Here is a 112,252-nt window from a genome sequence, read left to right as displayed (position 1 = left end):
CCGCCACCCCGTTCGACCCAGCCCTGGCCGCCGGGCGTGCGGGCAAGATCAAGGTCGCCACCATCGGCCTGTGCGGCTGCTGGGGCTGCACCTTGTCGCTGCTGGACCTGGACGAGCGCCTGTTTCCGCTCCTGAGCAAGATCACGATCACGCGCTCTTCGATTTCGGACGTGAAACGCATCACCGAGCGCTGCGTGGTCGGTTTCGTCGAAGGCGGCGTAGCGAACGAGGAAAACATCGAGACCCTGGAGCACTTCCGCGAAAACTGCGACGTGCTCATTTCGGTCGGCGCCTGCGCCGTCTGGGGCGGTGTGCCGGCCATGCGCAACGTGGTGCCGCTGAGCGAATGCCTGCAGCAGGCCTACCTCGACGCGCCCACCAGCGTGCCCGGCGCGCGCCCGACCATCCCGCTGCACCCCGACATTCCGCGCATCACGACCAAGGTTTACCCCTGCCACGAAGTGGTCAAGATGGACTACTTCATCCCCGGCTGCCCGCCCGACGGCGATGCCATTTTCAAGGTGCTCGACGATCTGGTGCACGGTCGCCCGTTCGACCTGCCGATCTCGATCAACCGCTACGACTGATACTCAGGAGCCAAGCATGAGCAGAAAACTGGTCATCGACCCCGTGACCCGCATCGAGGGGCACGGCAAGGTCGTGGTGCATCTGGACGACGACAACCAGGTCACGGACGCCAAATTGCACGTCGTCGAATTCCGGGGCTTTGAGCGCTTCATCCAGGGCCACCCCTACTGGGAAGCGCCGATGCTGTTGCAGCGCATCTGCGGCATTTGCTTCGTCAGCCACCACCTGTGCGGCGCCAAGGCGCTCGACGACATGGTGGGCGTTGGCCTCAAGCAGGGCATCAACGTCACGCCGGTAGCGGAAAAAATGCGCCGCCTTGGTCACTATGGGCAAATGCTGCAGTCGCACCAAACCGCCTACTACTACCTGATTACGCCCGAAATGATGTTTGGCATCGAGGCTGCGCCCGAGCAGCGCAACATCGAGGGCCTGATCGAAGCCAATCCGGAACTGGTCAAGCGTGCCATTCAGTTGCGCAAGTGGGGGCAAGAGGTGATCAAGGCGGTGCTGGGCAAACGCATGCACGGCATCAGCTCGATTCCCGGCGGCGTGAACAAAAACCTGAGCATCGCCGAACGCGACCGCTTGCTCAAGGGCGAAGACGGCTTGATCAACATGGATCAGGTGATTGCCTACGCCGTCGAAGGGCTGGAACTGTTCTACGATTACCATGAGAAATACCGGCACCAGGTGGACAGCTTCGGCTACGCCCCGGCGCTGGACATGTGCCTGGTCAACGAAGCCGGCGACGCCGATTATTACCACGGCCAGTTGCGCGTGCAGGACGCCGACAAGAACGTGGTGGCGCAATTCGACTACCACGACTACCTCGATCATTTCTCGGAAGCCGTGGAGGAGTGGAGCTACATGAAGTTCCCCTACCTCAAGGCGCTGGGGCGCGAGGCCGGTTCGGTGCGTGTGGGGCCGCTGGCGCGCATGAACATCACGCGCTCGCTGCCGACGCCGCTGGCGCAGGAGGCGCTGGAGCGCTTCCAGCACTACACCAAGGGCAAGGCGAGCCAGATGACGCTGCACTACAACTGGGCGCGCGTGATCGAGATCCTGCTCGCGGCCGAGATGATCCGCGATCTGCTGCACGACCCCGATCTGCAAAAAGACCAGTTGCTGCTGACGCCGCCCCCCGGTGCCTGGACCGGTGAGGGTGTGGGCGTGGTCGAAGCGCCGCGCGGTACCTTGCTGCACCACTACCGCGCCAACGAAAGCGGCGAGATGACCTTTGCCAACCTGATCGTCTCAACCACGCAGAACAACCAGGTCATCAACCGCACCGTGCGCCAGGTGGCGCAAGACTGGCTCGGCGGCAAGGCCGAAATCACCGAGGGCATGATGAACGCGCTCGAAGTCGGCATTCGCGCCTACGACCCCTGCCTGAGCTGCGCCACCCACGCGCTGGGCAAAATGCCGCTGCACGTGAGCGTGGTCGATGCCCAGGGGAGCGTGGTCGATGAACGCACACGCTGACCTTGCGCTGCGCCTGGCCGACTTCGATCGGCCCGACGCGCTGATCCTGGGCATAGGCAACGACGGGCGCCAGGACGACGGCCTGGGCTGGGCCTTCATCGACTGGCTCGAAGACGCTGGCCTGTGCCCGCAAGCGACCCTGCAACGCAACTACCAGTTGCAAGTCGAAGACGCGGACCTGATCAACGGCTTTGCGCGCGTGCTGTTTGTGGATGCCACGCTGGACGCGGCGGTGGAACCGTTTCGCCTCAGCCGCGGCCAGCCGCGCTTCGACTACAGCTTTACCTCGCACGAAGTCTCGATCGCCTCGATTCTGGCCACCTGTCAGATGTGCTTTGGCCGCTTGCCCGAGGTTCATGTGCTGGCCCTGCGCGGCTACGAGTGGGAGCTGCAGATGGGCCTGAGCCCGCGCGCTTTATGCAACTTTCGGGCGGCACAGCAGCACCTGCTCGGGCAGCGCGCCCTGGAAACGATTTGAATTCGCCCCCTTCTGTATCCAACCTTTCAAGGAGTGAACACCATGCAAGAGCGTGAAGTCGAGCGCATCGCCAGCCTGATTTACGAGGCGCCTCTGGGCGAATACATCGGCCGCGACGGCGCTGCCGTCCTGGCCGCCCATGCCGGGCGCGAGCACCGGCTGCAAGACGGCGAATTCCTGTTCCATCAGGGCGACCTTACCAACAGCTTTTACATCGTAACCGAAGGCCGCCTGGCCTTGGTGCGCGAAAAAACCCAGACCCGGCGCGAAGTCACCGTACACGTGCTCGAAAAGGGCGACCTGGTCGGCGAGCTCAGCTTCATCGACCAAACGCCACACCATCTGTCGGTGCGTGCGCTGGGCGACGCGGCGGTGCTGTGCTTCAAAGCCGGCGACATCCAGCCGCTGATTACCGAGCAGCCGCAACTGGTCTACAACTTCATGCGCGCTGTGGTCAAGCGCGTGCACTCGGTCGTGGCCACCATGAGCGAGCACGAGATGGAGCTGCAGCAGTACATCGCCACCGGCGGCCGCGGCCGCGTTTGAAGGCTGCGCACGCGCGCATCGCTGCGCGGCGTGTGGGTCACACGGCGGGCGCTGCCCTTGGCGGCACGCCCGCCTGGGCCACTGCAGGCAAAGGGCCGACCCTGACGCAATTTCTGCTAAGGTATGGCCCCTATGCTGCTCTCGCTCGACTTCCTCGCCATCCCGCTGCTGATCGCTGCCGGGCTGGTTTTCGTCAGCCTGCTGGCGGGCCTGTTTTCGGTGCGGCTCGGGTTTTCGTTCTTGGTGGTGTTTCTCATCGCCGGCATGTTGCTCGGCCAAGACGGCCCGGGCGGGGTGGCCTTCAAGGATTTCGAGCTCGCGTTCTGGGTCGGCAACGTCGCGCTGGCGGTGATCTTGCTCGACGGTGGCCTGCGCACCCAGTACCGCACTTTTCGCACCGGGCTCAAACCCGCGCTGTGGCTGGCCACCCTGGGTGTGGTGGTCACGGCCGCGCTGACCGGGGTGGCGGCGCATTTCTTGCTCGGCCTGAGCTGGCCAATGGCGCTGCTGCTGGGGGCCATCGTCGGCTCGACCGACGCCGCTGCGGTGTTTGCGCTGCTCAAGTCGAGCGGCGTCAGGCTCAACGAACGGGTTGCGGCCACACTCGAAATCGAATCCGGCCTCAACGACCCGATGGCGGTCTATCTGACGCTGGTCCTGATCGGCTGGGTCTTGCTCGATGCCCAAAACGCCGGGGCCGACATGGCATGGTGGTGGCCACTGCGCGACCTGGCGCTGCAGTTTGGTTGGGGTGCGGCACTGGGCATCGGCGCCGGCTGGGGTTTTGCCCTGCTGCTGCGCCAGCTCACCGTGTGGGCACGCCCCAGCGGCGGCGTGCGTGCGCTCTTGCTCACTTCGGCGGGCCTGAGCGTGTTTGCCCTCACCACCTGGGTCGGGGGCTCGGGATTTTTGGCAATCTACATTTTTGGCGTGCTGGTGGCCAACCGGGCCACGCAGTGCGTGGCGCCCTCGCTGTCGGCCATGGACGGCTTTGCCTGGCTGGCACAGGCCTCGATGTTCTTGCTGCTGGGCTTGCTGGTCACGCCCTCGGACGCGCTCGATGCGCTGTTGCCGGCGCTGGGCGTGGTGGCCGTGCTGATGCTGCTGGCGCGCCCGCTGTCGGTCTGGATCGTGCTCAAGCCGCTGCGCTTTGACTGGCGCGAAACCGCGTTTATCTCGTGGGTGGGTTTGCGCGGCGCGGTGCCAATCGTGCTGGCGATCTTTCCGGTCATGGCCGGGGTGCAGGGGGCTGACATCTTTGTCAGCGTGGCGCTGATCGTGGTCATGGCCTCGCTGTTGTTGCAGGGCTCGACCATCCCCTGGGTGGCGCGGCGCTGCGCCGTGGCCCTGCCCGACGAGGACGACACCGTGCGCGCGCGCAAGGTCTTTGGCGACTTCGAGGTGCCCGGCAACGCCCGCATGGCCGATTTGTGCGGTTTTTACGGCTGGCCCGCCGTGGCCGACCCAGGCCTGAGCGCTGCCGATTGGCTGACCGAGGCGCTGGGGCGACCACCCGTCGAGGGCGACCACGCCCACCTCGGCGCCGCCGAACTGAGCGTGCGGCAGATCGAGGACGGCGAGATCATGCGCGTGGGCATCCGGCTGCTGCACCAAAACGCCGCCGAAGCGGCCAATGACGACCCGGCTTGAGGCGCCGTTGCCGCCCATCGGTGCTGCGGCCGGGGTTCAGGGGGGCGGCGGCCCGGCGTAGAGGCGCGGCACGTCGATCAGGCGCGGACCGAGCAGCCGCATGGCACCGTCACGGCCCCAGCGCAGCGGGCCGCTGGCGTGAAAGAGGGTGCCGTTGCGCTGTGAGCGCGCCTGCACCCAGGCGCAACGGCGCCAGCGCGCTTGCGCCCAGCGCTGGAGCAGGCGCGGCCAATCCAGATCGGCCGCCGCCCTGCCCTGCGCCGCCAACGACAGCCCCAACGCCCAGGCGTCTTCGAGCGCCATGGCGGCGCCTTGGGCCAAGTAGGGCTTCATGGGGTGCGCCGCGTCGCCCAACAACGCCACCGGGCCGCGTGCCATCTGGTGCGCGCCAGCCACCGGTGCGCGGCCAAACAGGGGCCACAGCCGCCACAGCGGCACGGCCTCGAGCACGCGGTGCAAATCGCGCTGCGGCAGCAGGCCCATGGCATGCCACAGCACCTGTGGTTGCGCCGGATGGTCCCAACCGGCGGGCTCGGCGGGCAAATCGCCCTGCACCACCACCACCACGTTGAGCCATTCGCCGCGCCGCACCGGGTAATGCACCGCGTGCATGCGCCGGCCCAGCCAAGCGGTGACCGCAGTCTGGCGCAATTCGGGCGGCAGGCGCGCCATCTTGACCAAACCGCGGTAGGCCAGGTGGCCGCTGAAGCGCGGGGCACCATCGCCCAGCAGCTGCTCGCGCACGCGGCTGCGCAAGCCATCGCAGCCCAGCAGCGCGGCGGCGCTCCAGCTGCGCCCACCTTGGGTACGCAGCTCCAGCGGAACCCCCGCTTCGGCTGGCAGTTGCACGGCGTCGATGCGCTGCAACAGGTGCATGCCCGTGCCCCCTTCGGCCTGCAGCGCCTGCAGCAGCAAGGCGTGCAAATCGGCGCGGTGGATGGTGGCGTAGGGCGCACCATAGAGCCGCTGGGCGCGCTCGGCCAAGGGCAGATGCCCCAGGCTGGCGCCGCTGGTGGCGTCACGCACCAGCAGATCGGTGGGGAAGGCCGCGACCTCGTTCAAGGCCGGCTCCAGCCCCCAGTCGCGCAGCACCCGCACCGCGTTGGGCCCAAGCTGGATGCCCGCACCCACTTCCGAGAACTGCTCGGCCTGCTCCAGCACCTCGAGCGGCAGGCCCGGAACCGCGCGCCGCAGCGCCAGCGCCGCACCCAGCCCGGCCAGCCCACCGCCGGCGATCAACACACGTGCTTCATCCATGTTTTTTGCTACCCGCTCAGGCTGCGGCACTCAGCGCAGCGTCCAGCCCCAGTCGCGCAAGGTCTGCACGGCAGCCTCGCCCGCCCCCGAACCGAAGCGGCGCGCCAGCTGCTGCGCCACGTTTTCGCGCCGGGTGTAGTCGATGATCAGTTCGGCCCCGATGACCTCGCGCGCCACCGAAGACACGCTGCCCAAACCATCAGCCAGCCCTTTTTCGACGGCGCGCTGGCCGTTCCAGATCAGGCCGCTGAAGGTCTCGGGGGTTTCGCGCAGGCGCTCGCCGCGGCCCTTGCGCACCACGCCGATGAACTGCTGGTGAATGTCGTCGAGCATTTGCTGGGTGTGCTGCACCTGGGCCTGGTTGGGTGGGCTGAACGGGTCCATGAAGCCCTTGTTGCTGCCAGCCGTGAGCAAGCGCCGCTCCACCCCGACCTTGTTCATCAGCTCGGTAAAGCCAAAACCGTCCATCATCACCCCGATGCTGCCCACCAGACTGGCCTTGTCCACGTGGATGGTGGTGGCGGCCGAAGCCACGTAATAAGCCGCAGACGCACCCACTTCCTCGATCACGGCGTGCACCGGTTTGTCGTGCAGGGCGCGCAGGCGGTGGATTTCGTCGGCGATGATGCCTGCTTGCACCGGCGAGCCGCCAGGGGAATTGATGCGCAGCAGCACGCCCTTGGCGGTGGGCTCTTCAAACGCTGCACGCAGCGACTCGACCACCGCCTGCGCGTTGTTGGGGGTGCCCGAGGCGATCACGCCGCGCACCTCGATCAGCGCCGTGTGCGGTTGCGTCAGCGTGGCGCGCGCGGCGTAGTCGCGCATCAGCATGGCGACGATGAACAGCGCCAAGCCCAGCCACAGCAGGCGGAAAAATATCTTCCAGCGCCGCGCCGCGCGCTGCTCGCGCAGTGCGCCAAAGGCGAGTTTTTCCAGTGTCGCGCGCTCCCACTCGGGGGTCGTCGTTTTGGCGCTTGGCGCCGGGGTGGCTTCGTCCATGGTGGGCAGGGGGTCTGTAGGGCTGGAGGTGGGTGGCACGGACCGTGGGCGCTTGGGCGCCGCATGGCAGGCCGTTCAGGCCCTATTGTCGCCTCTGGCGGGCCAGAAAATGGTGCGATTTTCAATGCCACGCAAAACGCTGTGGCTGCTGCTTTCTAGACGCTGAGTGCCGCCAGCCTCGAGGACCGGGACTTCAGGCCTTGGCGTCTGCCTGTGCTCTGGGCGCATCCTCGAGCAAGTACAAACCGGAGCGGCTTTGCTTGGCTTGGTGCTTGGCGCTGGCGGCCGCGTTGGCCACGCTCTCGGCGTCGCGGTAGCGCCCCGGTTCAATTTTGACCACCCCCAGGCTGACGGTAGTGCAGGGGTGAAAACGCAGTTGGCCGTTGCGGTCCTCGGCGTGTACGCCACCCGCGATCTGGTCGGCCGGGTCGTAGAGTTCGATCGCCTTGCGGTTGAAAGTCTGCACCGCGCACTCCAGCCGCTCCTTCCAGTCGGGGCTTTGCAACAGCAGCACGAAATCATCGCCCCCCACGTGGCCGATGAAATCGCGCCGCGGGTCGCAAACGGCTTGCAGGCACTCGGCTTGCAGGCGGATCACGGCGTCGCCGCGCCAGTAGCCGTAGTGGTCGTTGAAGGCCTTGAACTGGTTCAGGTCGGCATAGCAGGCGATGAAGTCTTGCTGGTTGTCGAGCAGGCGCTGGATGTGCAGCGTGATCGGGATGTTGCCGGGCAAGAAAGTGAGCGGGTTGGCGTGGCGCGCGGCCTCGATGCGCGCCTCGGTCACCATGCGCACCAGGTCGGCCCCGGTGCCCAGGCCGCGGTACAGGCCGCCCTCGGTGATGACAAAGCCCTCGGTAAGGTAGCGCTGATCGGCAGAGGTCAGGATTTCGGTCAGGTTTTCGATAGGCGTGTGGATATCGACCAGCAGGGGGTCGGGATTGGCGTGCATGCGACAGGGCCTGCTGCCGTAGATGTCGCGAAAAAAGATCTGGAGGAACAGGTCCTGCAAGGTTTTGCGGCTGATCAGCCCCACCGGGCGCTCGCCCTCGATCAAAGCCAGCGCATGCAAGCCCTTGTGCTGCTTGAACAGACCCGCCACCAACTCGTGGCTGGCTTCGGCGCAGACCGTGGGCGCCTCGATCAGCAAGGCGCGCGCCGTCAAGCCCCGGTTGCTGACCTGCTTTTGCAGCGGCAAGACGCTGATCTGGCGGCTGTGCAACACCCGCTCGGCATCGGGCAGGGAAGCAGAGGCTGGGTCGGCGTGGGGTCGGCCCAAATAAAAGCCTTGGGCATAAGGCAGGCCCAGATCGCGCAAAATTTCCAGCTCATCGGCCGTTTCGACCCCTTCGGCCACCAGCTTGCTGCCAAAGGTTTCGGCCAAGCGGCTCAGGGCCTGTATGGTTTGCAGCTTGTGGCTGTGCTGGTTGACCTGGCTGACAAAGTATTTGTCGATCTTGACGTATTCGGGCAGCAGCTCCGACCACAGGCGCAGGCTGGAGTGCCCATCGCCGAAATCGTCGAGCGCCAGCGCCCCGCCGTGGCGCCGCAGGCGCTCGACCACGCCGAGGATGGCGCCGATGTCGGTGACCCGTTCGTGCTCGGTGAGTTCGAGCACCAGCGACGACAGCGACAAACCGAGGGCTTGCGCGTGGTCGAACAGGCGCACGATCTGCTGGCGCTCGGTGGCCTGAACCAGCACCGAGGCGCTGACGTTGAGAAACAGGCGCCCGACGCGCGCGCTGCGGCTCCAGTGCCACAAGGCCCGGAACAGGCATTCGAGCTCGAACTCGAGCGTCAGGTGTTCGCTTTGGGCCGAAGCCAGCAGTTCGAGCGGGCCGCTCCAGGGGCTGCCATGCGGCGGCCGCGCCAAGGCCTCGTGGGCATGGACCGAAACCCCGGCCAAATCGACGATGGGCTGAAAATGAACCTCCAGCGCTGCGCTGTCGATCAGTTCACGAATGCTGCAGATTTGCCCATGCCCGGCCAGCAAATTGGAATCGGAGTGCGTGCGCATGGTCCAAACCGCTCCTGGTAAGGTAAAGATCAATCTAGGGATTGTGCGCGGCCTGGATGACAGGACGGTGAAAATCGGGTCCGTCAGCGCCGGCGCAGCAGGGCCAGGAACAGCACCAGCGCCAGCAGCGCCATGCCCGTGAAAACCAGAAACGACCAGTTGGCGATCGTCAGGCCCAGAAAGGTCCAGTCCACCTTGGCGCAATCGCCGCTGCCGCTGAACAGCATGGGGATCACGCGCTCGAGCGGGAAGCTGGCGATCATGCCGTAAAAATCGCGCCCGCAGGTCACGAACTCGGGCGGGTACCACTGCAACCAGCTCTGGCGCGCGGCGGTGAAGGCACCAAAACCCGCCATGAGCACGATCGCCACCGTGCCCGCCAGGTGCGCGCCGCGCTGCGGCAAGGCGGCGGCAAGCAGCGCCAGCAGCATGACGCCGAGCAAGGCGTAGCGCTGCACCACGCACATGGGGCACGGCTGCAGGCCCACCCCATGCTGCAGGTACAGGCCGTAGCCAAACATGCCCACGCACACCAGCGCCAGCAGCAACAGCCAGCGGCGCGGGTGGTGCGCCAACGCGTCAAGTAAAGAGGTCATGGGCGCCAAGGATAGCGCACCCGCGCTCAACTTTCAACGAAGGCGCGCTCGATCACGTAGTCGCCGGGCGTGCTGGTGTTGCCTTCCACGAACTGGCGCTCTTCCATCATGCGCTTGAGGTCGCGCAGCATCTCGGGGCTGCCGCAGATCATGACCCGGTCCTGCGCCGGGTTCAGCGCCGGCAGGCCCAGGTCGGCGGCCAGTTTGCCGTTGGCGATCAGGTCGGTGATGCGACCGCGGTTCTTGAACGGCTCGCGCGTCACGGTCGGGTAGTAGCGCAGTTGCTGGCTCACCATCTCGCCCAGAAACTCGTGCCGGGGCAAGTCCACCGTGAGGTAGTCGTAGTAGGCCAGTTCCTTGACCTCGCGCACGCCGTGCACCAGCACCACCTGCTCGAACTTCTCGTAGGTGGCCGGGTCGCGGATGATGCTCATCCACGGCGCCAGCCCGGTGCCGGTGCCGAGCAGGTACAGGCGCTTGCCCGGCAGCAGGTAGTCAATCAGCAGCGTGCCAGTGGGCTTGCGGCCGACGACGATGGTGTCGCCGGGCACGATGTGCTGCAAGCGGCTGGTCAACGGGCCGTCGGGCACCTTGATGCTGAGGAACTCCAGATGCTCCTCGTAATTGGCGCTGGCGATGCTGTAGGCGCGCAGCAAGGGCTTGCCGCCTTCCAGGCGCAGCCCGATCATGGTGAAGTGGCCGTTGGAGAAGCGCAGCGAAGCGTCGCGCGTGGTGGTGAAACTGAACAGCCGGTCGGTCCAGTGGTGAACGGTGAGAACCCGTTCTTCGTTGAATGCGCTCATGATCGGGAATTTGGGGCGGCTTGCACGCAGCTTGGGGCTTTTGCAGTACAAGGCCCGTGCCGCAATTGGCGGAGTGAGAGGGATTCGAACCCTCGATGCGGCTCTACACCGCATACTCCCTTAGCAGGGGAGCACCTTCGGCCTCTCGGTCATCACTCCAGAGCTTGCGATTATGCCCGAAAACCGCCCCCCCTGTGGCTGCATTCAGGGACAGCGTTCAATTTGTGCTCAGGCTGTCGGTGGGTTGGTCCAGGTCGAACTCGCGGTGCAGGGCGCGCACCGCCAGCTCCATGTATTTTTCGTCGATCACCACCGAGGTCTTGATCTCGGAGGTGCTGATCATCTGGATGTTGATGCCCTCCTCGCTCAGGCAGCGGAACATGCGGCTGGCCACGCCCACATGGCTGCGCATGCCGATGCCGACGATGCTGACCTTGCAGATGCGCGCGTCGCCCAGCACTTCGGCCGCCCCCAGCTTGGGCGCCACCTGGGTGCGCAGCAGCTCGAGCGTTTTGGCGTAGTCGTTGCGGTGCACCGTGAAGCTGAAGTCGGTCTTGCCTTCTTTGCTGATGTTCTGGATGATGACATCGACCTCGACATTGGCCGCGGCCACCGCGCCCAGAATCTGGTAGGCGATGCCGGGGCGATCCGGTACGCCGAGCACGGTGATCTTGGCTTCGTCGCGGTTGAAGGCGATGCCGGAGACGACGGCTTGTTCCATGGTTTGCTCATCCTCAAAAGTGATCAGGGTGCCCGACTGGGCTTCGGTGTTCAGGTCGATGTCCCAGGGCGTGAAGCTCGAGAGCACGCGAATCGGCATGCGGTACTTGCCGGCAAACTCGACCGAGCGGATTTGCAGCACCTTGGAGCCCAGGCTCGCCATTTCGAGCATTTCCTCGAAGCTCACGCGCTCCAGCCGCCGCGCCTCGGGCACCACGCGCGGGTCGGTGGTGTAAACGCCATCGACGTCGGTATAGATCAGGCATTCCTGCGCCCGAATGGCCGCCGCCACCGCCACCGCCGAGGTGTCGGAGCCACCGCGACCGAGCGTGGTGATGTGGCCGCCGGCGTCCACCCCCTGAAAGCCGGTGATGATGACCACGCGGCCGGCCGCCAGGTCGGCGCGGATGCGCGCGTCGTCGATGGCTTCGATGCGCGCCTTGGTGTAGGCGCTGTTGGTGCGGATGGGCACCTGCCAGCCGCAGTAGCTCACCGCTTCCAGCCCCTCGGCCTGCAAGGCTATGGCCAGCAGCGCAGACGAAGCCTGCTCGCCGGTGGCGGCGAGTTGATCGAGCTCGCGCTCGTAGGCGCTGTGGGTTTGGCTTGGCGCCAGTTCCTTGGCCAGGGCCAGCAGACGATTCGTTTCGCCGCTCATGGCGCTGGGCACCACCACCATCTGGTGCCCCGCGCGCTGCCATTTGGCGACGCGCAGGGCGACGTTGCGGATGCGCTCGGTCGAGCCCATGCTGGTGCCGCCGTACTTGTGAACGATGAGTGCCATGAGAGGGGTGCGGTGGAATGGGGCCCAGCGCGGCAGATAGCCGCCGCCACGGGCCCAGGATGCAAAGCCGGAAATTATAAATGCCCTTGCGCCGGCCACGGCTCCCGTCAGCCACGGCTCCCACAGCCTAGTCCAACGACGCAGCAGGCCGAACGCGGCACCTGTGTCCAGGAGGGGGCAAGAGCCGGACCGAGCGAATGCGCCCTCAACCTGGCGACGACGTCGGCTGGTCTGGAACGGGCTGCAGTCGCGACAGCCACTGCGAAAACTCGGTCGGGAACGGGAACACGATCGTCGTGCTGTTCTGCGTGCCGATCGCCGCCAACGTGTTGAGGTAGCGCAGTTGCATCGCTTCGGGCACCTCGCCGAGCACGCGGGCGGCTTCGAGCAGCTTGCGCGCGGCCTGCTCCTCGCCCTCGGCGTTGATGATCCTGGCGCGCCGCTCGCGCTCAGCCTCGGCCTGCCTGGCCATCACACGCACCATGGTCTCGCCGAGGTCGACATGCTTGATCTCGACGTTGGCGACCTTGATGCCCCAGGTGTCGGTCTGGGCATCGAGGATGTCCTGGATGTCGGCGTTCATCTTGTCGCGCTCGGACAGCAGCTCGTCGAGCTCGTGCTTGCCCAGCACCGAACGCAGCGTGGTCTGCGCCAGCTCGCTCGTCGCCTGGTGGAAGTTCTGGACCTGGATCACCGCCTTATCAGATTCGACCACGCGGTAATAGACGACGGCGTTGACCTTGACCGAAACGTTGTCGCGCGTGATCACGTCCTGGCTCGGCACGTCGAGCACGGTCACGCGCAGGTCCACGCGCACCATCTGCTGGACGTAGGGCACGATCAGGACCAGCCCGGGGCCCTTGACGCCGGTGAAGCGCCCAAGCGTGAAGACCACGCCGCGCTCGTACTCGCGCAGGATGCGGATCGCCATGCCGAGCACGACGAAGGCCAAGATGACGAGGGGCAGCAGGAAAGCCAGGTCGAAGATCATGGCGGGCTCCGGATGGGGTCGGTTCCTGATTCTAACCCGGTGGGTCCGGGCACGGTGGGCGGCGGTGCCGCCACCTGCAGCCGCAGGCCACGAATCTCGACCACGCGCACCTGCTGGCCGACCTGCAGGTCGGTTGCGCCGCCGGCCTGCCAGCGCTCGCCGGCGGCCAGCACATGGCCGGCGCCGCCGCTCCAGTCGAGCACCTGCGCCGTGTCCCCGATCAGGGCCTGGGTGCCGGTGACGACGCGGTGCCGATGCGAGCTCAGCGCCAGCCGCGCGATCAGCAGCGACAGCGCCAGGCTGGCCAGCGCGATGCCCAGGATCAGCGGCAGCGAGACGCCGTAGCCCGGCACGTCGGCGTCGATCAGCATCGTCGCGCCGAAGACGAAAGCCACCAGCCCGCCGATGCCCAGCACGCCCACCGAGGGCGTGAAGGCCTCGGCCAGCATCAGCACCATGCCCAGCAGCAGCAGCGCCGCACCGACCTGGCTGATGGGCAGCACGGCCAGCGCGTACAGGCCCAGCAGCAGGCTGATCGCGCCGACCGTGCCGGGCAGCAGCGCGCCGGGGTTCATGAACTCGAACAACAGGCCATAGACACCGACCATCAGCAGAATCAGCGCGACGTTGGGGTTGGTGATGACCGCCAGCAGGCGGGTGCGCCAGTCGGGCTCGAGCGCCTCGACGGCCAGGCCACGCGTCTCGAGCACGACCCGGGCCTCGCCCACGCGCACCTCGCGGCCGTGGGCCTGGGCCAGCAGGTCGGCGGTGTCGGCGGCGATGAAGTCGATCACGCCCAGCGCCAGCGCCTGCTCGGCAGAGACGCTGGCGGCGTCGCGCACCGCGCGCTCGGCCCAGTCGGCGTTGCGCCCGCGCAGCTCGGCCAGTGAGCGGATGTAGGCCACCGCGTCCTCGACCACCTTGGCCTCGCGCGCGTCGCGCCGGGCTGGCGCGGGGCGCACGGGTGCGGCGGGATGGTCGGGGCTGGCCACCGGCGGTGCCAACGTCAGAGGTGCGCCCACTGGCGAGGGCGGCGCCGTTGGCGCCGGCGGCGCGTCGGCAGGCCGCTGCGGCAGCGGCAGGCCGCCACCGCCGCCAACCTGCACCGGGGCCGCCGCGCCGATGCTGGTGCCCGGCGCCATCGCCGCAACGTGGCTGGCGTAGACAATGAAGGTGCCGGCGCTGGCGCCACGCGCGCCGCTGGGCGCGATGTGGGTCAGCACCGGCAGCGGCGAGGCGAGGAGCGCGCGCACGATCTCGCGCATCGAGGTGTCGAGCCCACCCGGGGTGTCGATGCGCAGCACGACTGCGGTGGCGCCGCGCTGCTGCGCCTGGGCCAGCCCGCGCACGAGGTAGTCGGCGCTGGCCGGGCCGATCGGGCCGTCGATCGTCAACTGCACCGCAGTGCGCGGCGTGGCCGCTGGCACCGGGTCGGCGGCGCCAGGCGTGGCGACCAACCCCAGCCAGCCCACAGCCAGCAGCAGCAGCCAAACCCACACCGCCAGCGGCCGGGGCGCGCGGCGATTGCGGAGCAGGGGCGAAGCGCTCATCGTGCAGCAAATTATAGGCATTGCGGTCGTCAGTGCCCAAGCCTGCACACAGATAATGCGGCCAAAGCTGAAGGTAATTCAGTTTTTATGCTGCCCATCCCGACATCATGGTGTGAAAGTAAAACATAAAATTGCCGACGTTTACATTTCTAAAACCTGCTGCCTCTTCCATCCACGCCCTTGCACGAGGGTTTGGGATTTGATCATGCAACCCCTAGACCGCTGCGGTGCACGCTCGGCCTTGGCCAGAGGAGAACATTGGTGGATATCCTGCTGCAATTTGGGCAAACCTTTCTGACCCAGTTCCAGACGCCGACGCTGGCGTTCCTGATCGGCGGCATGTTGGCCGCTGCCCTGGGCAGCAAGCTCGACATTCCGGATGCGATCTACCGCTTCTGCGTCTTTGTGCTGCTCATGCGCATCGGCATCCAGGGCGGGATGGAAATCCGCGAAGGCGACATCACCGCCATGCTGGTGCCGGCGCTGTTCAGCGCCCTCATCGGCATGAGCATCGTGCTGCTGGGCTGGCTGACGCTGGCGCGCATGCGCGGCGTGCGCACCGACGACGCACTGGCTACCGCCGGGCTGTTCGGTGCCGTGAGCGCTTCCACCATGGCGGCGGGCATGTTCATGCTCGAAGACGCCGGCATTTACTTTGAAGCCTGGGTGCCGGCGCTGTACCCGTTCATGGACATTCCGGCGCTGGTGCTGGCGATCGTGATCGCCAACATCGTCCTCAACAAGCAAAAGGGTGCGTCAGCCAAGCGGGTCGAGGTCTGGCCGATCGTCAAGGAAAGCCTGCAGGGCCCGGCCTTGTCGGCCATGTTGCTGGGGCTGGCCATCGGCTTGCTGGCGCGCCCGGAAGCCGTGTTCGAGGGCTTTTACGACTTGCTGTTCCGTGGCTTGCTCACGGTGCTGATGGTGACCATGGGCATCGAGGCCTACCAGCGCTTGGGCGAGTTGCGCAAGGTCGGGCATTGGTACGCGGCCTATGCTTTCGTGATGCCGATCGTGCACGGCTTGATTGGTTTTGGCCTGGGCTACATCGCCCACCTGTGGGTGGGCCTGAGCCCTGGCGGCGTCATCTTGCTGGCCATCGTGGCGGCGTCGAGCTCCGACATTTCAGGCCCGCCGACGCTGCGCGCCGGCATTCCGTCGGCCAATCCGTCGTCCTACATTGGGTCTTCGACCGCGATCGGCACGCCGGTGGCCATCGCCATCTGCATCCCGCTGTTCCTGATTCTGGGACAGATGGTTTTTGACCTATGATCATGGCTGAATCTTCAACCCCACACCAACGAGGTGTTTCTATGCTTCCAGCCAAGAAAGTGGTCGTCATCACCGAAAAAGTCCTGCACGATCGGCTGGTCGAGTTCAGCCGCTCGCTCGGCTCGGTCGGCTATACCTCGTCGCTGGTCAACGGCTCCGGCTACCACGGCACCCGCACCGGTGCCTTGAGCGGCCACGGCGACGTGTTCAGCAACGTGAAAATCGAGTTCATCGTCCCGCCCGAAGTCGCGGTGAAAATCGTCGACGGCGTGATGACCCACTACTTCAACGACTACGCCGGCATTGTGTACACCGAGGATGTCGAGGTGGTGCGGCCCAAGTTTTGAGTTCGCGCCCGGGGGGGGCGCTGCGGCATCGGCTGGCGCGCGCCATGCCCAGCGAACGCAAAAATCATTTCTCGCCGAAAAAATCTGCACGCAAATGTCTAATTTGATGCATGCGCTCGTGCAATATGGTCACAATGCCGATGTCGCCGTTGGACAAACGCCGCCAGTACACAAAGTGTCGCTCGTAACGGAAGAAAAAACCCTCCACGCCCAATTCGGCTGGCACGGGCCGGGATGCGACCCCATGCACATCTATGCTTTCAAAAGCCGCAAACAGGCCCGACAGGTAGCGCTCGGCCTGCAGCTCGCCCCAGCGCTCGCGGGTGTAGCGATAGATCTCGTCCAGACGCCAAGAGGCCGCCTCTTGGACGTGCACGGCGGGCATCGCTCAGGCAGTCTGCTGGTTGCGGGCAATCACCTCGGATGCCGTCAAGGGCTTGTAGCTTGACTCGGGTGCCGCAAAGGCCCGCCCCAGCTCGGCCTTGAGCCGCTCCAAGGCTTGCTGCTCCTGGCGTTCCATGTCGCGCCGGATCAGGTCGCGCACATAGTCGCTCACATTCTCAAATACGCCCTCGCGCTGCACACGCTCGCTCACAAAGTCGCTCAGGGCGGCGTTCAGGCGCACGGTCATGGTGGTGGTGGAAGGCATGTCGGCTCGCTGGAGGGGGCACGGGCTGGAACGCAATCGATCATCTTGCAGGACGTGCAGATTGTCCCAGATTGTCCATCATTATGCCCGGCCTGGCTGCAGCCGCGCCCATTCAGCCGCGCCCAGGCTCGTACACCAGCCACTCACCGCAGCGCTGCACGCGCCCGTGGCCGAGCTTGAGCTCGATGCGGTGCGCGCGCGTGCGGCAGGCGGCGATTTGGCGCTGCAGTTCGTGCAGTTGCGCTGCGCTGGCCTGGGTGGCGTGGCGGCTGCGCAGCCAGTGGCGCAGCAGGTTGGCTTGGCGCTCTGGGCTCAAGCTGCGCAGGGCTGCCAGTGCAGGCGGGTCGCCGCTGTGTTGCAAGTCTTGCGCGGCGAGCTCGCTGAGCAGGCCTTGCGCTTGTGCGGCCTGCGCAGCGCTGCGGGCAAAGGTGTGCAGGCTGGCCGGGAAGGCGTCGAGCAGCGCTGGCAGCACCTGCAGCCGGATGCGGTTGCGCACGTAGGCGGGGTCGGCGTTGCTCGGGTCTTCGATCCAGCTGGTGCCCTGCGCCTGCAGCCAGGCGCGCAACGCCCGGGCGTCGCTATCAAGCAAGGGGCGGCCAAAGGCGCAGCCGTGGCGCTCGAACGCGGGAGGCATGGCGGCCAGGCCCGGCAAACCGGCCCCGCGCGTGAGCGCCAGCAGCACGGTTTCGAGCTGGTCTTGCGCATGTTGCGCCAGCAGCACCCAGGCCGCCCCATGTTGCTGCGCCATTGCGGCCAGGGCGCGGTAGCGCGCCCGCCGTGCCGCGTCCTGCGGGCTCTGGCCCGGCGCGGGCTGCGCGTGTACGCACTGCCCGTGCAGCGGCAAGCCCAGGTGCGCGCACTGCTGCTGGGCGTGCGCCACAAAGGCCGCGGCCGCGTCTTGCAGGCCGTGGTGGATGTGCAACGCCTGCACCCGGCCTGGCCAGAGCTGGTGCGCGGCCAGCAGCAGCGCGCTTGAATCCGCGCCGCCGCTGTAGGCCACGGCCCAGGGGCGCTCCAGCGCCTGCGCTGCTGCGTTCAGGGGGTGTAAGCGCGCCCAGTCGGCCAGCGCCGCCAGCGGGTTGGTCGGCGGCTGGGCCAAGGGCGGTGCTGCAGGCGCGGTTCGCACACAAAGGGGGCCGTTGGCGCCGCAAAAGCCGCTGGAGCCCGTACTGCGCTCTAGACCGCGTCGGTGTCGAGCGGCTGGTGGCGCGCGTGCTGGCTGCGGGCGCTGGCCGGGGCGGCGCTGCGCGCGTCGGCCTTGGTGTCGATGAAGCGGCCATAGCTGTTCAGGCGCGCGTGGCGCTGCTCGATCAGCTCTTTGGGTTTGAGGTCGGCCACTTGGCGCAGGGCGTCGGTGAGCGCGCGCTTGAGGAAGGCCGCCATCTGCTTGGGGTCGCGGTGCGCGCCGCCCACCGGTTCGCTCACGATCTTGTCCACCAACCCCAGCGCCTTGAGACGGTGCGCGGTGATGCCCAGCGCCTCGGCGGCGTCGCTGGCGCGCTCGCTGGTTTTCCACAAAATGGAGGCGCAGCCTTCGGGGCTGATGACCGAATAAACCGCGTACTGCAGCATCAGCACCTGGTCGGCCACGGCGATGGCCAGCGCGCCACCCGAGCCGCCCTCGCCGATGATGGTGCTGATGATCGGCACCTCGAGCTGCGCCATCTCGTAGATGTTGCGCCCGATGGCCTCGGACTGGCTGCGTTCCTCGGCGTCGATGCCGGGGAAGGCGCCGGGGGTGTCCACAAAGGTGAACACCGGCAGCCGGAACTTCTCGGCCAGCTTCATCAGGCGCAGCGCTTTGCGGTAGCCCTCGGGGCGCGTCATGCCAAAGTTGCGCAACGTGCGCTCTTTGGTGTCGCGCCCTTTTTGCTGGCCCAGCACCACGCAGGGCTGGCCGTTGAAGCGCGCCAGCCCGCCGACGATGCTCTGGTCGTCGGCAAAATGGCGGTCGCCGTGCAACTCGACAAAGTGGCTGAAGATCTCGCGCACGTAATCGAGCGTATAGGGGCGCTCGCTGTGGCGGGCGATCTTGGTCACCTGCCACGGCGTGAGGTGGGTGTAGAGGTCTTTGGTGAGTTGCAGGCTTTTTTTGCTCAGCTGCTCGATCTCTTGCGAGATATCGACCGCCGATTCGCTCTGCACGTAGCGCAGCTCTTCGATTTTGCTTTCGAGCTCGGCGAGGGGCTGCTCGAAATCGAGAAAAACTTTTTTGGCCAAGATCGGGCTCCTGGTTCGGGGTCAATGAACAGTCAAAGAACAAACGGGGCTGGGCCGCGGCGGCGCCTCAGAGGCTGAGAGGCCATTCAATAAGCCACCGGCAGCGGGTCGAGCGAGCGCCAAATATACCAAGTCGCCACGCTGCAGTACGGCGCCCAAGGGGCGGCGACTTCGCGCGCGTCGCTGCGGCTCACCGGCTCGCCCGAAAAATAACTCTGGCTGATGCCGCGGATCAGCCCCACGTCGTCGAGCGGTAGCACGTTGGGGCGCAGCAGGTGAAAGATGAGGAACATCTCGGCCGTCCAGCGCCCGATGCCGCGGATCGCCACCAGTTGTTTGACGATGGCCTCGTCGTCCATGCCCGGCCATTCGTCGGGGCGCAGGTGGCCGCTGTCGAAGTGCAAGGCCAGATCGACGAGGTACTCGACCTTGCGCGCGCTCAGGCCGGCGGCGCGCATTTCATCCACGCGCAGGCGCAACAAGGCCGCGGGTTCGAACTGCGGCAGCAGCTTTTCGAAGCGCTGCCAAACGGCTTGCGCCGCCGCCACCGAAATCTGCTGACCGATGACGCTGCGCACCAGAGTAACGAAGGGGTCGCCGTGCGACTGCAGGCCGGCGTGCGTGGTTTGGGGGATGAGTTTGCACAGCACCCGGTCGCGCTCGATCAGGTGCGTGCAGGCCTCGGCCCAATAGGGCGGCAGACGGCAGACTGGCATCAGGCCCGCACCCATGTGGTGCCTTGGGCGCTGTCTTGCAGCAGCACGCCTTGGTCTTGCAGCTGCAGGCGGATGCGGTCGGCCAAGGCAAAGTCGCGCGCGGCCTTGGCGGCGCGACGCTCGGCGATCAGGGCCTCGATGGCGCTCGCTGGCAAGCCGTCGGCAACGGCTGCCGCCCCCACGCCGCCTTGCAAAAACGCTTGCGGCTCTTGCTGCAGCAGCCCCAAAATGGCACCCAGCGCCTTGAGCAACGCTGCCAAGGCGGCGCTGCGGCTGCGGTTGACTTCGGTGGCCAACTCGAACAGCAGCGCCAGCGCTTGCGGGGTACCAAAGTCGTCGTCCAGGGCGGCCTTGAAGCGCGCGGCGTGCGGTTCGGCCCAGTTGATGGCCGCGGGAGCGGCGCCCTCACCAGCCGGCGCGACGGGCACCGCCGCCAGCGCGGTGTAGAGGCGACGCAAGGCGCTGCGGGCGTCGTCGAGGTGCGCGTCGGAGTAGTTGAGCGCGCTGCGGTAGTGCGCGCGCAGCATGAAAAAGCGCAGCGTTTCGGGCTCGTAGCGCTGCAGCACCTCGCGGATGGTGAAAAAGTTGCCCAAGCTCTTGGACATTTTTTCTTCATCGACGCGCACAAAGCCGTTGTGCATCCAAAAGCGCGCCAAGGGCTGGCCGCTGGCGCCTTCGCTTTGGGCAATTTCGTTTTCGTGGTGCGGAAATTGCAGGTCGGCACCGCCGCCGTGGATGTCGAAAGACTCGCCCAGCAACGCGCAGCTCATGGCCGAGCACTCGATGTGCCAGCCCGGCCGCCCGGCGCCGTAAGGGCTGGGCCACTGCACGTCGGCGGGCTCGTCGGGCTTGGCCGCTTTCCAGAGCACGAAGTCGAGCGGGTCGCGCTTGTCGTCGGCCACGGCCACGCGCTCGCCGGCGCGCAGCTCGTCGAGGCTCTTGCCCGAGAGCTTGCCGTAGCCGGCAAAGGCGCGCACGGCGTAGTTCACATCGCCGTCGGCGGCGCGGTAGGCCAGCCCCTTTTGCTCCAGCTGCCCGATCAGGGCCAGCATCTGCGGCACGTAGTCGGTGGCGCGCGGTTCGTGGGTCGGGCGCTCGATGCCCAGCGCGTCGGCGTCTTGGTGCAGGGCCTCGACCATGCGCGTGGTCAGGCTGCGGATGGTTTCGCCGTTGTGCAGCGCGCGGGCAATGATCTTGTCGTCGATGTCGGTGATGTTGCGCACGTAGGTCACGCGGTAGCCGCTGGCCTTGAGCCAGCGCTGCACCACGTCGAAAGCCAGCATGGAACGCGCATGCCCGAGGTGGCACAGGTCATAGACCGTCATGCCGCAGACGTAGATGCGCACGTGGCCGGGCTGCAGCGGCTGGAAGGTTTCGAGACGGCGCGTGAGCGTGTTGTGGATGCGCAGGGTCATGGGCTGGGGGCAAATCGAGGGAATCTGGGCACCTGTGCCCAAACGGCTGGGCGTGGGGGCTGCACGGCAAGCCATCAGAACACAAAACGGTGTGCACAGCGCAGCAATCAGCAGGGCGTCCCGTGGGGCCTACAACCGGATCCACCATGGGACTAAAGGCTGGGCAAGCCCGAATCGGGGCCGCGCAGATACAATCCGGCAAGTATATCGGCGCCGTCGCTGCCGCCGCCGCTGCCGTTACCGGTTTCTGCTTTTGAGCACCAGCCCGCCCCCTTTGCACATGCCCTTTGCCCCCACTGCCCGCCGCTGGCGGCCCTTGCGCCCGCGCCACGCCCACCACCTGCTGGCCGCTGCCCTGCTGGCGCTGCTGCTCGGGTTGGGCTTAGGCGCCCCGGCGCTGGCGCAAGATGCCCCCTACGACGCGGTGCAGCGCCAAAGCCAGGCCGGCGATTGGCCCGCCGCGCTGGCGCAGGCCGACGCTTGGCTGGCGCAGCACCCGGCCGATGCGCAGATGCGTTTTATGCGCGCCGTGCTGCTGCAGCGCATGGGCCAGACGGATGCCGCCAAAGCCGCCTTCACCGCCCTGGTGCAAGAGCACCCGGAGCTGCCCGAACCGCACAACAACCTGGCCGTGCTGCACGCCGCCGCCGGGCGTTTGCTCGAAGCGCAACTGGCCCTCGAGCAGGCGCTGCGCCTGCACCCGCACTACGCCACCGCATGGCGCAACTTGGGCGACGTGCAGTTGCAACGCGCCGCCGAAGCCTATCGCCGCGCCCTTGAGCAGACACCGCACGCTCCCGGCCTAGCCCAGCGGCTGCAGGCGCTCGAGGCCTTGCTGGCTACCGCCGCACCGGCGCGCTGACGCACACGCCACGCCCCAGCTCCCTTGGTGCACTGTCCAATCGTCCATCCCCCCGCCCCCCTTCTAGCCCTACCCACCATGCAACGCCGCCACTTCGCCCCCCTCCTGCTCGGCTCGGTCGCGCTCGCCAGCGCCCTAAGCTTGGGCAGCGCCCATGCGCAAGCGCCCACAGCCGCCCCGGCCACCGCACCCGCTGCGGCCCCGCGCGTCACCCTTAACACCAATCTGGGTGCGATCGTGCTCGAACTCGACCCGGTGCGCGCGCCGCTGACGGTGCAAAACTTTCTGCAATACGTGCGCGACGGCCACTACCACGGCACCGTGTTTCACCGCGTCATCCCCGGCTTCATGATCCAGGGCGGGGGCTTTACGGTCGAGATGCAGCAAAAGCCCACCCGGCCCCCGATCGCGCTCGAAGCCCGCAACGGCCTGAGCAACCTGCGCGGCACGGTGGCCATGGCGCGCACCCAGGTGCCTGATTCGGCCACGGCGCAGTTCTTCATCAACGTCGTGGACAACCCCATGCTCGATCAGCCGCGCTCGCCCGACGGCCACGGTTACGCCGTCTTTGGCCGCGTGGTCTCGGGGCTCGACGTGGTCGATCGCATCCGCGCCGTGCCCACCGGCCGCCGGGGCGCGTTCAGCAACGTGCCCCTGCAACCCGTCACCATTCTCAACGCCACTTTGGAGCAATAAACACCATGGCCAACCCGCAAGTCGAACTGCACATCGCCGGTCGCGGCGTCATCACCCTCGAGCTCGACGCCGACAAGGCGCCCATTTCGGCCGCCAATTTCCTCGCCTACGTGCGCAGCGGCCACTACGACGGCACCGTGTTTCACCGCGTGATCGACGGCTTCATGCTCCAAGGCGGCGGCTTTGCCCCCGGCATGAAGCAAAAGCCCACGCTCGACCCGATCGAAAACGAAGCCAACAACGGCCTCAAAAACGACCGCTACACGGTGGCCATGGCGCGCACCTCGGCGCCGCATTCGGCTTCGGCGCAGTTCTTTATCAACGTCGCCGACAACGGCTTTTTGAACCACACCGCCCCCACCGCGCAGGGCTGGGGCTACGCCGTGTTTGGCAAAGTGATCGCCGGCACCGAGGTGGTGGACGCGCTCCGCAGCGTCAAGACCGGGCGCAAGGGCATGCACGACGACGTGCCGCTGGACGACGTGGTGCTGGAAAAAGCCGTCGAGCTGGCGGGCAGCGCAGCCTGATGCGGCCCCTGCCGGGATGCTTGCCGGGCTGCGAGCAGGCCCGGCGGCCGCCCCGGCTGCACCGGCCGCATACCACCATCCCAGCCATCCCCTTGCGCTTGGCCCCTTGCGCCCCATGAAGCGCGCACCGACGCACATCACCCTGCGACCATGAACGATGCCACCCTGACGGCGGCGCAGCGGGCGCTGCCCACACCCGACCGCGTCTGCGCCGCCCCCGCGTGGGAGCAAGTCGAGTTCATCTCCGACCTGCACCTGCGCCCCGAAGACCCCAGCACGGCATCGGCCTGGCTGCACTACCTCGAGCACGGCCGCTTCGACGCCCTGTTCATTCTCGGCGACCTGTTCGAACTCTGGTTCGGTGACGACATGCTGCAGCGCCCGAGCGCAACCCCCGACAGCGCGCTGCTGCAGCGCAGCGTGGCCGCGCTGGCTGCGGCCAGCGCGCGCGCGCCGATCTACCTGATGCACGGCAACCGCGACTTTCTCCTCGGCGGTGCCTTTGCCGAAACCAGCGGCGTGCGCCTGATCGCCGACCCCTGCGTGTTCGAATACGCCGGCCAGCGCTTGCTGCTCAGCCACGGCGACGCCTGGTGCCTGGAAGACCGCAGCTACCAAAGTTTTCGCCAGATGGTGCGCGCACCCGACTGGCAGCGGGGCTTTCTGGCGCGCCCCTTGGCCGAGCGCGAGGCGCTGGCGCGCATGGCACGCCACACCAGCGAGAGCCAGCGCAGCGTGGGCGCGGGTTCGGTCTCGGGCAGTGCCAGCGCCACCGGCACGGCCCATACGGCCCATACGGCCAATGCGTCCCAAGCGGCCAGCGCCGACTACGCCGACCTGGACGCGGCCACCGTCTGCGACTGGCTGCACGCCACGGCCTGCCAGACCCTGATCCACGGCCACACCCACCGCCCCGGGCTGCACGATCTGGGGTTGGGCTTGCAGCGCCTGGTGCTGAGCGACTGGTGCGGCCTGAGCCAACCGCCGCGGCGCGAGGTGCTGCGGCTCGACCGCTTGGGCCAGTTCAGCCGCCTGAGCCCGGAACAGGCCACCGCACAAACACCGGCCGCGCCGCCACCGGCCGCCCACATGGCCGCTGCCCAAGCAGCCGCCGCACCGCTGCCCCGGCCAGCGGCATGAGCCCGGCGCCGCGCTGGTTGCGCGTGCTGCGCCACAGCCGCTGGGCCCGCGCGCTGACGCGCTGGCTGGGCGGCGCACCGCCCATCCCGGCGGGCCTTTGGCGGCACGTGGTGCAGGCGCAGCCCTTCTTGCACCGGCTGGAGCCCGGCCAGCTCGAGCGTTTGCAGCTCTTGTGCCGCCATTTTTTGGCCCAAAAAACCTTCAGCGGCGCCAACGGCTTGCAGATCAACGACGAGATCGCCCTGACCATCGCCACCCAGGCCTGCCTGCCGTGGATCCACTGGGGCCTGTCGGGGCTGGACTGGTACCGGGGTTTTGTCGGCATCGTGGTGCACCCAGATGAAGTCTGGGCTCAGCGCGAAGAAACCGACGAGGCCGGCGTGGTGCACCGCTGGCGCGAGGCGCTGGCGGGCGAAGCCATGCAGGGCGGGCCGCTGATGCTGGCTTGGTCGCACGTGCGCACGGCCAGCGCCACGGCGCAGCAGGGCCACAACCTGGTGATCCACGAGTTTGCGCACCAGATCGACCTGCGCCACAAATCGCGCCACCAAGCGGCCGACGGCTGCCCCCGGTTGCCGAACGGCTTTCTGGGGCTGGCAGCGCCGGCCGCAGCGCAACACTGGCGCACGCTCTGGGGCCAGCAGCACCGCCGCTTCGTGCGCGAGGTGCAAATGGCCGAGCGCTTCGGCGCCCCCATGCCCTGGCTCGACGCCTACGGCGCCACCGATGCAGCCGAGTTTTTTGCCGTGGCCTGCGAGGCCTATACGGTGCAGCGGGCGCGCTTCGGGGCCGAATTCCCGCTCTTGCTGCCGCTGCTGGATGCTTTTTTCAGGCACCCGGCGGCGGCAACCGCAGCGCCTTAGCGGCGCAGCAGCACCTTGAGCACCGCCTGCAAGCGCTCGGCAGCGGCGGCGTCGTGGGGGCTGGCCAGCACCTGCGCCACGTCGTGGGCCCAGGTTTGCGCGGGGGCCGGGTCGTGGCGGCGCGTGAGCAGTTGCAGTTGCAGGGCCCGCCGGGCCTCGAGGTGCGCCACCGGGGTGGGCAGTTCGGCCGCCATTTCGAGCCGCAGCAGGTGCGTGCCACACGCGGCGGCGGCGGCATCGGAACCCGCCTGCGTCAGGGCGGCGGCCCACGCCGCACGCGCGGCGGCGGCGGCCTTGCCGCCCAGGGCCTGCGCGCTCGGCAACTGGGCCGGGTTGCGCTGCTGCCAGGCAGCGAGCAAACCCATCAGGGCCTCGCCGTGGGCCTGCGTCGCCAGCTTCTTGAGTGCCAGCTCGGCTTGCTCCAGCGCCTGGCGCTGGGCACGGAAGGCCGCGTCGCCCAAGCGGGGGCCGCGCTCCTCGCGCTCGTTGCTGCGCCAATCGGCGCGCTCGCCACCGCGCTGCGCGGCCCGTGCGTCGCCCGCAAAGCCCGCGCGTGGACCTTGGCGGGCATCGCGGCCCGCAGCACCGGCGGGACGGCCAGACTGGGGCTGCGCGCGCGCCATGCCGGGCCGGTCGTCGCCGCGCATGGCCACCAGCTTGCGCGGGGTGGCGGCCGGGGCGGCCGGGGCCTTGCCGTCGGCTTCGGGTTGGGCCTCGGGTTGGGCCTCGGGTTGGACCTCGGGCTGGGCCTCGGATTGGGCTTGGGCCGCATCGGCGCCGGCCCCTGCCGCAGCCGGTTCTGGCTGGCTGGGGGTGGGGGGTGCCACGGCGGCCACGGTTTGGCCGCGCAGCACGGCTTGCAGGGCCTCGCTGGCGCTGCGGATGCGCTGCACGTCACCCGCTGCGCAGGCGGCTTCGAGCGCCTGGGCGGCTTGCAGCACGGCCTGGTCGTGCGCGCTCAGGGCAGCGGCGACGTGCACGCGCTCGGCCGTCTTGCGCTCGAAGGCGGCGTCGATGGGCTGGCGAAAGGCCTCCCACAGCTTTTGTTCGAGGCGCCGATCCAGCGGCACGGCGTGCGCTTCTTGCTGCCAGCGCTGTTGCAGCGCCTTGACGGCGTCAATGCGCAAGGTGGGCATCTGGCCCAGCGCCTGGGCCTCGGCAATCAGGGCCTGGCGGCGCTGCACGCTCTGCTCTTGGGCGGCCTCTAGGCGCGCATGGGCCTGGGCCATGGCCGCCTTCCACAGCGGCTGCAGCTCGGCATAGAGCTTTTCGCTCAGGTGGCCGCACTCGCGCCAGCGCTCCGACAGGGCATGCAGCTCGCGCAGTTGCAGCTTCCAGTCGGTGCTGGTGGCGTGCGCCGCCGTCCAAGCGTGCACTTCGTCGATCAGCGCCAGGCGTTGGGCCCGATTGGCTTGGTTTTGTTGCTTGATCTGCTCCAGCCAGGCCTCGACCTGCTTGTGCGCCTCGTTGCAGGCCTCGTCGAACTTTTTCCACAGCGCCTGGTTCGACGCCCCGCCCTGATCGGTGGCTTTCCACTGCTCGCGCAGCTGTCGCAGCGCCTCTTGCACCTTGCGCCCGCCCATGCGCTGACCCTCGGGGGCCTGGGTGAGCGCGACCGCCTTGGCCAGCAGCTCTTCGCGCAACTGATCGGCGCGCCAGCGCTGCCAGCCTTCGAGCTCGCTGCTGCTGACCAAGGCGGCCTGGGCCTCGGCCTCGAGCGCGGGCGCGATGTGGCGGCCATGGTCTTTGAGCACCTGACGCAAGGCGGCCGCGGCCTTGGGAGCGGTTTTGCTGTGCCCTTGGGCCAGCTCCTGTTGCAAGGCCTGCAGGGCCGCAGCCACAGCCTGGTTGGCTTGTTGCTGGCGCGCCGCCTGCTCGGCGGCATCGGCGGCGGGCGGCGCCGCCACGCCGCGCAGGGCGCGCAGCTCGTCGGCCCACACCGGCACCGCCGGCAGGGCCACCTGCTCGTCGGTGGCCGCAGCCAAGGCCTGGGTGAGCGCGGCGTCAAAGGCTTCCCAGACCAAGTTGAGCTGGTTGCGCGAGGTTTCGAGTTGCTGCGCGTACCTGGGCTCGAGGCTGGCCCAGGCGGGGTCGGCGCACAAGCCGCTGGCGCGGGATTGCCAAGCGGCCACGTCGCTGTGCAGGGGTTCGCGCTGCGCCTGCGCCTCGGTCAGCGGCTTGGTCGAGAGCAGCTCGATGCGCTGCGCCAGCAGCACCGCCGCCTCGCGCTCTACCTGCACCTGGTGCTGCAGGTCTTCGAGCGCCTTCATGCGCGCGCTCAAGGCCAGCCGCAAACCGGCCAGCGGCTCGCGCGACAGCGGTGCCCCGGCCTTGGCGGCTTCGCGCTGCCAGCCCATGGCGTCGGCCAGGTTGAGGCGTGGCAGGGCCAACAGGGCCTGCGCCTTGGCCGCCCACTCTTCAGCGATCGCGTCCTGGGCCTTGATGCGCTTGAGCTCGTCGAGTTTGTCCTTGAGCGGCTTGGCCGCACCTTTGTCGCGGTGCGAGAGCTCGCGATAGACCTCGGTCATTTGCTCGATGCTGGGCTCGCTGGCGAGCCACTCGCGCAGCCGGGTGGCGCGCTCGCCCGAAGTCGGGGACTTGAACGCCCCTCCGGTCAGGGCGTCGAGTTGCGACAGGTCGGCGGTGGATGGGGCGGACTTGACAGAGGCGTTCACGGCTTCGGGGGTGGTAGGCAAGGCGATGCGCGCACCCACGTAGCGTGTGGTGCATGGGCACATCGGGTTAATCGGGATAAGTGCAGCTTCGGCCTTCTATTGTCGCCGCTTTCGCCGCCCAAATGGGCGCACGACCCCAAGCAAATCTGCACGGTGGTGCCAGCGCGCGCATTTTGCAGCCGTGGCGCCACAACGGCCTGGCCGGCCAAGGCACAACCATCGGCCGGCCTAGCCGGCCAAGGCACAACCATCGGCCCGGCCTAGCCGGCCCATAGGTCCAGCGGCGGGTCGTGCACCACGGCTTTGAGGATGTCGGAGCGGGTGACGAAACCCTCGAGGCGGCCGTCGGCATCGACCACCGGCAAGCCCTGCAAGCCGGTATCGAGCAGCACCAGCGCCAAGCGGCGCAAATCGGCCTGGGGGCTGACGGCGGGCACGGGGCTGATCATCACCTCCGTCACGGGCTGGGCCATCAGGGCCTGCCAGACCAGGGCGTGGCCGTCGGGGGCGGGCAGGCGCTCGGGTTGCATCAGTTCGGCGCGCGAAAGCAGCCCGATGACGCCGCCGTGGCGATCCAGCACCGGGGCCTGCCCGATGCCGCGCTGATACAAGGTCCACCAACCTTGGCGCACGGTCATGTCGTGCGTCAGCGCAACGGGTTTGCGGCTCATGACGTCGGCCACGGTGCGCAGCGCCCGCCGCGCCTGCGGCGCCCGTTGCAACTGGTTGTAGGAACTCAGGGCGTGGGCGCTGCCACGGTGCTCGGCATGGTGCGCGGCACCTGCGTCGGCATCGGGCGGGTTCAAGGGGCGATCGAACTCGGGCTCGAGGGCGCGCGTGCGCACGGTGCGCAAGGTGGGCACGACGCGGCGCAGACCCTCCGCCAAACCGCGGTACATGAGCCCAGACGTGCCGTAGATCGCAAACATGACAGCCCCTCGAGCACTGATGCAACATGGCCGCATTATCCAAAGTTGTCCATTCGGCGCAAGCAGTTAAATGACTTGCGCCTGTAGCCACCGGGGACCGGCACCGATCGTCGCCCGGCCAGCGCCACGGTCTAGTGTGGCGTTGCGCGCTATCTGGAACATAAAACCGCGCCTTTTCGTCCCTGCTGTCGTTGCAAATCCGCGCCATAGTGGCACTATGGCTGTGGTTTGCGCCTAAGCAGGGCCAAAAATCCATCGGTTTTATTTGCCCCATCAAGCGCGCACCACCACACTAGGGCAAAAACAAGGCTTGCAGGTCGTTGAGAAAATCAAAACCGCGCGCGCTCGGCCGGATGCGCCAGGCGTCGCGCTCGATCCAGCCTTGGGCTTCGGCCTTGGCCAGCGGGGCCTGGATCGCGCTCAGCGGCAAGCCGGTGCGGGCGGCAAAATCGGCCACGGCAAAGCCCTCGCGCAGGCGCAGCGCGTTGAGCATGAATTCGAACGGCAGTTCGCTTGCCGGCACCTCGTGCTCGCTGGCCACCGGCTGGCCCTGCAGGGCCTGTTCCATGTAGCGCTGCGGGTCGCGCCAGCGCACTTGGCGCAGCAGGCGCTGCGCAAAACTGATTTTGCCGTGGGCCCCGGCCCCGATGCCGAGGTAATCGCCAAAGCGCCAGTAGTTCAGGTTGTGCAGGCATTGGCGCTCGGCCCGGGCATAGGCCGACACCTCGTAGCGCTGCAGTCCCGCGCTGGCGCAGCGCGCGCCGATGGCGTCGAGCATGGTCCAGGCGCTGTCTTCGTCGGGCAAATGCGGCGGCGGATGCTTGGCAAACACGGTGTTGGGCTCGAGCGTGAGGTGGTAGAGCGACAGGTGTGGCGGCGCATAGCCCAGGGCGCGCTCGAGGTCGTGCTGCAAATCGCTCAGCGTCTGCCCCGGCAACGCGTACATCAGATCGAGGTTGAAAGACTCGAAGTGCTGCGCGGCTTCGGCCACCGCCGCGTGCGCCTGGGCGGCGTCGTGCACCCGGCCCAGCGCCTGCAAAAAGCGATCGTCAAAGGATTGCACGCCCACGCTCAGGCGCGTCACACCGGCGCTGCGGTAAGCGGCAAAGCGCTCGCGCTCGAAGCTGCCGGGGTTGGCTTCGAGCGTGATTTCGGCCTCGGGCAGCAGCGGCAGCAGGGCGCGCACGTCGGACAACAACCGCTCGAGCGCCTCGGGCGGCAGCAGGCTGGGCGTGCCGCCACCCAAAAAGACGCTGTGCACGGCGCGCCCCCAGACCAGCGGCAGGCTGGCTTCGAGGTCGGCGCGCAGGGCTTGCAGGTAGCGCGCCCAAGGAGGGGCGGCGGCGCCGTCGAGGGCGTGGGAATTGAAGTCGCAGTACGGGCACTTTTTGATGCACCACGGCAGGTGCACGTACAGGCTCAGCGGCGGCAGGCTCGAGAGCTGGATGCGCCCCGGGCGCTCCAGGCGCACGCTCTGGGCGCTCACTGAACTGGCGCTGCTCACTGGACTGGCGCCCTGGCCGCGCTGTCTGGCCCCAGCCAGCGCTGGCGCATCAGCTCCAACATGGCACGGGCCGCTTGGCCGCGGTGGCTGAGGCGGTTTTTGAGCTCGGGTGGCAACTGGGCGCAGGTTTGTCCGTGCTCGGGCAGGTAGAGCACGGGGTCGAAGCCAAAGCCGTGCGTCCCCACCGGTTCGGTGGTGATCAGGCCTTGCAGGCGGCCGCTGGCCACCAGGGGCTCGGAGTCGTCGGGGTTGCGCAGCGCCACCAGGGTGCTGACCAAGGCCGCGCGCCGGTCGCCAATGCCCTGCATCTGCTCGAGCAGGGCGCGCACGTTGTGGGCGTCGCCCTTGGGGTAGCCAAAACGGGTGGCGTAAAAAGCGGTGTCCACCCCCGGCTGCCCGCCAAAGGCCTCGACGCACAGGCCGGCGTCATCGGCCAGCGCCGGCAGGCCGCTGGCGGCGCTGGCGTGGCGCGCCTTGGCCAGCGCGTTTTCCACGAAGGTGCGGTGCGGCTCAGCGGCCGCGGCGATGCCCAGTTCGGCCTGGCTCTGCAAACGCACGCCCAAGGGCCCGAACAGGGCTTGCAGCTCGGCCAGCTTGCCCGCGTTGTGGGTGGCCAGCACCAGGGTCAGGGCCGGCTTCAGCATGGCCCCACGGCACCAGCAGGCAAGCCGATCGCCGCGCGCTGCAGCCCGATGAGCTCGGTGATGCCACTTTCGGCCAAGCGCAGCATCTGGCCCATTTGCTCGTGGCTGAAAGCTTGGCCTTCGGCGGTGCCCTGCACCTCCACGAAATGGCCGGCGCCGGTCATGACCACGTTCATGTCGGTGTCGCAAGCCGCGTCTTCGTCGTAGTCCAGATCGAGCAGCGCCACACCTTGCAGCAGCCCCACCGACACCGCCGCCACGGGCTGGAGCAAAGGCGACTGCGTCAGCCGGCCTTGCTCCAGCAGGAACTGCACCGCGTCGTGCGCCGCCACCCAGGCACCGGTGATGGCGGCGGTGCGGGTGCCGCCGTCGGCTTGCAGCACGTCGCAGTCGAGTGTCAGGGTGCGCTCGCCCAGCGCCTGCAGGTCGAACACCGCGCGCAGCGAGCGCCCGATCAGGCGCTGAATCTCTTGCGTGCGCCCGCTTTGCTTGCCCTTGGCGGCCTCGCGCGCGCTGCGGGTGTGGGTGGCGCGCGGCAGCATGCCGTACTCGGCCGTCACCCAGCCGGCGCCGCTGCCTTTTTGGTGCGGTGGCACCTTGTCTTCGACACTGGCGGTGCACAGCACCCGCGTGCGACCAAACTCGACCAACACCGAACCTTCGGCGTGGCAGGTGTAGGCGCGGGTGATGCGCACGGGGCGCAGGGCGTGGGCCGGGCGGGCGCCGAGGCGCTGGCTGGCCTGGATACCCGCTTGGGTGGTGCTCGCTTGAGCTGTCAGGGCGTTGGAAGTCATGGGGGTAACAGTGCAAAAAATCAGGGTCGGTTGCGGCGCACGGCGGTGCGGCGGATGGCGGCATGGATCTCGTCGATCGATCGTTCTATGCGCCCCAGGTCGAACACATCGCTGCCTTCGTCGCGGCTCGATGGGGCGTCGGCGTCTGGCTCGGGTGGTGCGTCGTGTGCGGTCGCAGGATCCGCTTCGGCAGCCCCGGCGGTGCCCCACTCCAGCGCCAGCAAAGACACGTTGTCGCTGTGGGGGCCGGCCTTGAGCAAGGCCAGGCGCACCAAGTCGGGCACGCCATCGCTCAGCGAGCGCCCTTGCAGGCCGGCAGCGATCGCGTCGTCGCCCAAGGGCGACCACAGGCCGTCGGAACACAGCAGCAGTTGGTCGCCGGCGCGCAGCGTCATGGGGCCGGTGTGGTCGAACAAGGGCGGCGTGGACGAACCCAGGCAGGTAAAGAGCAGGTTGCGGTTCGGCAGATGAGGCCGATGGGGCAAGTGCGCAAACAGCTCGGGCTTGTCGTGGTGGCTGTGGTCGCGGGTGCGAAACCACACCTGCCCAGCGCGCAACCCGTACAGGCGTGAATCGCCCGCGTGCACCGCCCACAGCTGGTTGTCTTGCAGCACCGCCGCCACCACGGTGGTGCGCGGCTGCTCGGGCAGGTCGTTGGAGCGGGCGTAATCGACGATGGCGCGATTGGCTTGCAGCAAGGTGTGCTGCAGAAAAACCTGGGGGTTGGCCAGCCGGGGCCTGGCCTGGGCCAGAAAAGACTGGGCATAAACCCGCACCGCAATTTCGGCCGCCCGCTCCCCCCCGCTGTAGCCCCCCATGCCATCGGCCAGGACGAGCAAGACCCCCTCGGGCGAGTGGGTGTAGCCCAAGCGGTCTTCGTTGTCGTCGCGCCCCCCTTGGCTGCTGGCCTGATACACCGAAAACTTCATGACTCGGGATAAAAGCTGGAGCGTCCCGAGGGCGTGACAGGTTGTTTGGATGCGCCCGGCCAGAGGCGCCCGACCTGCTGGCGCAGCCTGTCGACCAGTGTCGGCGGAGTGTAGATGGGCACGGGTTCGCGCTGCAATTCCTTTTGCAACTCGAACACCGACTGCGGCCGCGCCGTGGCCGGCAGCGCCATGCACCACTGCACGACCTCGATCAGGTTGTCGGAATACAAACCGCGCAGGCGCGACATGGCCAGCGGCAACCGGTCTTTTTCGAGGCGCTGCGGCGCGTCGTGGGGCGGATACCCCTGCATGCACGAGTACAGGCAGGCACCGACGGCGTACAGATCGGTCCAGGGGCCCAGCTGGGCACCGCGCTCGTACATTTCGGGGGCGGCAAAGCCCGGGGTGTACATGGGGCGCACGAAGTGGCCCTCGTTGCTCAGCACCTCGCGGGCGGCACCAAAATCGATCAACACGGCCTTGTTGGCGTCGGTGATGAACACGTTGGCGGGCTTGATGTCCAGGTGCAGCATCTTGTGCTGATGCACGATGCGCAAGCCGCGCAGCAACTCATCGAACAGCGAGCGGATGGTGGCCTCGCGCAAAATCTTTTTGCGCTTGAGGGTGCGCGCGGTGACGACGAACTCCTGCAGCGAGGCGCCCTCGAGCAAGTCCATGACCATGTAAACGGTCTCGTTTTCCCGGAAAAAATTCTGCACCCCGACCACCGAAGGATGCGAAATCTGCGCCAGCGCCCGTCCTTCTTCAAAAAAACTCTTGAGGCCCAGGCGGTACAGCGAGAGCTTTTCTGGCGGCACCACGGGCAACAGCTCGCCGGGCGCGCGCAAGGCCAAAGCCGCCGGCAGGTACTCCTTGAGCGCGACCCTGAGCCCGGCCGGGTCGAGCGCCAGATAGACCAAGCCAAAACCACCGCTGGCCAACAGGCGCACGATCCGGTAGCCGCCTATCTGGGTGTCGGGTGGCAGGGGAGCGGGTTTGGTCTTTGACATAATCGGCGCAGAGCAAGCACCCGCAGCCTTGCAATCAGATCAACAAGAGAGTGAATCCGTGCCAGTTTACAGCATGACCGGTTATTCCTGCGCCAGCCAGCGCCTGCGCCCGGCCGCAGCCCCCGAGCATGCGCCCGAACTTGTGCTCGGGCTGGAAATTCGCTCGGTCAACAGCCGCTTTCTGGACTTGGGCTTTCGCCTGAGCGACGAACTGCGCGCCAGCGAACCCGCGCTGCGCGAGCGCGTGCAAGCGCTGCTCAAGCGCGGCAAGGTCGAGGTGCGCGCGTGGGTCGAGGGCCGCACCGACGCCGGTTGGCGCGCCCCCAGCAGCGCAGAACTGCAAAATCTGCTCTCCATGCAAGACCAGATCCGCACCTGGATGCCGCAAGCGCGCGAGCTCTCGGTGGCCGAGTTGCTGCAGCTGGTGGCGCGCTCGACCCCGCTCCCCAGCGCCCTGACCGAGGCCGCATCCGGCCTGTGCGAGCAGGTGCTGCACGATCTGCGCCGCGCCCGCGAGCGCGAGGGCGCGCGCCTGGCCCAGATGCTGCACGAGCGGCTGGAGCAACTGCAGGCGCTGGCGCAGCAGGCCCAGCCGCTGGTGCCGGCCCAGGTCGAACAGCAGCGGCTGCGCTTTCTGGAGCGCTGGAACGAGGCCATGGGCCACACCGCCACCGCATCCGTTTCGACTCCGGCCCCGACCGCCTCCGCCGCCGCCCAAGAGCGCGCCCTGAGCGAAGCCACCGCCTACGCCCTGCGGCTCGACATCGCCGAAGAACTGACGCGGCTGCAGTCGCACCTCAAGGAAATCGGGCAACTGCTGCAGCGCGGCGGCGAAGTGGGCAAACGGCTCGACTTCCTGATCCAGGAACTGCAACGCGAGGCCAACACCTTGGGCAGCAAATCGTCCAGCCTGGCGCTGACGCGCATCGCCGTCGACATGAAGGTGCTGATCGAGCAAATGCGCGAACAGGTGCAAAACCTCGAATGAACATGGACTACCCCGGCAACCTCTACGTCGTCTGTGCCGCCAGCGGCACCGGCAAATCGAGCCTCGTCAAGGCTTGGCGCCAAGCCGACGCGCAACTGGCGCTGTCGGTCTCGCACACCACCCGGGCGCCACGCGGACAGGAGCGCGACGGGCGCGAGTACCACTTCGTGAGCGCCGAGGCCTTCGACCAATTGCTGGCCGAGGGCGCCTTTGTGGAGTGGGCGCATGTGCACGGCCAGCGCTACGGCACCTCGCGCCCGGCGCTGGCCGACGCGCTGCGCAGCGGCGCCGACCTGGTGCTGGAGATCGACTACCAAGGGGCGCTGCAGATCAAGCAGCAGTTTCCCCATGCGGCGCTGATCTTTATCCTGCCCCCGAGCTGGGCAGCGCTGCGCGAGCGCCTGCAGCGGCGCGCCGAAGACAGCGCCGAGGTGATCGAACTGCGGCTGCGCAACGCGGTGGCCGAGGTGGCGCAAGTCGATCGCTTCGATTTCGTTATAATCAACGATTGCTTTGAGCGCGCCTTGCTCGATCTGCAGACGATCGCCCAGGCCCAGCGCTTGCGCGTGGCCACCCAGCGCCGTCAGCGCGCCGCGCTCTTTGCGGCCCTGCAGATCTAAGCGCTCAAGCCCCGTCCATTCACTTCTATACGCACCCCATGGCCCGCATCACCGTCGAAGATTGTCTGGAACAAATCCCCAACCGCTTCCAGCTCGTGTTGGCCGCCACCTACCGGGCACGCATGCTCAACCAAGGCCACACCCCCAAGGTGGAGAGCAAAAACAAAGCGGTGGTGACCGCCCTGCGCGAAATTGCCGACGGCAAAATCGGGCTCGAAATGCTCAAAAAAGTGCCCTCCTGAACCCGGTACCGAACCGCGTACCCAGCACTGCACCCAAGCCAGCCTGGGGCCGCGCCAGCGCCAGGCCCATTGTGGCGTCCGTCATGCAAGCCCAGGCCAAAGCGGCTACAGTAACGGGATCATGAGCGAGCAAGCCATCGCCACCTCCGAAACCGGCCCCGCGGCCGCACCGCAGGCCTTGGTCGAGGCGCGCTTTGCCGCGCTCGAGGCGGCTTTGGATTACCTCAGCGCCGCCGAAATCGAACAGGTGCGGCAGGCCTTTCGCTTTGCCGACCAGGCCCACTCGGGCCAGTTGCGCAACAGCGGCGACCCTTACGTCACGCACCCGATCGCCGTCGCCCTGCAGTGCACCGAGTGGAAACTCGACGCGCAGGCCCTGTGCGCGGCCCTGATGCACGACGTGCTCGAAGACTGCGGCTGCACCAAAGCCGATCTGGTGCAAGCCTTTGGCCCCCAAGTGGCCGATCTGGTCGATGGCCTGACCAAGCTCGACAAGCTCGAGTTCGACAGCCGCGAGCAAAACCAGGCCGAATCCTTTCGCAAGATGCTGCTGGCCATGGCGCGCGACGTGCGCGTGATCCTGATCAAGCTCGCCGACCGCACCCACAACATGCGCACCCTGGGCGACATGCCGCGGCGCAAGTGGGGCCGCATCAGCGCCGAAACGCTCGAAATCTACGCCCCGATCGCGCACCGGCTGGGCCTGAACAACAACTACCGCGAGCTGCAGGACCTCGCCTTCAGGCACCTGCACCCTTGGCGCTATCGGGCGCTGTCCAAGGCGCTGGACAAATCGCGCACCCGCCGCAAAGACCTCGTGGCCAAGGTGCGTGGCGAGATCGAGGGCACGTTTCTGCGCCACGGCCTCGAAGCGCGCATCGTCGGGCGCGAAAAAACGCTCTACTCGATCTACAACAAAATGGACAGCAAACACCTGTCCTTTGCCCAGGTCACCGACCTGTACGGTTTTCGCGTCATCCTGCCCGAGTTGCTCGATTGCTACCGCGCGCTGGGCATCCTGCACCAGCTCTACAAACCGCTGCCGGGCAAGTTTCGCGACTACATCGCCATCGCCAAGATGAACGGCTACCAGTCGCTGCACACCACGCTGGTGGGGCCCTTGGGCGCCAACATCGAGTTCCAGCTGCGCACCCCGGCGATGGACGTGGTGGCCGAATCCGGCGTGGCGGCGCACTGGCTCTACAAATCCAGCGCGCCCGACGCGCAGACCGCGATCGAGCCCAATGCGCAGTGGCTGCAATCGCTGCTCGACATCCAGCACGTGACGCACGACGCGGCCGAATTTCTGGACCACATCAAGATCGACCTGTTCCCGGATTCGGTCTATGTGTTCACGCCCAAGAGCCGCATCCTGACGCTGGCGCACGGGGCCACGGTGGTGGATTTTGCCTACACCATCCACTCCGACATCGGCAACCGCGCCATCGGGGCCAAGGTCAACGGCGAGCAGGTGCCCCTGAGCACCCGGCTCAAGAATGGCGATGTGGTCGAAATCCTGACCTCGCCGCACGCGCAGCCCAACCCGGCGTGGCTCGGCTTCGTCAAAACCGGGCGCGCGCGCTCCAAGATCCGCCACCACCTCAAAACGCTGGCGCTGGAAGAATCGCACGCCTTGGGCGAGCGCCTGCTGCTGCAGGCGCTGCGCGCCGAGGGCTTCATCGGCCTGCCCGACGACACCGACGAAGCGCACCAGGCGGCGTGGGACAAACTGCTGCGCTTTACCGGCAACCGCAACCGGCGCGAGCTGCTCACCGACCTCGGGCTGGGCAAGCGCATCGCGGGCATGGTGGCCAAAAAACTGGCCGCGCTGCTGGGCGAGATCGGCCACAAGCCCGACGTGCTGCTCATCAGCCAAGAGCGCTACGGCATCGCCACCGCCGACCAGGCCAGCCAAGGTGTGGTCTCGCTCGACGGCAGCGAAGGCGCCTCGGTGCAATATGCCGGCTGCTGCCTGCCGATACCGGGCGACCGCATCGTCGGCTATCTGGGCAAGGGCGACGGCCTGGTGGTGCACACCGACGACTGCCCCACGGGCAAGCGCCTGCTGCACCGCGACAGCGAGCGCTTCCTCGAGGTGGAATGGGCCGAGGAGCCCACGCGGCCGTTCGAGACCAGTGTGCTTGTGACCGTGAACAACGGCACCGGCGTGCTGGCCAAGGTGGCTGCGGCGCTGGCAGCGGCGGATGCCGACATCACACACCTGCACATGGGCGACGAGCGCGGCCAAAACACCATCGACCTGCGCTTTGCGCTGGCGGTGCGCGACCGCGTGCACCTGGCCCAGGTGCTGCGCCAGCTCAAGCGCACGGCGCCGGTGGTGCGGGCGCAGCGCCTGCGGCCGCAGCGGCCGGGTAGCTGACCTCCAGCACCTCCAGCGTTTCCCACCCCGCAGGGGTGTGCACCCGCACCTCGTCGCCCACGCGCGCTTTCAGCAGCGCCTGCGCCACCGGCGCGACCCAGCTGATCTGCCCCAAGCTCGGTTCGGCCTCGTCGATGCCCAGGATCTGCACCGTGGCCTCGCTGCCGTCGGCGCGCGCGTAGCGCACCCGAGCGCCAAAAAACACCTGCTCGCTGCCGTGCTGCAGCGCCGGATCGACCACCACCGCGATGTCGAGTCGGCGCGTCAGAAAACGGATGCGGCGGTCGATCTCGCGCAAGCGCTTCTTGCCGTACAGGTAGTCGCCGTTTTCGCTGCGGTCGCCGTTGCTGGCGGCCCAATGCACCACCTCGACCACGCGCGGGCGCTCGACGTCGAGCAAGTGCAGCAGCTCGGCGCGCAGGCGCGCGTGGCCGGCGGCGGTGAGGTAGTTTTTGCCGCGCGCCTGCGGCGGTAGGGCGCCGGCGGGCGCGTCCGTCTCGTCGTCGGGCGCGGTGTCTGGGTCGGGTTCTTTGCGGAAGGCTTGGCTCATGTGGCTTAGGCTCGGCTTACGCGACAGCCTGGCAGGGCTGGCCAGGCGCGGCGTTAAAATGTTGGGCATTGTATGCAGGGCAGGCTAGGCAAAGCGGCTTCGGCACAGCCACCTTTTTCTGCGCTGCACGCGCAGTCCCGCTGCGTTTCCCTTGCCATGACCTCCATCCCTGCCACATCCACCCTGCACCCCGCTGCGCCCGCACGCGCGCGCATCGTATTCGCGCACGCGAACAGCTTTCCCGCCGGCACCTACCGGGTGTTGTTCGAGGCGTTGCGCGAACGGGGCTACGCCCTTTGGGCGCCAGAAAAGCTCGGGCACGACCCGGCCTACCCAGTCAGCGACAACTGGCCGCACCTGGTGCAGCAATTGGCCGATTTTGTGTTGCAGCAGGTGGCCGCGCCTGGAAGCGGCACGGCTGCAGCGCCGCCGCTGTACCTGGTGGGGCACTCGCTGGGCGGTTACCTGAGCCTGATGTGCGCCGCCCGGCACCCGCGTCTGGGCGGGCAGGGGCTCGCGGGCGTGGTGCTGCTCGACGCGCCCTTGCTCGGCGGCTGGCGCGCGCGGGCGCTGCAGGCGGCCAAGCGCACGCGCCTGATCGGCGCCGTGTCGCCCGGGCAGGTCAGCCGCAAGCGGCGCCAGAGCTGGCCCGACGCCGAGGCCGCGCTGGCCCACTTTGCGCACAAGCCCACCTTTGCGCGCTGGGACGCGCGCGTGCTGCGCGATTACGTCGCCCACGGCACGCACGAAGTCGCCTGCCCCGACGGCAGCAGCAAGCGCGTGCTCAGCTTCGAGCGCGAGATCGAAACCCGCATCTACGACACCCTGCCGCACCAGCTCGAAGCGCTGCTGCGCCGCCACCCGCTGGCCTGCCCGCTGGCCTATATAGGCGGCAGCGACTCGGTCGAGATGCGCCAGGTCGGCATGGACTTGACGCAGCGCCTGCTCGGCCCCCAGCCCGGCGCACGGCTGCAGATGCTCGACGGCGGACACCTGTTCCCGATGGAACAGCCCGCCGCCACGGCAGCGGCGCTGGAGCGGGCCTTGCTGGCTTTGTCTGCCCAGGGCGCATTCAACGCGTCCAATCCACCCACCCCAGCCAGGCGGTGAGCAGTACCAGCAGGCCAAAGGCGATGCGGTACCAGGCAAAGGGCACGAAGGTGTGTTGCGCCACGTAGCGCAGCAGCCAGCGCACGCAGGCCCAGGCCGAGAGCCAGGTTACGACCATGCCGACGGCGAAGAAGGGCAGGTCGGCGCGGGTGATCAGGGCGTGGTTCTGGTACAGGTCGTAGCTGGCGGCACCGAGCAGCATCGGGATCGAGAGGAAGAAGCTGAACTCGGTCGCGCTGCGGCGCGAAAAACCCAGCGCCATGGCACCGATGATGGTCGCGCCCGAGCGGCTCACGCCGGGCACCAACGCCAGGCATTGGATCAGGCCCACGGCGAGCGCGTCGCGCCAGCCCACGGCGTCGACCTCGGGCACGCGCTGGCTCGGGCGGCGGGCGTAACGCGCCTCGACCCAGAGGATGAGCAGGCCGCCGCTGATGAAGGTGCTCGCCACCACCAGCGGGTTGAACAGCACGCCGGTGATGAAGTCAAAGAACAGCACGCCCACGGCAATGGCGGGCAGGCAGCCGAGCACGACGTTGCGCGTGAAGCGCCAGGCTTGCGCGTCGCCGCGCGGCAGCCCGAGCGCCGTCTGGTACAGCCGCTCCAGATACACCGAGACGATGGCCAGCAGCGCCCCGACCTGGATCACGACCTCGAACAGGCGCACCTTCTCGCCGTGCAAGCCCAGCAGGGCCGAGGTCAAAATCAAGTGCCCGGTCGATGAGATCGGCAAAAACTCGGTGATGCCCTGCACCAGCCCCAACACGGCGGCCTTGAGCAGCAAAACGATGTCCATACGAAGCCAGAAAACACGAAGGCTGCAGTGTAACTGCCCCTCCCCGGCACCCCCTCCCCGGCCACCCGCGCAGCGCCCCAGCCCCTAAAATCGGCCCATGAGTTCCCCCCTTGCCCCACCCAGCCAGCCTGCCAGCGCGTCGGTCAGTGCCGCCCACGCGCCCGAAGCCAAACCCAGCAACTTCCTGCGCCAGATCATCGAGCACGACCTGCAAACCGGAACCTACGCCAACCGGCGCTGGGGCGGCAGCCCCGGTGATGCGGCGCATCACGCCGCCGGCGTGCCCGACCCGGCGCGCATCCGCACGCGCTTTCCGCCCGAGCCCAACGGCTACCTGCACATCGGGCACGCCAAGAGCATCTGTCTCAACTTTGGGCTGGCGCACGACTACGGCGGCGTCTGCCACCTGCGCTTCGACGACACCAACCCCGAAAAAGAGGAGCAGGAGTACGTCGATGCCATCGACGCGGCGGTGCGCTGGCTCGGCTTTGACTGGCAATCCGAGCAGGGCGGCCAACGCCAGGCGCATCGCTACTTTGCCAGCGACTACTTCGACTTCATGTACCGCGCCGCCGAATACCTGGTGCAGGCCGGGCACGCCTATGTGGATGAACAAAGCGCCGAGGCCATGCGCGCCCACCGCGGCGACTTCAACCGCCCCGGCACCGACAGCCCCTACCGCAGCCGCAGCCCGGCCGACAACCTCGAACGCCTGCGCCAGATGCGCGCCGGTCTGCACCCCGACGGCTCCATGGTCTTGCGCGCCAAGATCGACATGGCCAGCCCGAACCTGAACCTGCGCGACCCGGCGCTGTACCGCATCCGTCGCGCCACCCACCACCGCAGCGGCGACGCCTGGTGCATCTACCCGATGTACACCTACGCGCACCCGATCGAGGACGCGCTCGAGCAGATCACGCACAGCATCTGCACGCTCGAATTTGAAGACCAGCGCCCCTTTTACGACTGGCTGCTCGAGCGCCTGGCCGAAGGCGGCCTGCTGCAACACCCGCTGCCGCGTCAGTACGAATTCGCACGCCTCAACCTCACCTACGTGCTCACCAGCAAGCGCAAGCTGGCGCAACTGGTGAGCGAAGGCCGCGTGCGCGGCTGGGACGACCCGCGCCTGCCCACCCTGGCCGGGCTGCGCCGGCGCGGCTACACACCGAGCGCAATCCGCCTCTTTGCCGAGCGCATCGGCGCCAGCAAGAGCGACTCCTGGATCGACTACGCCAGCCTCGAGGGCTGCCTGCGCGAAGACCTGGAGCACAGCGCGCCGCGGGCCATGGCGGTGCTGGAGCCGCTCAAGCTGGTGCTGAGCAACTGGGCCGAGCTGCACGGCAACCCCGACCACACCGAAAGCTGCACCCTGCCCGCCTTGCCGCACACCCCCGAGGGCCAGAGCGCACCGGCGCCGCGCCAGTTTCTGCTCGGGCGCGAGCTGTGGATCGAGCGCGACGACTTTGCCACCGTGCCCCCCAAAGGCTACAAGCGCCTGCACCCGCCGCAACCCGACCCCAACAACCCCGCCCAGTGCAGCCCCGGCAGCCGGGTGCGCCTCAAGGGCGCCTACGTGATCGAGTGCACCGGCTTTGAGGCCGACGCCAGCGGCCACGTGACCGCCGTCCACGCCGTGCTGCTGCCCGGCACCAAAAGCGGCAGCCCGGGTGCCGACAGCGTCAAGGCCAAGGCCGCCATCACCTGGGTGGCCGCCGCCGACGCCGTGGCCGCCGAAGTGCGCCTGTACGAGCGCCTGTTCAACACCGCCCAGCCCGAAGCCGGTGGGGCCGATTTTCTGCAGTCCCTCAACCCCGACAGTCTGCAGGTGCGTCAAGCCTGGCTCGAGCCCACGCTGGCGCAGGCGCAGCCCGAGCAGCGCTTTCAGTTCGAACGCCATGGCTACTTCGTCGCCGACCGGCACGACCACCGCCCCGGCCTGCTGGTGTTCAACCGCATCGCCGCGCTCAAGGACTCGTGGGGCAAGTGAGGCCGGGCGTGCAGGCCGAGCCCGCGCGGCCTTGCCGCAAGGCCGGCGCAGCAGTGGCGCTGGGCATGAGCGACAATCGCTCCGATGCGCCTGCCCCTCGCCGCCGAATTCCTGCTCCTGGCTGCCCTCTGGGGCTCTTCGTTTTTGTTCATGATGCTGGGCGCGGCCGAGTTTGGGCCCTGGGCCACCGCCGGCCTGCGCGTCAGCGTGGCCACTGCGGCGCTGTTGCCGCTGCTGCTGCTGGCCGGGCACTGGCGTGTGCTGCGCGCCCACGCCGGGGCGATTTTTGTCTCGGGGCTGCTGAGCTCGGCCCTGCCCTTCGCTCTCTTTGCCTGGGCGCTGCTGTCGATCTCGACCGGCCTGTCGGCAATCCTGAACGCCACCACACCGCTCTTTGGTGCTCTGGTGGCTTGGCTGTGGCTGCGTGAGCGCCTACCGGCCGGGCGTGCGCTCGGGCTGGCGGTGGGCTTTGCCGGGGTGGTGCTGCTCTCGTGGCCCAAGGCCGATTTTGCAGGCGGCGGCACCGGCTGGGCGGTGCTGGCGTGCCTGGGGGCCACGCTGTGCTACGGGCTGGCAGCCAGCCACCACCGGCGGTATTTGAGCGACGTGCCGCCGCTGGTGATCGCCGGCGGCAGCCAAGCCGGGGCGGCGCTGGCGCTGGCGCTGCCCATGTTCTGGTTCTGGCCGGCGCAGGCCCCCAGCCCAGGGGCCTGGGGCGCGGTGGGGGCGGTCGGGCTGCTGTGTTCGGCGCTGGCTTACCTGCTGTTTTTTCGCCTGATCGCCCGCGCCGGGGCCAGCAAGGCGCTCACCGTGACCTTTCTGATTCCGGTGTTTGCGCTCATCTACGGCTCGCTGCTGCTTGGTGAGGCGATCACGCTGAGCATGGTCGCCGGTGGCGGCGTGATCCTGCTCGGCGTGCTGCTGGCCACTGGCGCCCTGCGCTGGCCCGATCCCCAAAGCGAACCCCAACGCTGCGAAAACAAAGCACAATCCGGGCCATGAAAAAAATCCTGCTCCTCAATGGCCCCAACCTGAACCTGCTGGGCACGCGCGAGCCCGAGCTCTACGGCCACACCACGCTGGCCGATGTGCAGACGGCGTTTGAGCGCACCGCCGCCCAGTTGGGCTACGCCGCCGAATGCCTGCAAAGCAACTGGGAAGGCGCGCTGATCGACAAGCTGCACGAGTACGGTCGCCTGCAACGCGAGGGTCTGGCGCTGGGCTGCGTGTTCAACCCCGGCGCCTACACCCACACCTCGGTGGCGCTGCACGACGCGGTCAAGGGCGTGCCCCAGTTGCCGGTGATCGAATGCCACATCTCGAACGTGCATGCGCGCGAGCCCTTCCGACAGCACTCGTACCTCTCGCCCGCCGCCGCCGGGATCGTGATCGGCTTTGGCGTCGAGGGCTACCAGATCGCGCTTGCGGCGCTGGTGCGCAAGTACGGGGCTGGCGGGGCCTGAAGCAGCGGCTCGGGCACCCGGTTCAGCCCGGCGCCGCCGCCGCAATCGGCGCCTGTTCCAGCCGCACGTCGCCGCACTGGGCGCGGTGGCGCAGCGCATGGTCCATCAGCACCAGCGCCAGCAAGGCCTCGGCAATCGGCACCGCGCGCAGGCCCACGCAGGGGTCGTGGCGGCCCTTGGTCAGCACTTCGGTCGGCTGGCCCTGCAGGTCGATCGAAGGCCGCGGCAGCAAAATCGAGCTGGTGGGCTTGATCGCCAGCGTCACCTCGATGTCCTGGCCGCTGCTGATGCCGCCCAGCACGCCGCCGGCCTTGTTGCCGACGAAGCCCTGCGGCGTGAGCGCGTCGCCGTGCGTGCTGCCCAGATCGGCCACGCAGCCAAAACCGGCCCCGATCTCCACCCCCTTGACGGCGTTGAGGCCCATCATGGCGTAGGCGATGTCGGCGTCGAGCTTGTCGTAGATCGGCTGGCCCAGCCCCGGCGGCACCCCTTGCGCGCTCACGCGCAGCCGCGCCCCGCAGGAGTCGCCGCGCTTGCGCAAGTCGTGCAAATAGTGCTCCAGCGCCGACACATCCGAGACCGGGGCAAAAAACGGGTTGTGCCGCACGTGCTCCCAGCCTTCGAAGGGGATTTCGAGCGCCCCCAGTGCCGTCAGGCAGCCCCGAAACGCAATGCCGTGCTGCTGCTGCAACCACTTCTTGGCCACGGCCCCGGCGGCCACCGTGGGCGCTGTCAGGCGCGCCGACGAGCGGCCGCCGCCGCGCGGGTCGCGCAGGCCGTATTTGCGCCAGTAGCTGTAGTCGGCGTGGCCGGGGCGAAAGGTCTGGACGATCTCGCCGTAGTCTTTGCTGCGCGCGTCGGCATTGGGAATCAAAAGCGCGATCGGGGTGCCGGTGGTCTGGCCCTGGTACACGCCGCTGAGGATCTGCACCTGGTCGGGCTCTTTGCGCTGCGTCACGAAGGCGCTGGTGCCGGGGCGGCGCCGATCCAGCTCGGGCTGAATGTCGGCTTCGCTCAAGGCCATGCCCGGCGGGCAGCCGTCGATCACGCAGCCGATGGCCGGGCCGTGGGACTCACCAAAGTTGGTGACGCAAAACAGGGTGCCGAAGGTGTTGCCGCTCATGCGGCCGGATTATCCCGGATTGCGCATGCACAGCAAGCGGCGCTCAGACCTTGTCGGCCGGCTGCGCTTCTTCCTCGGGCCAGTCGCGGATGTAGGCCTTGAGCATTTTGTTCTCGAAGTTTTGCGCTTCCACCACCGCCTTGGCCACGTCGTAGAAGCTGATCACGCCCATGAGCAGGCGCTCGTCCATGACTGGCATGTAGCGCGAGTGCTTTTGCAGCATCAGCGGCCGCACCTGCTCGAGGTCGGTCTGGCTGGTGCAGCTCATGTAGTGGTCGTCCATCACCGCGCGCACCGTGCCCGTGCCGCAGTTGCCGCCGTTGCGCGCCACCGTGTGCAGCACCTCGCGGAAGGTGAGCATGCCCACCAGCTCGCCGTGCTCCATCACGGCCAGCGAGCCGATGTCGAGCTCGGCCATGGTCTGCACCGCCTGACTCAAGGGCGCGTCGGGGGAAATGGTGTAGAGCGTACCGCCCTTGACGCGCAAAATGTCGCTGACCTTCATCGCTAGACTCCTGTATGGTCCGACCCCGGATCGGACTCAAATATAGCCCACAATGGAGCCCAATTCAGCCCCCGCACCCCAGACTCTAGGACAAACCCCCATGAGCGGCCCCGCCGACCCCGGTTTCGACACCCTGACCCTGCATGCCGGCGCCGCCCCCGACCCCGGCACCGGGGCGCGCGCACTGCCCATCCACTTGAGCACTTCGTTCGTGTTCGAGTCTTGCGATCAGGCGGCGGCGCTGTTCAATCTGGAGCGCGCCGGCCACGTCTACAGCCGCATCAGCAACCCGACCAACGCGGTGCTCGAGCAGCGCGTGGCCGCGCTCGAAGGCGGCATCGGGGCCATTGCCACCGCCAGCGGGCAAGCGGCGCTGCATCTGGCGGTGGCGACCCTGACCGGCGCCGGAGGGCATCTGGTGGCCTCGAGCGCGCTCTACGGCGGCAGCCACAACCTGCTGCAACACACGCTGCGCCGTTTCGGCATCGAAACCACCTTCGTGGCGCCGGCCGACCTCGATGGCTGGCGCGCCGCCGTGCGCCCCAATACCCGCTTGCTGTTCGGCGAGACGCTGGGCAACCCGGGGCTGGATGTGCTCGACGTGCCCGCCGTGGCGCAGATCGCGCACGACGCCGGCCTGCCGCTGCTGCTTGACAGCACGCTCACCACCCCGTGGCTGATGCAGCCGCTGGCGCTGGGCGCGGACCTGGTGCTGCACTCGGCCACCAAGTTTCTGAGCGGCCACGGCACCGTGATCGGCGGCCTGTTGGTCGATGGCGGCAGCTTCGACTGGGAGCGCGCCGGGCGGCACCCCGAACTGTGCGCCCCCTACGCCGGCTTTCACGACATGGTGTTCAGCGAGGAGTCCACGGTCGGGGCTTTTTTGCTGCGCGCCCGCCGCGAGGGGCTGCGCGACTTCGGCGCCTGCCTGAGCCCGCACAGCGCGTGGCTGATCTTGCAAGGCATCGAAACCCTGCCGCTGCGCATGGCGCGCCACATCAGCAACACCGCCGCGGTGGTGGAGTTTTTGGCACGCCACCCCTTTGTGGGCCGCGTCGGGCACCCGCTGCTCGAGTCGCACCCCAGCCACGCGCTGGCCCAGCGGCTGCTGCCGCGCGGCGCCGGCAGCGTGTTCAGCTTCGACCTCAAGGGCAGCCGCGCCCAGGGCCGCGCCTTCATCGAAGCGCTGCAGCTGTTCAGCCACCTGGCCAATGTGGGCGACTGCCGCAGCCTCGTCATCCACCCGGCCAGCACCACCCACTTTCGCCTCAACGACGCCGAACTGGCCGCAGCCGGCATCGGCGCCGGCACCATCCGGCTGTCGATCGGGCTCGAAGACCCGACCGACCTGATCGACGACCTCCAGCGCGCCCTCAAGGTGGCGCAAAAGGCAGGGGACTAAAACCATGTGGATCGACCTGCCCAGCGGCCCCCTGTACGCCTACACCGGCGGCCGCCCGTTGGCGCCGCAGCGCCCGACCGTGGTCTTCATCCACGGCGTGCTCAACGACCACAGCGTCTGGATCCTGCAAAGCCGCTACCTCGCGCACCACGGCTTCAACGTGCTGGCCATCGACCTGCCCGGCCACGGCCGCAGCGGCGGCGCAGCGCCGGCGAGCGTCGAGGAAGCCGCCGCCAGCGTGCTGGCGCTGCTCGACGCGCTGCACATCGGGCAGGCGGCGCTGGTCGGCCACAGCTGGGGCTCGTTGATCGCGCTGCACGCCAGCGCCACGGCGCCGGAGCGCATAAGCCACCTGGCGCTGGTGGGCAGCGCCTACCCCATGCGCGTCGCGCCCGCCCTGCTGCAGCAGGCGCAAGAGCAGCCGCTGCAAGCCATCGAGCGCATCAACCAGTACAGCCACAGCAGCCTGGCCAGCGGGCCGTCGGTGCTCGGCCCCGGCACCTGGCTGCGTGGCTGCTCGCGCGCCCTGATGCGCCGCGTGCTGGCCAGCAACCCCCAAACCAACCTGCTGCAACGGGGCTTTGCGGCCTGCGACCGCTACGACCAGGGCCTGCAAGCGCTGCAACGCCTGAGCCGCCCGGTGTTGTTCATTCTGGGCCAGCACGACCAGATGACGCCACCCAAAGCGGCGCAAAGCCTGATCGATGCCGCCCCTGCGGGCAGCCGCGTGCTGCGTCTGGCTGCAGGCCACGCCCTGATGAGCGAAGCCCCAGACGCGGTGTTGCAAGGCCTGCGCGACTACCTGCCACCCACCTGAAGCGGCGCCGCGATCAGGCGCCGCGATCAGGCGCCGCGATCAGGCGCCGTGGTGCGGCAGCAGATCGGCCAGCCGCGCCTCGCTCCAGCGGCTGCGCTGCCACAGCGCCAGCGTGCTGGGCTCGACCGGCAGCAGCAGGCTTTGCAGCAGCGGCGAGGCGGCGGTCTGCGCCGGGTCCACCAGCAGCACGAAGCGCTCACCGCCTTCGTCGAGCCGCCCGACCCAGTCCAGCGCCTGCAGCGCCTCCAGTGGGGCTTCGAGCTGCAGCGTATCGACGCGCAGTCGCGCCGCCAGCGCGTCCAGCGCCAGCCCGCGCCCCCCGGCCTGGCGCTCGAGCTGCAGCTGCGCCAGCGCCTCCAGCGCCAGTTGCATGTGCCAGCCCGGTGTGTCGCCGCGCCGCGCCACCCCGGCCAGCAGGCTGGGCAGATAAGCCGCCACCACCGCGCCCAGCAGCACGATCACCCACACCAGATAGACCCAGAACAGCAAAATGGGCAGCGTGGCCAGCGTGCCATAGAGCAGCGAGAGCGTGGGCATGGCCACCAGATACCAGGCCAGCAGGCCCTTGACCAGCTCCACCCCAAGGGCCGCAAACAGGCCACCGGCGAGCGCATGGCTCCAGCGCACGCTGGCGTTGGGCACGTAGCGAAACATGGCCCCGAGGGCCACCGCAATTACCGCAAACTCCAGGCCCTCGAACAGCGTGAACAGCAACCCGTGCACGCCCTGCACCCAGCCCTGCGAGACCGAGAGCGCATACGAGCTCAGGCTCAGGCTCAGGCCGATGAGCAGCGGGCCCAGCGTCAGCAGGCTCCAGTAGATCAGCAGCCGCTGCATGAACGAGCGCAAGCGGCGCACGCGCCAGATTTCATTGAGCTTGAGGTCGATCGACCAGACCATCACCAGCACCGTGAGCAACAGCCCCACCGCCCCGACCCCGCCCATCTGCGCGGCGTGGGCCGAAAACTGCGACAGGTACTGCGCCATGGGCTCGGCGATGTGCGGTGGAATCAGGCCGCTGAGCAGCCACTGGCGCACTTGCAGCTCGACGCGGGCAAAGGCCGGAAACAGGCTGAACACGGCCAGCGCCACGGTGATGAAAGGCACCAGGGCAAAGGCGGTGGTAAACGACAGGCTGGCAGCGGCGTTGCTCAGGTCGTCGGCGCGAAAGCGCGCGCGCAGCGTCTGCACCGTGGTGCGCCACGGGAAGTGCAGCAGCCCTTCCCACAGGGTCTGGGCCGGTCGGCGCAAGATTTGGGCCGCGCCCATGGCCCCTGATGACAGCTTGGATGCCCGCATGGCGCTATCATCCCAGATTTTCCACTGGGCGCACCTTGGGTGCCGATTGGGATCATGCCACCACCTTTGCACCGCTCCATGAACCCAAGCCCCTCCCCCGATTTCGACGGCACTGCCGCGCACCTGGCGCTCGTCTCCACCCCCCCATCGGCGGCGGCGCGGCGCACGCGCTTCATCGCTGTGGCCAGCGTGCTGGCGCTGATCGTGCTCGGCTTGGCCTGGGAGCTGTGGCTGGCACCGCTGCGTGAGGGTGGCTCGTGGTGGGCACTCAAGGTGCTGCCGCTGCTGCTGCCGCTGCCGGGCCTGCTGCGCCTGCGCATGTACACCTACCGCTGGGTGAGCCTGCTGGTATGGTTCTACTTCCTCGAGGGCGTGGTGCGCGCCACCACCGAAGCCGGCTGGTCGCAGGCGCTGGCCACGGTCCAGGTGCTGCTGTGCGTGGCGCTGTTCACCGCCTGCGCCATGCACATCAAACTGCGGCTGCAAGCGGCCAAGGCCATGCGGGAAGCGGCGGCGGCGCAGGAAACCGCTCAGGCGGCCGGGGCTGGCGTGGCCGGGGCTGGCGTGGCCGGGGCTGGGGTTGGCGCAGCCGATCCTGGCCACCGCCAAAGCGGCCCGGCTGGTCCATGATCCGGCCCTTGACCCAGCCCGCGATCGGCCCTTGCACCCCATGAGCGCAGCCGCCCCCGACCCCTTGCTCGAGGCCCTGCGCGCCTGCGTCGGCGCCGCCTACGTGCTGGCCCCCGATGCGCCCGCGGCCGAACTCGAGCCCTTCGAGCGCGACTGGCGCGGCCGCCAGCGCGGGCGCGCGCGCGCCGTGGTGCGCCCGGGCAGCACGGCGCAAGTGGCGGCCGTGGTGCGCGCCTGCGCCGCCGCCGGGGCCCCGATCGTGCCCCAAGGCGGCAACACCGGGCTGGTGCTGGGCGGCGTGCCCGACCCCAGCGGCACCGAGGTGCTGCTGTGCACCCGGCGCCTGAACCGCATCCGTGCCCTCGATGCGGCGAACCACAGCCTGACGCTCGAAGCCGGCTGCGTGCTGCAAACGGCGCAGCAGGCCGCAGCCGAGGCCGGTCTGTGGCTGCCGCTGAGCCTGGCCTCCGAAGGCAGTTGCACCATCGGCGGCAATCTGGCCACCAACGCCGGCGGCACCCAGGTGCTGCGCTATGGCAACGCACGCGATCTGTGTCTGGGGCTCGAAGTGGTGTGCCCCGACGGCGCCATCTGGCACGGACTGGGCGGCCTGCGCAAAGACAACACCGGCTACGACCTGCGCCACCTCTACATCGGCAGCGAGGGCACGCTGGGCATCATCACCGCCGCCACGCTCAAGCTGCAGCCGCAGCCGGCGGCCCAAGGCTGCGCCTGGGTGGGCGTGCCCTCGCTGCCCGCGGCACTGGAACTGCTGGCGCTGGCGCAGCGCACGCTGGGGCCGGGCCTGAGCGGCTTTGAGCTCATGGGCCAGTTGGCGCTGCACCTGGTGGCGCAGCACCTGCCCGCGCTGCGCCCGCCGCTGTGGCCCGATTGGCCCTACTGCGTGCTGATCGAGCTGAGCGTAAACGCGGCCCCAGACCAAGCGCAGTCCGACACGCAAGCCCAGATGCAGGCCGGCTTGCAGTCCTTGCTGCAAAGCGCGCTGGCGCAGGGTTGCGCTGGCGACGCCGTGCTGGCCGAATCGCTGGCGCAGGCGCAGCGGCTCTGGCACGTGCGCGAGAGCATCCCGCTGGCGCAAGCGCAGGAAGGGCTCAACGCCAAGCACGACATCAGCCTGCCGATCTCGCGCATCCCCGCCTTTTGCACCGAGGCCGAGGCCCTGCTGGCACAGACCCTGCCGGGTGCGCGCCTGGTCAACTTTGGCCATTTGGGCGACGGCAACCTGCACTTCAACGTGCAGTGCCCCGCTGGGGCCGACGGCGCCGCCTTTTTGCGCCTGCACGAGGCGCGCATCAACGCGCTGGTGTTCGACTGCGTGCAGCGCCACGGCGGCTCGATCAGCGCCGAGCACGGCATCGGCACCCTGCGCGCCGCCACCCTGCCGCGCTACAAAGACGCGCAGGCGCTGGCCCTGATGCGCCAGATCAAGCAGGCGCTGGACCCACAGGGCTTGCTCAACCCGGGGCGGGTGCTGTCGCGGCCCTTGCCGGATAATCCCGCCCCATGAGCCCGCGCCCCATCCGCACCCCCTACGAAGACCTGCTGCGCCACGTCATGCAACACGGCGTGGCCAAGGGCGACCGCACCGGCACCGGCACGCGCAGCGTGTTTGGGCACCAGCTGCGCTTTGACCTGAGCGAAGGCCTGCCCGTGGTCACCACCAAGAAGGTGTATCTCAAGGCCGTGATCGTCGAGCTGCTGTGGTTTTTGCAGGGCGGGCGCAACGTGCGCTGGCTGCAAGAGCGCGGCTGCACCATCTGGGACGAATGGGCCGGCCCCGACGGCGACCTCGGGCCGGTGTACGGCGTGCAGTGGCGCAGCTGGCCGACCCCCGAGGGCGGCCAGATCGACCAGATCGCCGACCTCGTGCAACAGCTCAAACGCAACCCCGACAGCCGCCGCCTGCTGGTCAGCGCCTGGAACGTGGCCGCGCTGCCCCAGATGGCGCTCATGCCCTGCCACGTGCTGTTTCAGTTTTACGTCGCCCCGGCCAGCGCGCAGGGGCGCCCGCGCCTGAGCTGCCAGCTCTACCAGCGCAGCGCCGATCTGTTCCTCGGTGTGCCCTTCAACCTTGCCAGCTACGCGCTGCTCACGCACATGCTGGCGCAGCAGTGCGATTTCGAGCCCGGTGATTTCATCTGGTGCGGCGGCGACTGCCACATTTACGACAACCACACCGAGCAGGTGCAGCTGCAACTCAGCCGCCCGGCCTACCCTTTTCCGCGCTTGCAGCTCAAGCGCCGCCCGCCTTCGATCTTCGACTACGAGCTGGCCGACTTCGAACTGCTCGACTACCAGCACCACCCGGCCATCAAGGCGCCGGTCGCGGTCTAGAGCAGGCCGCGCACCGTGCTCAACCGATCGCAACTGGTCGGCCTGGTCGCGCTCACGCTGATGTGGGGCGTCAACTGGCCGATGATGAAACTCTCGCTGCAAGAGCTCACGCCGCTGTACTTTCGCGCCTTCACCATGACCGGCGGCACGCTCTGGCTGGCGGTGTTTTTCTATCTGCGCGGCGTGCGCATGGTGCCCCGCGGGGCGTCGGAGTGGCGCAGCATCGTCACCCTGGGCCTGCCGAACATGCTCGGCTGGCACACCCTGTCGATTTTTGGCGTGCAGGCGCTGGCATCGGGGCGCGCCGCCATTCTGGGCTTTACCATGCCGGTCTGGACCGTGCTGCTGGGCGCGCTCTTTTTTGGCCTGGCCCTGACCCGGCGCAGCCTGGCCGCCACCGCCGCCGTGCTGCTGGCCGTGGCCTTGCTGCTGGCCGACGAATGGGGCCACCTCGCTGGCAGCCCATTTGGCGTCGTCGTCATGCTCGGGGCGGCGCTCTGCTGGGCCATCGGCACACTGATGATGCGCCGCGCCCAGCTCACGCTGCCGGTCGAGGCGCTCACCGTCTGGATGATGGCGCTCACCAGCGTCTGCATGTGGCTCATGGCGGCGGCCAGCGAACCGTGGCCGCAGTTCCAGTTCAGCGTGCCGATGTGGATCAGCCTGGCCTACGGCGTGCTGTTCAACTACGGCTTTGCCCAGATCATCTGGTTTTCGCTCGCGCGCCACCTGCCGCCGGCCACCAGCGCCATGAGCGTGATGCTCGTGCCCCTGATCGGCACCGCCAGCGCCACCCTGATCATGAACGAATGGCCGCGCTGGCAAGACGGCGTGGCGGTGCTCTGCGTCATGGTGGCGATCGCCGCCGTGCTGCTGCCACCGGGCAGCCTGCGCCGGGCTTGGCGGCGCTGAACCGGCATCAGGCGCGTCGCCGCCAGGCCAGCCAGCGCGGCGTGATCAGCACCAGCAGCACGATCAGCAGCAGCCCGAGCGAGAGCGGGCGCTCGATGAACACCGACCAGTTGCCTTGGCCTATCGAGAGCGCGTTGCGCAGTTGCGCCTCGGCCAGCGGGCCCAGTATCAGGCCGACGATCACGGGCGCAATCGGAAAATCGAAACGCCGCATCAACACCCCCAGCAGACCCACGGCGAACATCAGGAACAGGTCGAAAGCGCTCTGGCGCATGCCATAGACCCCGACCGTGGCAAAGACCATGATGCCTGCGTAGAGCATGGGCTTGGGCACCAGCAGCAGCTTGACCCAAAGCCGGATCAGCGGCAGGTTGAGCAGCAGCAGCATGACGTTGCCGATGTAGAGCGAGGCGATCAGCGCCCACACCAGCGCCTCCGAAGTCTGGAACAGCTGCGGCCCTGGGTTGAGCCCGTAGTTCTGCAGCGCCGTCAGCAGCACCGCCGTGGTCACCGAAGTGGGTATGCCCAGGGCCAGCAGGGGCACCAGGGTGCCGGTGGCGGCGGCGTTGTTGGCGGCCTCGGGGCCTGCCACCCCCTCGATCGCCCCGGTGCCGCCAAACTCGGCCCGGTGCTGGGGCGCCACCAGCTTGCGCTCCGTGGCGTAGCTGAGGAAGGTGGGGATTTCGGTGCCTCCGGCCGGTATGGTGCCAAAGGGAAACCCCATGCCCGCCCCGCGCAACCAGGCCGGCCACGAGCGCTGCCATTCGCTGCGGTCCATGCGCACCCGCGTCAGGCGGTTCATGGTGCTGACGCTGCGGCCCTCGTACATGGCGTTGTAGATCGCCTCGGCCACGGCAAACAAACCCACCGCCACCAGCACCACCTCGATGCCGTCCATGAACTCGAGCACGCCGCCGGTGTAGCGCACCTGCCCGGTGATCTGATCCATGCCCACCAGCCCCAGCGCCAGCCCAAGGAACAAGGCCGTCAGGCCGCGCAGCGCGCTTTTGCCCAGCACCGTGCTCACCGTGACGAATGCCAGCAGCATCAAGGCAAAGTATTCGGGCGGGCCAAGCTGCACCGCCCAATCCGCCACCGCAGGCGCAAACAGGGTCAGCAGCACGATGGCAATGGAGCCGGCCACGAACGAACCGATCGCCGAAGTGGCCAAGGCCGCGCCGGCGCGCCCGCTCTTGGCCATTCTGAAGCCTTCCAGAGCCGTCACCATGGTGCCGGTCTCGCCCGGGGTGTTGAGCAGGATCGAGGTCGTCGAGCCGCCGTACATGGCTCCGAGGTAGATACCGACGAAAAAAATCAGCGAGGCGGTGGGCTCCACCTGGGCCGTGATGGGCAGCAGCATCGCCACCGTCACGGCCGGCCCCAGACCCGGCAACACGCCGATGGCGGTGCCCAGGGCGGTGCCCAGAAACGCCCACATCAGGTTGACCGGGGTCGCGGCGGTGGCAAAGCCGCCCATCAGTTGTTCGAAAATTTCCATGATCCGGAACCGCCTTGGGCGGCCCTGAAGGGGGGCCTCAGATCCAGCCGGTTGCGGTCAGGCTGGGCAAGTTGACGGCCAGCAGTTGGGCAAAAAGCCAGTACACCGGGGCCGCCAGCAGCAAGCCGATGGCCGCATCGCGCACCAGCCCCATCCAGCCGCCACCCGGTTTGCCTTCAGCGATGCGCAAACCGCGCACGGCCAGCGTGAAGCACAGGGCGCAACTGAGCACAAACCCGATGTATTCGATCAGCGCCGCGTTGGCCAGCACCCCGGCCGAGACCCACGCCCAGGCGTGCCAATCGGCGCGCGGTGCCCCCGAGGCCTGGTCCAGGTTCTGGAAGCCGCCCGTGAGGGCCTGGCGCAACAACAAGCCGCCGCACACCAGCAGCGCCGCCGCCACCACCCAGGGCAGAAAATTGGGCCCGATGCCCGCATACCCGGCCTCGGCGGGGATCTGCGTCGCGCCATAAGCCAGCAGCGCCGCCACCCCCAGCACCCCGAGCGCGAGCAGCACCTGCAGGACCACCGAATGCGATGAATGCACGGGCTGGGTGGCGGGCGACGAGGGCGACGAGGGTTCCATGGCGTTCAGGCGGGCATTGGTGCGTGCGGGCGGTTCAGATCATGCCCGACATGGCCATGACCGCGCGCAGGCGCGCAAAATCGCGCTCCACGAACTCGTCGAAGGCGGGCCCGGTGAGCAGGGCCGATGTCCAGCCATTTTGCTGCAAGGCCGTGCGCCAGGTCTGGCTTTGGGTGGCCCGCACCACCCGCTCGGTCAGGGCGGCCCGTTGCGCCGGCGTGATGCCCGCCGCGCCATAGACGCCGCGCCAGTTGCCGATCACCACATCGATGCCCTGCTCGCGCAGGGTCGGGATGTCGTGCCCAGGCAGGCGCTGCTCGGAAGTGACGCCGATGGCGCGCATGCGCCCGGCCTGGATGTGCGGCAAAAACTCGCTCAGGCCGCTGCCGCCGATGGTCACGTTGCCCCCCAGAATGGCCGCTACCGCCTCACCGCCGCCACGAAACGGCACGTAGTTGATGCGCCCGGCATCAACCCCCGAAGCGCGGGCAATCAGGGCGGCCGCCACGTGCTCGGTCGACCCGCGCGACCCCCCGCCCCATTTCACGCTGCCCGGATCGCGCCGCAGCTGCTCGACCACATCGCGCATGGTGCGCAGTGGCGAATTGGCGGGCAGCACGAACACGTTGAACTCGGTCGTCAGGCGGGCGATCGGCGTGATCTGGGTGATGCTCACCGGCGGCCGACCGGTGATGATGCCACCGAGCATCACGGCCCCCATCACCAGCAGGGCATCGGGGTCGCCGCGGCGCGCGTTGTAAAACTGGGCCAGCCCGATCGTTCCTGCGGCGCCGCCGCGGTTCTCGAAAGTCACGGACTGCGCCTGCCCGGCGTCCTGCAGCGCCTGGCCCAGGGAACGGCCCGTCAGATCCCAGCCACCCCCTGGGTTGGCGGGAATCATCATGCGCAGCGCAGACTGCGCCCACGCCGTCAGCGGCAAGCCGGTGGCGCTGGCTGCAGCCAATGCCGTCAAGGATTTGAGAAAGGTGTCGCGGCGCATGGCAAGTCTCCGATGGTGTGGGAATGGCCTCGATGATCGGCCTGCACGCTGTCAAAGCGCTGTCAGGACCCTCGGTACTTTCCCTGATTTTTCTGCGCTTGCATGGACTTGGATGGCGTGGCAAAACCCTGCCGCCCCCCCGAGCGCCAGCGAGACGGCGATAATCTCCAGTGTGGTGGTGCGCGCTTGATGGGACAAATAAAACCGATGGATTTTTGGCCCTGCTTAGGCGCAAACCACAGCCATAGTGCCACTATGGCGCGGATTTGCAACGACAGCAGGGACGAAAAGGCGCGGTTTTATGTTCCAGATAGCGCGCAACGCCACACTAGCCACCATGAAGCTGCTGCTGATCGAAGACAACCCTGCCATGCAAGCCAGCTTGCAGCGCTCGTTGCAGCGGCGCGGCATTGCGGTGGCCTTGTGCAGCGACGGCCGCCAAGCCCTGGAGGCCTGGGCCGCCAGCGCCCCCGATGTGGTGCTGCTCGATCTGACCCTGCCCGGGCTCGACGGCTTGCAGGTGCTGCACAAGGCGCGTCAGAACGGCTTTGCGGCCCCGGTGATCATCCTCACCGCGCGCGGCACTGTGGGTGACCGGGTGCTCGGCCTCAAGACCGGGGCCGACGACTATCTGCCCAAGCCCTTTGACCTCGACGAACTCGAGGCCCGGATTCACGCCCTGCACCGGCGCAGCCAGAGCAGCGGTGCAAGCGCTGGCCGCGCGCCCGACGCCGGCGCACGGCCCGCATTTTGCGGTCTGCGCGCCGACCCCGACAGCAACGCGGTGTACTTCGAGGGCCGCGCGCTCGATCTGGCGCCGCGCGAACTGGCGCTGCTGCGCGCCCTGCTCGAGCGCCCAGGGCGCGCCATCGCCAAAGAGCAATTGCTGGAGCGGGTGTTTCCCCACGCCGATGAAGTCCTGCCCGATGCGGTCGAGGTGGTGGTGTACCGACTGCGCAAGAAAATCGCCCATCTCGGCGTCGAACTCGTGACCTTGCGCGGCCTGGGCTATCTGCTCAAGGCGCAAGAATGAACCTGCCCCCACGCTCGCTGCGCAGCCAGCTGATGCTGGGCATTTTGTTGCCGGTGGTGGCCTTTCTGGTGCTCAATGCCTACGTGCTGTACCAGCAGGCCCTGAACGCGGCCGACACCGCCTACGACCGCACCCTGCTGGCCAGCGCCAAAGCCATCGGCGAACAGCTCGAAGTGGTGCCCGATGCCTTGCACGGCCACCGGCTGCTGGGTTCGCTCACCTACGCGGCGCTGGAGGCCTTCGAGGCCGACAACCGCAGCCGCCTGTACTACCGCGTCACCGGATTTTCGGGCGAAATGGTGGCCGGTTTTGCCGACCTGCCGCCCTGGCGCGGCAGGCTGCCCACCAACACCCTGTACGCCGCGCTGGTGCACTTTTACGACGACCACTACCAAGGCGAGCCGGTGCGCGTGGCGGTGTTGCTGCAACCGGTGGCCGGGGTGCATGGGCTGGGCATGGCCACCATCCAGGTGGCCGAAACACTGGAACTGCGCCAAACCCTGGCGCGCCAGATTTTGCTCGACACCCTCTGGCGCCAAAGCCTGTTGATCGCCCTGATCGGCCTGGTGGTGTTCGTGGTGGTGCAGCGCGCCACGCTGCCGGTGCGCCGGCTCAGCGCCGCCTTGGCCGCACGGCCCGAAAACGACCTCAGCCCGCTCGACAGCGCCGCCGCCCCAACCGAACTGCAACCCCTGCTGCAAGCCACCAACCAGCACATGGCGCGCTTGAGCGATCTGTTGCAACACCAAAAGCGCTTCGTGCGCGACACCTCGCACCAGATCAAGACGCCGCTGGCGGTGTTGCGCACGCAGTTGCAATCGGCCCTGCGCGGTGACGTCGATACCCAGCTGGCGCTGCGCGAGATGATGCAGACCGTCGATGGCGCCACCGAGCTGGCCAACCAGATGCTGGCACTGGCCAAAATCGAGCAGCTGCGCATCCAGGCCGACGTGCCGGTGGTGGCCTGGGCCGAGGCGCTGCGCGCGGTGGCGCTCGACGTGGCCGCGCTGGTGGCCGACAAGCAGCTCGATTTCGAATTGCTGCTCGATCCCACTGCCGCCACCCTGCGCGTGCGCGCGCACGAGTGGTCGCTCAAAGAACTGGCGCGCAACCTGCTGCACAACGCCATCCGCCACTCACTGCCGGGGGGCGCGCTGCGCATCGAATTGCGGGCCGGACCGGAGCGCGGCTGGGCCCAACTGACGATCGACGACAGCGGCGCTGGCCTGCCGCAGGATCTGCTCGACAACCCCTTCAGGCCCTTCCACACGGCGGTGCAGGCCCCGCATGGCTCGGGCCTCGGGTTGGCCATCTGTCATGGCATCGTGCAAACGCTGGGCGGGCAGATCGAGCTGCAAAACCGGCTCGACGGGCACGGCCGCTGCATCGGGCTGCGCGCCTGCGTGCGGCTGCCCCTGGTGGAGCCGCCCTACTCCACGATCACATAAACCTTGAGCACCGCCTCCAGCACCTGGAACGAGCCGGTGAAGCCGGGCGGGATGTGCATGGTTTGCCCTGGGCCGGCCTCGACGTGGCTGCCGTCGTCGCGCCGGATGCGACAACGCCCCTCCAGCACCGTGAACACCTCGCGCTCGGTCGGGCCGAAAGCGATCGCCCATTCACCCACCTCGCTGCGCCACAGGCCGGTACTGATCACGCGCGCACCCTGCAGCGGTGCATCGAACAAATCCCAAGTCTGGCGCAGCGGCAGGCCCACAATGCGCCGGTCGCGGCGCGGGCGCGAAAGCTCGGGCTCGCCGCTGGGCTGCGGGCCGAAACTGAACAGATCGTGCTCGGACATGGCGCTTGGATGGACGGGTGCAGGCTGGACTGGAATGGGCTGCTGAAACAAGCGGCTGAAACAGGCTGCTGAAACCGGCTGAAGATGCCGCTGGGCCGTGCCGATGCCTTGGGCCGCAAACCCGCTCAGGCGCGCGGCAGCGTCACCCCGTGCTGGCCTTGGTACTTGCCGCCGCGGTCCTTGTACGACACCTCGCACACCTCGTCGCTCTCGAAAAACAGCACCTGCGCGCAGCCCTCGCCGGCGTAGATCTTGGCCGGCAGCGGCGTGGTGTTGGAAAACTCCAGCGTCACGAAGCCCTCCCACTCGGGCTCGAAAGGCGTGACGTTGACGATGATGCCGCAGCGCGCGTAGGTGCTCTTGCCCAGGCAGATGGTGAGCACGTTGCGCGGAATGCGAAAATACTCCAGCGTGCGCGCCAGTGCAAAACTGTTGGGCGGGATGATGCACGAATCGCCCTCGAAATCGACAAAGCTCTTGGCGTCGAAATTTTTCGGGTCCACCACCGTGCTGTGGATGTTGGTAAAGACCTTGAACTCGCGCGCGCAGCGGATGTCGTAGCCGTAGCTGCTGGTGCCGTAGCTGATGATTTTTTGGCCATCGGCCTGGCGCACCTGCCCCGGCTCGAAGGGCTCGATCATGCCCTGTTGTTCGGCCATGCGGCGGATCCACTTGTCGCTCTTGATGCTCATTGCTGCACTCCGTTTGCAGCGATTGTAGGGCCGCCGCAGCGCCCAGACCGGTCGCCCAGACCAGCGCTGTGCACGCTTGGCCAGAACCCGCTACAATACCCCCATCCGTTTCTTAAAGGAGTATTCCATGCTGCGTTTCGACGTCCCCCAGGTCTGGTCCAACGTGATCCGCCTCGAAGCCTTCATCACCTTTGCCGTCGCCGCGCTGGCGTTGGCGCTCAATTTCGCCTGGCTGATGGCGCTGCTGGTCGCCTTGGGCTTGGTGCGCGGCTTCTTCGGCCACCACCGCTGCCCCTCGCACCACCTCTGGAAAGCGCTGATGCTGCGCGCCAACTGCGCCGGCAAGCTCGAAGACGCCGGGGCCAAGATGTTTGCCAACAAGATCCTGTTCATCGCCAGCAGCGTGTCGCTGGCGCTGTTCCTTTCGGGCAGCGACCTGTGGATGGTGCCGGCAGGCATACTGGTGGTGTTCGCCACGCTGGAGTGGGCGTTTTCGTTCTGCGCCGCCTGCTGGGTCTATGGGGCTTGGTATCGGCGTTTTCCGCCGGCGAGCGCATAAGCCCTTGCGCCCCGCGCGCTGGGGCAAGCGGCCGGGCTAGCGCGCGGCCGGCTCTGGCAGCGGCTGGAGCGGCGCGCGCACGATGCGCGCAAAGCCCGGCAGGCCCGCCAGCAGTTGGCGCCCGTAGCCGCTCTGGTGCAGGCGCCGGTCGTAGCACACCACGTGCGCTTGGTCGTCCTCGGTGCGGATGGCTCGCCCCACCCACTGCGCCAGCCGCATCGCCGCGGCAGGCAGCACCAGCTCCTGGAACGGATCGCGCCCAGCGGCGCGCAGCCACTCGGCCCGCGCCTGGCCCACCGGGTCGTCCGGTGGAGCAAAAGGCAGTTTGGTGATGAACAGGTCCTCGCACAGCTGGCCCGGCAGATCCAGGCCCTCGCCAAAAGACTGCATGCCAAAAATGATCGACGGCTGCCCAGCCGCCACGCGCTCGGCGTGCAAGCGCAGCAGGCGCTGGCGCGGCAGCTCGTTTTGCACCAGCACCCGTGCGCGCAGGGCCGCCGGCAGGGCCTCGCAAGCCAGCCGCATCTGCAGGCGCGAGGTAAACAGCACCAGCGCCCCGTGGCGCACCGCAGTCAGGTCGTGCAACAGGCTGCACACCAGCTCGGCGTTGAAGGCGCTGGCCTCCTTGGGGTCGGCACGGGTACCGCCCAGCACCAGCCGCCCCTGGCGGCTGAAGTCGAAGGGGCTGGGCACTTCGAGCGTGCAAGCGTCCGGGTCGTGCTCGAGACCGGATTCGCGCAAGAAATAATCAAAGCGCCCGCCGCTGCTCAAGGTCGCCGACGTCAGCACGGCCGCGCGCACCGAGCCCCACAGGTGCTGGCGCAAGGTGCTGCCCGGCAGGGTCGGACTGGCATGCGCCATCAGCGCCGCATCGGCCCCCGCAGACTGCACACTGAACCATTTGGCAACCGGTTCGTCCCCCAGGCTGGGTTGCTGCAAAAACAGGCGCGCCGTCTCGTGCGCGGCCTCCAGGCGCGGCGTCAGGCTGCCCAACTGGGCGTACAGGGTGGCGAGCTGACGCGACTGCTGCGGCTGCTCGCGCATTTCGGCACGCAGGGCTTTGGCCAGCAGCCGCAACGAGTCGATGAAGGCACCCGCGCTGCGCTGCAGCGCCTCCAGGGGCTGCAGCAGCGCAGCGGGCGTTTGGCCCTGGCTGAGCCGGGCCACGCGCTCGGGCGCCCAGCCTGCCGGTTCCTCGCTCAGCTCGGGGCCATGCTGCTGCACCACCCAGCGCGCCAGCTCTTGCATGGCCTGGCGCAACGCCGCCGCCTGCTCGTGTACGCCGGCCAGTTCTGCCAGCCCCAAGGTGGCGCCAGCGCGCATGGCGCGCTGTGCCAGGCGTTCGATCCATCCCAGGCGGCTCAAGTCCATGCGGCTGGCAAACTGCTCCAGCGCCACCGCCGGCAGGTGGTGCGCCTCGTCGATCACCAGCAGGCAGTTGTCGAGGTCGGGCAAGGTGCGCGAGCCCAGGGTGCTGAGCAACAAGTCGTGGTTGACCACGATCACCTGCGCCCCCACCAGCTCCTTGCGCTGCTCGAAGTAACTGCACTGGCCATAGACCGGACAATGGCGCGCCGCACACGAACTGGCCTGCACCGCCACCGACTGCCACAGCGGGCCTGCAGGGGGCTGGCTCAAGTCATCGAAGTCGCCGCTCCAGCGACCGCTGGCCAAATCGGCTTGCAGAGCCAGCAAGGTGTCCACGTCGCTGGCGCCCCCGGGCTGAGGCGGCTGCGGCTCGAGAAACCAGTCGTCCTCGTGCAGGTCCTCGTCGGCGGCGGCGTCGTTGCCGCGCGCAGCCCCCAAGCCAGCCAAGCGACGCTCCAGCTTGAGCTTGCAGACGTAGCGGCCACGGCCCTTGGCCAGGGCGTAGCGCAGGGGTTGTTCGAACTGCGCCACCAGGGCCGGCAAGTCTTTGTGCACCAGCTGCTCCTGCAAGGCCACGGTGGCGGTGCTGATGAGCACACGCGTGTTGCGCTCGAGCGCCAGCGCCAGCGCCGGCGCGCAGTAGGCCAGCGATTTGCCCACCCCGGTGCCGGCCTGGATGACGGCCAAGGCGCGCTGCGGCTCCGCCCCGGGCAGCGCCTGCGAGGCCTCCAGCGGCCCCAGATCGGCTTGGCTGAAGGTTTGCGCCACTTGTGCGGCCATCAGCCGTTGCCCCGGCCGCGGCCGCAGCCCCAGGTCGCGCTGCAGCAGGCGGTCGTAGCAGGCCAGCGCCTGCTGCGCCAGTTCGGGTTTGTCCATAAGCCACAGAGTGTGGCACAAGCGCAGAATGCGCAGATCACAGCGAAATTGGCCGCATAATGCAGCCCAACGCCAAAGGGGAGCAATCAGCACATCGGGTCTGACCCAGTTTATGCCCCCACTTTCACCCTCGTCTGCAGCTTGGCCGTCCCGCCTCAACCATGGCTTGGACCGTGTGCTGCTGGCGCTTTCAGTGTTTTGGCTGCCCGTTCTGTTCGGCCTGCTGACGCTGTGGGCTCTCTGGAGCTGGAGCAGCCATTACGCCCATGGCCAAGGCACCGCGCTGCAGTTTCAGGTGCTGCACGACGCCCAGGGAACCTGGCAGGCCGCCGAGGCCCTGCAGCGGCTGACGCAAGCGGCACCGGCCCCCGTGCTGCAACAGGACAACGATTTGCTGGAGACGCCCTTCTGGCTGCTGCTGCAACCCCAGCCTGCGGCCCCCTCAGCCATACGCATCGAATTTCCCTCGCGCCATGCGCATGGCTTGGCTTGCTGGGACGCCAGCACCCTGACCTTGTTGGCCAGCGGCTCGCGTTCCGAACCGCTGCAGGGCAGCATGCAGTTGGCCCGCGCCGGCTTTGCTTTCGACCCCGCTGGTGCCAGTTCCTTGCTGTGTCGCACCACACTGGTCGGCCCGGGCCGCATCGCGGCCTTGCAGTGGCAGGCCACCGATCTGTCCCAGCGCGAACTGCAGTTTCACCGTGGCTCGGGCCTGCTCGACGGCGGCATTCTGGTGCTGGCGCTCTTTACCCTGATCGCCGGCCTGATCAACCGCAACCGCACCTACGTCCTGTTTGCCGCCTGGCTGGTGGTGAACCTGCGCATGGCCGCGCTCTCGATGGGCTGGGACCAGCAGTGGCTGGGGCACACCATTCCCTACGAATGGCTGCAAACCATGCGGCCGTTGACGCTGGCGTTGTATTACGTGGTCACTTTTACCCTGTTCGTCTCCCTGCTGCGCGACGAGCTGGCCCAGGTCGGGCACGCCTACCTGAGTACCGCCATCAAATGGTGTTGCCTGCCGCTGCTGCTGTTGGCCGTCGTCCTGCCATACGCTCAGTTTTTGCCCATCATCTGGATTTGTGCTGGCCTCAGTCTGCTGGCTTTGCTGTTTTTGCTGGCCAAAATCTTTATGCGCACCCGCTCCAGAGTGGCGGTCTGGTACGCTGCTGCCATTTCGGTTGCGCTGCTGGCCAGCTTGCTGGAAGTTGCAGCGGCAGCATTAGGCCTCAAGGGGCTGCTTTGGGCCTTCAATAGCGTCACCGCCGCGCTGGCCTCCAGTCTGCTGGCCTCGCTGGCGATCGCCGAGCAAATCCGGCTGGCGCAGCAACAGCGGCTGGCGGCTCAGGCCGAGCTGCAACACACCTACGAAGTGCTGCCGATCGGCCTGTTCTCGCTCGACCTGCAGGGCCACCTGAGCAGCGCCAACCCGGCCCTGCAACACCTGCTGGGCGAGACTGAAGCGGGTTTGCGCGCACAGACTTGGCCCGAACGCTTTGGCCCCGTCCACTGGAATGCCCTGCTGGAGCAGACACGCAGGCACGGCACCGCCGAACTCGAGCTGCTGCACCAGACCGGGCCCGAACCGGGGCGGCGCTTTCAGGTGCGCGCTGCCCTGGCCGGCGACAAGCTCGAATGCACCCTGCAAGACATCACCGAAAAGGCCCAGGCCACCGAACACCTGCGGTTTTTGGCGCACCACGACACCCTGACCAAGGTGCTGAACCGGCGCGGCATCGAGCAGGTGCTGGGCAACGGCCTGGCCGACCTGGCGCGCGGCCATCCGCTGGCGGTGGCCTACCTCGATCTGGACCGCTTCAAACTCATCAACGACCTCTATGGCCATGCCGCCGGCGACACCGTGCTGCACACCGTGTGCCAACGGGCCCAAATCCCCTTGATCCAGAGGATGCAGCTGGGCCGCGTCGGCGGCGACGAGTTTTTGATCGTCATGCCGCACACGCCGCTGGCGCAGGCCGAGGCCGTGTGCAGGGAAATCCTGCACCAGATCGGCGGCAGCGCTTGTCAGGTCGGGGAGCGCGCCTTCCAGGTGCGCGGCTCCATCGGCTTGATCGAAGTCGCCACCGGCAGCCTGGCCAAAGACGTGATCGCCACCGCCGACCACGCCTGCCGCATGGCCAAAAAGGGCCAGGGCAACACGCTGGTGGTGTTTGAGCGCAGCTCGGGCATCTTCAGCGATCACGAAGCGCAGCTGCATCTGGTCGAACAACTGGCCAGCCAGCAGTCGGTCGCGGGCCTGTATCTGGAGATGCAGCCGATCATGTCGTTGCGCACGCCGCATGGGTCGCACAACTTCGAAGTCTTGCTGCGCATGCACGACGAACACGGCCAACTGGTGCCCACCGCGCGCCTGATACAGGCCGCCGAAATCGCCGGCCGCATGGGCGTGATCGACCGCTGGGTGCTGGCCCAGACCTTGGCCTGGCTGGAGCAGCACCAGCAGGCCTTGGCGCAAAACCGCTTCGTCTGCGTCAATCTGAGCGGGGCTTCGCTCAACGACGAGCGCTTCATCGACGATGTGTTCGTCATGTTCGAGCGCCACCGCACGGTGGCACCTCGGATCTGCCTGGAGATCACCGAAAGCGTGGCCTTGCACGACATGGACAACACGCACCGCTTCATCGACCGGGTGCGCGCCGCCGGCGCCAAGGTGGCGCTGGACGACTTCGGGGCCGGCTACACCTCGTTTTCCTACCTGAAGGAACTGCCGGCCGATCTGCTCAAGATCGACGGCAGCTTCATCGTCAACATGAACCGGCACCCGGCCAACGTGGCGATCGTCGAAGCCATCGTCAGCCTGGCGCAAAACCTGGGCATGAAAACCATCGCCGAATGGGCCGAAGACTTTGAAACCGTGGAAACGCTGGCCGAAATCGGAGTCGATTACGTGCAAGGCTACGTGGTGGCCCGGCCGCAGACGCCGCAAGCCATGCTGGCGGCCCGCTCGGGGGCCGATTTCATCGCCGACGACCGGCTCAAGGCCTACCTCAGCACCTTGGCTCCGAGCGAACTCGATCACGTCGATCTGGTGCTCGGCGCCGATCTGCCCGCAGCGGCGTTGCCACGCACCGGATGACCCTCGACGTCCTCACAGCTTGTATGGCAACTGCAGGTCGGGGTGCTCGGTGTAGAACATGAAATCACACCAAGGATGCCCGGCCTCCTCCCAGCGCTGACGCACATTTTGCACATCTAGGTACAAAACCCGGTGCGGCAGATTGAATACGTGGGACAGCGGCATGTAACCCAGGTGTGGGTACACGTCCTGAAACAGCATGCGCTCGTACTGACGGTCCAGCGGTGCGCGGGCCGTGATCACCATGTAGCGGATTCCGGCCTGCAGGCAGAGCAGGTAGTAGGCCTTGAACAGGGCGACTTTGACCAGCCTTGCCGTGCCGTCCAGACTCACACCCAGGCGCGTGGCCTCGGCCAGCGGCAGGCCCTGCATCCACTGCGGCAGTTGCACCGATTGCTCCAGCGCCAGCGGCCGCCCCTGGTTGGTCTGGATGCGCATGGTGCCCATGGGCGCGCCGTCGAGCTTGGATTCGGCCAGCAGCAGCACCACCCCATCGGCCCCGTCCAGCGCTTCGGGTTCGCGCAACGAGGCTGTCATGGTCGGTGGCAAATGACGGGCATAGGCACCGTGCCGAATCTCCAGCACCTTGGCCAGATCCTGCGCACCGCTGGCCAGGCGCAGCGTGAAGGGCCAATACTCGGTTCGGTTTGCCGACCTCTCACCGCTTGCCGCAACTGACCTTGGCCGGATGGAAACATGGGTTCTGACGCCTGTGGCGTCGCTGATCGTCATCATGTCGTGGGCTCCAGCGTTTGCAGGTGCACCATGCAGCCCGCATGGATTTCACTGTATGCCCGCAGCGCGCCGCCATGAGTCGGAAAACGGCTGGACTTGAAGTCCGAAAATCCCCTACAAGCCGACATCCCGTCACCCCCCCCGCCACCGGCCCTGTCGGCTACAGCCAGCCCGCCAGCTTACAATCAAAAACTTGGCGTTGAACCGCAGGAAGCGTGGCAGAGTGGTCGATTGCACCGGTCTTGAAAACCGGCAACGGGCAACCGTTCGTGAGTTCGAATCTCACCGCTTCCGCCAAACACAGAGGACACCGGCGCAGCTCCCGCCCACCTCATCGGCAACCCTCTGCTGCGCCACGCCCATGAGGACGAAACCAGCGCAGAATGGCATAAGACCAGACTTGGCATCTCGCCCCCGCCTACGACCTGACCTTCTGCGAGGGCCCCACCACCGACGCTCAACGGGCTTTTGGGTGCTCTGCAATGTACTGGCGCAAGGCGCTGTCGATGCGTGTCTGCCAGCCAACGCCTGCCGATTTGAAGTGTTCGACCACCTCATGCGACAGCCGAATGTTGATGCGTTCCTTCGGAAACTCGACACGCGGGCGGCCACGGGGCTTGAGCATTTCCCTGGCTACTTTCTCACCGAAAAGCTGAGGCAGCACCTCGCTGGCAGGACGTGCCTTGGCGAAATTTTCTGCCGTCCACTCTGGATTTTCGTCGTCCAGCAGTTCAGGGTTGGGCTTTTTGCTCATGCTGCTTCACCTCTCGTTTGTTCGCCTTGCGCAGGCTGATGACGTGCACCTTGCCAGCGCGGGGCGTGAACAACACGGCGTGTAGCCGGTCACCGATGTATCCAATAGCCACCACCCTCTCCTCATCCGCGCCGAGCCCCCCACAGCCCCCAGCAAAAAAAACGGGCCAACCCCTAACAAGGGTTAACCCGTTGATTTAAAACCTAAGTTTTGGCGCGGCTGGCAGGATTCGAACCCACGACCCCTTGGTTCGTAGCCAAGTACTCTATCCAACTGAGCTACAGCCGCTTGCTGAAGACCGAATTCTATGCCAACTTCGGGCCGGTTTGGCGCGCGCGCAGAAAAAATCTCCTCCCTGGGCTCTCTTGGGACGCAGCCCAGGCGGGATGAGCGAACGGCACCGGGCTTGTACTAAAATGCAGCAGAGCCTGCAAAATCATTGTTAGCATTTAAATCTTAATTCGTACTTCTGCCGCACACCGTGTTCAAACAACTCACTCTCTGCCTTCTCGACCCGCAAACGCTGCCCACGCTCGAGGCCATGGAGCAGGCGCTGTCCGCGGCGCCTTTTGTGCCCTGCATGGCCAGCCAAGAGCACTCGATCGGCTGGGTGCCGCCGCGCGGCAAAGAGCACGGCGCGCTGGTGGAGCTGGTCAACGGCCAGCGCCTGCTGCGGCTGCAAAGCGAGCATAAGCGCGTGCCGGGCGCGGTGGTGCAGCGCCACCTCGACGAGCGGCTGGAGCAGATCGCGGCCCGCGAGGGGCGTCAGCCGGGGCGGCGCGAGCAGCGCCAACTGCGCGACGAGATCGTGCAGCAGCTGTTGCCCATGGCTTTTGCGCAGAGCCGCAGCGTGATGCTGTGGATCGACCCAATCCACGGCCGGCTGGCCCTGGACAGCAACAGCAGCGCGCGCTGCGACGAGGCCATCAGCACCCTGCTCAAATCGTTCACGGGTTTGCAGCCCCGGCCTTGGCACACCCAGCTTTCGCCCCAAGTGGCGATGACCAACTGGCTCAGTGGCGGCGCCGACGACTGGCCGCCCCAGTTTGCGCCCGGGCAGGAGGTGGAGCTGAAGGCGGCCGACGAGCAAAAGGCCGCGGTCAAGTTCACCCGCCACCCGCTCGACGACGAGCAGATGCGCCTGCACATCGGCCAAGGCAAGCTGCCCACCAAGCTGGCGCTGGATTGGGAGGGACGGGTGCGCTTCGTGCTGGCCGAGAGCGGCAGCCTGAGCAAGATCGAGTTTCTGGACGGGGTCTTTGCCGAGCACGGCCAAGCCGAGGAGGAAGGCGGCTTCGACGCCGACGCCACCATCGCCACCGCCGAGCTCAGCGCCCTGATCGGCGACCTCACCCAGGCCCTGGGGGGCTTGCAGGCTCAAGCCGGCACGGCTGCCCCGACAACGGCGGCTTGAGCACCACCGGGTTGGCTCAAAAAGCCAACTGCTCGGCCTCCAAGAAAGCCAGGCTGATGTAGCGTCCGATGTTGGACTCGAAGCCGAGCATGGTGGTGGCGTGGCGCGCCACCCGGGGGTCTCTGAGCACATTGGCGCGCGCCACCTCGACACCGTGGCCGTCTTTGACGGCCTGCAGGCTGTGCTCCCAGATGCCACGGAAAAACTCGCCATAGTCGCGCAGCAGGGTGCGGCTGGCGCGGCCGTGGGCAGGCACCCAGAGCTGCTCGCCAGCCGCTGCGCTGAGCTTGTCGAAGTACTCGAGCGTGCCGGGAAAGGAGCCGTCGTCCATGTTGGCGATGCGGTTATCCATCGCCACATCGCCCACGTAAGTGACCCGGTCCGGCCGCACCTCGATCGACAGGTCGTAGGGGGTGTGGGCAATGCCGTAGTGGTGCATGCGCAGCTCGACCTGGCCAAAGCGCAGCGTCTGTCCGTGCCGCACGGTGCGGTTGGGGGACACCACTTGCGTGCCGGCAGTGGCCTGATTGGTCCAGCGCTCCATCAGGTTGCGCCACAGATTGCCTGTTGCGCCCTTGATGCCATCCTTGGCGCCCTGCAAGGCATAGATCGGCAGCTCGCGTCCAAAGGCGTTGACGAAAGCGTGGTTGCCGAGCCAATGGTCGCCATGGTAGTGGCTGTTGAACACCGCCACCACCGGCCGGGGCGTGACGGTGCGGATCATGCGGATCGCCATCTCGCCGATCTGCAGCGAACCGCCCGGATCGAGCACCACCACCCCGGCATTGGTGACGACGAACGGCACGTTGGCAAAAAAACCGAGGTTTTCGGGGGTTGGGAAACCATCGCGGGCTCGGATCATCCAGACGTGCGGCGACAACTGCTCTGGCGCCACATCAGGCACCGGCGGGCCCTGGATGAACTCCTGCACCTGCTGCGCCAGCGTGCGCACCGGGGCGGTGAGCGCGAGCGCCGTGAATCCGGCTCCGGCGCCGGCGGCCCCCAAGAGCAGGCGGCGCCGGGTGCGGTCGTGCGCTCGGCTGGGGCGGTTTGGGGCCTCTGAGGGCTGTGTCATGGCGTTGTCTCCTGTGGGCACTGCATCGTCACCGTGCGCGGTGCAAGGGCTGCGCGGTGCGCGTCTATTTATCGTTGCATGATCATTATGCAATATACGGCCGGTGCCTGGGGCCGGACCAGGCTGGCATCGCCTGCCCCGAGCAGGGGTATCAAGGCCGGATCGTGTCCGCCTCGTGCCCGCCTCAACACCCAGCCCGACCCAGCCGCCGTGCGATTTCGGCCACCAGGGTGCGCGCCAACTGCAGCTTCGGGCCAGCGGGCAAGGCCTGGCTGCCTTGTTCGTCGAGCAGCAGCAGGGCGTTGTCGTCGCGGCCAAAGGTGGCGGGACCGATGTTGCCCACCAGCAGCGGCACGCCCTTGCGCCGCCGCTTGGCCTCGGCGTGGGCGTGCAGGTCGTGGCTTTCGGCGGCAAAGCCGACGCAGTACAGTTGCCCGGCGCGGGCACGCGGGCTGGCTGCTGCTTCGGCCAGGATGTCGGGGTTTTCCACAAACGCCAGGCTGGGCGGCTGGCCGCTGCCGTCTTTCTTGATTTTTTGTTCGGCGCTGTGCGCGGGCCGCCAATCGGCCACGGCGGCGGCGGCCACGAACACGCTGGCCCAATCCAGATCGGCCTGCACCGCAGCCTGCATTTGCAGCGCCGACTGCACGTCGCAGCGGTGTACGCCCAGCGGCGTGGGCAAGTGCACCGGCCCGGCCACCAGCCGCACCTCGGCCCCGGCTTCGCGGGCGGCGCGGGCAATGGCAAAACCCATCTTGCCCGACGAATGGTTGGTGATGCCGCGCACCGGGTCGATGGCCTCGAAGGTCGGGCCGGCGGTGACCAGCACCCGCTGCCCGGCCAGGCACTGGGGTTGAAACTGCGCCTGCAGCAGCGCCAGCAGTTGCTCGGGCTCGAGCATGCGGCCGTCGCCGCTTTCGCCGCAGGCTTGCTCGCCCTGCCCCACCGGCCACACGTGGGCCCCGTCGGCGCGCAGTTGCGCCACGTTGCGCTGCGTGGCCGGGTGCGCCCACATCTCGCGGTTCATGGCCGGGGCCAGCAGCAAGGGCACGCGCTCGGCCGGCCGCGCCAGGCACAGCAGCGTCAGCAGATCGTCGGCGCGGCCCTGTGCCAGCTTGGCCAGCAAATCGGCGCTGGCAGGGGCGATCAAGATGGCGTCGGCCGCGCGCCCGAGGTTGATGTGGGCCATCTGGTTGGGCTCGCGCGCATCCCACTGGCTGCTGTAAACGGGGCGGTTGCTGAGCGCCTGCAGCGTGGTCGGGGTGATGAACTGGCAGGCGGCGTCGGTCATCACCACCTGCACCGTGGCGCCGTCCTTGACCAGCAACCGGCACAGCTCGGCCGCCTTGTAGCAAGCGATGCCGCCCGAGAGCCCCAGGACGATGTGTTTGCCGGCAAGGTCGTTCATGGGCGCGACTGTACACCAGCGCGCTGCGGCAGCGATGGGTTCAACCGAGATTCAGAGCGCCGCCAGCAACGGCGGTCGCCGCTGGCGCCACGGCAGTTCGCGCTCCAGCTGGCCGGCCAACCGCAGCAGGCAGGCTTCGTCGAGGTAGCGGGCGGTGAACATCAGGCCGATGGGCAGCCCGGTGCTGCTGTGCTGCAAGGGCAGCGAGAGGCTGGGGTTGCCGGTGAGGTTGGCCAGCGGCGGGGCGGCGACCCAGTCGAAGTTTTTTTGCACCAAGGTGGGCAGCAGGGTGTCGAGCAGCCGCGTCAGCGGCCCCAGGCCGGTGTAGGTGGCCAGGGTGGCGGCGATCTGGTCGAGTCCGCGCAGCTGGAATTCGCCGTGCGGCACCGGGGGCTTGGCCAGCGTGGGCGTGAGGAACAGGTCGCAGCCCTGCATGAAGTGCTCGAACAGGTAGCGCTGCCGATGCAGATCGCGCGCCACCAGCTCGATTCGGGCGCTGGACAGGGACTCGCCAAAGCGCGCCAGCAACCAGGTGGCGGGCTCGAAATCGTCTGGCCGCAAGCGCCGGCCGAGCAGGCGGCGCGCTTCGCGCAGGTCGGTGGCGGCGGCGCACATCACGCGCATCAGGTAGGCTGGGCCGACCACGTGGCGGTCGATCGGCGGCTGCGCCTGCACCAACTCGTGCCCGAGCGCCTGCAACTGCGCCACCGTCTGCTGCAGGGCGTGGCGGCAGTCGGCGCTGAGCTCACCCGAGCGCATCAGGGGTTGCTCGCACCAGGCAATGCGCAGCCTGCCCGGCGGCTGCGTCACCTCGTGCACAAAGGGCCGCGCCGGCGCCGGCGCGGTGTAGGGGCAGCCCAAGTCAGGGCCGCTGGTGGCGTCGAGCGCAGCGGCGGTGTCGCGCACGCTCAGGCTGATGACGCCCTCTTGCACCTGCCCAAACCAAGGCTCGCCCACCAGCGGCCCGTAGGGGTTGCGCCCGCGCGAGGGCTTGAGCCCGACCACGCCACAGGCCGCAGCCGGAATGCGCAGCGAGCCGCCGCCGTCGCCGCCGCTGGCCATGGGGACGATGCGCGCCGCCACCGCCGCCCCGGAGCCCCCGCTGGAGCCGCCCGCCGAGCGCTGCAAATCCCAAGGGTTGCGCGTGATGCCGTGCAGCCTGGATTCGGTGCTGCCCAGGTAGCCGTTTTCGGGGCAACTGGTTTTGCCAAAAATCACCAGCCCGGCGGCCTTGAAGCGCCGCACCATTTCGCTGTCGCGATCCGGCACGTAGTGCCGCAAGGCGCGGCTGCCGTGCGTCAGCGGCACGCCGGCGTAGGCTGCGAGCAGGTCTTTGAGCAAGAACGGCACGCCGGTGAACGGCCCCTGCGGCAGCCCGGCCTCGATGGCGCGGTAGGCCAGTTCGTCCATGTCGTGCACCACCGCGTTGAGCTGCGGGTTGAGCGCGTCGCGGCGGCGGATGGCTTCGTCGAGCAGATCGCGTGCGCTCACCGCGCCCTGGCGCACCAAGTCGGCCAAGCCGAGGGCGTCGTGCTGGTCGTAGTCGGTGAAGCTGGGCATGGTCGATGCTCCCTTGGATCTGGTGCTAGCGGCGCTGCGGCGGCAAATCGGTGCAACTGCCGTGCGCGGCTTCGGCCGCCAGACCGATGCTTTCGCCCAGTGTGGGGTGCGGGTGGATGGTTTTGCCGATGTCCACGGCGTCGGCGCCCATCTCGATCGCCAGCGCGACTTCGCCGATCAAATCGCCAGCGTGGCGCCCGACGATGCCGCCGCCCACGATGCGGCCGTGGCCAGCGGCTTCGGGGCGGTCGTCGAACAGCAGCTTGGTGAAGCCCTGCTCGCAGCCGTTGGCCAAGGCGCGCCCGGAAGCGCTCCACGGGAACAAGCCCTTGCGCACCGCGATGCCCTGCGCCCTGGCCTGCTCTTCGGTCAGGCCGACCCAAGCCAGTTCGGGGTCGGTGTAGGCCACGCTGGGGATCACGCGCGCATCGAAAGCCGCGCGCGCCAGCTCGGCGCTGCCCAGCAATTCGCCCGCCGCCACCTCGGCCGCCACGTGCGCCTCGTGCACCGCCTTGTGCGCCAGCATGGGCTGGCCAACCACGTCGCCGATGGCGAAGATGTGCGCCACGTTGCTGCGCATCTGCGCATCGACTTCGATGAAGCCGCGCCCGTTCACGGCCACGCCGGCGCGCTCGGCGGCGATCTTGTGGCCGTTGGGCGCCCGGCCCACGGCTTGCAGCACCAAGTCATACAGGCCTTCGCTCACGCTGCCGTCTGCGCCCTCGAACTGCACCCGTATGCCTTCGGGCGTGGCTTGGGCGCCCACGGTTTTGGTTTTGAGCAGGATGCGGTCGAAGCGCCCTTGGTTCATCTTCTCCCAGACCTTGACCAGATCGCGGTCGGCGCCCGGCATCAGGCCGTCGAGCATTTCAACCACGTCCAGCCGCGCGCCCAGCGCCGAATAGACCGTGCCCATCTCGAGGCCGATGATGCCGCCGCCGATGATCAGCATCTTCTTGGGCACGCCGGGCAGCGCCAGCGCGCCGGTGCTGTCGACGACGCGCGCATCGTCGGGCAGGAAGGGCAGGCGCACGGCCTGCGAGCCCACGGCGATGATGCAGCGCCTGAACGACAGCACTTTCTTGCTGCCGGTCTGCTCCTGGCCGCTGCCTTGGGTTTCTTCCACCTCGACCTGGTGCGGGCCGACAAAGGCGCCGTAGCCGCGCACGACCTCGACCTTGCGCATCCTGGCCATGGCACCGAGGCCGCCGGTGAGCTTGCCGATGACCTTGTCCTTGTGCGCGCGCAGCTTGTCCACGCTCACCGTGGGGGCGGCAAATTCGACCCCCAGCGCGCCCAGGTGGCTGGCTTCTTCGAGCACCGCCGCCACGTGCAGCAAGGCCTTGGAGGGGATGCAGCCCACGTTCAGGCAGACCCCGCCCAACTGCGCGTAGCGCTCGACCAGCACGACCTTGAGGCCCAGATCGGCGGCCCGAAAAGCGGCCGAATAGCCACCTGGGCCCGAGCCCAGCACCAGCAGGTCGCAGTCGAACTCGGTTGGGTTTTGAAGTGTTTGGTTGTTCATGGCAAGTTAGAGCAGCACGCGGCGGAAGTCGGCCAGAATCTGGCCCAGATAGGCGTTGAAACGCGCCGCCGCGGCGCCGTCGATGACGCGGTGGTCCCACGTGAGCGACAACGGCAGCAGCAGACGCGGCACAAAAGCCTCGCCGTTCCAGACCGGGCTGAGCTGGCTTTTGCACACACCCAGAATGGCGACTTCGGGGGCGTTGATGATGGGCGTGAAGTAGCGCCCGCCGATGCCGCCCAGGCTGGAGATGGTGAAGGTGGCGCCGCTCATTTCGGCCGGGCTGAGCTTGCCGTCGCGCGCTTTCTTGGCCAGTTCAGCCATCTCCAGGCTGATTTGCAGCACCCCCTTCTGGTCGGCGTGCTTGAGCACCGGCACCATCAAGCCATTGGGCGTGTCGGCGGCAAAGCCGATGTGCCAGTAGTTTTTGACGATCAGCGCGTCGCCGTCGAGGCTGCTGTTGAAGTCGGGGAATTTTTTCAGCGCCGCCACACAGGCCTTGATGAGGAAGGCCAGCATGGTGACCTTGACGCCCGATTTTTCGTGCTCGCGGTTGGTGGCGACGCGAAAGGCCTCGAGTTCGGTGATGTCGGCGTCGTCGTGGTTGGTCACGGCCGGGATCATGACGGCGTTGCGCAGCAGGTTGGCGGCGCTGATTTTCTTGATCCGCCCCAGCTCTTTGCGTTCGATCGGGCCAAACTTGGCAAAGTCCACCTTGGGCCAAGGGATGAGGCCCAGCTCACTGCCAGAGGCACCCCCCCCACCGGCGCCGCTGGCAGCCAAGGCCGCCCGGGCCGCTTGGGTGTGCTGCTGCCCGGCCATGACGGCGCGGCTGAAGGCTTGCACGTCGGCCAGCGTGATGCGGCCCTTGAGGCCGCTGCCGCTGACCTCGGCCAGCGGCACGCCGAGCTCGCGCGCAAACTTGCGCACCGACGGCGAGGCATGGGGCAGCGCGGCGCCGGCTTGCGCGGGTGCAGCGGCCGGGGACAGGGCCGGCACGGGCGTACCGGGCTGCGCGGCTGGCGCCGCTGCCGGTGCGGCGGCCACGGGCACGGCAACCTGCGCCGCGACAGCGGGCGCAGCAGCAGGGGCAGCAGCCGGCTCGGCCACATCCTCGGTTTCGAGCTCCAGCAGCACCGAGCCGATGTTCACCTTGTCGCCCAGCGCCACCTTGAGCGCGCGCACCACGCCGGCGTGCGAGCACGGGATTTCCATCGACGCCTTGTCGCTCTCGACCGTGACCAGCGACTGCTCTTGGGCTACGCGGTCGCCCGCCTTGACCAGCAGCTCGATCACCGCCACGTCTGTGAAGTCGCCGATGTCGGGGACTTTGACTTCGATCATTGCCATGATGGGTGCCTTTCGCTCGCTTCAGGCGTGCAGGGGGTTGATCTTGTTGGCGTCGATGCCGTATTTGGCGATCGCTTCGGCCACTTTGGTGGCGGGCAAAGCGCCCTCCTCGGCCAGCCCCTTGAGCGCGGCGACCACGATGTAGTGGCGGTTGACCTCGAAGTGCTGGCGCAGCTTGCTGCGAAAATCGCTGCGGCCAAAGCCGTCGGTGCCTAGCACCTTGAAGCTGCGCCCTTTGGGGATGAAGGCCCGAATCTGCTCGGCGTAGGCTTTGATGTAGTCGGTCGCGGCCACCACCGGGCCGGTGTGCGCAGCCAGCTGCTGCGTCACGAACGCCTGCCGCGGCGCCTCGGTCGGGTGCAACAGGTTCCAGCGCTCGCAGTCCTGGCCCTCGCGCGCCAGCTCGTTGAAGCTCGGGCAGCTCCAGACATTGGCCGCCACGCCCCAGTCCTGCTCCAGCAGGCGCTGCGCATACAGGCTCTCGCGCAGTATGGAGCCGCTGCCGAGCAGCTGCACCCGCGGCGTGAGCTTGGGGCCTTCCTGGCACAGGTACATGCCCTTGAGGATCTGCTCCTCAGTGCCCGGCTGCAGGCCCGGCATGGGGTAGTTTTCGTTCAGCAGCGTGAGGTAGTAAAACACGTTCTCCTGGCGCTCGACCATGCGCCTGAGGCCGTGGTGCAGGATCACCGCCACCTCGTGCGCAAAGCTCGGGTCGTAGCTGACGCAGTTGGGGATGGTGCCGGCCAGAATCTGGCTGTGCCCGTCTTCGTGCTGCAGGCCCTCGCCGTTGAGCGTGGTGCGCCCGCTGGTGCCACCGAGCAAGAAGCCGCGCGCCTGCATGTCGCCCGCCGCCCAGGCCAGGTCGCCGATGCGCTGAAAGCCAAACATCGAGTAATAGATGTAGAACGGCACCATGATGCGGTTGTTGGTGCTGTACGAGGTCGCGGCCGCGATCCAGCTCGCCATGCCGCCGGCTTCGTTGATGCCCTCTTGCAGGATCTGCCCGGCCTTGTCTTCGCGGTAGTACATCACCTGGTCTTTGTCCACCGGGGTGTAGAGCTGGCCCTTGGGGTTGTAGATGCCGATCTGGCGAAACAGCCCCTCCATGCCGAAGGTGCGCGCCTCATCGACCAGAATCGGCACCACGCGCGGCCCCAGCGCCTGGTCGCGCAGCAGCTGCGTGAGGAAGCGCACGTAGGCCTGGGTGGTGGAAATCTCGCGCCCCTCGGCGGTGGGTTCGAGCACCGCCTTGAAGGTTTCGAGCGCCGGCACGGTGAACTGCTCGCTGCTGCGCGCGCGCCGCTTGGGCAGGTAGCCGCCCAGCGCCTGGCGGCGCTCGTGCAGGTAGCGCATCTCGGGCGTGTCGTCGGCCGGCTTGTAGAACGGGATTTTGGGCAGTTCGCTGTCTGGGATCGGGATGTTGAAGCGGTCGCGGAAGGCGCGGATGTCCTCGTCGCTGAGCTTTTTGGTCTGGTGCGCGGTGTTCTTGCCCTCGCCCGCCTTGCCCATGCCGTAGCCCTTGACGGTCTTGACCAGCAGCACCGTGGGCTGGCCCTGGTGGTGCTGGGCGCGGTGGAAGGCGGCATAGACCTTGGAGGCGTCGTGGCCGCCACGGCGCAGCGCCGCCACGTCGGCGTCGCTCATCTTGGCCACCAGCTCGAGCGTGCTGGGGGAGCGGCCAAAGAAGTTCTTGCGCACGAAGGCGCCGTCGTTGGCCTTGAAGGCCTGGTAGTCGCCGTCCAGCGTGTCCATCATGATCTTGCGCAGGGCGCCGTCCTTGTCGCGCGCCAGCAGCTCGTCCCACTGGCGGCCCCAAAGCAGCTTGATCACGTTCCAGCCCGAGCCGCGAAACTCACCCTCCAGCTCCTGCACGATCTTGCCGTTGCCACGCACCGGGCCGTCGAGGCGCTGCAGGTTGCAGTTGACGACGAAGATCAGGTTGTCCAGCCCCTCGCGCGCCGCCAGGCCGATGGCGCCGAGCGATTCGGGTTCGTCCATCTCGCCGTCGCCACAAAAGGCCCAGACCTTGCGCCGCGCCGTGTCGGCAATGCCGCGCGCGTGCAGATACTTGAGGAAGCGCGCCTGGTAGATCGCCATCAGCGGCCCCAGCCCCATGCTCACGGTCGGGAACTGCCAGAAGTCGGGCATCAGCTTGGGGTGCGGGTAGCTCGACAGACCCCGGCCATCGACCTCTTGGCGGAAGTTGAGCAACTGCTCCTCGCTGATGCGCCCTTCCATGAAGGCGCGGGCGTAGATGCCGGGCGCGCTGTGGCCCTGCATGTAGAGCAGGTCGCCGCCGTGGCTGCCGCCGCTGTCGGTGTCGTCGGCGTGCCAGAAGTGGTTGAAGCCCGCCGCCAGCATGTGCGCCAGCGACTGGAACGAGCTGATGTGACCGCCCAGGTCGCCGCCGTCGGCCGGGTCGAGCCGGTTGGCCTTGACCACCATCGCCATCGCGTTCCAGCGCATGTAGGCGCGCAGCCGCCCCTCGAGCGCCAGCTTGCCCGGGCTGGGCGCTTCTTCGCCCGGCTCGATGGTGTTGACGTAGCCGGTGGTGGCCGAAAACGGCAGGTCCACGCTGTGCTCGCGCGCTTCTTCGAGCAGTTGCTCGAGCAAGAAGTGGGCGCGCTGCGGGCCTTCGCGCTCGATCACCGCCGTCAGGGCGTCGAGCCATTCGCGGGTTTCCTGGGCGTCGAGGTCGGGCGCGCTGAGCACGCTCTGGGAGGGAGGCAGGGGTTCGGACATGCGGCGTCTCCTGTTTGTGGGCCACTGCGGTGCGCGCGATCGCGGCGGACACCGACGGGTTTATGGTGACACAGGCGCGCGCCACCTCTGCGCAAGTGTGGCAGAGTTTGTGCGTTTTTTCAAGATGCAGATTAATTTTTTGTATTATGAAATTGCGTCCGCACACCAGCCCATGAGCAAGCCCGATCCGAGGCGGGTTTTTCCCATAGACTTGGAGCCGATGACTACACCCCGTTCATGGTTCGGCTGGCTGCGCGCGCACTGGCGCCCTTGGCGGCGCTGGCAGCGCTGGTGGCTGGGCCTGAGCCCGGCGCAGCAAGACCGGATGGTCAGCATCGTGCCCCTGATCTCGGTGCTGCTTTTTTTGGCCGCCATCGCCTCGGCGTTCACCTACTTCACCCGGCTCGAGGCCCAGCGCGAGCAGCAAGAGGTGACGCGCGATGTCGAGTACGCGCAGCAGCGCCTGCGGCTGCGCTTGCTGGAGCCGCACGAGCCCCTGCAGCGCATGGCCGCAGAGATCGTCGGCGGCGAACTCAGCCCCCAGCTGTTTGCCCTCGAGGCCGAGCTGCTGGCTGGGCGCTTTCCCGAACTGCTGGCGCTGACCTGGCTCGATGCGCGCGACCAGGTGGTGTCGGCCCACGCCGCCGTGCAGGCGCCGGCGCAGCTCGACCGCAGCGTCGGCCAACCGGTGCTGGATGCCGACACCGGGGGCGCGCTAGGTGTGGCGCGCACCACCCTGCAGCCGCATTTCAGCCGCCCACTGGGCGGCCCAGGAGGGCCCGACTCGCGTCTGCTGTTGCTGCTGCCCCTGACGCACATGGGGCGCCACCAGGGCACCTTGATGATCGAGTATTCGCTCGAAATGCTGCTGCGCCTGGGGGTGCCCGGCGATGTGCGCACCCGCTACGCGCTGGCGCTGGTCGATCTGAACGGCAACGTAGTGGCCGGCAGCACGCACGAACTCGACCCCGAGGGCCTGCCCTGGCTGCCTTGGGCTGGGCACCCGCGCAGCGCCCAGCTGGCGGTCACGCCTGTGGGCCCGCATCTGCAGCTGCGCGCCACCAGCTACCGCATCAGCCGCGATGCCGCCGGTGAAGGGTTTTTCTGGGTCGTCGGCTCGCTCAGCCTGCTCACCATCTGGATGCTGCTGACCAACCTGCGCCACACCCGGCGTCGGCTGCAGGCGCAGCGCGCCTTGCAGTCCGAGACGCTGTTTCGTCGCGCCATGGAAAACTCGATGCTCACCGGCATGCGCGCGCTCGACCTCAATGGCCGCATCACCTACGTGAACCCGGCCTTTTGCTCCATGACCGGCTGGAGCGAGACCGATCTGGTGGGTGCGCAGGCCCCCTTCCCCTACTGGCCCGCAGCCCATGTGGAAAACCTGCACGCCCGGCTCGATGACGAGCTCAGTGGCCGCACCAACGCCGGGGGCTTCGAGATGCCCGTGCAGCGCAAGGACGGCAGCACCTTTTATGCCCGCATGTACGTCTCGCCGCTGATCGACTCGCAAGGCCAGCAGACCGGCTGGATGACTTCGGTGACCGACATCAGCGAACCCAAGCGCGTGCGCGAAGAGCTCGGGGCCTCGTACCGGCGCTTCACCACCGTGCTCGACACGCTCGACCAAGCGGTGTCGGTGGCGCCCCTGAACAGCACCGAACTGCTGTTTGCCAACCGCATGTACCAGACCTGGTTCGGCTCGACCGCCGAAGGGCACCGGCAGTTGATCCAGCTCAGCCAGCGCAGCAGCGCCACGCGCCCCGATGGCGACGACCACCAGTCAGACGGCCTGGCCGGCCTGCCCACCGACACCCTGTTCGAGGCCACCACCGAGCACGCCGAGCTGTTCCTCGACGACCTCAACAAGTGGCTGGAAGTGCGCTCGCGCTACCTGACCTGGGTCGATGGCCGGCTGGTGCAGATGGTGATCGCCTCCGACATCACGGCGCGCCGGCGCGCCGAGCAGCAAGCCGCCCTGCAGCAAGAGCGCGCCGAGGCCGCCAGCCGCCTGATCACCATGGGCGAGATGGCCTCGAGCGTGGCGCACGAGCTCAACCAGCCCCTGACCGCCATCAACAACTACAGCAGCGGCATGATCGCGCGCTTGCAGCAACAGCAGATCAGCGAAGCCGAACTGCTCGAGGTGCTGCAAAAAACCGCCAAACAGGCCCAGCGCGCCGGCCAGATCATCCAGCGCATCCGCGCCTTCGTCAAACGCAGCGAACCCACCCCGATCCCGTCGGACGCGGCGCAGATGGTGGCCAACGCCGTGGAACTGGCCGAAATCGATCTGCGTCGCCATCTGGTGCGCCTCAACACCTACGTGGCGGCCCGCTTGCCGCAGTTGCTGGTCGATCCGATCCTGATCGAACAGGTGCTCATCAACTTGCTCAAAAACGCCGGCGAAGCCATCATGCAGGCGCAGCGCCCTGTCGGGCAGCGCCAGGTCGAGCTGTGCGTGACGCCGCGCCACGTCGAGGGCCTGCCGGTGGTGGAGTTCAGCGTGCGCGACAACGGCCGCGGCATCCCGCCCGAACGACTCGAGCGCATCTACGAGGCCTTTTACAGCACCAAGGCCGAGGGCATGGGGATCGGGCTCAAGCTGTGCCGCTCGATCGTCGAATCGCACCACGGCCGGCTCGAGGCGCGCAACCTCTACAATGGGCACGAAATCATGGGTTGCGAATTCAGCTTCTGGCTCCCCTCGCTGATTGCGCTCAAATCCTGATGCACCCCAAGGCCAGTGCCCGCCGCCGGGCCTGGGCCGACCCAATGAAGGCGACAAATGAGTGTGATGGCTAAGCGCGGTTTGGTTTATGTGGTCGATGACGATGAGGCGGTGCGCGACTCGCTGCAGTGGCTGCTCGAAGGCAAAGACTATCGGGTGCGTTGCTTCGAATCCGCCGAGGCCTTTTTAAGCCGCTACGACCCGCGCGAAGTGGCCTGCCTGGTGGCCGACATCCGCATGGGCGGCATGACCGGCATGGAGCTGCAAGACCGGCTGCTCGAACGCCACTCCCCCTTGCCGATCGTCTTCATCACCGGCCATGGCGACGTGCCCATGGCGGTGCAGACGATGAAAAAAGGCGCGCTCGACTTCATTCAGAAACCCTTCGACGAGCAGCAGCTCATGGCCTTGGTCGATCGCATGCTGGAGACCGCACGCTGCGCCTTTGCCGACCACCAGCAAGCCGCCAGCCGCGAAGCCCTGATGGCCCGGCTCACCGGGCGCGAATCGCAGGTGCTCGAGCGCATCGTGGCCGGGCGGCTCAACAAACAGATCGCCGACGACCTCAACATCAGCATCAAAACGGTGGAGGCGCACCGCGCCAACATCATGGAAAAGCTCGGCGCCAACACGGTCGCCGATCTGATCAAAATCGCCTTGGCTCCGGGCGCGAAAGCCTGACCCCCTGCCCTTTACCACCCCTTCTGTTTCTGCAATGACTGCTCACTTGATCGACGGCGTGGCGCTGTCGCGGCAACTGCGCGCCGATCTGGCGCAGCGCGTGACCAAGCTGGCGGCGCAGGGCCACCGGCCCGGCCTGGCGGTGCTGCTGGTGGGCGACGACCCGGCCAGCCAGGTGTACGTGCGCAACAAGGTCAAGGCCTGCGCCGAGGCCGGCATCCACTCGCTGCTCGAACGCCACCCTGCCAGCCTGAGCCAGTCCGCGTTGCTGGCGCGCATCGCCGCGCTCAATGCCGACCCGAGCATCCACGGCATTCTGGTGCAGCTGCCGCTGCCGCCGCAGATCGACGCGCAGCACGTGATCGAAGCCATCAGCCCGACCAAGGACGTGGACGGGTTTCACATCGCCAGCGCCGGTGCGCTGTTGGTCGGGCAGCCCGGTTTCTGGCCCTGCACCCCCTACGGCTGCCTGAAAATGCTGGAGCACATCGGCTTTGACTTGCGCGGCAAGCACGCCGTGGTCATCGGGCGCAGCAACATCGTCGGCAAACCGATGGCGCTGCTGCTGCTGCAACGCGACGCCACCGTGACCCTGTGCCACTCGCGCACCCCAGACCTCAAGACCCACACCCGCCAGGCCGACCTGATCGTGGCCGCGGTGGGCAAGGCAGGGCTGCTCACGGCCGACATGGTCAAGCCCGGCGCCGTGGTGCTCGACGTGGGCATGAACCGCGATGCCGTTGGCAAACTGTGTGGTGACGTGGACTTTGCCGGCGTCAAAGAGGTTGCCGGCTACCTCACGCCCGTGCCCGGCGGCGTCGGGCCCATGACCATCACCATGCTGCTGAGCAACACCGTGCAGGCGGCCGAGCGCGCTGCGGCGGCTTAGCGCCCAGGCTGCGGCCTACTGGTAGCGCACCGCCACGATCTCGTAGCGCTTGACGCCGCCCGGGGCCTGCACCTCGGCCACGTCGCCCTCCACCTTGCCGATCAGGGCGCGTGCGATCGGGCTCGAGATGTTGATCAGCCCCTGCCTGAGGTCGGCCTCGTCTTCGCCCACGATCTGGTACGTGACGGCCGTGCCGCCGCGCTCGTCTTCGATCTCGACGATGGCCCCAAACACCACCCGGCCACCGGCGTCGAGCGTGGCCGGGTCGATGACCTGCGCTTGCGCCAGCTTGCTCTCGATTTCGGCGATGCGGCCTTCGATGAAGCCCTGGCGCTCTTTGGCGGCGTCGTAGTCGGCGTTCTCGCTCAGGTCGCCTTGGGCGCGCGCCTCGGCAATGGCGTTGATGACCGCCGGGCGGTCGCTGGATTTGAGGCGCTGCAACTCGGATTTGAGCTGTTCGGCGCCGCGCTTGGTCACGGGATAGGTGGGCATTGTTGCGTCTCCAAATGCAAACCGCCGAGCTGTGCAGACCCGGCGGTTGATGAACGGCTATTATGCCCGAACGCGGCTGCGCTCCACGGCCTGTCCGCGGCGCTCGCGCGGCCTCTCACGGCGCTGGCGGCACGACTATGCCCCATGGAGGGGGCAGCGCCCGTCAAGCCGGTTGCGCGCTGGCTGCGGCGCCTGTGCTCTGCGCCAGCGGCCAGCGCGGCCGCACCGCAAAGCTGTACCCCTCGCCGCAGGCGTCGGCCGGCATCAAGCCGGCTTGCCAGCGCATGGCGGCGGCCAGTGCGATCATGGCCCCGTTGTCGGTGCACAGGTGCAGCTCGGGGTAGTGCACGCGCAGCCCCAGGCGCTGGGCAGCGGCATCGAGCTGCTGGCGCAAGCGCTGGTTGGCGCCCACGCCGCCGGCCACCACCAGCCGCCGCAGACCGGTTTGCTGCAAGGCGGCGAGCGATTTCTTGAGCAGCACCTCGACGATGGCGGCCTCGGTGGCGGCGGCCAGATCGGCCCGGCGCGCTTCGAGTTCGGCGCCCAGCTTGCGCGCCTGCGTGAGCACCGCGGTTTTGAGGCCAGCAAAAGAAAAATCCAGATCGCCGCTGTGCAGCAGCGGGCGCGGCAGGGCGAAAGCCGAAGCCTCGCCCTGTGCCGCCAGCCGCGCCAGCGCCGGGCCGCCGGGGTAACCGAGCCCGAGCAGTTTGGCCGATTTGTCGAAGGCTTCGCCGGCGGCGTCGTCGATGGTTTCGCCCAGCAAGTGGTAGCGCCCGACCCCATCGACGCGCATCAGTTGCGTGTGCCCGCCCGAAACCAGCAGCGCCACGAACGGGAACTCGGGCGCATCGGCGCTCAAGAAGGGCGACAGCAGATGCCCCTCGAGGTGGTGCACCCCCAGCGTGGGCTTGCCCAGCGCCGCCGCCATGCCGCACGCCACCCCGGCCCCCACCAGCAAGGCCCCAGCCAAGCCCGGGCCGCGCGTGAACGCCAAGCAATCGATCTGCTGCAGCGTGCAACCGGCCTGCTGCAACACGCTGTGGGTGAGCGGCAGCACGCGCCGGATGTGGTCGCGGCTGGCCAGCTCGGGCACCACACCGCCATACGACTCGTGCATCTGCACCTGGCTATGCAGGGCCTGCGCCAGCAACTGCGGTGGGGCCGCACCAGTTTGGGCGCGCACCAAGGCCACCCCGGTTTCGTCGCACGAGCTTTCGATTCCCAAAATCAGCATGGGATGAGTGTAAGGCAGGCACTGCATCCCGCGACACCCTCCCGCGCCACAAGGGCATGAAAATTGCTTGGAGCAGACGGCACAACCCCGACGCCGCCTGACTGCCCACCCACTCGATGACCTCTAGCCTCAGCTTCCTACTGGCCGCCAAACACACCGAGCTGAGCGAGTTGCAGCGGCTGGCACAGAGCATTGCGCTGGCCCGCAGCACCGCCGCGCTGGTGCACGAGCTGCAGCGCGAGCGCGGGCTCTCCAACCTTTGGGTGGGGTGGGCCGGCTCAGCGCAGGCCGACCCGCAGGCCGAACTGCAGCAGCAAATCCGGCACACCGACCCCCAGGTGGCGCAGTGGCTGCACGAGTCCGTTGCCCTGCTCAGCGCGCCCACACCGCACGCTGCACGGCTGCTGGGCCGGGTGGCTTACGCGCTTCAAGGCCTGGATGCGCTCGCCCTGCTGCGCACGCGTGTGGCCACCAAGGCGCTCGACACCCAAGGGCTGTCGGCCGCTTACGCCCGCCTGATCGCCGGCTTGCTGGCCGTGGTGTTCGAAGCCGCCGACCAAGCCAGCACCCCCGAGCTGCTGCGCCCGCTGGTGGCGCTGTTCAACCTCATGCAAGGCAAGGAGTGGGCCGGACAGGAGCGGGCTGCAGGTGCCGCCCTGTTTGCCCGTGGCCAGGCGCAAGCGCCCGAGCTGCTGCACCTGAGCGAACTGATCGAGGCGCAGCAGCGCTGCCTGCAGGTGTTCGAGTCCTTTGCCAGTGCGCCGCTGCTGCAGCTTTGGCATCAGCGCCAGCGCGCCCAACCCCTTGGCGAGCGCAGCCGCTTGCGCCGCTTGCTGCTGCAAACAGCGGCTGCGGGGGCGCTGGAGCCGCAACAGAGCGCGCTCTGGTTTGCTGTTTGCAGCCAGTGCATGGACCAGATGCGCCCGGTCGAAGACCAGTTGACGCAGGATCTGGTCGCGCAAGCCCAGGCCTGCATGGCTCGGGTGCAAACCGAGATCGGGCAACTCGAACAGCGCCAACGCCAGCCCCCCGACGCGCAGACCCACGGCGTGCGCGGCAGCGCTTTTTTTGAAACCACGCCCCCCACCCTCCAGCCCACGCCCCAAGGTCTGGCGCTGGGGCTGGAAAAGTCGGTGCTCGACCTGGTGCAAGACCAGGACCAGCGGCTGCAAGCTGCCGCCGCCGAGCTCGAGACGCTGCGCGCCAGCCTGAACGAGCGCAAACTGATCGAGCGCGCCAAGGGCCTGCTCATGGCGCACCAGCAGCTCGACGAACCGGCCGCGCACAAGGCCCTGCGCGAGCTGGCCATGAACCAGAACAAGCGCATGGTGGATGTGGCCGAGGCGGTGCTGTCGATGGGCCGCCTGCTTGCACCAAGAAGGTAAGCGCCCGGGCGCGAATTTGGTGCGCCGGGGCGGCCAATGGGTGCCAAGGCAGCGCCAGTGCCCCACCCCTCCCGCAAACTCAGCCCCAAACCACCTTGGCACGGAATCTGCTTGATTGACGGCATGGTTCGCGCCAATGGCGGCTCGAACCCGGCTCGCAGAGCCACAGGGGCAACGGCGTCCCTCCAACCCGCTTTCATGGCGGGCCCTGGAGGACGCCGTTTTTTCATTTTCTGCAGCGCCTTTCGATTGTTCAATGTTCCAGGAGTTGTCATGCCCGCGTTCAGCCCCATCCCCTCCAAACCCTGCCCGGCCTTGGCACCAGACTCTGCCAACCCCGAGGCAAACCGCCACGCAGCAAGCCCACCCGCTGGCCCGGCACCGGCCGCCGCCGCCCCAGACAGCGGGCGCCGCAGCGCCCTGCGCCACGGCGCGGCGCTCGCCGGCGCCGCCCTGCTGGCCACTGCCGGCACCGGCCTGATGCCCGGCCTGCGCCCGAGCGCCCATGCGCAAGGCGCGGCGCGGCCCGAACTCGAGGAGGTGCGCATCGGCTTCATCCCGCTCACCGACAGCGCCTCGGTGATCATGGCCTCGGTGCTGGAGCTGGATCGCAAGTACGGCGTGCGCATCGTCCTGTCCAAGGAAGCCAGCTGGGCCGGTCTGCGCGACAAGCTGCTCAATGGCGAACTGCACATGGCGCACGCGCTCTACGGCCTGATCTACGGGCTGCAACTGGGCCTGGGCGGGCCGCGCACCGACATGGCCGTGCTGATGACGCTCAACCGCAACGGCCAAGGCATCACCCTGAGCCGCCAACTGGCCGAGCGCGGCGCGGTCGACCTGGCCACGCTGACGCAACTGATGGCACGCGAGCGCCGCGACTACACCTTCGCCCAGACCTTCCCCACCGGCACCCACGCCATGTGGCTGTACTACTGGCTGGCCAGCGCCGGCGTCAACGCGCTGCGCGACACCAAGGTCATCACGGTGCCGCCGCCGCAGATGGTGGCCAATATGCGCGTCGGCAACATGGACGGGTTCTGCGTCGGCGAACCCTGGAACCACCGCGCCATCGCAGACCGCATCGGCATCACCGCCGCCAACTCCCAGGATGTGTGGCCCGACCACCCCGAGAAGGTGCTGGGCGCGCGCGCCGACTTCGTGCGCCGCCACCCCCACACCGCACGCGCCGTGATGATGGCCGTGCTCGAAGCCAGCCGCTGGATCGACGCCAACCTGCAAAACAGGCTGCGCATGGCCGAGACCATCGCCGCCCGCCCCTTTGTCAACACCAGCGTCGATGTGATCCGCGATCGCATTCTGGGGCGCTACCAGAACGGCCTTGGGCGCACTTGGGACGACCCCAGGCACATGAAGTTCTTTGACGGCGGCGCGGTCAACTTCCCGTTCCTGTCCGACGGCATGTGGTTCCTGACCCAGTTCAAGCGCTGGGGTCTGCTGCGCGAGCACCCCAACTACCTGCAAGTGGCGCAGCAGATCAACCAGATCGAGCTCTACCGCCAGGCCGCCACGCAACTCCACATCAGCGTGCCACGCGAGCCGCTGCGCAGCAGCACCCTGATGGATGGCGTGGTCTGGAACGGCCGCGACCCGGCGCGCTACGCCGACAGCTTCAGCGTCAAAGCCTAAGGAGCCGCCACCATGGTCAGCGCCGTCTTTCATCCCCCCAAACCGCTGGAGGGCAAACACCCTGCCAGCGCCCCGGCTGCACATGCCCACACGACCACCGCCCCGGCCGCCAATCTGGCGCCCAGCCCCCTGGGGCGGCGCTGGGATGTCAGCGCATGGCCGTCCCAGGTTTTGCCGCCGCTGTTGGGTTTGCTGCTGCTCATCGGCCTGTGGCATTTGGCCGCCAGCAGCGGCGAAGGCCAGTTCCCGACCCCAGGCGCCACCTGGAGTGCGGCGCTGGAGCTGTTTTCCGACCCCTTCTTCGTCAACGGCCCCAGCGACGTCGGCATCGGCTGGCAGGTGCTCAGCTCGCTCGAGCGCGTCGGGCTGGGCTTTGGTCTGGCGGCCCTGGTGGGCATTCCGCTGGGTTTTCTGATCGGGCGCTCGGTCTTTGCCGGGCGCATGGGCGCGCCGTTGATCAGCCTGTTCAAGCCGGTGTCGCCGCTGGCCTGGTTGCCGATCGGGCTGCTGGTGTTCCAGGGCACCGAAGCGGCGGCGATCTGGACCATCTTCATCTGCTCGATCTGGCCCATGATCATCAACACCGCCGTCGGCGTGCAGCGCGTGCCGCAAGACTACCTGAACGTGGCGCGCGTGCTCAACCTGAGCGAGTGGACCATCCTGACCCAGATCCTGCTGCCCGCCGTGCTGCCCTACGTGCTCACCGGCGTGCGCCTGGCCGTGGGCACCGCCTGGCTGGTGATCGTTGCGGCCGAAATGCTGACCGGCGGCGTCGGCATCGGCTTTTGGATCTGGGACGAGTGGAACAACCTCAACATCACGCACATCATCGTGGCGATTTTCGTCATCGGCCTGGTCGGCCTGTTGCTGGAGTGGGCCCTGGTGAGCCTCGCCCGCGCCTTTACTTTCGAGGAAGTCAAATCGTGAACGACTGCTCCTACATCCTGATCGAAGGCGTGGCGCAGCGCTTCAAGACCCAGCGCGGCGAGTTCGAGGCCCTGCGCCAGATCGACCTGCGCATCGCCAAGGGCGAGTTCGTGACCCTGATCGGGCACTCGGGTTGTGGCAAATCGACCTTGCTCAACCTGATCGCCGGCCTGAGTTCGCCGAGCTCGGGGATGCTGCTGTGCGCCGGGCGCGAGATCGCCGGCCCGGGGCCCGAGCGCGCCGTGGTGTTTCAGAACCACTCCCTGCTGCCTTGGCTCACCTGTTTTGAAAACGTGCACCTGGGCGTCAAGCGCGTCTTTGGCGCCGGATCGCGCAGCGCCGGGGCCAAGTCGGAGAGCAAAGCCGAACTGGCGGCGCGCACCCACGCGGCGCTGGAACTGGTGGGCCTGAGCCACGCGGCGCAACGGCGCCCGGGGGAAATCAGCGGCGGCATGAAACAGCGCGTCGGCATCGCGCGCGCGCTGGCCATGGAGCCCAAGGTGCTGCTGCTCGATGAGCCCTTCGGCGCGCTCGACGCCCTCACCCGCGCCAAGCTGCAAGACGAACTGCTCGAAATCGTGGCCCGCACCCACAGCACGGTGGTGATGGTGACGCACGACGTGGATGAGGCGGTGCTGCTCTCGGACCGCATCGTGATGCTCACCAACGGCCCCTCGGCCACCATCGGTGCGGTGCTGCCGGTGCCCTTGGCGCGCCCGCGCCAGCGCGTGGCACTGGCGGACCACCCCACCTACCTGCAATGCCGCAAACAAGTGCTCGATTTTCTGTACACCCGCCAGACGCACATGCATAAAGAGGCCGCATGATGGAAACCACCGCCCCCCACGGCGCCGCGCCAACCACTCCCACCCCCACGCCAGCTCCGCGCCCCAAACTGGTGCTGGTGGGCAACGGCATGGCCGGCGTGCGCACGCTCGAAGAGCTGCTCAAGCTCGCCCCCGATCTGTACGACATCACCGTCTTTGGCGCCGAGCCGCACCCCAACTACAACCGCATCCTGCTCTCGCCGGTGCTGGCCGGCGAGCAGGAACCCGAGCAGATCGTGCTCAACGACTGGGATTGGTACCGCCAGCACGGCATCACCCTGCACGCGGGCTGGACCGTCAGCGCGGTGAACCGCACCCGGCGCCTGGTGCACGCCAGCGGGCCCGGCGGGGCCACGCAAACTGTCGCCTACGACCGCTTGATCCTGGCCACTGGCTCCAACGCCTTCATCCTGCCCATCCCCGGCGCGCAACTGCCCGGCGTGCAAGGCTACCGCGACATCGCCGACACCGAGGCCATGATCGCTGCCGCAGCGCAGCACCGGCAGGCGGTGGTGATCGGCGGTGGCCTGCTGGGCCTCGAAGCCGCCAACGGCCTGATGAAGCGCGGCATGGAGGTGACCGTGGTGCATGCGGCCCCCTGGTTGATGGAGCGCCAGCTCGACCAACGCGCCGCCGAATTGCTGCAGCGCTCGCTGCAGGCGCGCGGTCTGAAGTTTCTGCTCGGCGCCCAGACCGAGGCGCTGCTGCCCGGTGCCGATGGGCGCGTGGCCGCCGTGCGCTTCAAGGCCGGCAGCGCCCCCGAGCCAGAAATCCCGGCCCAGCTGGTGGTCATGGCGGTGGGCATCCGCCCCAACACCGCCTTGGCTGAACGCATGCGGCTGCACGTGCAGCGCGGCATCGTGGTCTCGGACACGCTGCAGACCGTGACCGACCCGCGCATCTACGCCGTGGGCGAGTGCGCCGCGCACCGTGGCGTCGCCTACGGTCTGGTGGCCCCACTGTTTGAGCAGGGCAAGGTGCTGGCCAACCACCTGGCAGAGTACGGCATCGCCCGCTACAGCGGCAGCGCGACCTCGACCAAGCTCAAGGTCACGGGGATCGATCTGTTCAGCGCCGGCAATTTCATGGGCGGCCCCGGCACCGAAGAAATCTTGCTCAGCGACCCGACCGCCCCCAACGGCGGCGTGTACAAGAAGCTGGTGTTGCAAGACGACAGACTGGTCGGCGCCTGCCTCTACGGCGACACGGCCGATGGCAGCTGGTATTTCAAGCTGCTGCGCGAAGGCCGCTCGATTGCCGACATCCGCGACCGACTGGTGTTTGGCGAGAGCAACCTGGGCGATGCCGGCCACCAGGGGCACCAGAAGGCCGCCCAAATGGCCGACAGCGACGAGGTCTGCGGCTGCAACGGCGTCACCAAAGGGGCAATCTGCAAAGCCATCAAGCGCCAGGGCCTGTTCACCCTGGAGGAGGTGCGCAAACACACCAAGGCCAGCGCCAGTTGCGGCAGCTGCACCGGCCTGGTGGAGCAGATCCTGATGTTCAGCGCCGGCGGCGACTACTCGGCCGCACCGCAGAAAAAAGCCCTGTGCGGCTGCACCGAGCACAGCCACCAGGAGGTGCGCGATGCCATCCGCGAGCGCAAGCTGCTGAACATCGCCGCCGTGTACCAGGCCCTCGATTGGCGCACCCCGAGCGGTTGCGCCACTTGCCGGCCGGCCCTCAACTACTACCTCATCAGCACCTGGCCCAAAGAAGCCCGCGACGACCCGCAGAGCCGTTTCATCAACGAGCGCAGCCACGCCAACATCCAGAAAGACGGCACCTACAGCGTGGTGCCGCGCATGTGGGGTGGTGAGACCAGCGCCGCCGAACTGCGCCGCATCGCCGACGTGGTGGACAAGTACCAGATTCCCACCGTCAAGGTCACGGGCGGCCAGCGCATCGACCTGTTGGGCGTCAAAAAAGAAGACTTGGTGCAGGTCTGGAAAGAGATCGGCATGCCCAGCGGACACGCCTACGCCAAGGCGCTGCGCACGGTCAAGACCTGCGTCGGTTCCGAGTGGTGCCGCATGGGCACGCAGGACAGCACCCAGATGGGCAAGGATCTGGAACGCGCCTTTTTTGGCATGTACGCACCGCACAAGGTCAAATTTGCGGTCAGCGGTTGCCCGCGCAACTGCGCCGAGGCCGGCATCAAGGACGTGGGCATCATTGGCGTGGAGAGCGGCTGGGAGATGTTCATCGCCGGCAACGGCGGCATCAAGACCGAGGTGGGGCATTTTTTTTGCAAGCTCAAAAGCGCCGCCGAAGTGATGGAATACACCGGCGCCTTCATGCAGCTCTACCGGCTGGAAGGCTGGTATCTGGAGCGCACGGTGCATTTTGTGAACCGGGTGGGGCTGGACTACGTGAAGCAGCGCATCCTCGACGACCCCGCTGGGCGCCTGGCGCTGTGGCAACAGCTGCAGGCGGCGCTCGCGGGCGAGCCCGATCCGTGGTTCGATCTCGAGCGGGCGCAGGTCGATGTGCGCCAGTTTCAGCCCCTGGAAACCGCCGCGCTGCCGGGCTGATGCGCCACCACCACAGGGCTGCGGCCTGCATTGCCACACACCTTCTCAGGAGACACCATGACCCGCTGGATTCCCGTCTGCAGCGTTGATGACATCCCGGCCCTGGGTTCGCGCCGCGTGGCGCGCGCCCGCGGCCTCGACGTGGCCGTGTTCAAGGCCGCCGACCAGCAAATTTTTGCCCTGCTCGACCGCTGCCCACACAAGGGCGGGCCCCTGAGCCAGGGCATCGTGTTTGGGCACAGCGTCGCCTGCCCGCTGCACAATTGGAGCATCGCCCTCGACAGCGGCGAGGCCGCCGCGCCCGACCAGGGTCAAACGCCGCGCTTCGCCCTCAAAGTCGAGCACGGGCAGGTGTTCCTGGACGCCCACGAGCTCGACACCCTGGCGACCGAGGCCACGCGGCCACTGGCTGGCCCGGCCCGGCGCACCTGCCCTGGCGTGACCAGCGGCAGCTGCCCGGCGCCCGCCGTGGGCGCCCGATAAGGCGCACCCCCATGGCCACCACCCGTTCCACCTGCCCATACTGCGGCGTGGGCTGTGGCGTGCTGATCGAGCACCAGGGCGGCCACATCACCGGCGTGCGCGGCGACCCCGAGCATCCGGCCAATTTCGGCCGTCTGTGCAGCAAAGGCTCGACCCTGCACCTGAGCGCCCGCCCCGAGCTGGCGCAAGTCACACGGCTGCTGCATCCGCAGTGGCGCAGCGCACGCGGCCAGCCGCCCCAGGCCATGGCCTGGAAACCGGCGCTCGATCTGGCGGCCAACCGCATCGCCAGCACCGTGCGCCAGCACGGCCCCGACGCCGTGGGCGTCTATGTGAGCGGCCAACTGCTGACCGAGGACTACTACGTCTTCAACAAGCTCGTCAAAGGCGTGCTGGGCAGCAACCAGATCGACTCCAACTCCCGCCTGTGCATGAGCAGCGCCGTGGTCGGCTACAAGCGCACCCTGGGGGCCGACGCGCCGCCGCCCTGCTACGAAGATTTGGGGCTGGCACAAACGCTGTTCATCGTCGGCAGCAACACCGCCTGGGCGCACCCAGTGCTGTTTCGCCGCATTGAAGACGCACGCGCAGCGCGGCCGGATATGCGCTTGATCGTCGCCGACCCGCGCCGCACCGACACCGCCGCCTGCGCCGACCTGCATCTGGCGCTGCAACCCGGCACCGATGTGGCGCTGCTGCACGGCCTGCTGCACATCATGCTGCAGGAAGGCTGGGTCGATCGGGCCTACATCGCCGCCCACACCAACGGTTTTGCGGCCCTGGAGGCGATCGTGCGCGCACACACCCCCGCCCACACGGCGCGCCTGTGTGGCCTGCAACAGGCCGACCTGGTCACCGCCGCGCGCTGGCTTGCCGGCCTCGACGCTCCGGCCCCGGCGGGCACCCCGGCGGCCAGTGCCCCAGCCTTCAGCGGCCGCGATGGCCGCCGCCGCCGTCCCACCCTGAGCCTGTACTGCCAGGGCCTGAACCAGAGCAGCAACGGCAGCGCCAACAACGCCGCCCTGATCCACCTGCATCTGGCCACCGGGCAGATCGGCCAGGCCGGTGCCGGTCCCTTTAGCCTGACCGGCCAGCCCAACGCCATGGGCGGGCGCGAAGTGGGCGCCATGGCCAACTTGCTCAGCGCCCACCGCGATCTGTCCAACCCCGCGCACCGGGCCGAAGTGGCGCAGCTCTGGGGCCTGAGCAGCGTGCCCGAGCAAGCCGGGCGCAGCGCCGTCGAGATGTTCCAGGCCGCCGCCGAGGGCGCGGTCAAGGTGCTGTGGATCGTCTGCACCAATCCGGCCCAAAGCCTGCCCGACCAGCGCATGGTGCGCCGCGCGCTGGAGCGGGCCGAGTTCGTGATCGTGCAGGAGGCCTTTGCCCACACCGCCACCACCGCCTACGCCGACCTGCTGCTGCCCGCCGCCACCTGGGGCGAAAAAGAGGGCACCGTAAGCAACAGCGAGCGCTGCATCAGCCGTGTGCGCCGCGCCGTGCCCGCGCCGCACCACCCCGACCATGCGCAAGACGGCCCGCGGCCCGATTGGGTGATCGCGCGCGACCTCGCACAGCGCCTGGAAGCCCTGCTGCACCCGCAGCCCGAGGCGCAGCGGCGCATCCACTTCGACTACCCCACGCCCGAAGCGGTGTGGAACGAACACCGCCAGAGCACCTGCGGCCGCGACCTGGACATCAGCGGCCTGAGCTACGCCCTGCTCGAGCGCGCCGGCCCACAGCAGTGGCCGCTGCCCAAGGGGCTAAACCGTGGACGCAAGCGCCTGTATGCCGACGGCCGCTTCCCGACCGCCGACGGCAAGGCGTGCTTTGCGGCCCTCGCCTACCGCCCGCCCCACGAAACCTGCGACGCCAGCTACCCGCTGGCCCTGAACACGGGCCGGCTGCGCGACCAGTGGCACGGGATGAGCCGCACCGGCTTGCTCGGACGCCTGTTTGGCCATGCCCCGGAACCGGTGCTGCAGATGCACCCTCAAGACATGGCACGCAGCCACTTGGCCGACGGTGCGCTGGTGAGCGTGCAGAGCGCACGCGGACGCATCGTGCTGCCGCTGCAGGCCTGCGCCGATCTGGGGCCGGGGCAGGTCTTTTTGCCCATGCACTGGGGCTCGGATTGCCTGGGCGGGCGCACGCCGACCGGCCAGCCGCTGCTGGGCGTCAATGCCCTGAGCACCCCAGCCTATTGTCCGGCCTCCAAACAACCGGAACTCAAGCACGCCGCGGTGCGCGTAGAACCGATCGACCTGCCTTGGACTCTGCTGGCCCTGGCCTGGCTGCCAGAATACGAGGCCGCCCAAACCCGGGCCTGGCTGTCCAAGCAACTGCACCAGTTCGACTTCGCCACCTGCGTGCCCTTTGGTCGCCACGAGGAGCAGGGGCGCACGGGCGTGCTGCTGCGCGCCGCCAGCCGGCAAGCCCCAGCCGCCGCGCTGCTCGAAGCCGTGGCCGCGCGCCTGGGGCTGAACACCCCTGACACCCTGTGCTACCGCGACCCCCAGCGCGCCCAGGTGCGGGCGCTGCGCCTGCTGCGCCCCAGCCCCTCTGACCCCCAGCGGCTCGACGCCCTGCTGCTCGGTGGCGACGTGCGCTCGGCCGCCTGGCTCAAGACGCTGCTGCTGGACGAAAGCCCCGTGCCGGTAGGCGGACAGCTGCTGCTGCGGCCCAGCGCAGCCGCGCCCTCGGCCTCGGCTTCAATGCAGGCCAGCCCCAGCCCCCAGGTCTGCGCCTGCCTCGATGTCAGCGAGCAGGCCATCACCCTGCACCTGGCCAGCAGCCCGGGCAACGCCAGCCAGCGGCTGGCACACCTGCAACGCACGCTCCACTGCGGCACCCAGTGCGGCGCTTGCATACCGCAGCTCAAACGCTTGCTGCAGGCCGTGGCCGCGCCCGCCATGGGGCCCGAAACGCCCATCGCTCCATAGCGCTCAGCGATTGCCATGCTGGCACAATCGCAGCGATGAGCATCAAAGACCATCTGAAAAAAATCGGGCGCGGCAGAGACGGTGCGCGCGCGCTCGACCGCGGGCAGGCCGCCGACCTGTTTGGGCAGGTGCTGGACGGCACCGTGAGCGATCTCGAGATCGGCGCCTTCTGCCTGGCGATGCGCTTCAAGGGCGAGACCGCCGAAGAATTGGCGGGCTTCCTCGACGCGCTGCATGAGCGGCTGCAGCGCTGGCCCGCCCCCGCCCACAGCCCGTTTCCGACCGTGGTGCTGCCCAGCTACAACGGCGCGCGCAAGCTGCCGGCGCTGACCCCGTTGCTGGCTGGTTTGCTGGCGCGCGCCGGGCTGGCGGTGCTGTGGCACGGCTGCGCCACCGAAGACGCCCGCGCCCACCCCGAGGCGCTGCTGCCGGCGCTCGAGGCGGCGGGCTTGCTCAGCCCCGATCTGCAACCCGGCCGGGTCTGCTGGGTGCCCACGCAGCGCCTGCACCCGGGCCTGCAGCGCCTGCTCGACGTGCGCCGCACCGTGGGCTTGCGCAACAGCGCCCACAGCCTGGTCAAGCTCATGAACCCGGTCGCCGGGCCGGCCTTGCTGCTGAGCAGCTACACCCACAGCGAATACCTGCACAGCATGAGCGCCACGCTGGCGCTGACCGGCACCCACGCCCTGCTGTTGCGCGGCACCGAGGGCGAGCCCGTGGCCGACGCACGGCGTTGCCCGGCAATGGACGCCTTCGTCGCCGGGCAACGCTGGCGCATCCACGAAGCCCAGGGCGGCCCCCTGATGCCCGTGCCCGGCCTGCCCACGCCCGACGCCGAAGCCACCCGGCGCTGGATAGAGGCCGCGCTGGCTGGCGCGCACGCCATCCCCGACCCGATCGGGCAGCAGGTGCGCCACACCCTGGAGCTGGCGCACCTGATCGCCGCCGGCCCGCCCTACACCCCACCCCAGCCGCACAGCCCATGAGCGGCTTGCCATGCCCCCGCGCCGGCTAGTGTGGTGTTGCGCGCTTGAGGGGGCTCGGGCTCAATCCCCCTTGAGCCCCTTGGGCAGCGGAAACTTGAGGGTTTCGGGTGCGCCGTCGAGGCTGCGCACCGACACCGCGCCCAGCGCCTTGAGGCGCTGCAGCACGCCTTGCACCAGCAGTTCCGGCGCCGAGGCCCCGGCGGTCACGCCCACACGCGCCGTGTGGGCAAACCAGTGGTCGCGCAGTTCGGAGGCGTCTTCGACCATGTAGGCGGGCACCCCCAGGCGCTGCGCCAGCTCGCGCAGCCGGTTGGTGTTGGAGCTGCTTGGACTGCCCACCACCACCACCGCATCGACCAAGGGACTCAGCAGCTTGACCGCGTCCTGGCGGTTTTGCGTGGCGTAGCAGATGTCTTGCTGCTTGGGCTCGCGCAGCGCTGGAAAGCGGGCGCGCACGGCGGCGGCGATCTCGGCTGCGTCATCGACGCTGAGCGTGGTCTGCGTCACCAGCGCCAGCCGTTCGCTCTGGCGCGGCTGCACCCGCGCCACGTCGGCCAGGTCTTCGACCAGGTGGATGCCGGCGTCGAGCTGGCCCATGGTGCCCTCGACCTCTGGGTGCCCTTTGTGGCCGATCATGATGAACTCGTAGCCCTCCTGGTGCAGCTTGGCCACTTCCACATGCACCTTGCTCACCAGCGGGCAGGTGGCGTCGAAGACGCGAAAACCGCGCTGTTCGGCCTCGCGCTGCACCGCCCGGCTGACACCGTGGGCACTGAACACCAGCGTGGCCCCAGCGGGCACCTCGGCCAGGTCTTCAATGAAAATGGCGCCGCGCGCCCTGAGGTCGTTGACCACATGGGTGTTGTGCACGATCTCGTGGCGCACGTAGATCGGACGGCCAAATTTGGCCAATGCGCGTTCGACGATTTCGATCGCCCGGTCCACCCCGGCGCAAAAGCCGCGCGGTTCGGCCAGCAGCACCTCGTGCACAGGCGTGGGCGGCGGCATCACAGCACCCCGATCAGCTGCACTTCAAAGCGCACCGGCTGGCCAGCCAGCGGGTGGTTGAAGTCGATCTGCAGCGCGCCGTCCTCCCCCCCCCCGCCCGCGGCGGGGGGCCCCCCCCCGGGGGGGGGGGAAAGACCCCCCCCCCCCCCCCCCCCCCCCCCCCCCCCCCCCCCCCCCCCCCCCCCCCCCCCCCCCCCCCCCCCCCCCCCCCGGGCCCCCCCCACCCGCCCGGGGCGGCCCGCCCCCCCCCCCCCCCCCCCCCCCCCCCCCCCCCCCCCCCCCCCGCCCCGCCCCCCCCCCCCCCCCCCGGGGGGGGGGGGGGGGGCCGGGGGGGTCGTCGCCCCCCCCCCCCCCCCCCCCGCGGGGGGGGGGGGGGGGAAAGGAGGGGGGGCCCGCGGGGGTTCGGGGGGGGGCCGCGCGGCGCCAAAGGGGGGCGAAAAAAAAGGAAAACACCCTTTAAAAAAAAGCCCCCCCCCCCCCCCCCCCCCCCCCCCCCCCCCGCCCCCCCCCCCCCCCGCCCCCCCCCGCAAAACCCCCCCCCGCGCCCCCCCCCCCCCCCGCGCCCCCGCCCTCGCGCCCTCCTCCCCCCCCCCCCACCGCGCAAAAACGGGGCACTCGCGCGGGAACTGGGGCCCCCCTCGGTGGCGGGGCCGGGCTGCTCCCCCCCGCCCCGCCGGCGCTCCCCCCCATCAGGGCCGGGGCCGCCCAAACCCCCCGAGCTGCTGGCGGTGGTCGAGCTGGCGCGGCGCGCGCTGGCCCAGGGTTTGAGCGCGCGGCCCTTGTTCGATACCCCCCAAGCGGTGGCGCAGTACCTCCAACTCCCCCTGGGCCACAAGCGGCACGAGGTGTTTGCGCTGCTGTACCTGGACAGCCAGCACCGGTTGCTGGCCTTCGAGGAGCTGTTTCGCGGCACCCTGACGCAGACCAGCGTCTATCCGCGCGAAGTGGTGCTGCGCGCCCTGCACCACCACGCTGCGGCCGTGGTGCTGGCCCACAACCACCCCAGCGGGGTGAGCGAGCCCTCACGCGCCGACCAGAGCCTGACCGCCACGCTCAAAGCGGCGCTGGCGTTGGTGGACGTGCGGGTGCTGGATCACTTCATCGTCACCGCCGACAGCTGCCGCTCGATGGCCGAAATGGGGCTGGTCTAGCCCCTCGGCCATCAGCCCGACTCAATCCTGCGGCACGGCCTCGGTGAGCGCCGCATGCGCCTGCGGGGTGCGGATCAGGTAATCGAAGGCGCTCAGGGCCGCTTTGGCGCCCTCGCCGGCGGCGATCACGATCTGCTTGTAGGGCACCGTGGTGCAGTCGCCGGCTGCAAACACCCCCGGCAGGCTGGTGTGGCCCTTGGCGTCGATGGCGATCTCGCCAAAGCGGTTGAGCTCCAGCGTCCCCTTGAGCCATTCGGTGTTGGGCACCAGGCCGATCTGCACGAAAATCCCATCCAGCGCCAGCTCGTGCGGCGTGCCGCTGCGGCGGTCGGTGTAGCGCAGGCCCACCACGCGCGCGCCATCGCCCAGCACCTCGGTGGTCTGGGCTTGCGTGATCACGCTCACGTTGGGCAGGCTGCGCAGCTTGGCTTGCAGCACGGCGTCGGCACGCAGCTCGTCGGCAAACTCGAGCAGCGTCACATGCTGCACGATGCCGGCGAGGTCGATCGCCGCTTCCACGCCCGAGTTGCCGCCGCCGATCACCGCCGTGCGCTTGCCCCTGAACAGCGGGCCGTCGCAGTGCGGGCAGTAGGCCACGCCGCGGTTTTTGTACTCGGCCTCGCCGGGCACGTTCATGTTGCGCCAGCGCGCCCCGGTGGAGAGCACCACGCTGCGCGCCTTGAGCACCGCGCCGCTGGCCAGCTCCACGCCGATCAAGCCGCCGGGCTGCGCCGCCGGCAGCAGGCGCACGGCGCGTTGCAGGTTCATCAGCTGCACCTCGTAGTGGCGCGCATGCGCTTCCAGCTCGGCGGCCAGCTTCGGGCCTTCGGTGTGCAGGTGCCCGGGGTAGTTCTCGATGCCCAGCGTGTCGTTGAGCTGGCCGCCCATGCGCTCTGCCAGCAAGCCGGTGCGGATGCCTTTGCGTGCCGCATACACCGCCGCCGCCGTGCCCGCCGGGCCACCGCCGATGTTGAGCAGGTCGAACGGCTCGAGGGCGTCGAGTTGCTGCGCTTGCCTGACCAAGGCGCCGGCGTCGAGCTTGGCCAGCACCTCTTCGGCGCTCATGCGGCCCGAGCCAAACACCGCACCGTTCAAATAGACCGAAGGCACCGCCAGCACGTCGCGCTCATCGACCTCTTGCTGGAACAGCGCGCCGTCGATCACCACCGTCTGCACGCGTGGGTTGAGCAGCGCCATCAGGCTGAGCGCCTGCACCACGTCGGGGCAGTTGTGGCAGCTCAGCGACATATAGACTTCAAAACGGTAGTCGCCCGGCAAGGCCTTGATCTGCTCGATCAGGCTCGCCTCGACTTTGGGCGGATGACCCCCCGCCCACAGCAGCGCCAGCACCAGCGAGGTGAACTCGTGGCCCAGCGGCACGGCGGCAAAACGCAACCCGCCCGGCCCGCCCTGCCCTTGCACGCTGAAGGACGGCACACGCGCGTCCTGCCCGTCGGTGCGCAGCCGGATTTTGTCCGACAGCGCCGCCAGGGTTTCGAGCAACTCGCGCATCTCTTGCGCGGCGCGGGAGTCGTCGAGCGCAGCCACCAGATCAACCGGCTGCCGCAGGCGCTCCAGATGGGCCTGGAGCTGGGCTTTGAGGGCGGCGTCGAGCATGTGCAATCCTACGTTTAAAAAAACAGGGGGAGGACCGGGCCTGGCACGGGGCCAGGCCGTGGGCTTGAGGGACTGGCTTAGATCTTGCCGACCAGTTCGAGCGACGGGGCCAGGGTCTTGGCGCCTTCGTTCCACTTGGCTGGACAGACTTGGCCTGGGTTCTTGGCCACGTACTGGGCCGCCTTGAGCTTGCGCAGCGTCTCCTTGACGTCGCGGGCGATGGCGTTGTCGTGGATTTCAGCGGTCTTGATCTGGCCTTCGGGGTTGATGATGAAGGTGCCGCGCAGCGCCAGCCCTTCGGCCTCGATGTGCACGCCAAAGGCGCGCGTCAGGGTGTGGGTCGGGTCGGCCACCAGCGGAAACTTGGCCTTGCCCACGGCGGGCGAGGTTTCGTGCCAGACCTTGTGCGAGAAGTGGGTGTCGGTGGTCACGATATAGACCTCGGCCCCCAGCTTCTGGAACTCGGCGTAGTGGTCGGCCGCGTCTTCGACTTCGGTCGGGCAGTTGAAGGTGAAGGCGGCGGGCATGAAAATCAGCACCGACCACTCGCCCTTGAGGGTTTCGTCCGAGACTTGCACGAACTTGCCGTTGTGGAAAGCCTGGGCCTTGAAGGGTTGGATTTGGGTATTGATGATCGACATGGATGCTCCTGAAAGGGGATGACTGAGGGTTGACGAGATGAGTGGAAACCCTGGCTATGATAGCCCAGCCGATAGCCGCTGTTTATTGATCGTGGCTATCGCGGGCATTGATGCGCTGCAGCAGAGGCGCTGCACTTGCAGCCGCCAAAACCGTGAAAGGCCCTGGGCACCGGAACCGGCACATCGATGCCGACCATGCCCGCCTGCACCCGGTGCGCAAACCGACGCGCCGCGTCGCCATGGCCTATGCGTGGTGGCCACAAAAGCGCTAAACTGCATGGGCGCAGAGCCTATGCGCAGGCCGCGCTTGCTCGCCACCCTACAGAACAAAGGACCCTTCACCATGCAAGGCAACCACCAGGTCATCGCTCACCTGCAGGCCCAGCTCAAGAACGAACTGACCGCCATCAACCAGTACTTTGTCCACTACCGCCTGCTCAAGCACTGGGGCCTCGACAAGCTGGCGCAAAAGGAGTACCAGGAATCGATCGGCGAGATGAAGCACGCCGACCGCCTGATGGACCGCATTTTCATGCTCGACGGCCTGCCCAACCTGCAAGACCTGGGCAAGCTCAACATCGGCGAGAACGTACCCGAAATTCTCAACAGCGACTTGGCCTTGGAGCGCGCGGCGCAGGCCACCATCAAGGACGGCATCGCCCACTGTGAAACGGTGCGCGACTACGTCTCGCGCGACCTGCTGCTCCAAATCCTGGACGACACCGAGGAACACATCGACTTCCTCGAAACCCAGATCGATCTGCTCGGCAAGGTGGGGGTGCAAAACTACCTGCAGAGCATGATGGGCAGCGTCGAATAAAGACCGCGCCCACATCGCGATAAAGGCCAGCCCGGCGCCCGTTCGGTCGGGCCATCGGCCCCACCACCGTGCACATGGCCGCCCCCTACCGCATCAGCGCCTGCACGGGCATCGACCAGGGCGACCGCCCCTATCAGCAAGATCAGCTGGGATTGTGGCCGCACGCGCACAACAAGGGCTGCGTGCTGGGCGTGATCGCCGACGGCATGGGTGGCTTGACCGGGGGCCGCAAGGCCGCCGAACAGGTGCTGATGACGGCGCAGCAGTTGTTTCAGCGCTTCGATCCGGCCACCGACGATGGGGCCGCGTTTTTGCAGCGCTTGGCGCAGGAAGCCCATCTGGGCATACGCCTGACGGCCGCCTCCGCCGCCGATCTGGAGCCCCACAGCACCTTGGCGGCCCTGTTGCTCGTGCCGGGCGGTCGCTGCCATTTCGCGCACTCGGGTGATTCGCGGCTGTACCACTTTCGTGGCGCGCGCTTGCTGCACCGCAGCCGGGACCACTCGCTGGTGCAGGCTTTGGTGGCGCAGGGGCTGTTGAGCGACGCACAGGCGCGCACCGACCCGCGCGGCAACCTGCTGCTGCACTGCCTCGGCACCGAGCAGCCCCCGGCCATCGAAGGCCACCAGTGCGATGCCTTGCAAGTGGGCGACGCGCTGCTGGCCTGCAGCGACGGCATCTGGCAGTGCTTCAGCGACGAGGAACTGGGCACCTTGATGCACCAGGCCTCACCCCGGCAGGCGTGCGAGCAGCTGGTGGCGCAAGCGCGCCGGCGCGCCGCCGGCAGTTGCGACAACCTGAGCCTGATCGTGCTCAAGCTCGACGCCGCCGCCCCTTGATCCAGCTCTGGGTTCAAGCCATGGGGAGCTTGAGCGGCGTCAGCAACTGGCCGCGCTGGTGGCAGGCGATCAGGTTGTCTGCCGCCAGCAGCGCCATGCCCAGGCGGGTGCCCCGGGTGGCGCTGGCGATGTGGGGCGTGAGCAGCACGTTGGGCAGCTCCAGCAACTCGGGCCGCACGTGCGGCTCGCCCTCGAACACGTCGAGCCCAGCGGCGGCAAGCTGACCGCTGCGCAGCGCATGCACCAGCGCCAGTTCATCGACGATGCCGCCGCGCGCGAGGTTGACCAAGGTGGCGCTGGGCTTCATCTGCGCCAGTTCGGCTGCGCCGATGGCGTGGTGGTTGGCGCTCGTGTAGGGCAGCACCAGCAGAAGGTGGTCGGCTTGGCGCAGCAGCTCGGCCTTGCTCACGTAGCGGGCGGCGCAGGCGTGCTCGGTGGCGGCGTCGAGCCGGCTGCGGTTGTGGTAGAGCACCTGCATGGCAAAGCCGTGCGCGGCGCGGCGCGCGATCGCCTGCCCGATGCGCCCCATGCCCAGAATGCCGAGCGTGCTGTGGTGCACCTCGGCGCCGAGCAGCAGGTCGGCCGACCATTTGTGCCAGCGCCCGGCGCGCAGGTAGCGCTCGCCCTCGCCGATGCGCCGCGCCGTGGCCAGCAGCAACGCCAGGCCGAAGTCGGCCGTGCTCTCGGTGAGCACGTCGGGGGTGTTGCTGGCCTGCACGCCGTGGCGCGCCAGGGCCTCGAGGTCGAGGTTGTTGAAACCCACCGCCATGTTGGCGACTACACGCAGTTGCGGGCAGGCGGCCAGCACGGCGGCATCGATGCGCTCACCCTGGGTGGCCAACAGACCCCACTGCCCTTGCAGGCGCTCGATCAGTTCGGCTGGGGTCCAGACCACGTCGTCGGGGTTGTCGCGCACCTCGAAGTGCGCGCTCAGGCGCTGCAGCACCTCGGGGAACAGGCGGCGCGTGAGCAGCACGCCGGGCCGCTGCACGCTCATTCGAGCCAGGTGGTGAAGGCAGCCACGGGCAGGCGCGGGGTGCGAAAGGTGTTGATCGGGTCGCTGGTGTCGGCGTAGCCGAGCGCAAGCCCGCACACCAGCATCTCATTGTCGCCCGCCCCCACGTGCGGCAGCACGATGCTGGCGTAGCCGTTCCAGGCCGCCTGGGCACAGGCGTCGAGCCCGTGCGCGCGCGCGGCCAGCGTCAGGTTTTGCAGGAACATGCCGGTGTCGAGCAGCGAGCCGCCACCCATGGCCTTGTCGATGGTCACGAACAGCCCCACGGGCGCGTCAAAAAAACGGTAGTTGCGCTGCCACTGGGCGTGCATGCGGTCTTTGTCGCCCTTGCCGATGCCCAGCAGGCTGTACAGGCTCAGGCCGTTTTCACGCCGCCGTTCGATGTAGGGGCTGATCCACTGCTTGGGGTAGTAGTCGTAGGATTCGCGGTACTGCTCGGCCAGCGTCGGGTCGGCGCGCACGGCGTCGTGGGCGGCACAGACCTTTTGCACCAAGGCATCCCGGCTGGCCCCCTGCAGCACGTACACCTTCCAGGGCTGGGTGTTGGTGCCCGAAGGGGCCCGGCTGGCCAGTGCCAGCAGCCGCTCCAACAGCGGCCGCGGCACCGGCGTGGGCAAATAGGCGCGGATCGACTGGCGGCTCTCGATCGCCGTTTCGACGCTGGCGGGGTCGGCCACCACCGGGCGCACGTAGGGGGGAGGCGGGGCATTCTGGGGGACGGCTGCGGTCATGCGGTAGGGCTCCGATGGTCTGAAGGGCGGGTGCAAGGTCGCGCACCCAGTGGATTATGGCGGCTAAAAGCGCATCCGCCCGGGCCTGCAGCGCCGCCTGGGCGACAGCGCTGCGACCTCACAACAAAGCGGTGAGCACGGCGTGCAAATCCGGCGGCAGCGGCACCGGGCGCCGCGTGGCCCGGTCCACATACACATGCACGAAGTGCCCCGAGGCCGCGCACAGCGGCGCGCCTTGGGCATAGAGCCCGACCTGATAGCGCACGCTGGAGCGCCCCAGGTGCGCCACCCGAAGGCCGGCTTCGACCGGTTCGGGGAAGGCCAGCGAGGCAAAGTAGTTGCATTAGGTTTCGATCACCAGCCCGATCACCGCACCGGCGTGGATGTCGAGCACGCCCTGCTCGATCAGGTAGCGGTTGACCGCGGTGTCGAACCAGCTGTAATAGACGACGTTGTTGACGTGGCCGTAGAGGTCGTTGTCCATCCAGCGCGTCTGCATCGGCATGAAATGCCGAAACTCGGTGCGCGGCAGTGGGCTGGGGCGGGCCAAGGCAGCGGCTTCAGCCATGGTAGCCGCCCTCCTGCGCCAGGCTCTCGAAGCGCGTGAGCACGTTGAGAAAGGTGAGCTTGACGGTGCCGGTTGGGCCGTTGCGCTGCTTGCCGATGATGATTTCGGCCACGCCCGGCTCTTTGCAGGCCTCTTTGGTGTAGTACTCGTCGCGGTAGATGAACATGATGATGTCGGCGTCCTGCTCGATGGCGCCCGATTCGCGCAGATCGCTCATCAACGGCCGCTTGTCGGTGCGCGTCTCGACCGAGCGGTTGAGCTGCGACAGCGCGATCACCGGGCATTGCAGCTCCTTGGCCAGCATCTTGAGGCCGCGCGAAATCTCGCCCAGTTCGGTGGCGCGGTTTTCGTCGCCCGAGGCACTGCCGCTCATCAGCTGCAGGTAATCGACCACGATCAGCCCTAGTTTGCCGCACTGGCGCGCCAGCCGGCGTGCGTTGGCGCGCAGTTCGGCCGCGGTCAGTCCCGCCGTTTCGTCGATGTGCAGCGACACGTGGCGCAGTTTTTCGATCGCCTCGGTCAGGCGCGGCCACTCGTCGTCGTTGAGCTTGCCGGTGCGCAAGCGCCCCTGGTGGATGCGCCCGATCGAACCCACGATGCGCACCGCCAGCTGTGCCGCCCCCATCTCCATCGAAAACACCGCCACCGGCAGGCCCTCGTGCAGCGCCACGTGTTCGGCGATGTTGATGGCCAGCGCGGTCTTGCCCATCGAGGGCCGCGCCGCCAGCACCACCAGATCGCCCGCCTGCAGGCCCGAGGTCATGCGGTCGAGGTCGATGAAGCCGGTCGGCACGCCGGTGATGTCGTTCGGGTTGTCGGCCATCTCCTGCACCCGGTCCATCAGGTTGACGACGAGTGCATCGAGCGACTGAAAACCCTGCTTGAGGCGCGAGCCCTCTTCGCCGATGTGGAAGATTTTTTGCTCGGCCTCGTCCAGAATGGCCGCCACGGGCCGGCCCTTGGGGTTGTAGGCGCTGCCGGCGATGTCGTCGCTGGCACCGATGAGCTTGCGCAAAATCGCGCGCTCGCGCACGATCTCGGCGTAGCGGCGGATGTTGCCGGCACTGGGCACAAACTGCGCCAGCGAGTTCAGGTAGGCCAGCCCCCCGACTTCGTCGGCGCGCCCTTGGCCGCTCAGGTGCTCGAACACGGTGATGACGTCGGCCGGCTTGCCGGCGTTGATCAGCGCCGCAATGGCCGCAAATATCTGCTGGTGCTCGCGCCGGTAGCAGTCGGATTCGACGATCAGGTCGGCGACCCGGTCCCAGGCGCTGTTGTCGAGCAGCAACCCGCCGAGCACGCTCGATTCGGCTTCGATCGAGTGCGGCGGCACGCGCAGTTGCGCCACTTGGGGGTCCGGAAAAGCCTCCGGGGGCAGGTCATCGAGAGCAAACAAAGCAGACATGGGGCAGAGTACCTTTCAGGGTCTGCGATCTTAACCAGCGTGGCGCGGCGTCTGGGTTCTGGCGTCTGGGTCTCAAGTCAGCCCGGTATCGACCTCGCGCCGCGCCTGCAGCAGGTAGGTGCGCGACTGCATCTCGTTCAGGCGCGAGACGGTGCGCGGGAACTCGTGCGCCAGCGGGCCCTCGGTGTAGAGCTGCTCGGGCGGCACGGCGGCCGAGACGATGAGCTTGACGCGCCGGTCGTAGAGCACATCGACCAGCCAGGTGAAGCGCCGCGCCTGCGCCGCCATGTTCACCGGCAAGTGCGGCACGTGGCTGAGCAGCACGGTGTGGAACTGGTTGGCGAGCTCGAGGTAGTCGTTCTGCGAACGCGGGCCGCCGCACAGGGTGCGAAAGTCGAACCACACCACGCCACCGGCGCGCCGGATGGCGCGGATGGAGCGCGCCTCGATCTGCAGCAGCGGCTCCTGGTCACGCGCCTCGGCCAGGCGCTCAAAGGCCGCCTCCATCTGCGCCTCGACTTCGGGGCTCAGCGGCCACAGGTACAGCGGCAGCTGCTCGAGCGTGCGCTGACGGTAGTCGACGCCGTGATCGACGTTGAGCACGTCCATGTGGCGCTTGAGCCCTTCGATGGCCGGCAGGATGCGGTCGCGGTGCAGGCCGTCGGGGTACAGGCCGTCGGGGTGGAAGTTGCTGGTGGTGACGATGCCGATGCCGTATTTGTGCATGGCGTCGAGCACGCGGTGCAAGATCATGGCGTCGGTGACGTCGGCGACGTGGAACTCGTCGAAACACACCAGCCGGTAGCGCACCGCCATGCGCCGCCCGAGCTCGTCGAGCGGGTTCACGGTGCCCTGCAGCTCGGCCAGTTGGCGGTGCACCTCGCGCATGAACTCGTGAAAATGCAGCCGCGTCTTGCGCCGCAGCGGCACCGCGTTGTAAAAGCAGTCCATCAAAAAGCTTTTGCCGCGCCCGACGCCGCCGTACAGATACACCCCGCGCGGTATGGGCAGGCGGTTGATGAACTTCTTGAGGGCGTTGGAGCGGCGCTGCTTGAAGTGCGTCCACTCGGCGGCGCAACGCTCCAGCGCCTCGACGGCGCGCAGCTGCGCCGGGTCGCTCTGGTAGCCGCGTTGGCGCAGCTCGGCTTCGTAGAGGGCGCGCACTGGGGCCCAAGCGGGGGCCGGCGCAGCAGCTGCTTGGGCCGCCGACCGGGCCTGCTGCAACGCCGCCCGCTCGGCCGGCGTGGCCACCGGGGCATCGAGCGAGGAGGCGCTGCCCGCTTCGGCGGCTGGATCGGGCAGTCCGCTCATCGCGCTGGGCTCGGGCATTGCAGGGCCGGCTGTGCCTAGGGCTTTGAGGCTGAGAGGCATGCCTCTCAACCCCTTAAAAGTTGAGCGCGCGCTTGTCCACGGCCAGCGCCGCTTCTTTGGTGGCTTCGCTCAGGCTGGGGTGGGCGTGGCAGATGCGCGCGATGTCTTCGGCGCTGGCCTTGAACTCGAGCGCCAGCACCGCTTCGGCGATCAGCTCGCTGGCCATGGGCCCGACGATATGCACACCCAGGATTTGATCGGTGGCGGCGTCGGCCAGCATTTTGACCATGCCGGTGGTGTCGCCCAGCGCGCGCGCGCGGCCGTTGGCCAAAAACGGGAAGGTGCCGGCCTTGTAGGCCACGCCGTCGGCCTTGAGCTGCTGCTCGGTGCGGCCCACCCAAGCAATTTCGGGGCTGGTGTAAATCACCCAAGGGATGGTGTCGAAGTTCACGTGCCCGTGCTGGCCGGCGATGCGCTCGGCCACCGCCACGCCCTCTTCTTCGGCCTTGTGCGCCAGCATGGGGCCGCGCACCACATCGCCCACCGCCCAGACGCCGGGCAGGTTGGTGCGGCAGTCGGCATCGACCACAATGGCGCCGCGCTCGTCGAGCTGCAAGCCCACCGCCTGCGCGTTGAGCCCCTGCGTGTTGGGTGCGCGCCCGATCGAGACGATCAGCTTGTCGGCCTCGAGCGTCTGCGGCTCGCCTTTGGCGTTGGTGTAGGCGATGGATACGCCTTTTTTGAGCGCCTTGATCTCGCCCACCTGCACCCCGAGCTCGATCTTCAGGCCTTGCTTGTCGAAGGCCTTCTTGGCTTCGCGTGCGATCTGTACATCGACCGCGCCCAGAAAAGTCGGCAGCCCTTCGAGCACGGTGACGTCGGCACCGAGGCGGCGCCAGACCGAACCGAGCTCGAGCCCGATCACGCCCGAGCCGATCACCGCCAGCCGCTTGGGCACCGCGCCTAAGCGCAAGCCGCCGTCGTTGGAGAGCACGTGGACTTCGTCGAAGGGCACCCCGGGCAGCTCGCGCGCGCTCGAGCCAGTGGCCACGATCACCTGTTTGGCGCTCAGGGTCTGCGGCTGGGCGCCCTCTGCGGCGGCTGCGGGGGCGGTCACGGCGATCTGGTAGCCGGCAGCGCCAGCCTGCACAAAGCTGGCGCGGCCGTGGAAAAACGCCACCTTGTTTTTCTTGAACAGGTACAGGATGCCGTCGTTGTTTTGCTTGACTACCGTGTTTTTGCGGCCCAGCATTTGGGCCACGTCGATCTTCACGGCGCCGGTGCTGATGCCGTGCTCGGCAAAGTGCAGCCGCGCGTGCTCGTAGTGCTCGGACGATTGCAGCAGCGCCTTGGACGGGATGCAGCCGACGTTGGTGCAGGTGCCGCCCGGGGCCGGGCCGCCGTCGGCGTTGCTCGAGGCGTCGATGCACGCCACCTTGAAGCCGAGCTGGGCGGCGCGGATGGCGGCCACGTAGCCGCCGGGGCCGGCGCCGATGACGATCACATCAAATATTTGGCTCATGGTAGGGCGCTCCGGCTCAGAGGTTGAACAGCAGGCGCGACGGGTCTTCGAGCGCTTCTTTCATCGCCACCAGACTGAGCACGGCTTCGCGGCCGTCGATGATGCGGTGGTCGTAGCTCAGCGCCAGGTAGTTGATCGGGCGGATCACAATCTGGCCGTTTTCCACCACGGCCCGGTCTTTGGTGGCGTGCACGCCCAAAATGGCCGACTGCGGCGGGTTGATGATCGGCGTCGAGAGCATGGAGCCAAAGGTGCCGCCGTTGGAGATCGAGAAGGTGCCGCCGCTCATCTCTTCGATGCCGAGCTTGCCTTCTTGGGCTTTTTTGCCGAACTCGGCGATTTTCTTCTCGATTTCGGCAAAGCCGAGCTGGTCGGCGTTGCGGATGATCGGCACCACCAGCCCGCGCGGCGAACCGACCGCAATGCCGATGTCGAAATAGCCGTGATAGACGATGTCGTTGCCATCGACCGAGGCGTTGACCACCGGGAACTTCTTGAGCGCGTGCACCGCCGCCTTGACGAAGAAGCTCATGAAGCCCAGCTTGACGCCGTGCTCCTTCTCGAAGCGCTCCTGGAAGCGCTTGCGCATTTCCATCACCGGCGCCATATTGACCTCGTTGAAGGTGGTCAGGATGGCATTGGTGGCCTGCGATTGCAGCAGGCGCTCGGCCACGCGGGCGCGCAGGCGGCTCATGGGCACGCGCTGCTCGGGGCGCTGGCCGAGGTCGATGTTCGGGGCCGCCACTTGCGGCAGCGCCTGGGTCGGCACGCCGGTGGGGATGGCCGCAGCCGGGGCGGCGGCCTTGGCCGGGGCGGCAGCGCCGGCGGCCACGGCCGCCAGCACGTCGCCCTTGAGCACGCGCCCGTCCTTGCCCGTGCCCGCCACGGCGGCGGCACTCAGCTGGTGCTCGGCCAACAGCTTGGCGGCGGCCGGCATGGCCACACCGGCGGCGCTGGCCCCTGCCTGGCTGGCGGCCGGGGCAGTGGCCGGCGCAGCGGCCGGGGCGGCCTTGGCGCTGGCGGCAGGGGCGGCAGCCGCTGCCTTGCCTTCGGTGTCGATGCGCGCGATCACCTGATCCGAGACCACCGTGCCGCCGTCGGCCACCAGCAACTCGGCCAGCACGCCCGTGGCCGGCGCCGGCACTTCGAGCACCACCTTGTCGGTCTCGATGTCGATCAGGATTTGATCGGCCGTGACCGGCTGGCCGACTTTGGCCTTCCACTGCAACAGGGTGGCTTCGGCCACGGATTCCGACAACTGCGGGACTTTGACTTCTACGAGCGCCATGATGGTTCGATCCTTGAATGCGTGTGCTGGGTGTCTAAACGGCTTGACGTGGCTGGGCTAAATTTCGCGTGTGCTGGGTGTGGAGGCATGCGCCCGCAGGCGCAGGGCTCATTTGCTCAGGATGAAGCCCTTGAGCTTGCCGAATGCGGCTTCGATCAGGGTCTTTTGCTGATCCTGGTGCAGGTGCGCGTAGCCCACCGCCGGCGAGGCCGAAGCGGCGCGGCCGGCGTAGCCCAGGCGCTGGCCGTCGAGCATGTTGTCGTGGATGTTGTGCTGGATAAAGAACCAGGCGCCCTGGTTTTGCGGCTCATCCTGGCACCAGACGATCTCGGTCGCATTCGGGTAGCGCTTGAGCTCGGCGGCAAAGGCCCTGTGCGGGAACGGGTAGAGCTGCTCGAACGCGCACGATGGCCACGTCGTGCGCGCCCTTTTCTTCGCGCTTTTTGACCAGGTCGTAATAGACCTTGCCCGAGCAGGCGATGATGCGCTTGACGGCGCTGGCGTTTTTGGCCACCTCGGCGCTGTGCTCTGGGATCACGGTCTGGAAACCACCCTTGGTGAATTCGCTCAGGGGCGAGCTCGCGTCCTTGTTGCGCAACAGGCTCTTGGGCGTGAAGATCACCAGCGGCTTGCGCAGGTTGCGCACCATCTGGCGGCGCAGCACGTGGAAAATCTGGCTCGCCGTGGTCGGCTGCACCAACTGCATGTTGGTGTCGGCAGCGAGCTGCAAAAAGCGCTCGACGCGCGCCGAGCTGTGCTCCGGGCCCTGGCCCTCGTAGCCGTGCGGCAGCATGAGCGTGATGCCGTTGACGCGGCCCCACTTGACCTCACCCGAGGCGATGAACTGGTCGATCACCACCTGGGCGCCGTTGACGAAGTCGCCAAACTGCGCTTCCCAGATCACCAGCGTGTTCGGGTCGTTGGAGGCGTAGCCATACTCGAAGCCCAGCACCGCTTCTTCGGACAGGATCGAGTCGATGACCACGAACGGGGCCTGGTTGTCGGCCACGTTCTGCAAGGGGATGTAGGTGCCCTCGTTCCATTTCTCGCGGTTCTGGTCGTGGATCACGGCGTGGCGGTGGGTGAAGGTGCCGCGGCCGCAGTCCTCGCCCGACAGGCGCACCGCATAACCGCTGGCCACCAGCGAGGCAAACGCCATGTGCTCGCCCATGCCCCAGTCGACATTGAGCTCGCCGCGGCCCATGTCGGCGCGGTCGGCATAGACCTTTTTCACCAGTTGGTGCGGCGTGATGCTGGCGGGCAGGGTGGTGATGCGCTCGGCCAGCCGCTTCCACTCGGCCAGCGGAATCGCGGTGTCGGCGCTGTCGCTCCATTTCTTGCCCAGGAACGGGGCCCAATCGACGGCGAACTTGCTCTTGAAATTGGTCAGCACCGGGTCCACCGTGTGCCGGCCTTCGTCGAGCGCGGCGCGGTAGGCCTTGACCATGTCGTCGCCCAGGTTTTCCCCCAGGCCCTGCGCCGCCAGCTTGTCGGCGTAGAGCTTGCGCGTGCCCGGGTGCTGGGCGATCTTCTTGTACATCAGCGGCTGCGTCAGCGCCGGGGTGTCTTGTTCGTTGTGGCCGAGCTTGCGAAAGCAGATGATGTCGATCACCACGTCCTTGGCGAAGGTCATGCGGTATTCGATCGCCAGCTGCGCCGCCAGCGCCACCGCTTCCGGGTCGTCGCCGTTGACGTGCAGCACCGGCGCCTCGATCATCTTGACGATGTCGGTGCAGTAGAGCGTGGAGCGGGCGTCGCGCGGGTCGGAGGTGGTAAAGCCGATCTGGTTGTTGATGACGATGTGCACCGTGCCGCCGGTGGAGTAGCCGCGCGTTTGCGCCAGCGCCAGCGTCTCTTGCACCACGCCCTGGCCGGCGATGGCGGCGTCGCCGTGCACCAGAATGGGCAGCACCTGCGCGCCCTTGCGGTCGCCGCGCCGGTCCATGCGCGCGCGCACCGAGCCCTCCACAACCGGGTTCACGATCTCGAGGTGCGAGGGGTTGAAGGCCAGGCTCAGGTGCACCGGGCCACCGGGGGTGGAGACGTCGGAGCTGAAGCCCTGGTGGTATTTCACGTCACCGGCGGGCAGGTCTTCGGGGGCGGTGTGGTCGAACTCGGCAAACAGGTCCTTGGGCATCTTGCCCAGGGTGTTGACCAGCACATTGAGGCGCCCGCGGTGCGCCATGCCGATCACGATCTCTTGCACGCCCCTGGCGCCGGCTTGCTGGATGACTTCGTCCATGGCGACGATGAAGCTCTCGCCGCCTTCGAGCGAGAAGCGCTTCTGGCCCACGTATTTGGTGTGCAGGAAGCGCTCCAGGCCCTCGGCTGCGGTGAGCCGGTCAAGGATGTGCTTCTTTTGCTCGACGCTGAAATTGGGTTTGCTGCGTATGCCCTCAAGCCGCTCCTGCCACCAGCGCTTTTGCGTCTGGTCGGTCAGGTACATGAACTCGGCCCCGATGCTGCCACAGTAGGTTTCGCGCAGCGCGTTGAGCAGCTCGCGCAGCGGCATGGTCTCGCGCCGGAAGAAGGTGTTGTTGGTGCTGAACACCGTCTCGAAATCGGCGTCGCCAAAGCCGTAAAAAGCCGGGTCGAGGTCGGGGATGGACTCGCGCTCGGCGCGCTTGAGCGGGTCCAGGTCGGCCCAGCGCTGCCCGACGTTGCGGTAGGCGGCGATGAGCT

The 112,252-nt window shown here is 68.0% G+C and carries 94 protein-coding genes, 3 tRNA genes and 6 pseudogenes (2 of these 103 only partly in view); 46 read left to right on the top strand and 57 right to left on the bottom strand.

Going from position 1 to position 112,252, the window contains the following annotated elements; translation table 11 throughout:
* The 5 genes from AAAZ40_RS06575 to AAAZ40_RS06555 form a co-directional block, all read left to right on the top strand.
* A protein-coding gene (locus AAAZ40_RS06575) for an NADH-quinone oxidoreductase subunit B family protein (protein ID WP_476659616.1) crosses the window boundary here: on the top strand, positions 1-587 show its 3' portion. Its footprint begins 52 nt before the window's first position; only the last 587 of its 639 coding nucleotides appear in the window; its start codon lies beyond the left edge, outside the window; it ends in the stop codon at positions 585-587.
* A 16-nt stretch (positions 588-603) separates the two neighbouring features.
* Complete coding sequence (locus tag AAAZ40_RS06570; protein WP_476659615.1) at positions 604-2,070, top strand: Ni/Fe hydrogenase subunit alpha; 1,467 nt, start codon at positions 604-606, stop codon at positions 2,068-2,070.
* The gene (locus AAAZ40_RS06565) at positions 2,054-2,548 is read left to right on the top strand and encodes a hydrogenase maturation protease (protein WP_476659614.1); all 495 of its coding nucleotides are present in this window, start codon (positions 2,054-2,056) and stop codon (positions 2,546-2,548) included. Before AAAZ40_RS06570 ends, AAAZ40_RS06565 begins: the two co-directional genes overlap by 17 nt.
* 42 nt (positions 2,549-2,590) lie before the next feature.
* The gene (locus tag AAAZ40_RS06560) at positions 2,591-3,094 is read left to right on the top strand and encodes a Crp/Fnr family transcriptional regulator (protein WP_476659613.1); all 504 of its coding nucleotides are present in this window, start codon (positions 2,591-2,593) and stop codon (positions 3,092-3,094) included.
* Positions 3,095-3,226: 132 nt separating this feature from the next.
* Positions 3,227-4,744, top strand: coding sequence for a potassium/proton antiporter (locus AAAZ40_RS06555; protein WP_476661705.1), 1,518 nt, complete (start codon positions 3,227-3,229; stop codon positions 4,742-4,744).
* A gap of 36 nt (positions 4,745-4,780) precedes the next feature.
* Here the strand turns inward: AAAZ40_RS06555 and AAAZ40_RS06550 are convergent, their stop codons facing one another.
* From AAAZ40_RS06550 to AAAZ40_RS06510, 9 genes are all read right to left on the bottom strand, one after another.
* Positions 4,781-6,001, bottom strand: coding sequence for an FAD-dependent monooxygenase (locus AAAZ40_RS06550; RefSeq protein WP_476659612.1), 1,221 nt, complete (start codon positions 5,999-6,001; stop codon positions 4,781-4,783).
* 30 nt (positions 6,002-6,031) lie between these two features.
* Complete coding sequence (locus tag AAAZ40_RS06545) at positions 6,032-7,000, bottom strand: S49 family peptidase (protein WP_476659611.1); 969 nt, start codon at positions 6,998-7,000, stop codon at positions 6,032-6,034.
* 193 nt (positions 7,001-7,193) lie between these two features.
* Positions 7,194-9,014, bottom strand: a complete 1,821-nt coding sequence (locus tag AAAZ40_RS06540; protein ID WP_476659610.1) for an EAL domain-containing protein — start codon at positions 9,012-9,014, stop codon at positions 7,194-7,196.
* 83 nt (positions 9,015-9,097) lie between these two features.
* On the bottom strand, positions 9,098-9,610 hold the full coding sequence (locus AAAZ40_RS06535) for a disulfide bond formation protein B (RefSeq protein ID WP_476659609.1): 513 nt from the start codon (positions 9,608-9,610) through the stop codon (positions 9,098-9,100).
* A 26-nt stretch (positions 9,611-9,636) separates the two neighbouring features.
* On the bottom strand, positions 9,637-10,413 hold the full coding sequence (locus tag AAAZ40_RS06530; protein ID WP_476659608.1) for a ferredoxin--NADP reductase: 777 nt from the start codon (positions 10,411-10,413) through the stop codon (positions 9,637-9,639).
* A 66-nt stretch (positions 10,414-10,479) separates the two neighbouring features.
* Positions 10,480-10,572: transfer RNA gene (locus tag AAAZ40_RS06525), tRNA-Ser, on the bottom strand.
* A gap of 58 nt (positions 10,573-10,630) precedes the next feature.
* Positions 10,631-11,914, bottom strand: a complete 1,284-nt coding sequence (locus AAAZ40_RS06520) for an aspartate kinase (RefSeq protein ID WP_476659607.1) — start codon at positions 11,912-11,914, stop codon at positions 10,631-10,633.
* Between the two features lie 205 nt (positions 11,915-12,119).
* A complete protein-coding gene (locus AAAZ40_RS06515; protein ID WP_476659606.1) occupies positions 12,120-12,905 on the bottom strand; it encodes a slipin family protein in 786 nt (261 codons plus the stop codon).
* On the bottom strand, positions 12,902-14,455 hold the full coding sequence (locus tag AAAZ40_RS06510) for an NfeD family protein (protein WP_476659605.1): 1,554 nt from the start codon (positions 14,453-14,455) through the stop codon (positions 12,902-12,904). The genes AAAZ40_RS06515 and AAAZ40_RS06510 overlap by 4 nt, the downstream gene beginning before the upstream one ends.
* Positions 14,456-14,716: 261 nt before the next feature.
* Here AAAZ40_RS06510 and AAAZ40_RS06505 point away from each other — a divergent pair, with 261 nt between their 5' ends.
* Both AAAZ40_RS06505 and AAAZ40_RS06500 read left to right on the top strand, forming a co-directional pair.
* Positions 14,717-15,724: a sodium-dependent bicarbonate transport family permease gene (locus AAAZ40_RS06505; protein WP_476659604.1), complete on the top strand. Its 1,008-nt coding sequence runs from the start codon at positions 14,717-14,719 to the stop codon at positions 15,722-15,724.
* Positions 15,725-15,765: 41 nt separating this feature from the next.
* Positions 15,766-16,071 (top strand): P-II family nitrogen regulator, encoded by a 306-nt coding sequence (locus AAAZ40_RS06500; RefSeq protein WP_476659603.1) that lies wholly within the window; start codon positions 15,766-15,768, stop codon positions 16,069-16,071.
* Positions 16,072-16,135: 64 nt separating this feature from the next.
* On the opposite strand, the gene AAAZ40_RS06495 is transcribed toward AAAZ40_RS06500, so the two are convergent.
* From AAAZ40_RS06495 to cysS, 6 genes and pseudogenes are all read right to left on the bottom strand, one after another.
* Positions 16,136-16,456 (bottom strand): type II toxin-antitoxin system RelE/ParE family toxin, encoded by a 321-nt coding sequence (locus AAAZ40_RS06495; protein ID WP_476659602.1) that lies wholly within the window; start codon positions 16,454-16,456, stop codon positions 16,136-16,138.
* A 3-nt stretch (positions 16,457-16,459) separates the two neighbouring features.
* Positions 16,460-16,720 carry a ribbon-helix-helix domain-containing protein gene (locus AAAZ40_RS06490; protein WP_476659601.1) on the bottom strand — a complete coding sequence of 87 codons (261 nt, stop codon included), beginning with the start codon at positions 16,718-16,720 and terminating at the stop codon, positions 16,460-16,462.
* A 112-nt stretch (positions 16,721-16,832) separates the two neighbouring features.
* Complete coding sequence (gene tilS, locus AAAZ40_RS06485; protein ID WP_476659600.1) at positions 16,833-17,819, bottom strand: tRNA lysidine(34) synthetase TilS; 987 nt, start codon at positions 17,817-17,819, stop codon at positions 16,833-16,835.
* Positions 17,820-17,965: 146 nt separating this feature from the next.
* Positions 17,966-18,940, bottom strand: a pseudogene (locus tag AAAZ40_RS06480) (acetyl-CoA carboxylase carboxyltransferase subunit alpha); the annotation flags it as partial.
* Positions 18,941-19,026: 86 nt separating this feature from the next.
* Positions 19,027-19,671, bottom strand: a complete 645-nt coding sequence (locus AAAZ40_RS06475) for a DNA-3-methyladenine glycosylase family protein (RefSeq protein WP_045535736.1) — start codon at positions 19,669-19,671, stop codon at positions 19,027-19,029.
* Complete coding sequence (gene cysS / locus AAAZ40_RS06470) at positions 19,656-21,071, bottom strand: cysteine--tRNA ligase (RefSeq protein WP_476659599.1); 1,416 nt, start codon at positions 21,069-21,071, stop codon at positions 19,656-19,658. The genes AAAZ40_RS06475 and cysS overlap by 16 nt, the downstream gene beginning before the upstream one ends.
* Before the next feature lie 280 nt (positions 21,072-21,351).
* Between cysS and AAAZ40_RS06465 the strand changes: the two genes are divergently transcribed.
* From AAAZ40_RS06465 to AAAZ40_RS06445, 5 genes are all read left to right on the top strand, one after another.
* On the top strand, positions 21,352-21,933 hold the full coding sequence (locus tag AAAZ40_RS06465; RefSeq protein WP_476659598.1) for a tetratricopeptide repeat protein: 582 nt from the start codon (positions 21,352-21,354) through the stop codon (positions 21,931-21,933).
* Between the two features lie 78 nt (positions 21,934-22,011).
* Complete coding sequence (locus AAAZ40_RS06460; RefSeq protein WP_476659597.1) at positions 22,012-22,629, top strand: peptidylprolyl isomerase; 618 nt, start codon at positions 22,012-22,014, stop codon at positions 22,627-22,629.
* Positions 22,630-22,634: 5 nt separating this feature from the next.
* On the top strand, positions 22,635-23,156 hold the full coding sequence (locus tag AAAZ40_RS06455; protein ID WP_476659596.1) for a peptidylprolyl isomerase: 522 nt from the start codon (positions 22,635-22,637) through the stop codon (positions 23,154-23,156).
* Positions 23,157-23,306: 150 nt separating this feature from the next.
* Positions 23,307-24,296: a UDP-2,3-diacylglucosamine diphosphatase gene (locus AAAZ40_RS06450; protein WP_476659595.1), complete on the top strand. Its 990-nt coding sequence runs from the start codon at positions 23,307-23,309 to the stop codon at positions 24,294-24,296.
* Positions 24,293-25,159: a M90 family metallopeptidase gene (locus tag AAAZ40_RS06445; protein WP_476659594.1), complete on the top strand. Its 867-nt coding sequence runs from the start codon at positions 24,293-24,295 to the stop codon at positions 25,157-25,159. The genes AAAZ40_RS06450 and AAAZ40_RS06445 overlap by 4 nt, the downstream gene beginning before the upstream one ends.
* Here the strand turns inward: AAAZ40_RS06445 and AAAZ40_RS06440 are convergent.
* The 7 genes from AAAZ40_RS06440 to AAAZ40_RS06410 form a co-directional block, all read right to left on the bottom strand.
* Positions 25,156-27,897, bottom strand: coding sequence for a DUF349 domain-containing protein (locus AAAZ40_RS06440; protein ID WP_476659593.1), 2,742 nt, complete (start codon positions 27,895-27,897; stop codon positions 25,156-25,158). The two genes, AAAZ40_RS06445 and AAAZ40_RS06440, sit on opposite strands and share 4 nt — an antisense overlap.
* Before the next feature lie 197 nt (positions 27,898-28,094).
* Positions 28,095-28,763, bottom strand: coding sequence for a CBS domain-containing protein (locus AAAZ40_RS06435; RefSeq protein ID WP_476659592.1), 669 nt, complete (start codon positions 28,761-28,763; stop codon positions 28,095-28,097).
* Positions 28,764-29,055: 292 nt separating this feature from the next.
* Complete coding sequence (gene hemW / locus AAAZ40_RS06430; protein WP_476659591.1) at positions 29,056-30,249, bottom strand: radical SAM family heme chaperone HemW; 1,194 nt, start codon at positions 30,247-30,249, stop codon at positions 29,056-29,058.
* A gap of 14 nt (positions 30,250-30,263) precedes the next feature.
* A complete protein-coding gene (gene rdgB / locus AAAZ40_RS06425) occupies positions 30,264-30,896 on the bottom strand; it encodes an RdgB/HAM1 family non-canonical purine NTP pyrophosphatase (protein WP_476661704.1) in 633 nt (210 codons plus the stop codon).
* Between the two features lie 8 nt (positions 30,897-30,904).
* On the bottom strand, positions 30,905-31,705 hold the full coding sequence (rph, locus tag AAAZ40_RS06420) for a ribonuclease PH (protein WP_476659590.1): 801 nt from the start codon (positions 31,703-31,705) through the stop codon (positions 30,905-30,907).
* A gap of 20 nt (positions 31,706-31,725) precedes the next feature.
* A complete protein-coding gene (locus AAAZ40_RS06415) occupies positions 31,726-32,634 on the bottom strand; it encodes a PP2C family protein-serine/threonine phosphatase (RefSeq protein ID WP_476659589.1) in 909 nt (302 codons plus the stop codon).
* Entirely contained in the window at positions 32,631-33,644 is a 1,014-nt protein-coding gene (locus AAAZ40_RS06410; RefSeq protein ID WP_476659588.1) for a serine/threonine protein kinase, read from the bottom strand. Before AAAZ40_RS06410 ends, AAAZ40_RS06415 begins: the two co-directional genes overlap by 4 nt.
* Before the next feature lie 58 nt (positions 33,645-33,702).
* On the opposite strand from AAAZ40_RS06410, the gene AAAZ40_RS06405 reads away from it, so the two are divergent.
* The 4 genes from AAAZ40_RS06405 to AAAZ40_RS06390 all read left to right on the top strand — a co-directional run bounded on the left by AAAZ40_RS06405 (position 33,703) and on the right by AAAZ40_RS06390 (position 37,874).
* On the top strand, positions 33,703-34,632 hold the full coding sequence (locus tag AAAZ40_RS06405; RefSeq protein WP_476659587.1) for a YicC/YloC family endoribonuclease: 930 nt from the start codon (positions 33,703-33,705) through the stop codon (positions 34,630-34,632).
* 2 nt (positions 34,633-34,634) lie between these two features.
* Positions 34,635-35,252, top strand: a complete 618-nt coding sequence (gene gmk, locus AAAZ40_RS06400; protein ID WP_476661703.1) for a guanylate kinase — start codon at positions 34,635-34,637, stop codon at positions 35,250-35,252.
* A gap of 38 nt (positions 35,253-35,290) precedes the next feature.
* Positions 35,291-35,494 (top strand): DNA-directed RNA polymerase subunit omega, encoded by a 204-nt coding sequence (rpoZ, locus tag AAAZ40_RS06395; RefSeq protein ID WP_476659586.1) that lies wholly within the window; start codon positions 35,291-35,293, stop codon positions 35,492-35,494.
* A 121-nt stretch (positions 35,495-35,615) separates the two neighbouring features.
* Positions 35,616-37,874 carry a RelA/SpoT family protein gene (locus AAAZ40_RS06390; RefSeq protein WP_476659585.1) on the top strand — a complete coding sequence of 753 codons (2,259 nt, stop codon included), beginning with the start codon at positions 35,616-35,618 and terminating at the stop codon, positions 37,872-37,874.
* Here the strand turns inward: AAAZ40_RS06390 and greB are convergent.
* Positions 37,813-38,424 (bottom strand): transcription elongation factor GreB, encoded by a 612-nt coding sequence (gene greB, locus AAAZ40_RS06385; RefSeq protein WP_476659584.1) that lies wholly within the window; start codon positions 38,422-38,424, stop codon positions 37,813-37,815. The two genes, AAAZ40_RS06390 and greB, sit on opposite strands and share 62 nt — an antisense overlap.
* 156 nt (positions 38,425-38,580) lie before the next feature.
* Here greB and AAAZ40_RS06380 point away from each other — a divergent pair, with 156 nt between their 5' ends.
* Positions 38,581-39,534: an alpha/beta hydrolase gene (locus AAAZ40_RS06380; protein WP_476659583.1), complete on the top strand. Its 954-nt coding sequence runs from the start codon at positions 38,581-38,583 to the stop codon at positions 39,532-39,534.
* Here the strand turns inward: AAAZ40_RS06380 and AAAZ40_RS06375 are convergent.
* Positions 39,497-40,330, bottom strand: coding sequence for an undecaprenyl-diphosphate phosphatase (locus tag AAAZ40_RS06375; RefSeq protein WP_476659582.1), 834 nt, complete (start codon positions 40,328-40,330; stop codon positions 39,497-39,499). The two genes, AAAZ40_RS06380 and AAAZ40_RS06375, sit on opposite strands and share 38 nt — an antisense overlap.
* Before the next feature lie 97 nt (positions 40,331-40,427).
* Here AAAZ40_RS06375 and AAAZ40_RS06370 point away from each other — a divergent pair, with 97 nt between their 5' ends.
* From AAAZ40_RS06370 to aroQ, 3 genes are all read left to right on the top strand, one after another.
* Positions 40,428-42,317, top strand: coding sequence for a glutamine--tRNA ligase/YqeY domain fusion protein (locus AAAZ40_RS06370; protein ID WP_476659581.1), 1,890 nt, complete (start codon positions 40,428-40,430; stop codon positions 42,315-42,317).
* 84 nt (positions 42,318-42,401) lie between these two features.
* A complete protein-coding gene (locus AAAZ40_RS06365; protein WP_476659580.1) occupies positions 42,402-43,319 on the top strand; it encodes a DMT family transporter in 918 nt (305 codons plus the stop codon).
* The gene (gene aroQ / locus AAAZ40_RS06360; protein WP_476659579.1) at positions 43,316-43,780 is read left to right on the top strand and encodes a type II 3-dehydroquinate dehydratase; all 465 of its coding nucleotides are present in this window, start codon (positions 43,316-43,318) and stop codon (positions 43,778-43,780) included. The genes AAAZ40_RS06365 and aroQ overlap by 4 nt, the downstream gene beginning before the upstream one ends.
* 22 nt (positions 43,781-43,802) lie before the next feature.
* Here the strand turns inward: aroQ and aroC are convergent, their stop codons facing one another.
* Positions 43,803-44,903: a chorismate synthase gene (aroC, locus tag AAAZ40_RS06355; protein WP_476659578.1), complete on the bottom strand. Its 1,101-nt coding sequence runs from the start codon at positions 44,901-44,903 to the stop codon at positions 43,803-43,805.
* Between the two features lie 43 nt (positions 44,904-44,946).
* On the bottom strand, positions 44,947-45,408 hold the full coding sequence (locus tag AAAZ40_RS06350; protein ID WP_476659577.1) for a CBS domain-containing protein: 462 nt from the start codon (positions 45,406-45,408) through the stop codon (positions 44,947-44,949).
* 100 nt (positions 45,409-45,508) lie between these two features.
* Here AAAZ40_RS06350 and AAAZ40_RS06345 point away from each other — a divergent pair, with 100 nt between their 5' ends.
* Together AAAZ40_RS06345 and AAAZ40_RS06340 are read left to right on the top strand one after the other, a co-directional pair.
* The gene (locus AAAZ40_RS06345) at positions 45,509-46,810 is read left to right on the top strand and encodes an O-acetylhomoserine aminocarboxypropyltransferase (protein WP_476659576.1); all 1,302 of its coding nucleotides are present in this window, start codon (positions 45,509-45,511) and stop codon (positions 46,808-46,810) included.
* A gap of 4 nt (positions 46,811-46,814) precedes the next feature.
* Positions 46,815-47,627, top strand: coding sequence for an alpha/beta fold hydrolase (locus AAAZ40_RS06340; RefSeq protein WP_476659575.1), 813 nt, complete (start codon positions 46,815-46,817; stop codon positions 47,625-47,627).
* A 39-nt stretch (positions 47,628-47,666) separates the two neighbouring features.
* On the opposite strand, the gene AAAZ40_RS06335 is transcribed toward AAAZ40_RS06340, so the two are convergent.
* A complete protein-coding gene (locus tag AAAZ40_RS06335; RefSeq protein WP_476659574.1) occupies positions 47,667-48,896 on the bottom strand; it encodes a YihY family inner membrane protein in 1,230 nt (409 codons plus the stop codon).
* Between the two features lie 108 nt (positions 48,897-49,004).
* On the opposite strand from AAAZ40_RS06335, the pseudogene AAAZ40_RS06330 reads away from it, so the two are divergent.
* From AAAZ40_RS06330 to AAAZ40_RS06315, 4 genes and pseudogenes are all read left to right on the top strand, one after another.
* Positions 49,005-49,445, top strand: a pseudogene (locus AAAZ40_RS06330) (DUF2069 domain-containing protein); the annotation flags it as partial.
* 151 nt (positions 49,446-49,596) lie between these two features.
* Positions 49,597-51,084 (top strand): FAD-binding oxidoreductase, encoded by a 1,488-nt coding sequence (locus AAAZ40_RS06325; protein ID WP_476659573.1) that lies wholly within the window; start codon positions 49,597-49,599, stop codon positions 51,082-51,084.
* Positions 51,081-51,911: a thymidylate synthase gene (locus AAAZ40_RS06320; protein ID WP_476659572.1), complete on the top strand. Its 831-nt coding sequence runs from the start codon at positions 51,081-51,083 to the stop codon at positions 51,909-51,911. The genes AAAZ40_RS06325 and AAAZ40_RS06320 overlap by 4 nt, the downstream gene beginning before the upstream one ends.
* 15 nt (positions 51,912-51,926) lie before the next feature.
* Entirely contained in the window at positions 51,927-52,823 is an 897-nt protein-coding gene (locus tag AAAZ40_RS06315) for a DMT family transporter (protein ID WP_476659571.1), read from the top strand.
* 7 nt (positions 52,824-52,830) lie between these two features.
* Here AAAZ40_RS06315 and AAAZ40_RS06310 read toward each other — a convergent pair whose 3' ends face one another.
* From AAAZ40_RS06310 to AAAZ40_RS06300, 3 genes are read right to left on the bottom strand one after another with little or no spacing between them, the layout of a single operon-like run.
* Positions 52,831-54,321, bottom strand: coding sequence for a tripartite tricarboxylate transporter permease (locus AAAZ40_RS06310; RefSeq protein WP_476659570.1), 1,491 nt, complete (start codon positions 54,319-54,321; stop codon positions 52,831-52,833).
* Positions 54,322-54,358: 37 nt separating this feature from the next.
* A complete protein-coding gene (locus AAAZ40_RS06305; RefSeq protein ID WP_476659569.1) occupies positions 54,359-54,907 on the bottom strand; it encodes a tripartite tricarboxylate transporter TctB family protein in 549 nt (182 codons plus the stop codon).
* A gap of 34 nt (positions 54,908-54,941) precedes the next feature.
* Entirely contained in the window at positions 54,942-55,907 is a 966-nt protein-coding gene (locus AAAZ40_RS06300; protein ID WP_476659568.1) for a tripartite tricarboxylate transporter substrate binding protein, read from the bottom strand.
* Positions 55,908-56,244: 337 nt separating this feature from the next.
* Between AAAZ40_RS06300 and AAAZ40_RS06295 the strand changes: the two genes are divergently transcribed.
* Positions 56,245-56,940, top strand: coding sequence for a response regulator transcription factor (locus AAAZ40_RS06295; protein ID WP_476661702.1), 696 nt, complete (start codon positions 56,245-56,247; stop codon positions 56,938-56,940).
* A complete protein-coding gene (locus AAAZ40_RS06290; protein ID WP_476659567.1) occupies positions 56,937-58,388 on the top strand; it encodes a sensor histidine kinase in 1,452 nt (483 codons plus the stop codon). Before AAAZ40_RS06295 ends, AAAZ40_RS06290 begins: the two co-directional genes overlap by 4 nt.
* Here the strand turns inward: AAAZ40_RS06290 and AAAZ40_RS06285 are convergent.
* Positions 58,370-58,741, bottom strand: coding sequence for a cupin domain-containing protein (locus AAAZ40_RS06285; protein ID WP_476659566.1), 372 nt, complete (start codon positions 58,739-58,741; stop codon positions 58,370-58,372). The two genes, AAAZ40_RS06290 and AAAZ40_RS06285, sit on opposite strands and share 19 nt — an antisense overlap.
* Before the next feature lie 125 nt (positions 58,742-58,866).
* A complete protein-coding gene (dcd, locus tag AAAZ40_RS06280) occupies positions 58,867-59,433 on the bottom strand; it encodes a dCTP deaminase (protein WP_476659565.1) in 567 nt (188 codons plus the stop codon).
* 127 nt (positions 59,434-59,560) lie between these two features.
* Between dcd and AAAZ40_RS06275 the strand changes: the two genes are divergently transcribed.
* Positions 59,561-59,992, top strand: coding sequence for a DUF4395 family protein (locus AAAZ40_RS06275; RefSeq protein ID WP_476659564.1), 432 nt, complete (start codon positions 59,561-59,563; stop codon positions 59,990-59,992).
* A gap of 36 nt (positions 59,993-60,028) precedes the next feature.
* Here the strand turns inward: AAAZ40_RS06275 and dinG are convergent, their stop codons facing one another.
* Complete coding sequence (gene dinG, locus AAAZ40_RS06270; RefSeq protein ID WP_476659563.1) at positions 60,029-62,236, bottom strand: ATP-dependent DNA helicase DinG; 2,208 nt, start codon at positions 62,234-62,236, stop codon at positions 60,029-60,031.
* Positions 62,237-62,429: 193 nt separating this feature from the next.
* Between dinG and AAAZ40_RS06265 the strand changes: the two genes are divergently transcribed.
* Positions 62,430-65,333 (top strand): EAL domain-containing protein, encoded by a 2,904-nt coding sequence (locus AAAZ40_RS06265; RefSeq protein WP_476659562.1) that lies wholly within the window; start codon positions 62,430-62,432, stop codon positions 65,331-65,333.
* Positions 65,334-65,345: 12 nt separating this feature from the next.
* Here AAAZ40_RS06265 and AAAZ40_RS06260 read toward each other — a convergent pair whose 3' ends face one another.
* The gene (locus tag AAAZ40_RS06260) at positions 65,346-65,870 is read right to left on the bottom strand and encodes a hypothetical protein (RefSeq protein WP_476659561.1); all 525 of its coding nucleotides are present in this window, start codon (positions 65,868-65,870) and stop codon (positions 65,346-65,348) included.
* Between the two features lie 407 nt (positions 65,871-66,277).
* On the opposite strand from AAAZ40_RS06260, the gene AAAZ40_RS06255 reads away from it, so the two are divergent.
* Positions 66,278-66,365, top strand: a tRNA-Ser gene (locus tag AAAZ40_RS06255).
* Between the two features lie 160 nt (positions 66,366-66,525).
* On the opposite strand, the gene AAAZ40_RS06250 is transcribed toward AAAZ40_RS06255, so the two are convergent.
* From AAAZ40_RS06250 to AAAZ40_RS06240, 3 genes are all read right to left on the bottom strand, one after another.
* Positions 66,526-66,822, bottom strand: coding sequence for a BrnA antitoxin family protein (locus tag AAAZ40_RS06250; RefSeq protein WP_476659560.1), 297 nt, complete (start codon positions 66,820-66,822; stop codon positions 66,526-66,528).
* Positions 66,800-66,937 carry a BrnT family toxin gene (locus tag AAAZ40_RS06245; RefSeq protein ID WP_476659559.1) on the bottom strand — a complete coding sequence of 46 codons (138 nt, stop codon included), beginning with the start codon at positions 66,935-66,937 and terminating at the stop codon, positions 66,800-66,802. The genes AAAZ40_RS06250 and AAAZ40_RS06245 overlap by 23 nt, the downstream gene beginning before the upstream one ends.
* 96 nt (positions 66,938-67,033) lie before the next feature.
* Positions 67,034-67,110 (bottom strand) — tRNA-Arg (locus AAAZ40_RS06240).
* A 193-nt stretch (positions 67,111-67,303) separates the two neighbouring features.
* Here AAAZ40_RS06240 and AAAZ40_RS06235 point away from each other — a divergent pair.
* Positions 67,304-68,236 carry a recombination-associated protein RdgC gene (locus AAAZ40_RS06235; RefSeq protein WP_476659558.1) on the top strand — a complete coding sequence of 311 codons (933 nt, stop codon included), beginning with the start codon at positions 67,304-67,306 and terminating at the stop codon, positions 68,234-68,236.
* A gap of 16 nt (positions 68,237-68,252) precedes the next feature.
* Here AAAZ40_RS06235 and AAAZ40_RS06230 read toward each other — a convergent pair whose 3' ends face one another.
* From AAAZ40_RS06230 to aceE, 6 genes are all read right to left on the bottom strand, one after another.
* Positions 68,253-69,311, bottom strand: a complete 1,059-nt coding sequence (locus tag AAAZ40_RS06230) for an MBL fold metallo-hydrolase (protein WP_476659557.1) — start codon at positions 69,309-69,311, stop codon at positions 68,253-68,255.
* Positions 69,312-69,495: 184 nt separating this feature from the next.
* Positions 69,496-70,719, bottom strand: coding sequence for a bifunctional phosphopantothenoylcysteine decarboxylase/phosphopantothenate--cysteine ligase CoaBC (gene coaBC, locus AAAZ40_RS06225; protein ID WP_476659556.1), 1,224 nt, complete (start codon positions 70,717-70,719; stop codon positions 69,496-69,498).
* A 51-nt stretch (positions 70,720-70,770) separates the two neighbouring features.
* Positions 70,771-72,279: an amidase gene (locus tag AAAZ40_RS06220; RefSeq protein WP_476659555.1), complete on the bottom strand. Its 1,509-nt coding sequence runs from the start codon at positions 72,277-72,279 to the stop codon at positions 70,771-70,773.
* A gap of 25 nt (positions 72,280-72,304) precedes the next feature.
* On the bottom strand, positions 72,305-73,804 hold the full coding sequence (gene lpdA / locus AAAZ40_RS06215; RefSeq protein WP_476659554.1) for a dihydrolipoyl dehydrogenase: 1,500 nt from the start codon (positions 73,802-73,804) through the stop codon (positions 72,305-72,307).
* Between the two features lie 6 nt (positions 73,805-73,810).
* The gene (gene aceF / locus AAAZ40_RS06210) at positions 73,811-75,154 is read right to left on the bottom strand and encodes a dihydrolipoyllysine-residue acetyltransferase (RefSeq protein ID WP_476659553.1); all 1,344 of its coding nucleotides are present in this window, start codon (positions 75,152-75,154) and stop codon (positions 73,811-73,813) included.
* A gap of 21 nt (positions 75,155-75,175) precedes the next feature.
* A complete protein-coding gene (aceE, locus tag AAAZ40_RS06205) occupies positions 75,176-77,896 on the bottom strand; it encodes a pyruvate dehydrogenase (acetyl-transferring), homodimeric type (protein WP_476659552.1) in 2,721 nt (906 codons plus the stop codon).
* Positions 77,897-78,116: 220 nt separating this feature from the next.
* On the opposite strand from aceE, the gene AAAZ40_RS06200 reads away from it, so the two are divergent.
* From AAAZ40_RS06200 to folD, 3 genes are read left to right on the top strand one after another with little or no spacing between them, the layout of a single operon-like run.
* A complete protein-coding gene (locus AAAZ40_RS06200; RefSeq protein WP_476659551.1) occupies positions 78,117-80,627 on the top strand; it encodes a PAS domain-containing sensor histidine kinase in 2,511 nt (836 codons plus the stop codon).
* Positions 80,628-80,684: 57 nt separating this feature from the next.
* Positions 80,685-81,308 carry a response regulator transcription factor gene (locus AAAZ40_RS06195; RefSeq protein ID WP_476659550.1) on the top strand — a complete coding sequence of 208 codons (624 nt, stop codon included), beginning with the start codon at positions 80,685-80,687 and terminating at the stop codon, positions 81,306-81,308.
* Positions 81,309-81,342: 34 nt separating this feature from the next.
* Positions 81,343-82,197, top strand: a complete 855-nt coding sequence (gene folD, locus AAAZ40_RS06190; RefSeq protein ID WP_476659549.1) for a bifunctional methylenetetrahydrofolate dehydrogenase/methenyltetrahydrofolate cyclohydrolase FolD — start codon at positions 81,343-81,345, stop codon at positions 82,195-82,197.
* A 15-nt stretch (positions 82,198-82,212) separates the two neighbouring features.
* Here folD and greA read toward each other — a convergent pair whose 3' ends face one another.
* Positions 82,213-82,689: a transcription elongation factor GreA gene (gene greA / locus AAAZ40_RS06185; RefSeq protein WP_476659548.1), complete on the bottom strand. Its 477-nt coding sequence runs from the start codon at positions 82,687-82,689 to the stop codon at positions 82,213-82,215.
* A gap of 163 nt (positions 82,690-82,852) precedes the next feature.
* Positions 82,853-83,923, bottom strand: coding sequence for a tRNA (adenosine(37)-N6)-threonylcarbamoyltransferase complex transferase subunit TsaD (tsaD, locus tag AAAZ40_RS06180; protein WP_476659547.1), 1,071 nt, complete (start codon positions 83,921-83,923; stop codon positions 82,853-82,855).
* A 116-nt stretch (positions 83,924-84,039) separates the two neighbouring features.
* Between tsaD and AAAZ40_RS06175 the strand changes: the two genes are divergently transcribed.
* From AAAZ40_RS06175 to ybiB, 8 genes are all read left to right on the top strand, one after another.
* Positions 84,040-85,308: a nitrate- and nitrite sensing domain-containing protein gene (locus tag AAAZ40_RS06175; protein ID WP_476659546.1), complete on the top strand. Its 1,269-nt coding sequence runs from the start codon at positions 84,040-84,042 to the stop codon at positions 85,306-85,308.
* Between the two features lie 273 nt (positions 85,309-85,581).
* Complete coding sequence (locus AAAZ40_RS06170) at positions 85,582-86,958, top strand: CmpA/NrtA family ABC transporter substrate-binding protein (RefSeq protein WP_476659545.1); 1,377 nt, start codon at positions 85,582-85,584, stop codon at positions 86,956-86,958.
* Positions 86,959-86,970: 12 nt separating this feature from the next.
* Positions 86,971-87,885 (top strand): nitrate ABC transporter permease, encoded by a 915-nt coding sequence (gene ntrB / locus AAAZ40_RS06165; RefSeq protein ID WP_476659544.1) that lies wholly within the window; start codon positions 86,971-86,973, stop codon positions 87,883-87,885.
* Entirely contained in the window at positions 87,882-88,712 is an 831-nt protein-coding gene (locus AAAZ40_RS06160; RefSeq protein ID WP_476659543.1) for an ABC transporter ATP-binding protein, read from the top strand. Before ntrB ends, AAAZ40_RS06160 begins: the two co-directional genes overlap by 4 nt.
* Positions 88,712-91,246: a nitrite reductase large subunit NirB gene (gene nirB / locus AAAZ40_RS06155; RefSeq protein ID WP_476661701.1), complete on the top strand. Its 2,535-nt coding sequence runs from the start codon at positions 88,712-88,714 to the stop codon at positions 91,244-91,246. The genes AAAZ40_RS06160 and nirB overlap by 1 nt, the downstream gene beginning before the upstream one ends.
* A 57-nt stretch (positions 91,247-91,303) precedes the next feature.
* The gene (gene nirD / locus AAAZ40_RS06150) at positions 91,304-91,729 is read left to right on the top strand and encodes a nitrite reductase small subunit NirD (protein WP_476659542.1); all 426 of its coding nucleotides are present in this window, start codon (positions 91,304-91,306) and stop codon (positions 91,727-91,729) included.
* Between the two features lie 11 nt (positions 91,730-91,740).
* Positions 91,741-94,668: a nitrate reductase gene (locus AAAZ40_RS06145; RefSeq protein ID WP_476659541.1), complete on the top strand. Its 2,928-nt coding sequence runs from the start codon at positions 91,741-91,743 to the stop codon at positions 94,666-94,668.
* 35 nt (positions 94,669-94,703) lie between these two features.
* Entirely contained in the window at positions 94,704-95,654 is a 951-nt protein-coding gene (gene ybiB, locus AAAZ40_RS06140) for a DNA-binding protein YbiB (RefSeq protein WP_476659540.1), read from the top strand.
* 60 nt (positions 95,655-95,714) lie between these two features.
* Here ybiB and ispH read toward each other — a convergent pair whose 3' ends face one another.
* Positions 95,715-96,662, bottom strand: coding sequence for a 4-hydroxy-3-methylbut-2-enyl diphosphate reductase (gene ispH / locus AAAZ40_RS06135; protein WP_476659539.1), 948 nt, complete (start codon positions 96,660-96,662; stop codon positions 95,715-95,717).
* Positions 96,662-96,751, bottom strand: a pseudogene (locus AAAZ40_RS06130) (FKBP-type peptidyl-prolyl cis-trans isomerase); the annotation flags it as partial. The pseudogene AAAZ40_RS06130 and the gene ispH, both read right to left, overlap by 1 nt.
* Before the next feature lie 545 nt (positions 96,752-97,296).
* Between AAAZ40_RS06130 and radC the strand changes: the two are divergent.
* Positions 97,297-97,813 (top strand): annotated as a pseudogene (radC, locus tag AAAZ40_RS06125) (RadC family protein); the annotation flags it as partial.
* A 21-nt stretch (positions 97,814-97,834) separates the two neighbouring features.
* Here the strand turns inward: radC and ahpF are convergent.
* On the bottom strand, positions 97,835-99,430 hold the full coding sequence (ahpF, locus tag AAAZ40_RS06120) for an alkyl hydroperoxide reductase subunit F (protein ID WP_476661649.1): 1,596 nt from the start codon (positions 99,428-99,430) through the stop codon (positions 97,835-97,837).
* 77 nt (positions 99,431-99,507) lie between these two features.
* Positions 99,508-100,071, bottom strand: coding sequence for an alkyl hydroperoxide reductase subunit C (ahpC, locus tag AAAZ40_RS06115; RefSeq protein ID WP_476661648.1), 564 nt, complete (start codon positions 100,069-100,071; stop codon positions 99,508-99,510).
* A 343-nt stretch (positions 100,072-100,414) separates the two neighbouring features.
* Between ahpC and bfr the strand changes: the two genes are divergently transcribed.
* Positions 100,415-100,891, top strand: a complete 477-nt coding sequence (gene bfr, locus AAAZ40_RS06110) for a bacterioferritin (protein WP_476661647.1) — start codon at positions 100,415-100,417, stop codon at positions 100,889-100,891.
* Positions 100,892-100,965: 74 nt separating this feature from the next.
* On the top strand, positions 100,966-101,730 hold the full coding sequence (locus AAAZ40_RS06105; protein ID WP_476661646.1) for a PP2C family protein-serine/threonine phosphatase: 765 nt from the start codon (positions 100,966-100,968) through the stop codon (positions 101,728-101,730).
* Between the two features lie 13 nt (positions 101,731-101,743).
* Here AAAZ40_RS06105 and AAAZ40_RS06100 read toward each other — a convergent pair whose 3' ends face one another.
* The 8 genes and pseudogenes from AAAZ40_RS06100 to AAAZ40_RS06065 form a co-directional block, all read right to left on the bottom strand.
* The gene (locus AAAZ40_RS06100) at positions 101,744-102,727 is read right to left on the bottom strand and encodes a 2-hydroxyacid dehydrogenase (protein ID WP_476661645.1); all 984 of its coding nucleotides are present in this window, start codon (positions 102,725-102,727) and stop codon (positions 101,744-101,746) included.
* A complete protein-coding gene (locus AAAZ40_RS06095) occupies positions 102,724-103,476 on the bottom strand; it encodes a nitroreductase (protein ID WP_476661644.1) in 753 nt (250 codons plus the stop codon). The genes AAAZ40_RS06100 and AAAZ40_RS06095 overlap by 4 nt, the downstream gene beginning before the upstream one ends.
* A 118-nt stretch (positions 103,477-103,594) precedes the next feature.
* Positions 103,595-104,044, bottom strand: a pseudogene (locus AAAZ40_RS06090) (acyl-CoA thioesterase).
* Entirely contained in the window at positions 104,037-105,449 is a 1,413-nt protein-coding gene (gene dnaB / locus AAAZ40_RS06085) for a replicative DNA helicase (RefSeq protein WP_476661643.1), read from the bottom strand. Before dnaB ends, AAAZ40_RS06090 begins: the two are co-directional and overlap by 8 nt.
* Positions 105,450-105,521: 72 nt before the next feature.
* On the bottom strand, positions 105,522-106,760 hold the full coding sequence (gene zapE / locus AAAZ40_RS06080) for a cell division protein ZapE (RefSeq protein WP_476661642.1): 1,239 nt from the start codon (positions 106,758-106,760) through the stop codon (positions 105,522-105,524).
* A 73-nt stretch (positions 106,761-106,833) separates the two neighbouring features.
* The gene (gene lpdA / locus AAAZ40_RS06075) at positions 106,834-108,282 is read right to left on the bottom strand and encodes a dihydrolipoyl dehydrogenase (RefSeq protein ID WP_476661641.1); all 1,449 of its coding nucleotides are present in this window, start codon (positions 108,280-108,282) and stop codon (positions 106,834-106,836) included.
* 16 nt (positions 108,283-108,298) lie between these two features.
* On the bottom strand, positions 108,299-109,570 hold the full coding sequence (gene odhB, locus AAAZ40_RS06070; protein WP_476661640.1) for a 2-oxoglutarate dehydrogenase complex dihydrolipoyllysine-residue succinyltransferase: 1,272 nt from the start codon (positions 109,568-109,570) through the stop codon (positions 108,299-108,301).
* Positions 109,571-109,678: 108 nt separating this feature from the next.
* Positions 109,679-112,252 (bottom strand): annotated as a pseudogene (locus AAAZ40_RS06065) (2-oxoglutarate dehydrogenase E1 component) (it continues 307 nt past the right edge of the window).

It is taken from the genome of Serpentinimonas sp. SMBJO2 (assembly GCF_056341105.1).
Note: the sequence above shows the minus strand (reverse complement) of the source record. Positions and strands in the feature narration are given on the sequence as shown.

Bases quoted from the DNA above. Each gene is read 5' to 3' on its own strand.
- AAAZ40_RS06570 (WP_476659615.1), top strand. From the start codon at position 604: ATGAGCAGAAAACTGGTCATCGACCCCGTGACCCGCATCGAGGGGCAC.
- AAAZ40_RS06565 (WP_476659614.1), top strand. From the start codon at position 2,054: ATGAACGCACACGCTGACCTTGCGCTGCGCCTGGCCGACTTCGATCGG.
- AAAZ40_RS06560 (WP_476659613.1), top strand. From the start codon at position 2,591: ATGCAAGAGCGTGAAGTCGAGCGCATCGCCAGCCTGATTTACGAGGCG.
- AAAZ40_RS06555 (WP_476661705.1), top strand. From the start codon at position 3,227: ATGCTGCTCTCGCTCGACTTCCTCGCCATCCCGCTGCTGATCGCTGCC.
- AAAZ40_RS06550 (WP_476659612.1), bottom strand. From the start codon at position 6,001: ATGGATGAAGCACGTGTGTTGATCGCCGGCGGTGGGCTGGCCGGGCTG.
- AAAZ40_RS06545 (WP_476659611.1), bottom strand. From the start codon at position 7,000: ATGGACGAAGCCACCCCGGCGCCAAGCGCCAAAACGACGACCCCCGAG.
- AAAZ40_RS06540 (WP_476659610.1), bottom strand. From the start codon at position 9,014: ATGCGCACGCACTCCGATTCCAATTTGCTGGCCGGGCATGGGCAAATC.
- AAAZ40_RS06535 (WP_476659609.1), bottom strand. From the start codon at position 9,610: ATGACCTCTTTACTTGACGCGTTGGCGCACCACCCGCGCCGCTGGCTG.
- AAAZ40_RS06530 (WP_476659608.1), bottom strand. From the start codon at position 10,413: ATGAGCGCATTCAACGAAGAACGGGTTCTCACCGTTCACCACTGGACC.
- AAAZ40_RS06520 (WP_476659607.1), bottom strand. From the start codon at position 11,914: ATGGCACTCATCGTTCACAAGTACGGCGGCACCAGCATGGGCTCGACC.
- AAAZ40_RS06515 (WP_476659606.1), bottom strand. From the start codon at position 12,905: ATGATCTTCGACCTGGCTTTCCTGCTGCCCCTCGTCATCTTGGCCTTC.
- AAAZ40_RS06510 (WP_476659605.1), bottom strand. From the start codon at position 14,455: ATGAGCGCTTCGCCCCTGCTCCGCAATCGCCGCGCGCCCCGGCCGCTG.
- AAAZ40_RS06500 (WP_476659603.1), top strand. From the start codon at position 15,766: ATGCTTCCAGCCAAGAAAGTGGTCGTCATCACCGAAAAAGTCCTGCAC.
- AAAZ40_RS06495 (WP_476659602.1), bottom strand. From the start codon at position 16,456: ATGCCCGCCGTGCACGTCCAAGAGGCGGCCTCTTGGCGTCTGGACGAG.
- AAAZ40_RS06490 (WP_476659601.1), bottom strand. From the start codon at position 16,720: ATGCCTTCCACCACCACCATGACCGTGCGCCTGAACGCCGCCCTGAGC.
- AAAZ40_RS06475 (WP_045535736.1), bottom strand. From the start codon at position 19,671: ATGGGTGCGGGCCTGATGCCAGTCTGCCGTCTGCCGCCCTATTGGGCC.
- cysS (WP_476659599.1), bottom strand. From the start codon at position 21,071: ATGACCCTGCGCATCCACAACACGCTCACGCGCCGTCTCGAAACCTTC.
- AAAZ40_RS06465 (WP_476659598.1), top strand. From the start codon at position 21,352: ATGCCCTTTGCCCCCACTGCCCGCCGCTGGCGGCCCTTGCGCCCGCGC.
- AAAZ40_RS06460 (WP_476659597.1), top strand. From the start codon at position 22,012: ATGCAACGCCGCCACTTCGCCCCCCTCCTGCTCGGCTCGGTCGCGCTC.
- AAAZ40_RS06455 (WP_476659596.1), top strand. From the start codon at position 22,635: ATGGCCAACCCGCAAGTCGAACTGCACATCGCCGGTCGCGGCGTCATC.
- AAAZ40_RS06450 (WP_476659595.1), top strand. From the start codon at position 23,307: ATGAACGATGCCACCCTGACGGCGGCGCAGCGGGCGCTGCCCACACCC.
- AAAZ40_RS06445 (WP_476659594.1), top strand. From the start codon at position 24,293: ATGAGCCCGGCGCCGCGCTGGTTGCGCGTGCTGCGCCACAGCCGCTGG.
- AAAZ40_RS06440 (WP_476659593.1), bottom strand. From the start codon at position 27,897: ATGTGCCCATGCACCACACGCTACGTGGGTGCGCGCATCGCCTTGCCT.
- AAAZ40_RS06435 (WP_476659592.1), bottom strand. From the start codon at position 28,763: ATGTTTGCGATCTACGGCACGTCTGGGCTCATGTACCGCGGTTTGGCG.
- rph (WP_476659590.1), bottom strand. From the start codon at position 31,705: ATGACTTCCAACGCCCTGACAGCTCAAGCGAGCACCACCCAAGCGGGT.
- AAAZ40_RS06415 (WP_476659589.1), bottom strand. From the start codon at position 32,634: ATGAAGTTTTCGGTGTATCAGGCCAGCAGCCAAGGGGGGCGCGACGAC.
- AAAZ40_RS06410 (WP_476659588.1), bottom strand. From the start codon at position 33,644: ATGTCAAAGACCAAACCCGCTCCCCTGCCACCCGACACCCAGATAGGC.
- gmk (WP_476661703.1), top strand. From the start codon at position 34,635: ATGGACTACCCCGGCAACCTCTACGTCGTCTGTGCCGCCAGCGGCACC.
- rpoZ (WP_476659586.1), top strand. From the start codon at position 35,291: ATGGCCCGCATCACCGTCGAAGATTGTCTGGAACAAATCCCCAACCGC.
- AAAZ40_RS06390 (WP_476659585.1), top strand. From the start codon at position 35,616: ATGAGCGAGCAAGCCATCGCCACCTCCGAAACCGGCCCCGCGGCCGCA.
- greB (WP_476659584.1), bottom strand. From the start codon at position 38,424: ATGAGCCAAGCCTTCCGCAAAGAACCCGACCCAGACACCGCGCCCGAC.
- AAAZ40_RS06380 (WP_476659583.1), top strand. From the start codon at position 38,581: ATGACCTCCATCCCTGCCACATCCACCCTGCACCCCGCTGCGCCCGCA.
- AAAZ40_RS06375 (WP_476659582.1), bottom strand. From the start codon at position 40,330: ATGGACATCGTTTTGCTGCTCAAGGCCGCCGTGTTGGGGCTGGTGCAG.
- AAAZ40_RS06370 (WP_476659581.1), top strand. From the start codon at position 40,428: ATGAGTTCCCCCCTTGCCCCACCCAGCCAGCCTGCCAGCGCGTCGGTC.
- AAAZ40_RS06365 (WP_476659580.1), top strand. From the start codon at position 42,402: ATGCGCCTGCCCCTCGCCGCCGAATTCCTGCTCCTGGCTGCCCTCTGG.
- aroQ (WP_476659579.1), top strand. From the start codon at position 43,316: ATGAAAAAAATCCTGCTCCTCAATGGCCCCAACCTGAACCTGCTGGGC.
- aroC (WP_476659578.1), bottom strand. From the start codon at position 44,903: ATGAGCGGCAACACCTTCGGCACCCTGTTTTGCGTCACCAACTTTGGT.
- AAAZ40_RS06350 (WP_476659577.1), bottom strand. From the start codon at position 45,408: ATGAAGGTCAGCGACATTTTGCGCGTCAAGGGCGGTACGCTCTACACC.
- AAAZ40_RS06345 (WP_476659576.1), top strand. From the start codon at position 45,509: ATGAGCGGCCCCGCCGACCCCGGTTTCGACACCCTGACCCTGCATGCC.
- AAAZ40_RS06340 (WP_476659575.1), top strand. From the start codon at position 46,815: ATGTGGATCGACCTGCCCAGCGGCCCCCTGTACGCCTACACCGGCGGC.
- AAAZ40_RS06335 (WP_476659574.1), bottom strand. From the start codon at position 48,896: ATGGGCGCGGCCCAAATCTTGCGCCGACCGGCCCAGACCCTGTGGGAA.
- AAAZ40_RS06325 (WP_476659573.1), top strand. From the start codon at position 49,597: ATGAGCGCAGCCGCCCCCGACCCCTTGCTCGAGGCCCTGCGCGCCTGC.
- AAAZ40_RS06320 (WP_476659572.1), top strand. From the start codon at position 51,081: ATGAGCCCGCGCCCCATCCGCACCCCCTACGAAGACCTGCTGCGCCAC.
- AAAZ40_RS06310 (WP_476659570.1), bottom strand. From the start codon at position 54,321: ATGGAAATTTTCGAACAACTGATGGGCGGCTTTGCCACCGCCGCGACC.
- AAAZ40_RS06305 (WP_476659569.1), bottom strand. From the start codon at position 54,907: ATGGAACCCTCGTCGCCCTCGTCGCCCGCCACCCAGCCCGTGCATTCA.
- AAAZ40_RS06300 (WP_476659568.1), bottom strand. From the start codon at position 55,907: ATGCGCCGCGACACCTTTCTCAAATCCTTGACGGCATTGGCTGCAGCC.
- AAAZ40_RS06295 (WP_476661702.1), top strand. From the start codon at position 56,245: ATGAAGCTGCTGCTGATCGAAGACAACCCTGCCATGCAAGCCAGCTTG.
- AAAZ40_RS06290 (WP_476659567.1), top strand. From the start codon at position 56,937: ATGAACCTGCCCCCACGCTCGCTGCGCAGCCAGCTGATGCTGGGCATT.
- AAAZ40_RS06285 (WP_476659566.1), bottom strand. From the start codon at position 58,741: ATGTCCGAGCACGATCTGTTCAGTTTCGGCCCGCAGCCCAGCGGCGAG.
- dcd (WP_476659565.1), bottom strand. From the start codon at position 59,433: ATGAGCATCAAGAGCGACAAGTGGATCCGCCGCATGGCCGAACAACAG.
- AAAZ40_RS06275 (WP_476659564.1), top strand. From the start codon at position 59,561: ATGCTGCGTTTCGACGTCCCCCAGGTCTGGTCCAACGTGATCCGCCTC.
- dinG (WP_476659563.1), bottom strand. From the start codon at position 62,236: ATGGACAAACCCGAACTGGCGCAGCAGGCGCTGGCCTGCTACGACCGC.
- AAAZ40_RS06260 (WP_476659561.1), bottom strand. From the start codon at position 65,870: ATGACAGCCTCGTTGCGCGAACCCGAAGCGCTGGACGGGGCCGATGGG.
- AAAZ40_RS06250 (WP_476659560.1), bottom strand. From the start codon at position 66,822: ATGAGCAAAAAGCCCAACCCTGAACTGCTGGACGACGAAAATCCAGAG.
- AAAZ40_RS06230 (WP_476659557.1), bottom strand. From the start codon at position 69,311: ATGACACAGCCCTCAGAGGCCCCAAACCGCCCCAGCCGAGCGCACGAC.
- coaBC (WP_476659556.1), bottom strand. From the start codon at position 70,719: ATGAACGACCTTGCCGGCAAACACATCGTCCTGGGGCTCTCGGGCGGC.
- AAAZ40_RS06220 (WP_476659555.1), bottom strand. From the start codon at position 72,279: ATGCCCAGCTTCACCGACTACGACCAGCACGACGCCCTCGGCTTGGCC.
- lpdA (WP_476659554.1), bottom strand. From the start codon at position 73,804: ATGAACAACCAAACACTTCAAAACCCAACCGAGTTCGACTGCGACCTG.
- aceF (WP_476659553.1), bottom strand. From the start codon at position 75,154: ATGGCAATGATCGAAGTCAAAGTCCCCGACATCGGCGACTTCACAGAC.
- aceE (WP_476659552.1), bottom strand. From the start codon at position 77,896: ATGTCCGAACCCCTGCCTCCCTCCCAGAGCGTGCTCAGCGCGCCCGAC.
- AAAZ40_RS06200 (WP_476659551.1), top strand. From the start codon at position 78,117: ATGACTACACCCCGTTCATGGTTCGGCTGGCTGCGCGCGCACTGGCGC.
- AAAZ40_RS06195 (WP_476659550.1), top strand. From the start codon at position 80,685: ATGAGTGTGATGGCTAAGCGCGGTTTGGTTTATGTGGTCGATGACGAT.
- folD (WP_476659549.1), top strand. From the start codon at position 81,343: ATGACTGCTCACTTGATCGACGGCGTGGCGCTGTCGCGGCAACTGCGC.
- greA (WP_476659548.1), bottom strand. From the start codon at position 82,689: ATGCCCACCTATCCCGTGACCAAGCGCGGCGCCGAACAGCTCAAATCC.
- tsaD (WP_476659547.1), bottom strand. From the start codon at position 83,923: ATGCTGATTTTGGGAATCGAAAGCTCGTGCGACGAAACCGGGGTGGCC.
- AAAZ40_RS06175 (WP_476659546.1), top strand. From the start codon at position 84,040: ATGACCTCTAGCCTCAGCTTCCTACTGGCCGCCAAACACACCGAGCTG.
- AAAZ40_RS06170 (WP_476659545.1), top strand. From the start codon at position 85,582: ATGCCCGCGTTCAGCCCCATCCCCTCCAAACCCTGCCCGGCCTTGGCA.
- ntrB (WP_476659544.1), top strand. From the start codon at position 86,971: ATGGTCAGCGCCGTCTTTCATCCCCCCAAACCGCTGGAGGGCAAACAC.
- nirB (WP_476661701.1), top strand. From the start codon at position 88,712: ATGGAAACCACCGCCCCCCACGGCGCCGCGCCAACCACTCCCACCCCC.
- nirD (WP_476659542.1), top strand. From the start codon at position 91,304: ATGACCCGCTGGATTCCCGTCTGCAGCGTTGATGACATCCCGGCCCTG.
- AAAZ40_RS06145 (WP_476659541.1), top strand. From the start codon at position 91,741: ATGGCCACCACCCGTTCCACCTGCCCATACTGCGGCGTGGGCTGTGGC.
- ybiB (WP_476659540.1), top strand. From the start codon at position 94,704: ATGAGCATCAAAGACCATCTGAAAAAAATCGGGCGCGGCAGAGACGGT.
- ispH (WP_476659539.1), bottom strand. From the start codon at position 96,662: ATGCCGCCGCCCACGCCTGTGCACGAGGTGCTGCTGGCCGAACCGCGC.
- ahpF (WP_476661649.1), bottom strand. From the start codon at position 99,430: ATGCTCGACGCCGCCCTCAAAGCCCAGCTCCAGGCCCATCTGGAGCGC.
- ahpC (WP_476661648.1), bottom strand. From the start codon at position 100,071: ATGTCGATCATCAATACCCAAATCCAACCCTTCAAGGCCCAGGCTTTC.
- bfr (WP_476661647.1), top strand. From the start codon at position 100,415: ATGCAAGGCAACCACCAGGTCATCGCTCACCTGCAGGCCCAGCTCAAG.
- AAAZ40_RS06105 (WP_476661646.1), top strand. From the start codon at position 100,966: ATGGCCGCCCCCTACCGCATCAGCGCCTGCACGGGCATCGACCAGGGC.
- AAAZ40_RS06100 (WP_476661645.1), bottom strand. From the start codon at position 102,727: ATGAGCGTGCAGCGGCCCGGCGTGCTGCTCACGCGCCGCCTGTTCCCC.
- AAAZ40_RS06095 (WP_476661644.1), bottom strand. From the start codon at position 103,476: ATGACCGCAGCCGTCCCCCAGAATGCCCCGCCTCCCCCCTACGTGCGC.
- dnaB (WP_476661643.1), bottom strand. From the start codon at position 105,449: ATGTCTGCTTTGTTTGCTCTCGATGACCTGCCCCCGGAGGCTTTTCCG.
- zapE (WP_476661642.1), bottom strand. From the start codon at position 106,760: ATGAGCGGACTGCCCGATCCAGCCGCCGAAGCGGGCAGCGCCTCCTCG.
- lpdA (WP_476661641.1), bottom strand. From the start codon at position 108,282: ATGAGCCAAATATTTGATGTGATCGTCATCGGCGCCGGCCCCGGCGGC.
- odhB (WP_476661640.1), bottom strand. From the start codon at position 109,570: ATGGCGCTCGTAGAAGTCAAAGTCCCGCAGTTGTCGGAATCCGTGGCC.